This window comes from Methanomicrobium antiquum, from assembly GCF_029633915.1.
In the GTDB taxonomy this organism is placed as follows: Archaea; Halobacteriota; Methanomicrobia; order Methanomicrobiales; family Methanomicrobiaceae; genus Methanomicrobium; species Methanomicrobium antiquum.
Genome location: NZ_CP091092.1, coordinates 805,402 through 920,744, shown reverse-complemented (window position 1 = coordinate 920,744; position 115,343 = coordinate 805,402). Strand labels below are relative to the sequence as shown.

121 protein-coding genes and 4 tRNA genes (1 of these 125 running past the window's edge) are annotated in these 115,343 nt (G+C 36.7%); 58 read left to right on the top strand and 67 right to left on the bottom strand.

The genetic code is table 11. The features are described from left to right. On the top strand, positions 1-678 hold the 3' portion of the coding sequence (locus tag L1994_RS04575; RefSeq protein ID WP_278100504.1) for an ADP-ribosylglycohydrolase family protein. 180 nt of this gene lie to the left of the window's left edge; only the last 678 of its 858 coding nucleotides appear in the window; its start codon lies beyond the left edge, outside the window; the stop codon is at positions 676-678. Positions 679-773: 95 nt separating this feature from the next. On the opposite strand, the gene L1994_RS04570 is transcribed toward L1994_RS04575, so the two are convergent. Next, positions 774-1,229 (bottom strand): UPF0179 family protein, encoded by a 456-nt coding sequence (locus L1994_RS04570; RefSeq protein WP_278100503.1) that lies wholly within the window; start codon positions 1,227-1,229, stop codon positions 774-776. A gap of 6 nt (positions 1,230-1,235) precedes the next feature. Beyond that, the gene (locus L1994_RS04565; RefSeq protein WP_278100502.1) at positions 1,236-2,315 is read right to left on the bottom strand and encodes an NAD(P)-dependent glycerol-1-phosphate dehydrogenase; all 1,080 of its coding nucleotides are present in this window, start codon (positions 2,313-2,315) and stop codon (positions 1,236-1,238) included. A 14-nt stretch (positions 2,316-2,329) separates the two neighbouring features. On the opposite strand from L1994_RS04565, the gene L1994_RS04560 reads away from it, so the two are divergent. From L1994_RS04560 to L1994_RS04545, 4 genes are all read left to right on the top strand, one after another. After that, positions 2,330-3,175: a DUF63 family protein gene (locus L1994_RS04560; RefSeq protein ID WP_278100501.1), complete on the top strand. Its 846-nt coding sequence runs from the start codon at positions 2,330-2,332 to the stop codon at positions 3,173-3,175. Continuing rightward, complete coding sequence (locus tag L1994_RS04555; protein WP_278100500.1) at positions 3,168-3,743, top strand: stage II sporulation protein M; 576 nt, start codon at positions 3,168-3,170, stop codon at positions 3,741-3,743. The genes L1994_RS04560 and L1994_RS04555 overlap by 8 nt, the downstream gene beginning before the upstream one ends. 2 nt (positions 3,744-3,745) lie before the next feature. After that, complete coding sequence (gene proS / locus L1994_RS04550; RefSeq protein ID WP_278100499.1) at positions 3,746-5,179, top strand: proline--tRNA ligase; 1,434 nt, start codon at positions 3,746-3,748, stop codon at positions 5,177-5,179. Between the two features lie 186 nt (positions 5,180-5,365). Further along, on the top strand, positions 5,366-7,147 hold the full coding sequence (locus tag L1994_RS04545; protein ID WP_278100498.1) for a thiamine pyrophosphate-dependent enzyme: 1,782 nt from the start codon (positions 5,366-5,368) through the stop codon (positions 7,145-7,147). A 194-nt stretch (positions 7,148-7,341) separates the two neighbouring features. On the opposite strand, the gene L1994_RS04540 is transcribed toward L1994_RS04545, so the two are convergent. After that, a complete protein-coding gene (locus tag L1994_RS04540) occupies positions 7,342-7,848 on the bottom strand; it encodes a pyruvoyl-dependent arginine decarboxylase (RefSeq protein WP_278100497.1) in 507 nt (168 codons plus the stop codon). Between the two features lie 284 nt (positions 7,849-8,132). On the opposite strand from L1994_RS04540, the gene L1994_RS04535 reads away from it, so the two are divergent. After that, the gene (locus L1994_RS04535) at positions 8,133-9,257 is read left to right on the top strand and encodes an aminotransferase-like domain-containing protein (RefSeq protein ID WP_341275806.1); all 1,125 of its coding nucleotides are present in this window, start codon (positions 8,133-8,135) and stop codon (positions 9,255-9,257) included. A gap of 94 nt (positions 9,258-9,351) precedes the next feature. Here the strand turns inward: L1994_RS04535 and L1994_RS04530 are convergent, their stop codons facing one another. From L1994_RS04530 to L1994_RS04470, 13 genes are all read right to left on the bottom strand, one after another. Beyond that, a complete protein-coding gene (locus tag L1994_RS04530; RefSeq protein ID WP_278100495.1) occupies positions 9,352-10,833 on the bottom strand; it encodes an acetyl-CoA carboxylase biotin carboxylase subunit in 1,482 nt (493 codons plus the stop codon). Beyond that, positions 10,830-12,566 carry a pyruvate/oxaloacetate carboxyltransferase gene (locus L1994_RS04525; protein ID WP_278100494.1) on the bottom strand — a complete coding sequence of 579 codons (1,737 nt, stop codon included), beginning with the start codon at positions 12,564-12,566 and terminating at the stop codon, positions 10,830-10,832. Before L1994_RS04525 ends, L1994_RS04530 begins: the two co-directional genes overlap by 4 nt. Before the next feature lie 75 nt (positions 12,567-12,641). Further along, a complete protein-coding gene (locus tag L1994_RS04520; RefSeq protein WP_278100493.1) occupies positions 12,642-13,283 on the bottom strand; it encodes an energy-coupling factor transporter transmembrane component T family protein in 642 nt (213 codons plus the stop codon). Beyond that, the gene (locus L1994_RS04515) at positions 13,265-13,981 is read right to left on the bottom strand and encodes an ATP-binding cassette domain-containing protein (RefSeq protein ID WP_278100492.1); all 717 of its coding nucleotides are present in this window, start codon (positions 13,979-13,981) and stop codon (positions 13,265-13,267) included. The genes L1994_RS04520 and L1994_RS04515 overlap by 19 nt, the downstream gene beginning before the upstream one ends. After that, positions 13,971-14,663 (bottom strand): energy-coupling factor ABC transporter ATP-binding protein, encoded by a 693-nt coding sequence (locus L1994_RS04510; protein WP_278100491.1) that lies wholly within the window; start codon positions 14,661-14,663, stop codon positions 13,971-13,973. Before L1994_RS04510 ends, L1994_RS04515 begins: the two co-directional genes overlap by 11 nt. Further along, positions 14,644-15,165 (bottom strand): biotin transporter BioY, encoded by a 522-nt coding sequence (locus tag L1994_RS04505; RefSeq protein WP_278100490.1) that lies wholly within the window; start codon positions 15,163-15,165, stop codon positions 14,644-14,646. The genes L1994_RS04510 and L1994_RS04505 overlap by 20 nt, the downstream gene beginning before the upstream one ends. A gap of 306 nt (positions 15,166-15,471) precedes the next feature. Then, entirely contained in the window at positions 15,472-16,452 is a 981-nt protein-coding gene (locus L1994_RS04500; RefSeq protein WP_278100489.1) for a biotin--[acetyl-CoA-carboxylase] ligase, read from the bottom strand. 15 nt (positions 16,453-16,467) lie between these two features. Further along, positions 16,468-16,887 carry a DUF2111 domain-containing protein gene (locus tag L1994_RS04495; RefSeq protein ID WP_278100488.1) on the bottom strand — a complete coding sequence of 140 codons (420 nt, stop codon included), beginning with the start codon at positions 16,885-16,887 and terminating at the stop codon, positions 16,468-16,470. Positions 16,888-16,931: 44 nt separating this feature from the next. Next, entirely contained in the window at positions 16,932-17,516 is a 585-nt protein-coding gene (locus tag L1994_RS04490) for a hypothetical protein (protein WP_278100487.1), read from the bottom strand. After that, positions 17,513-18,946 (bottom strand): RtcB family protein, encoded by a 1,434-nt coding sequence (locus L1994_RS04485; RefSeq protein ID WP_278100486.1) that lies wholly within the window; start codon positions 18,944-18,946, stop codon positions 17,513-17,515. Before L1994_RS04485 ends, L1994_RS04490 begins: the two co-directional genes overlap by 4 nt. Before the next feature lie 32 nt (positions 18,947-18,978). Continuing rightward, positions 18,979-19,449 carry an archease gene (locus L1994_RS04480; RefSeq protein WP_278100485.1) on the bottom strand — a complete coding sequence of 157 codons (471 nt, stop codon included), beginning with the start codon at positions 19,447-19,449 and terminating at the stop codon, positions 18,979-18,981. A 448-nt stretch (positions 19,450-19,897) separates the two neighbouring features. Then, positions 19,898-20,167, bottom strand: a complete 270-nt coding sequence (locus tag L1994_RS04475; RefSeq protein WP_278100484.1) for a hypothetical protein — start codon at positions 20,165-20,167, stop codon at positions 19,898-19,900. Between the two features lie 53 nt (positions 20,168-20,220). Continuing rightward, positions 20,221-20,538, bottom strand: coding sequence for a DUF2551 domain-containing protein (locus L1994_RS04470; RefSeq protein WP_278100483.1), 318 nt, complete (start codon positions 20,536-20,538; stop codon positions 20,221-20,223). A gap of 213 nt (positions 20,539-20,751) precedes the next feature. Here L1994_RS04470 and L1994_RS04465 point away from each other — a divergent pair, with 213 nt between their 5' ends. The 4 genes from L1994_RS04465 to L1994_RS04450 all read left to right on the top strand — a co-directional run bounded on the left by L1994_RS04465 (position 20,752) and on the right by L1994_RS04450 (position 24,281). Further along, positions 20,752-21,618 (top strand): protein translocase subunit SecF, encoded by an 867-nt coding sequence (locus L1994_RS04465; protein ID WP_278100482.1) that lies wholly within the window; start codon positions 20,752-20,754, stop codon positions 21,616-21,618. Beyond that, positions 21,608-23,086: a preprotein translocase subunit SecD gene (locus L1994_RS04460; RefSeq protein WP_278100481.1), complete on the top strand. Its 1,479-nt coding sequence runs from the start codon at positions 21,608-21,610 to the stop codon at positions 23,084-23,086. The genes L1994_RS04465 and L1994_RS04460 overlap by 11 nt, the downstream gene beginning before the upstream one ends. A gap of 78 nt (positions 23,087-23,164) precedes the next feature. After that, positions 23,165-23,434: a thioredoxin gene (gene trxA / locus L1994_RS04455; RefSeq protein ID WP_278100480.1), complete on the top strand. Its 270-nt coding sequence runs from the start codon at positions 23,165-23,167 to the stop codon at positions 23,432-23,434. A 301-nt stretch (positions 23,435-23,735) separates the two neighbouring features. Further along, positions 23,736-24,281: an aldolase gene (locus tag L1994_RS04450; RefSeq protein ID WP_278100479.1), complete on the top strand. Its 546-nt coding sequence runs from the start codon at positions 23,736-23,738 to the stop codon at positions 24,279-24,281. Here the strand turns inward: L1994_RS04450 and aglJ are convergent. Then, on the bottom strand, positions 24,245-25,171 hold the full coding sequence (gene aglJ, locus L1994_RS04445; protein WP_278100478.1) for an S-layer glycoprotein N-glycosyltransferase AglJ: 927 nt from the start codon (positions 25,169-25,171) through the stop codon (positions 24,245-24,247). The two genes, L1994_RS04450 and aglJ, sit on opposite strands and share 37 nt — an antisense overlap. A 39-nt stretch (positions 25,172-25,210) precedes the next feature. On the opposite strand from aglJ, the gene L1994_RS04440 reads away from it, so the two are divergent. Then, entirely contained in the window at positions 25,211-25,783 is a 573-nt protein-coding gene (locus tag L1994_RS04440; protein WP_278100477.1) for an endonuclease dU, read from the top strand. Here the strand turns inward: L1994_RS04440 and L1994_RS04435 are convergent. Then, the gene (locus L1994_RS04435; protein WP_278100476.1) at positions 25,767-26,273 is read right to left on the bottom strand and encodes a hypothetical protein; all 507 of its coding nucleotides are present in this window, start codon (positions 26,271-26,273) and stop codon (positions 25,767-25,769) included. The genes L1994_RS04440 and L1994_RS04435 overlap by 17 nt on opposite strands. Positions 26,274-26,574: 301 nt before the next feature. On the opposite strand from L1994_RS04435, the gene L1994_RS04430 reads away from it, so the two are divergent. Next, a complete protein-coding gene (locus tag L1994_RS04430; RefSeq protein WP_278100475.1) occupies positions 26,575-26,856 on the top strand; it encodes a peptidylprolyl isomerase in 282 nt (93 codons plus the stop codon). Between the two features lie 286 nt (positions 26,857-27,142). Here L1994_RS04430 and L1994_RS04425 read toward each other — a convergent pair. The 4 genes from L1994_RS04425 to L1994_RS04410 all read right to left on the bottom strand — a co-directional run bounded on the left by L1994_RS04425 (position 27,143) and on the right by L1994_RS04410 (position 30,178). After that, a tRNA-Arg gene (locus L1994_RS04425) sits at positions 27,143-27,214 on the bottom strand. A gap of 247 nt (positions 27,215-27,461) precedes the next feature. Beyond that, positions 27,462-28,490, bottom strand: coding sequence for a hydrogenase formation protein HypD (gene hypD, locus L1994_RS04420; protein WP_278100474.1), 1,029 nt, complete (start codon positions 28,488-28,490; stop codon positions 27,462-27,464). 100 nt (positions 28,491-28,590) lie between these two features. Beyond that, positions 28,591-29,139 carry a hypothetical protein gene (locus tag L1994_RS04415; protein WP_278100473.1) on the bottom strand — a complete coding sequence of 183 codons (549 nt, stop codon included), beginning with the start codon at positions 29,137-29,139 and terminating at the stop codon, positions 28,591-28,593. Between the two features lie 10 nt (positions 29,140-29,149). Continuing rightward, a complete protein-coding gene (locus tag L1994_RS04410; protein WP_278100472.1) occupies positions 29,150-30,178 on the bottom strand; it encodes a PAS domain-containing protein in 1,029 nt (342 codons plus the stop codon). A gap of 196 nt (positions 30,179-30,374) precedes the next feature. Between L1994_RS04410 and L1994_RS04405 the strand changes: the two genes are divergently transcribed. From L1994_RS04405 to L1994_RS04395, 3 genes are all read left to right on the top strand, one after another. Next, positions 30,375-31,100, top strand: a complete 726-nt coding sequence (locus tag L1994_RS04405) for a sugar phosphate isomerase/epimerase family protein (RefSeq protein ID WP_278100471.1) — start codon at positions 30,375-30,377, stop codon at positions 31,098-31,100. A 107-nt stretch (positions 31,101-31,207) separates the two neighbouring features. Continuing rightward, a tRNA-Thr gene (locus L1994_RS04400) sits at positions 31,208-31,279 on the top strand. A gap of 517 nt (positions 31,280-31,796) precedes the next feature. Next, entirely contained in the window at positions 31,797-32,108 is a 312-nt protein-coding gene (locus L1994_RS04395) for a type II toxin-antitoxin system RelE family toxin (protein WP_278100470.1), read from the top strand. Here L1994_RS04395 and L1994_RS04390 read toward each other — a convergent pair. The 4 genes from L1994_RS04390 to L1994_RS04375 all read right to left on the bottom strand — a co-directional run bounded on the left by L1994_RS04390 (position 32,103) and on the right by L1994_RS04375 (position 37,183). Then, positions 32,103-32,315: a hypothetical protein gene (locus L1994_RS04390; protein WP_278100469.1), complete on the bottom strand. Its 213-nt coding sequence runs from the start codon at positions 32,313-32,315 to the stop codon at positions 32,103-32,105. The genes L1994_RS04395 and L1994_RS04390 overlap by 6 nt on opposite strands. A gap of 175 nt (positions 32,316-32,490) precedes the next feature. Beyond that, positions 32,491-32,742 carry a hypothetical protein gene (locus L1994_RS04385; RefSeq protein WP_278100468.1) on the bottom strand — a complete coding sequence of 84 codons (252 nt, stop codon included), beginning with the start codon at positions 32,740-32,742 and terminating at the stop codon, positions 32,491-32,493. Between the two features lie 805 nt (positions 32,743-33,547). After that, positions 33,548-33,994 (bottom strand): GNAT family N-acetyltransferase, encoded by a 447-nt coding sequence (locus L1994_RS04380; RefSeq protein ID WP_278100467.1) that lies wholly within the window; start codon positions 33,992-33,994, stop codon positions 33,548-33,550. A gap of 51 nt (positions 33,995-34,045) precedes the next feature. Next, complete coding sequence (locus tag L1994_RS04375; protein WP_278100466.1) at positions 34,046-37,183, bottom strand: DEAD/DEAH box helicase; 3,138 nt, start codon at positions 37,181-37,183, stop codon at positions 34,046-34,048. Positions 37,184-37,416: 233 nt separating this feature from the next. On the opposite strand from L1994_RS04375, the gene L1994_RS04370 reads away from it, so the two are divergent. After that, positions 37,417-37,944, top strand: a complete 528-nt coding sequence (locus L1994_RS04370; protein ID WP_278100465.1) for a hypothetical protein — start codon at positions 37,417-37,419, stop codon at positions 37,942-37,944. A gap of 4 nt (positions 37,945-37,948) precedes the next feature. Here L1994_RS04370 and L1994_RS04365 read toward each other — a convergent pair whose 3' ends face one another. The 4 genes from L1994_RS04365 to L1994_RS04350 all read right to left on the bottom strand — a co-directional run bounded on the left by L1994_RS04365 (position 37,949) and on the right by L1994_RS04350 (position 42,780). Then, positions 37,949-38,527: an SOS response-associated peptidase gene (locus tag L1994_RS04365; RefSeq protein ID WP_341275813.1), complete on the bottom strand. Its 579-nt coding sequence runs from the start codon at positions 38,525-38,527 to the stop codon at positions 37,949-37,951. Between the two features lie 24 nt (positions 38,528-38,551). Further along, positions 38,552-40,168 (bottom strand): IS1634 family transposase, encoded by a 1,617-nt coding sequence (locus L1994_RS04360; protein WP_278099807.1) that lies wholly within the window; start codon positions 40,166-40,168, stop codon positions 38,552-38,554. Between the two features lie 189 nt (positions 40,169-40,357). Beyond that, positions 40,358-42,355: a type B DNA-directed DNA polymerase gene (locus L1994_RS04355; protein ID WP_278100464.1), complete on the bottom strand. Its 1,998-nt coding sequence runs from the start codon at positions 42,353-42,355 to the stop codon at positions 40,358-40,360. A 2-nt stretch (positions 42,356-42,357) separates the two neighbouring features. After that, entirely contained in the window at positions 42,358-42,780 is a 423-nt protein-coding gene (locus tag L1994_RS04350; protein WP_278100463.1) for a hypothetical protein, read from the bottom strand. Between the two features lie 261 nt (positions 42,781-43,041). On the opposite strand from L1994_RS04350, the gene L1994_RS04345 reads away from it, so the two are divergent. After that, positions 43,042-43,115, top strand: a tRNA-Phe gene (locus L1994_RS04345). Positions 43,116-43,316: 201 nt separating this feature from the next. After that, entirely contained in the window at positions 43,317-44,186 is an 870-nt protein-coding gene (locus tag L1994_RS04340; RefSeq protein ID WP_278100462.1) for an SPL family radical SAM protein, read from the top strand. A gap of 77 nt (positions 44,187-44,263) precedes the next feature. Here L1994_RS04340 and L1994_RS04335 read toward each other — a convergent pair whose 3' ends face one another. The 6 genes from L1994_RS04335 to L1994_RS04310 form a co-directional block, all read right to left on the bottom strand. Beyond that, positions 44,264-44,530, bottom strand: coding sequence for a hypothetical protein (locus tag L1994_RS04335; RefSeq protein WP_278100461.1), 267 nt, complete (start codon positions 44,528-44,530; stop codon positions 44,264-44,266). Between the two features lie 193 nt (positions 44,531-44,723). Next, positions 44,724-44,963, bottom strand: coding sequence for a YgjP-like metallopeptidase domain-containing protein (locus L1994_RS04330; RefSeq protein WP_278100460.1), 240 nt, complete (start codon positions 44,961-44,963; stop codon positions 44,724-44,726). A gap of 151 nt (positions 44,964-45,114) precedes the next feature. Continuing rightward, positions 45,115-46,017 carry an ORF6N domain-containing protein gene (locus L1994_RS04325; RefSeq protein ID WP_278100459.1) on the bottom strand — a complete coding sequence of 301 codons (903 nt, stop codon included), beginning with the start codon at positions 46,015-46,017 and terminating at the stop codon, positions 45,115-45,117. A 133-nt stretch (positions 46,018-46,150) separates the two neighbouring features. Next, positions 46,151-46,456, bottom strand: a complete 306-nt coding sequence (locus L1994_RS04320; protein ID WP_278100458.1) for a hypothetical protein — start codon at positions 46,454-46,456, stop codon at positions 46,151-46,153. A gap of 354 nt (positions 46,457-46,810) precedes the next feature. Then, positions 46,811-46,882, bottom strand: a tRNA-Arg gene (locus tag L1994_RS04315). 193 nt (positions 46,883-47,075) lie between these two features. Further along, positions 47,076-47,645, bottom strand: a complete 570-nt coding sequence (locus L1994_RS04310) for a hypothetical protein (protein ID WP_278100457.1) — start codon at positions 47,643-47,645, stop codon at positions 47,076-47,078. 230 nt (positions 47,646-47,875) lie between these two features. On the opposite strand from L1994_RS04310, the gene L1994_RS04305 reads away from it, so the two are divergent. After that, positions 47,876-48,364: a MogA/MoaB family molybdenum cofactor biosynthesis protein gene (locus tag L1994_RS04305; RefSeq protein WP_278100456.1), complete on the top strand. Its 489-nt coding sequence runs from the start codon at positions 47,876-47,878 to the stop codon at positions 48,362-48,364. A gap of 95 nt (positions 48,365-48,459) precedes the next feature. Here L1994_RS04305 and L1994_RS04300 read toward each other — a convergent pair whose 3' ends face one another. Next, entirely contained in the window at positions 48,460-49,269 is an 810-nt protein-coding gene (locus tag L1994_RS04300) for a FecR family protein (RefSeq protein WP_278100455.1), read from the bottom strand. A gap of 205 nt (positions 49,270-49,474) precedes the next feature. Here L1994_RS04300 and L1994_RS04295 point away from each other — a divergent pair, with 205 nt between their 5' ends. The 4 genes from L1994_RS04295 to L1994_RS04280 all read left to right on the top strand — a co-directional run bounded on the left by L1994_RS04295 (position 49,475) and on the right by L1994_RS04280 (position 52,382). Next, positions 49,475-49,765 carry a glutaredoxin family protein gene (locus tag L1994_RS04295; RefSeq protein WP_278100454.1) on the top strand — a complete coding sequence of 97 codons (291 nt, stop codon included), beginning with the start codon at positions 49,475-49,477 and terminating at the stop codon, positions 49,763-49,765. Further along, complete coding sequence (locus L1994_RS04290) at positions 49,758-50,276, top strand: ferredoxin-thioredoxin reductase catalytic domain-containing protein (RefSeq protein WP_278100453.1); 519 nt, start codon at positions 49,758-49,760, stop codon at positions 50,274-50,276. The genes L1994_RS04295 and L1994_RS04290 overlap by 8 nt, the downstream gene beginning before the upstream one ends. Before the next feature lie 25 nt (positions 50,277-50,301). After that, positions 50,302-50,925 (top strand): hypothetical protein, encoded by a 624-nt coding sequence (locus L1994_RS04285; RefSeq protein ID WP_278100452.1) that lies wholly within the window; start codon positions 50,302-50,304, stop codon positions 50,923-50,925. Between the two features lie 149 nt (positions 50,926-51,074). Further along, a complete protein-coding gene (locus L1994_RS04280) occupies positions 51,075-52,382 on the top strand; it encodes an NCS2 family permease (protein WP_278100451.1) in 1,308 nt (435 codons plus the stop codon). 233 nt (positions 52,383-52,615) lie between these two features. Here the strand turns inward: L1994_RS04280 and L1994_RS04275 are convergent, their stop codons facing one another. The 10 genes from L1994_RS04275 to hxlB form a co-directional block, all read right to left on the bottom strand. Further along, the gene (locus L1994_RS04275) at positions 52,616-53,233 is read right to left on the bottom strand and encodes a response regulator (RefSeq protein WP_278100450.1); all 618 of its coding nucleotides are present in this window, start codon (positions 53,231-53,233) and stop codon (positions 52,616-52,618) included. Further along, positions 53,234-53,614: a roadblock/LC7 domain-containing protein gene (locus tag L1994_RS04270; RefSeq protein WP_278100449.1), complete on the bottom strand. Its 381-nt coding sequence runs from the start codon at positions 53,612-53,614 to the stop codon at positions 53,234-53,236. Positions 53,615-53,931: 317 nt separating this feature from the next. After that, on the bottom strand, positions 53,932-54,174 hold the full coding sequence (locus L1994_RS04265) for a hypothetical protein (protein ID WP_278100448.1): 243 nt from the start codon (positions 54,172-54,174) through the stop codon (positions 53,932-53,934). A gap of 21 nt (positions 54,175-54,195) precedes the next feature. Continuing rightward, on the bottom strand, positions 54,196-55,686 hold the full coding sequence (locus L1994_RS04260; RefSeq protein WP_278100447.1) for a methanogenesis marker 14 protein: 1,491 nt from the start codon (positions 55,684-55,686) through the stop codon (positions 54,196-54,198). Between the two features lie 139 nt (positions 55,687-55,825). Beyond that, positions 55,826-57,016 (bottom strand): argininosuccinate synthase, encoded by a 1,191-nt coding sequence (locus tag L1994_RS04255; RefSeq protein WP_278100446.1) that lies wholly within the window; start codon positions 57,014-57,016, stop codon positions 55,826-55,828. 125 nt (positions 57,017-57,141) lie between these two features. Continuing rightward, on the bottom strand, positions 57,142-57,636 hold the full coding sequence (locus L1994_RS04250) for a hypothetical protein (RefSeq protein ID WP_278100445.1): 495 nt from the start codon (positions 57,634-57,636) through the stop codon (positions 57,142-57,144). Between the two features lie 167 nt (positions 57,637-57,803). After that, positions 57,804-59,411 carry a Na/Pi cotransporter family protein gene (locus tag L1994_RS04245; protein WP_278100444.1) on the bottom strand — a complete coding sequence of 536 codons (1,608 nt, stop codon included), beginning with the start codon at positions 59,409-59,411 and terminating at the stop codon, positions 57,804-57,806. Between the two features lie 154 nt (positions 59,412-59,565). Further along, positions 59,566-60,606, bottom strand: coding sequence for a M42 family metallopeptidase (locus tag L1994_RS04240; RefSeq protein ID WP_278100443.1), 1,041 nt, complete (start codon positions 60,604-60,606; stop codon positions 59,566-59,568). A 9-nt stretch (positions 60,607-60,615) separates the two neighbouring features. Next, positions 60,616-61,746: a pyridoxal phosphate-dependent aminotransferase gene (locus tag L1994_RS04235; protein WP_422656653.1), complete on the bottom strand. Its 1,131-nt coding sequence runs from the start codon at positions 61,744-61,746 to the stop codon at positions 60,616-60,618. Next, entirely contained in the window at positions 61,730-62,332 is a 603-nt protein-coding gene (gene hxlB / locus L1994_RS04230; RefSeq protein ID WP_278100442.1) for a 6-phospho-3-hexuloisomerase, read from the bottom strand. The genes L1994_RS04235 and hxlB overlap by 17 nt, the downstream gene beginning before the upstream one ends. Positions 62,333-62,654: 322 nt before the next feature. Between hxlB and L1994_RS04225 the strand changes: the two genes are divergently transcribed. Beyond that, positions 62,655-63,191, top strand: a complete 537-nt coding sequence (locus L1994_RS04225) for a ferritin (RefSeq protein WP_278100441.1) — start codon at positions 62,655-62,657, stop codon at positions 63,189-63,191. Between the two features lie 394 nt (positions 63,192-63,585). Next, positions 63,586-65,202 carry a putative manganese-dependent inorganic diphosphatase gene (locus L1994_RS04220; protein WP_278100440.1) on the top strand — a complete coding sequence of 539 codons (1,617 nt, stop codon included), beginning with the start codon at positions 63,586-63,588 and terminating at the stop codon, positions 65,200-65,202. Here the strand turns inward: L1994_RS04220 and L1994_RS04215 are convergent. From L1994_RS04215 to L1994_RS04200, 4 genes are all read right to left on the bottom strand, one after another. Then, complete coding sequence (locus L1994_RS04215) at positions 65,199-66,494, bottom strand: outer membrane protein assembly factor BamB family protein (RefSeq protein ID WP_278100439.1); 1,296 nt, start codon at positions 66,492-66,494, stop codon at positions 65,199-65,201. The two genes, L1994_RS04220 and L1994_RS04215, sit on opposite strands and share 4 nt — an antisense overlap. Positions 66,495-66,792: 298 nt before the next feature. Further along, positions 66,793-69,969 carry a carbamoyl-phosphate synthase large subunit gene (gene carB / locus L1994_RS04210; protein ID WP_278100438.1) on the bottom strand — a complete coding sequence of 1,059 codons (3,177 nt, stop codon included), beginning with the start codon at positions 69,967-69,969 and terminating at the stop codon, positions 66,793-66,795. Next, complete coding sequence (gene carA, locus L1994_RS04205) at positions 69,970-71,025, bottom strand: glutamine-hydrolyzing carbamoyl-phosphate synthase small subunit (RefSeq protein ID WP_278100437.1); 1,056 nt, start codon at positions 71,023-71,025, stop codon at positions 69,970-69,972. It lies immediately after the preceding gene. 349 nt (positions 71,026-71,374) lie between these two features. Then, the gene (locus L1994_RS04200; protein ID WP_278100436.1) at positions 71,375-71,602 is read right to left on the bottom strand and encodes a hypothetical protein; all 228 of its coding nucleotides are present in this window, start codon (positions 71,600-71,602) and stop codon (positions 71,375-71,377) included. Between the two features lie 218 nt (positions 71,603-71,820). On the opposite strand from L1994_RS04200, the gene L1994_RS04195 reads away from it, so the two are divergent. Then, positions 71,821-72,591, top strand: coding sequence for a hypothetical protein (locus L1994_RS04195; protein ID WP_278100435.1), 771 nt, complete (start codon positions 71,821-71,823; stop codon positions 72,589-72,591). A gap of 129 nt (positions 72,592-72,720) precedes the next feature. Here the strand turns inward: L1994_RS04195 and L1994_RS04190 are convergent, their stop codons facing one another. Next, complete coding sequence (locus tag L1994_RS04190; protein ID WP_278100434.1) at positions 72,721-74,166, bottom strand: cobyric acid synthase; 1,446 nt, start codon at positions 74,164-74,166, stop codon at positions 72,721-72,723. Between the two features lie 368 nt (positions 74,167-74,534). Between L1994_RS04190 and yciH the strand changes: the two genes are divergently transcribed. Then, positions 74,535-74,840, top strand: a complete 306-nt coding sequence (yciH, locus tag L1994_RS04185; protein ID WP_278100433.1) for a stress response translation initiation inhibitor YciH — start codon at positions 74,535-74,537, stop codon at positions 74,838-74,840. Positions 74,841-75,169: 329 nt separating this feature from the next. Here the strand turns inward: yciH and L1994_RS04180 are convergent, their stop codons facing one another. Together L1994_RS04180 and L1994_RS04175 are read right to left on the bottom strand one after the other, a co-directional pair. Further along, a complete protein-coding gene (locus L1994_RS04180) occupies positions 75,170-76,405 on the bottom strand; it encodes a Coenzyme F420 hydrogenase/dehydrogenase, beta subunit C-terminal domain (RefSeq protein ID WP_278100432.1) in 1,236 nt (411 codons plus the stop codon). Positions 76,406-76,407: 2 nt separating this feature from the next. Next, positions 76,408-77,973 carry a molybdopterin oxidoreductase family protein gene (locus L1994_RS04175; protein WP_278100431.1) on the bottom strand — a complete coding sequence of 522 codons (1,566 nt, stop codon included), beginning with the start codon at positions 77,971-77,973 and terminating at the stop codon, positions 76,408-76,410. 123 nt (positions 77,974-78,096) lie between these two features. Here L1994_RS04175 and L1994_RS04170 point away from each other — a divergent pair, with 123 nt between their 5' ends. From L1994_RS04170 to L1994_RS04155, 4 genes are all read left to right on the top strand, one after another. Then, a complete protein-coding gene (locus L1994_RS04170; protein WP_278100430.1) occupies positions 78,097-78,579 on the top strand; it encodes a hypothetical protein in 483 nt (160 codons plus the stop codon). 66 nt (positions 78,580-78,645) lie between these two features. Next, positions 78,646-79,542 (top strand): hypothetical protein, encoded by an 897-nt coding sequence (locus tag L1994_RS04165; protein ID WP_278100429.1) that lies wholly within the window; start codon positions 78,646-78,648, stop codon positions 79,540-79,542. 132 nt (positions 79,543-79,674) lie between these two features. Beyond that, positions 79,675-80,502, top strand: coding sequence for an esterase/lipase family protein (locus tag L1994_RS04160; RefSeq protein ID WP_278100428.1), 828 nt, complete (start codon positions 79,675-79,677; stop codon positions 80,500-80,502). Positions 80,503-80,622: 120 nt separating this feature from the next. Beyond that, positions 80,623-80,958 carry a hypothetical protein gene (locus L1994_RS04155; RefSeq protein WP_278100427.1) on the top strand — a complete coding sequence of 112 codons (336 nt, stop codon included), beginning with the start codon at positions 80,623-80,625 and terminating at the stop codon, positions 80,956-80,958. A gap of 33 nt (positions 80,959-80,991) precedes the next feature. On the opposite strand, the gene L1994_RS04150 is transcribed toward L1994_RS04155, so the two are convergent. From L1994_RS04150 to L1994_RS04135, 4 genes are all read right to left on the bottom strand, one after another. Then, positions 80,992-81,681 (bottom strand): 2,5-diamino-6-(ribosylamino)-4(3H)-pyrimidinone 5'-phosphate reductase, encoded by a 690-nt coding sequence (locus tag L1994_RS04150; RefSeq protein WP_278100426.1) that lies wholly within the window; start codon positions 81,679-81,681, stop codon positions 80,992-80,994. 231 nt (positions 81,682-81,912) lie between these two features. Continuing rightward, on the bottom strand, positions 81,913-82,611 hold the full coding sequence (locus tag L1994_RS04145; RefSeq protein WP_278100425.1) for a phosphoribosylaminoimidazolesuccinocarboxamide synthase: 699 nt from the start codon (positions 82,609-82,611) through the stop codon (positions 81,913-81,915). Positions 82,612-82,941: 330 nt separating this feature from the next. Continuing rightward, the gene (locus L1994_RS04140; RefSeq protein WP_278100424.1) at positions 82,942-83,790 is read right to left on the bottom strand and encodes a hypothetical protein; all 849 of its coding nucleotides are present in this window, start codon (positions 83,788-83,790) and stop codon (positions 82,942-82,944) included. A gap of 311 nt (positions 83,791-84,101) precedes the next feature. Beyond that, the gene (locus L1994_RS04135; protein WP_278100423.1) at positions 84,102-84,278 is read right to left on the bottom strand and encodes a hypothetical protein; all 177 of its coding nucleotides are present in this window, start codon (positions 84,276-84,278) and stop codon (positions 84,102-84,104) included. 162 nt (positions 84,279-84,440) lie between these two features. Between L1994_RS04135 and L1994_RS04130 the strand changes: the two genes are divergently transcribed. Beyond that, on the top strand, positions 84,441-85,619 hold the full coding sequence (locus L1994_RS04130) for a nucleotidyltransferase family protein (RefSeq protein WP_278100422.1): 1,179 nt from the start codon (positions 84,441-84,443) through the stop codon (positions 85,617-85,619). 89 nt (positions 85,620-85,708) lie between these two features. Here L1994_RS04130 and L1994_RS04125 read toward each other — a convergent pair whose 3' ends face one another. Both L1994_RS04125 and L1994_RS04120 read right to left on the bottom strand, forming a co-directional pair. Then, a complete protein-coding gene (locus L1994_RS04125) occupies positions 85,709-86,494 on the bottom strand; it encodes a CBS domain-containing ParB/RepB/Spo0J family partition protein (protein WP_278100421.1) in 786 nt (261 codons plus the stop codon). Between the two features lie 367 nt (positions 86,495-86,861). Beyond that, positions 86,862-87,332 (bottom strand): Hsp20/alpha crystallin family protein, encoded by a 471-nt coding sequence (locus L1994_RS04120; RefSeq protein WP_278100420.1) that lies wholly within the window; start codon positions 87,330-87,332, stop codon positions 86,862-86,864. A gap of 162 nt (positions 87,333-87,494) precedes the next feature. Between L1994_RS04120 and L1994_RS04115 the strand changes: the two genes are divergently transcribed. Then, positions 87,495-88,175 (top strand): hypothetical protein, encoded by a 681-nt coding sequence (locus L1994_RS04115; RefSeq protein ID WP_278100419.1) that lies wholly within the window; start codon positions 87,495-87,497, stop codon positions 88,173-88,175. Between the two features lie 203 nt (positions 88,176-88,378). Here the strand turns inward: L1994_RS04115 and L1994_RS04110 are convergent, their stop codons facing one another. Then, entirely contained in the window at positions 88,379-88,954 is a 576-nt protein-coding gene (locus L1994_RS04110) for an HVO_0476 family zinc finger protein (RefSeq protein WP_278100418.1), read from the bottom strand. Between the two features lie 271 nt (positions 88,955-89,225). Further along, positions 89,226-90,326, bottom strand: coding sequence for a transposase (locus tag L1994_RS04105; RefSeq protein ID WP_278100417.1), 1,101 nt, complete (start codon positions 90,324-90,326; stop codon positions 89,226-89,228). Positions 90,327-90,587: 261 nt separating this feature from the next. Here L1994_RS04105 and L1994_RS04100 point away from each other — a divergent pair, with 261 nt between their 5' ends. Next, a complete protein-coding gene (locus L1994_RS04100; RefSeq protein ID WP_278100416.1) occupies positions 90,588-91,118 on the top strand; it encodes a DUF371 domain-containing protein in 531 nt (176 codons plus the stop codon). On the opposite strand, the gene xseB is transcribed toward L1994_RS04100, so the two are convergent. Continuing rightward, entirely contained in the window at positions 91,051-91,230 is a 180-nt protein-coding gene (xseB, locus tag L1994_RS04095; protein WP_278100415.1) for an exodeoxyribonuclease VII small subunit, read from the bottom strand. The genes L1994_RS04100 and xseB overlap by 68 nt on opposite strands. Next, positions 91,214-92,455 (bottom strand): exodeoxyribonuclease VII large subunit, encoded by a 1,242-nt coding sequence (gene xseA, locus L1994_RS04090; RefSeq protein ID WP_278100414.1) that lies wholly within the window; start codon positions 92,453-92,455, stop codon positions 91,214-91,216. Before xseA ends, xseB begins: the two co-directional genes overlap by 17 nt. 312 nt (positions 92,456-92,767) lie before the next feature. On the opposite strand from xseA, the gene L1994_RS04085 reads away from it, so the two are divergent. From L1994_RS04085 to rsmA, 22 genes are all read left to right on the top strand, one after another. Beyond that, positions 92,768-93,265, top strand: a complete 498-nt coding sequence (locus L1994_RS04085) for a zinc ribbon domain-containing protein (RefSeq protein WP_278100413.1) — start codon at positions 92,768-92,770, stop codon at positions 93,263-93,265. Positions 93,266-93,345: 80 nt separating this feature from the next. Continuing rightward, the gene (locus tag L1994_RS04080; RefSeq protein WP_278100412.1) at positions 93,346-94,170 is read left to right on the top strand and encodes a sugar phosphate isomerase/epimerase family protein; all 825 of its coding nucleotides are present in this window, start codon (positions 93,346-93,348) and stop codon (positions 94,168-94,170) included. A 139-nt stretch (positions 94,171-94,309) separates the two neighbouring features. Continuing rightward, a complete protein-coding gene (locus tag L1994_RS04075) occupies positions 94,310-95,572 on the top strand; it encodes a hemolysin family protein (RefSeq protein ID WP_278100411.1) in 1,263 nt (420 codons plus the stop codon). Between the two features lie 33 nt (positions 95,573-95,605). Further along, positions 95,606-96,211, top strand: coding sequence for a phosphoribosylglycinamide formyltransferase (gene purN / locus L1994_RS04070; protein ID WP_278100410.1), 606 nt, complete (start codon positions 95,606-95,608; stop codon positions 96,209-96,211). Positions 96,212-96,369: 158 nt separating this feature from the next. Beyond that, entirely contained in the window at positions 96,370-96,696 is a 327-nt protein-coding gene (locus L1994_RS04065) for a ribonuclease P protein component 4 (protein WP_278100409.1), read from the top strand. After that, complete coding sequence (locus L1994_RS04060; protein WP_278100408.1) at positions 96,686-96,925, top strand: YhbY family RNA-binding protein; 240 nt, start codon at positions 96,686-96,688, stop codon at positions 96,923-96,925. The genes L1994_RS04065 and L1994_RS04060 overlap by 11 nt, the downstream gene beginning before the upstream one ends. A gap of 261 nt (positions 96,926-97,186) precedes the next feature. Beyond that, complete coding sequence (locus L1994_RS04055) at positions 97,187-97,636, top strand: 30S ribosomal protein S19e (RefSeq protein ID WP_278100407.1); 450 nt, start codon at positions 97,187-97,189, stop codon at positions 97,634-97,636. Positions 97,637-97,653: 17 nt separating this feature from the next. Next, positions 97,654-97,992, top strand: a complete 339-nt coding sequence (locus tag L1994_RS04050; RefSeq protein ID WP_278100406.1) for a DNA-binding protein — start codon at positions 97,654-97,656, stop codon at positions 97,990-97,992. Beyond that, positions 97,992-98,600, top strand: coding sequence for a DUF7411 family protein (locus tag L1994_RS04045; protein WP_278100405.1), 609 nt, complete (start codon positions 97,992-97,994; stop codon positions 98,598-98,600). The genes L1994_RS04050 and L1994_RS04045 overlap by 1 nt, the downstream gene beginning before the upstream one ends. Then, positions 98,601-98,753: a 50S ribosomal protein L39e gene (locus L1994_RS04040; protein ID WP_278100404.1), complete on the top strand. Its 153-nt coding sequence runs from the start codon at positions 98,601-98,603 to the stop codon at positions 98,751-98,753. A 5-nt stretch (positions 98,754-98,758) separates the two neighbouring features. Then, positions 98,759-99,022 carry a 50S ribosomal protein L31e gene (locus tag L1994_RS04035; RefSeq protein ID WP_278100403.1) on the top strand — a complete coding sequence of 88 codons (264 nt, stop codon included), beginning with the start codon at positions 98,759-98,761 and terminating at the stop codon, positions 99,020-99,022. 1 nt (position 99,023) lies between these two features. Then, on the top strand, positions 99,024-99,683 hold the full coding sequence (locus L1994_RS04030) for a translation initiation factor IF-6 (RefSeq protein WP_278100402.1): 660 nt from the start codon (positions 99,024-99,026) through the stop codon (positions 99,681-99,683). A 14-nt stretch (positions 99,684-99,697) separates the two neighbouring features. After that, positions 99,698-99,889 carry a 50S ribosomal protein L18Ae gene (rpl18a, locus tag L1994_RS04025; protein WP_278100401.1) on the top strand — a complete coding sequence of 64 codons (192 nt, stop codon included), beginning with the start codon at positions 99,698-99,700 and terminating at the stop codon, positions 99,887-99,889. After that, entirely contained in the window at positions 99,879-100,313 is a 435-nt protein-coding gene (gene pfdA, locus L1994_RS04020; protein ID WP_278100400.1) for a prefoldin subunit alpha, read from the top strand. Before rpl18a ends, pfdA begins: the two co-directional genes overlap by 11 nt. Positions 100,314-100,341: 28 nt before the next feature. Next, positions 100,342-101,484 carry a signal recognition particle-docking protein FtsY gene (gene ftsY, locus L1994_RS04015; RefSeq protein ID WP_278100399.1) on the top strand — a complete coding sequence of 381 codons (1,143 nt, stop codon included), beginning with the start codon at positions 100,342-100,344 and terminating at the stop codon, positions 101,482-101,484. Further along, the gene (locus tag L1994_RS04010) at positions 101,484-102,812 is read left to right on the top strand and encodes a signal recognition particle protein Srp54 (protein WP_278100398.1); all 1,329 of its coding nucleotides are present in this window, start codon (positions 101,484-101,486) and stop codon (positions 102,810-102,812) included. The genes ftsY and L1994_RS04010 overlap by 1 nt, the downstream gene beginning before the upstream one ends. After that, positions 102,812-103,381: a tRNA (pseudouridine(54)-N(1))-methyltransferase TrmY gene (gene trmY / locus L1994_RS04005; protein WP_278100799.1), complete on the top strand. Its 570-nt coding sequence runs from the start codon at positions 102,812-102,814 to the stop codon at positions 103,379-103,381. Before L1994_RS04010 ends, trmY begins: the two co-directional genes overlap by 1 nt. Beyond that, the gene (locus tag L1994_RS04000) at positions 103,378-104,631 is read left to right on the top strand and encodes a tRNA pseudouridine(54/55) synthase Pus10 (RefSeq protein ID WP_278100397.1); all 1,254 of its coding nucleotides are present in this window, start codon (positions 103,378-103,380) and stop codon (positions 104,629-104,631) included. The genes trmY and L1994_RS04000 overlap by 4 nt, the downstream gene beginning before the upstream one ends. Before the next feature lie 2 nt (positions 104,632-104,633). Further along, positions 104,634-104,927: a 50S ribosomal protein L21e gene (locus tag L1994_RS03995; protein WP_278100396.1), complete on the top strand. Its 294-nt coding sequence runs from the start codon at positions 104,634-104,636 to the stop codon at positions 104,925-104,927. Positions 104,928-104,949: 22 nt separating this feature from the next. Next, positions 104,950-105,300 carry an RNA polymerase Rpb4 family protein gene (locus L1994_RS03990; RefSeq protein WP_278100395.1) on the top strand — a complete coding sequence of 117 codons (351 nt, stop codon included), beginning with the start codon at positions 104,950-104,952 and terminating at the stop codon, positions 105,298-105,300. Between the two features lie 24 nt (positions 105,301-105,324). Beyond that, positions 105,325-105,888: a DUF655 domain-containing protein gene (locus L1994_RS03985; protein ID WP_278100394.1), complete on the top strand. Its 564-nt coding sequence runs from the start codon at positions 105,325-105,327 to the stop codon at positions 105,886-105,888. Beyond that, positions 105,885-106,655 carry a 16S rRNA (adenine(1518)-N(6)/adenine(1519)-N(6))-dimethyltransferase RsmA gene (rsmA, locus tag L1994_RS03980; RefSeq protein ID WP_278100393.1) on the top strand — a complete coding sequence of 257 codons (771 nt, stop codon included), beginning with the start codon at positions 105,885-105,887 and terminating at the stop codon, positions 106,653-106,655. Before L1994_RS03985 ends, rsmA begins: the two co-directional genes overlap by 4 nt. Before the next feature lie 85 nt (positions 106,656-106,740). Here the strand turns inward: rsmA and L1994_RS03975 are convergent, their stop codons facing one another. Next, positions 106,741-108,570 (bottom strand): ATP-binding protein, encoded by a 1,830-nt coding sequence (locus L1994_RS03975; RefSeq protein WP_278100392.1) that lies wholly within the window; start codon positions 108,568-108,570, stop codon positions 106,741-106,743. Between the two features lie 120 nt (positions 108,571-108,690). Between L1994_RS03975 and L1994_RS03970 the strand changes: the two genes are divergently transcribed. Both L1994_RS03970 and L1994_RS03965 read left to right on the top strand, forming a co-directional pair. Further along, positions 108,691-109,257, top strand: a complete 567-nt coding sequence (locus L1994_RS03970; RefSeq protein ID WP_278100391.1) for a HemK2/MTQ2 family protein methyltransferase — start codon at positions 108,691-108,693, stop codon at positions 109,255-109,257. A 134-nt stretch (positions 109,258-109,391) separates the two neighbouring features. Further along, positions 109,392-109,955 (top strand): DUF308 domain-containing protein, encoded by a 564-nt coding sequence (locus L1994_RS03965; protein ID WP_278100390.1) that lies wholly within the window; start codon positions 109,392-109,394, stop codon positions 109,953-109,955. A 49-nt stretch (positions 109,956-110,004) separates the two neighbouring features. Here L1994_RS03965 and mutL read toward each other — a convergent pair whose 3' ends face one another. Beyond that, positions 110,005-111,864 carry a DNA mismatch repair endonuclease MutL gene (gene mutL / locus L1994_RS03960; protein ID WP_278100389.1) on the bottom strand — a complete coding sequence of 620 codons (1,860 nt, stop codon included), beginning with the start codon at positions 111,862-111,864 and terminating at the stop codon, positions 110,005-110,007. After that, complete coding sequence (mutS, locus tag L1994_RS03955) at positions 111,861-114,506, bottom strand: DNA mismatch repair protein MutS (RefSeq protein ID WP_278100388.1); 2,646 nt, start codon at positions 114,504-114,506, stop codon at positions 111,861-111,863. Before mutS ends, mutL begins: the two co-directional genes overlap by 4 nt. Positions 114,507-115,343 lie beyond the last annotated feature (837 nt).

The following is a 115,343-nucleotide window of genomic DNA, read 5'->3' as shown; positions in this document are numbered from 1 at the left end:
ATCGAAATGAAGGGTTTTTTCCCGGATGACATTGCGCTTAGGATGTGTATGGAATATCAGAAGGAACCTCGATTTTTCGGACCCACATCTAAAGAAGTATTTAGCGGTATTTTAAAAGGAATGGATTATTCTAAAATATCATATAATTTGTATAAAAAAGGAGGAGGCAAAAGCAACGGCAGTGTGATGCGTGGTCCTCCACTGGGTGTTTTTTACCCTCCGGGAGAGGTCCGCGCTTACAGCATATTATGTTCACAGATAACACACTTCCATCCGGTATCATGCGAATGTTCAGCTTTCATAAACAGCATGATAAGCAGACTTTGCAGGGGCGAAGAGAAAATTCAGGCTTTTAAAAGTACTCTTTTTGAATGTGAAGAAATTTCTGTTAAAAAAATTTTGTCTCACTATAAATCATACCCGCTTAGTCCCTCTCTCGACTCTCTACAAGCCACACATTGTGCATTATCTTTATTTTTAGAATCAGAAAATTTTGAGGATATGCTGATAAGAGCAGTAAACATGGGAGGCGATACAGATACAATAGGTGCTATCTGCGGTGCACTTGGAGGAGCATACGGAGGTATTGATGTAATTCCAAAAAGATGGATGAATAAATTAAGAGATGCCGAAAGGATTGAAAAAACAGCATATATGCTGGCTAAAAATGCTCTTTAATCAGATATAATACTCAAAAATATTACTCAGATTGATATCATACAAACATATCACTCAGATTCAAACATATTTCTCAGATATATTATCCAGATTTATTAATCGGATATATTACTCAGTTCAACTTTTTTTAGTGTTTTTCCACGAATGCATTCAGGTTTAAAATCCTCTGATATCGATGATATAAGGTACCTGTCACCCTCTATCAGTCCCTCAGCCATACAGATATCATAATATCTGCATCCGGTCTCCGTGCATGAAGGCTTGAAGATAATTTCAGAATTTAAAATTGCTTTTTTCACCTCAATCAAAGTCTCAATCGGCGATTCAATTACTTCTACTGCACACATACTGCCATAATGAATATTGCAGGAATGAACATCTTCATTTTTGATTCCTACAATCCTGTAGCGTCTTTTTGGGATTAGATTGTTGCAGACTTTAAACATCCTGCATCCTTCACAACCGGGCAGATCACCTTTATAGATATATTCAGTCCCTGTTTTTGAAATAGCGTTTCCTACAAGAGTTATACGAATCTGATCCTCTGTCATTTTTAATCACTCCATGTATAGCATCTTCACAAGTTTTTCAGCACATTTTCTCTCAAGACCCATATCCAGAATTGTAAATCTCTCTGGACGGATTTCTTTTGCCATTAAAAGGGCTTTTACAGCAGTTTCATCATCAATTCCAAGTTGCCGGGGAGTGATGGGCGCGCCAATATCCTTGAGGGATTCCCTAACCTCCCGCCAGTTGCCGCCATGCAGATACATTGTCATAATCGAACCAATGCCGCACTGTTCACCATGAAGACCTCTTTCAGGAGACAGAATATCCAGTGCATGGCTGAATTTATGTTCTCCTCCGGAAGCAGGCCTTGATGACCCGGCAATACTCATCGCAACTCCAGATGATACAAGGGCTTTTGTTACAATCCATGCACCTTCTTCAGAGCCGGGATATATCAGGTGCGCATTTTTGACAAGAATTTCTGCAGTCATCTTGGACAGGGCCGCGGCATATTCACTGATTGATTCTCCTTTCATCCGGTGTGATAATTCCCAGTCAAGAATTGCGGTGTGATTCGAGATTATATCAGCACATCCGGATGCCATCAGCCTGTGCGGTGCTTTTGCAATAATTTCTGTATCTGCAACAATTGCATGGGGAGGATGTGCATCCAAAGAGACACTGCCGCCGGCAGTTGGGACAGATGCACGTGCAGACGCTATTCCATCGTGTGACGCCGCAGTAGGGACGCTTATGAACTGGCAATCAAGATTGTATGACACAATTTTTGCCAGATCTATTGCCTTTCCGCCGCCAACTCCTAAAATGAAATCAAAACCTTCAGCAGATTTTTCAGCATTTTCTATAGTTTCCAGCGATATATTCTTCGCACAGAAAATATCAACGCTGTATTTTTCCTCCAAAAGCTCCTTTGCATGACCTCCGGCAGCTTTTAGTGTATTTTCGCCGGCGATAATAAGAGCAGATTTTCCCAGATGCAAATCTTCGCATACTTTTGGGAGCTGTTCTATCGTTCCGTGTCCAATAAGAACATCTCTGGGCATCTGAAGCCATCTGGATTTATCAAATTGGGGTTTTTTGAGTACTTTTATACCATCTGCGCTCATTATTTTATCAATAAATGATAGGGGATTTTATATACAAATATTATGTTGGTCCGATTCTTAACGGAGAGGCATATACAATTGTTGATACCTTAACCTATGCGGCGATTCTGATTGTTTCAGTATATTTTGTCTACCGCTGGCTGATTAAATCAGGAATAAGCATTGATACGGAATTTATACTGGCTCTCATCCCGTATGTTGTTTTAGGAGGCCTTTTACGGGTAGTTGAAGATACCGGAATTATCCCTCCGCCCTGGAATGTGCTTTTAATAACGCCGATAATTTACTTTGTAATTTTCTTTTATGTTATAGCGGCGCTCATATCTTCAAGGATACTTGAAAGCAGAAAGGTTATTGAAAATTTCAGTCGCGGTCTGGCCGCGGCAGGTATTTTTGCATGCGCTCTTTCACTCATACCTCTTGTCTTTGTCGGCGTTACACAGACCCAGATAAACATCTATGTAATGCTCTTTATTTTGGCAATGGCGACTGCTACATCCTGTATTGTCTGGGCTTTCATCAGGTATGTGTTAAAATGGGAATATGTATCTGATATTCTCTACAAACTGCTGATATTCGGACATCTTCTTGACGCAAGCGCTACCAGTTTCGGAATCGATCTGCACGAAATAACATATGTGGAACAGCATGTTGCAGGGTCATTTTTAATTGAAGCAACAGGAACAGCATTTTCAATGTTTTTACTAAAGCTCATTGTCATTATCCCTGGAATTTATGTCCTTGAGATGTACAGGCAGGAAGGAAGCCAGGCTTTCTGGCATCTGATCTTATTTGCAATGATAATGGTTGGAATGGCGCCTGGTATTCGTGATATGGTGAGGATGATTCTCTATGTTTGATAACAGACTCTCACTGGCTGTAGCCTTTTCATTAATAATTTTCATCCTCTTTGCAATTATCGGTGTATTTTCACTCGCCCAAAACGAAGAGATGGCAGAAACACTTATTCAGACACTGCAGAATGAAATGTTTGCCTTTGTAGCAGACGATAATCCTTTGGTTCTTGCCGGAAAGCTTTTTTTCAATAATCTTGAGGCTTCGGTTCTGCTCTTTATCGGAGGAGCGACTTTAGGACTTTTGACAATTTTTATTCTGATGACAAACGGGGTGATTATCGGGTTTGTTTTAAGTTATGCATCAGAAAAAACAGGTTACCTTCCAATTCTAGCATCAATAATTCCGCATGGAATACTGGAAATTCCCGCCTTTTTGATTGCAGCCGGACTTGGATTTTTGCTGTCTGAGTCATTGTGGACTGAATTTAAAGGACAGGGTGATGCGGCAATTGATGCAAAAACGCTTGGCAGAAAATTCATAGTGATAGTAATTCCTCTTCTGGCATTTGCCGCATTTATAGAGGCATTTATTACACCACAAATCATAGATCTAGTACTTCAGGGAGTCTGAATATGGCAGAAGAGAGCACTACACTTCCTTCAAAGGAAAATTTCAGTGAATGGTATAACGAAATGCTATGGCGTGCAGAAATTATGGATGTACGCTATCCGGTAAAAGGCCTTTATGTCTGGTATCCCCATGGATTTTCTCTCAGACGTTCTACATACAATATTCTTCGCGAGCTTTTAGACCGCGACCACGAAGAAACGCTCTTTCCACTTCTTATACCTGAAAATGAATTCATGAAAGAGGCTGAACACATAAAAGGGTTTGAAGAGGAGGTATACTGGGTAACTCACGGAGGAACAACGGAGCTTGATGTAAAACTTGCCCTAAGACCTACAAGTGAGACTGCAATATACCCCATGTATTCACTCTGGGTGCGTTCACATGCAGATCTGCCTTTAAAACTTTATCAGATTGTAAATACTTTCAGATACGAGACAAAACATACCCGCCCGCTTATCAGGCTTCGTGAGATAACATCGTTTAAAGAGGCACACACTGTCCATGCGACATGGGATGATGCCAAAAAACAGGTAGAAGACGCAATATTGCTATATAAAGAATTCTATGACAGAATCTGTGTTCCGATAATATTTTCAAAGCGTCCTGAGTGGGACAAATTCCCCGGTGCCGACTATACAATGGCGGCTGATGCTATAATGCCTGACGGAAGAACTCTTCAGGTCGGAACAGTTCACCATTTAGGCGATAATTTCTCAAAGACTTTTGACCTGAAATACGAAGATGAAAATGGTGAACAAAAACCTGCATTCCAGACATGTTATGGAATTTCTGAAAGGTGTATTGCCGCACTTATAAGCATTCACGGTGATAACAAAGGTCTTGTCCTCCCGCCGGAGGTTGCACCTGTCCAGATTGCAATAGTTCCGATTATCACAAAAAATAGTGCTGAAGAAGTACTTAAATCTGCAAAAGAACTTGAAGGAGAGTTAAAAAGCGCAGGATTCCGTGTAAAGCTGGATGCAAGAGAACTTCGCCCTGGTGCCAAATACTACCACTGGGAGATGAGGGGTGTTCCATTAAGAGTTGAAATTGGTCCAAGAGATCTTGAAAACGGCGTTATTATGACTGTTAACCGCTTTGGTGAGAAGACCCCTGTAAAAAGAGAAGATGTCCTGTCAGGAATTAACAATCAGCTTGAATTATTCAGGAATGCTTTGAAGCAAAAAGCTTCAGACACCATAAAAGGAAAAATTCATTCAGTTTCATCATTTGAAGAGGCAAAAGAAGTTGTAGAAAAAGGCGTGGCTGTTGTTCAATGGTGTGGATGTAAGGAGTGCGCAGATATAATCGAAGAAAATCTTGATGTCAGCGTTCTTGGAAATGAGATTAGATCTGAATACATCAAAGAGGAGAATGGCAACTGCATCATCTGCGGCAAGCCTTCAAAACCTGCCCTTGTAGCAAGAAGTTACTAAAATAAATTTCATGAAACAAATTTATTTCATGTATGTTACGAAGTAACTTTCACGTAAACTAAAATTCTTTTTTTAACCTTTTTTTCTGAAATTTTAGCCATTCAGTTTATTCGCTGATAATATATGCAGGAATCATTTTATCACAGGACGGTTTAAATTTCAGTTAACAGGAGTTAGTGGTTAATCATGCTAAAATGGAGATGCAGAATATGCGGCTATATCTATGATGAGAAAACAGGCGAGCCTGCAACTAATACGAAACCGGAAACACTATTCAAAGATCTTGCTGTTGAATGGAAATGTCCTGTCTGCGGTGCTGAAAAATCTGAATTTAGTGAAATTTCTTCAGCGGAAAAAATTTCAGGCGATTCAGCAACTACTGTTTCAGACGCTATTGTATCCGAGCTTTTAAAATGGGATATAAATGTCGTATTCGGACTTCCGGGTACATCATCGCTAGGAATTGTTGAGGCTATCAGAAAAAACAAAAATATCAAATATATTGTTGTAAGGCACGAGGAAAATGCTGCAATGGCCGCATCAGCATACAACAAATTCACAGGGAAAATTGCCGCCTGCCTTACAATTGCAGGACCAGGTGCGACAAATCTTGCAACCGGTCTTTATGACGCAAAAGAAGACAACTCATCTGTAATATCTATAAACGGGCAGGTCAGGGCACAGTATACAGGACCCGGAGGAATTCAGGAGATTGATCAGGACGCATTTTTCAGACCTCTTGTAGTCTATAACAACACCATTTATGATAAGCACATGGCACTTTTGCTTTTGACAAAAGCACTGAAATTTTCAATTATTCAAAAAGGTGTTTCACAGATATCTGTTCCAAACAACATACAAAAAGAGTTTATCGATATTGAAAAATGTAAAAAAGAAAACATTACCGGAAATTATGAAGTCAGTCCTGATAGTAGTGTTTTAAAATTGGCCGCTGATTTAATTGACAAAGCAAAAAATCCTGTAATAATTATCGGATGGGGATGCAGGGACTGCAGAGATGAAATTCTTAAACTAAGCAATAAAATAAAGGCTCCGATTGTCACCACATTTCGCGCAAAAGGTATAATATCAGATTACAATGAATGGAATCTTGGAATTCTTGGTTCTGTAGGCACTCCGCATGCAAGAGAATTTGTAAATAATTCAGATCTTTTGATAACCGCAGGAGTAGGTTTTTCACAGCTTACAAACGTGCCAACAGACAGGAAAATTATACAGATTGATTCAAATCCGCTTAAACTTGAAAAAAGTTCAGAGGGTATATCTCTGCTTGGAAATTGTTCACTTATAATTCCGGGGCTTTTGGAATTGGCAAATGAGAAACAAAATAATAAAATTCTGACTGAAATAAAAAATCTAAAACAGATTTGGGAAGAAATTTTGTTAAAAGAGGCAGACGAAAATAAAACCCCGATAAGGCCTCCTTTTATTATGAAAGTACTCTCTGATGTAATCCCTGAGAATTCAGCAATTGGTCTTGATGTTGGAGAAAATCAGTGGTGGTTTGGAAGAAATTTCAGGATTAAAAATCAGAAATTTGCAATGTCCGGCTATCTTGGAACAATGGGTTTTGGTTTTCCTGCCGCTCTTGCGGCTAAAATCGCCTGGCCTGAAAAGGATGTATTCTGCATAACAGGCGATGGCGGATTTTCAATGGCAATGGCGGATTTTGTAACAGCAGTTAAATACAATCTTGCAATTGTTGTTGTCGTTCTCTCTAACAGAGAGCTTGGAATGATTCAGGTCGAACAAATGATGGAAAATTACGAAAATTATGCAACAGATCTATTAAATCCGGATTTTGCTGAATATGCCAAAAACTGCGGTGGAGACGGAATAAGAGTTGAAAAACCTGATGAATTAAAGCCGGCATTAATTAAGGCTATGAAATCCAAAAAACCATTCATTGTTGATATTAACACGGATCCAAAAAGATTTGCTGAATAAGAGATTTTAAAAATTTTTTATTCATTAAAATCGTCCATGATAATTTTTTTCATGCACCGGTTTCATGTAAGTTACGAAGTAACTTTCATGTAAAACGCACATGATGAGCTTTTTTCATCACACAAAAAAGTGATGAAAATCTATCAGGGATTTTTGACTTTTATGCAAAAATCCTGATATTTTTTTATTTTAAATTATTCCATTAAAAAAACGGCCGCGGCGATTGTTGTTGTCCAGTCACCATTCTCGGGAACGACTGCTGATTCTGTTATATTCATTGTCTTTTCCGGAATTTTGTCTGAAATACTGGTATACATATTATTTGCAATCATCTCGGAATATTTGCCGGCCTGCTCTTTTGTCTCATCAAAAGTATGATATTCTGCAAAATATCCCCATTCAGTCTCCGGATTTTTTGGAATTGCCATACCAACAGAAGAAGTTATTCTACTGCCAGCCTCATTTGAAGATAATCTTGAAATTACTGTAAATACAATGCTTCCCGGAAACAATTCCTTAATTCCCTCTTGTCTTGAAATTATCCGACACCTGGGAGGAAGTATAGAACTAACTTCAACGAGGTTATAGCACTCAATAGAAGCCTTTCGGAGTGCCATTTCAAACGATGTCAGTCTGTCCTGATGAGAGCCCGAGCCTGATGTAAAAAAAACCTTCTTTGGTACAAAATTTCCTGAACCCAATATACTCACCTAAAAATTTAGTTCTTATTTAATTTCAGTCTTCTTAAAACTATATGAATTGATAAGGAAGTAAATTTAAGATTACGCATTTTTGTTACAAATATGCGCTTAAAAATAGTATTAATTAAAGTTATGCAAATTAATATTAAATTAAAATCCGGATTGCATCTCTTTTTTTCAATAATCCTTATAATTTTAAAAACAAATACTATCTTTAGATGAAATACTGCTTTTCAAAAAGAATACAAAAAACTCCCAAATCATTTATCAGGGAAATCTTAAAAGTGACACAGCAACCCGAAGTCATCTCATTTGCCGGCGGACTTCCAAACCCTTCCCTTATTGATACAGAGGGTATTTTAGAGGCCGCAGAAACCGTAATAAAAGAGGATGGAAGAAATGCTCTCCAATACTCAAATACAGAAGGGTATCTTCCGCTTCGCGAGTATATCGCAGAGCGTTACAGGAAAAGGTATGGTCTTTTGATAAGTAGTGATGAAATACTGATTACTAACGGTTCCCAGCAATGCCTTGATCTTTTAGGAAAAATTCTGATTGACAAAGATGATGCTGTTTTAATCGAACGTCCGGGCTATCTTGGAGCTATTCAGGCCTTCTCTTTATATGAACCTGAATTTTTCTCTGTTGGATTATTTGAAGACGGACCTGATACAAATGAACTTCAAAATATAGTTTCTGAAGAAAATCCAAAGATTTTTTATGGCATACCAAATTCGCAAAATCCTTCAGGAATTACATATTCCAGGGAAAAAAGAGAAGAAATTGGAGAAATTTTATCAGACACTGATACTTTATTCATTGAAGATGATGCATACGGCGAATTAAATTTCACAGACGAGATATTTGAACCTGTAAAGAAATATCTGCCGGACCTTGGTGTAATGACGGGTTCTTTTTCAAAGATTATATCTCCCGGAATGAGGCTTGGATGGATTTGCGCTCCAACAGAAATTATTGACAAAATATCTACCGCAAAACAGGCATCTGATCTTCATTCAAATTACCTCAGCCAGAGAATAATAACGCAATATCTTCAGACAAATGATATTGATATACACATCCAAAAAATCAGATCAGAATATAGTAATAGATGCAGTTTTATGACCAGACTGATGGATGAGATGTTTCCGGCTGAGATTGGACACACCAGTCCAAAAGGCGGGATGTTTATTTGGCTGACATTACCACAGAATATCTCATCACAAAAATTGTTTGAAAAGGCTATGGAGAAAAATGTGGCAATTCTTCCAGGATACCCTTTTTATGTAAACGGCGGCGGAGACAACACTGTGAGAATTAATTTCTCAAACTCTGATGAAGATGATATCAGAAAGGGCATTGAAGTACTTTCAGATATATTTGCAGACACAGATAAAATAAAAAAATAAAACAGATGAAAATATCTCTTTTTTAAAAGAACATTCAGAAAAGATTTTTTTTAATTTAAGAAAATTTAAGAAAATTATTGAATTTTCATTTTTTTTATGATTCAGGGTTTTGTGAACGAATATATACATTAACAGCGGCAGTTATTGCCGCAGACTGTTTTCCATGCCTCAGAGATGCCGCCAGAGTCTGCATCCTAGCCTCATCGTCACGAAGGAATCTTGCAAGATTCTTTTTTATGTGTTCGTCAGTTAAGAAATGCGTATGTGTATTTCCGGTTATAAAGTCCCTGTCGCACATAATAGCATGATGCATCGGAAGCGTTGTATGAACACCGATTATAACATATTCATAGATTGCACGACGCATTCTTTCAATACACTCCTGCCTGTTCATACCCCATGAACAAAGTTTGGATATCATTGAATCATACATTGGTGGAATAGAGTATCCCATATGGATTCCCGAATCAACCCTGATTCCGGGACCCCCAGGGGATCTGTATCTTACGATTTTGCCAGGGTCTGCTGTAAAGTTATTTAATGGATCTTCGGCATTTATCCTGCATTCAATCGCATGTCCACGAATTGTTATGTCATCCTGTGACAGTGAAAGATCCTCTCCTGCCGCAATCTTTAACTGCTGTCTGACAAGGTCAACTCCAGTTATCATCTCAGTTACAGTATGCTCCACCTGAAGACGTGTATTCATCTCCATAAAGTAGTAATTACCCTCGGAATAGAGGAATTCAACTGTTCCGGCATTATAATATCCAGAAACCTCAGCTACCTTAAGAGCAGAATGTGACATTTTCTCCCTTAATTCATCAGTCATTATAGGACAGGGTGCTTCTTCGACAAGCTTTTGATGTCTTCTTTGTATGGAGCATTCCCTGTCAAATAAATGGACACCGTTTCCCTGTTTGTCGCAAAGAATCTGAAATTCAATATGCCTGGGCTTTACAAGATATTTCTCAATAAAAACAGTTGGGTCGCCAAAAGCAGATTGTGCAATCCTCATTCCCTTTTCAATTGCTTCTTCTAACCCATCTTCAGATTCAACAATCTGCATTCCAATTCCGCCACCACCTGCACTGGCTTTGACGATAACAGGATAGCCAATTTTTCCAGCAATTTTTTTTGCCTCGTCAATGGACTTCACACCCTCAGGAGTATATGGCAGAACAGGCACACCTGCCTTTTCCATCATATGTTTGGAGCCGAGTTTTGAGCCCATAGCTTCAATTGACTTCCATGAAGGACCGATAAAATTTATATTTTCTTCTTCACAGAGTTTTGCAAATCCGGAATTTTCCGCAAGAAAACCATATCCCGGATGAATAGCATCTGCTCCTGCCTGACGGGCGGTTTTTATTATCTTATCCTTATTTAAATAACTCTTAGAGGGATGAGCCTCGCCAACAGGAAATGCCTCATCTGCATACTTTACATGCAGGGAATTTTTATCAGGCTCCGAATAAATTGCAACCGTCTCTATTCCAAGTTCTCTGCAGGCACGCATTATCCTTATTGCAATCTCACCGCGGTTTGCAATCAGTACTTTTTCAAAATACTTCATTCAATCACCAGCAAAACGTCACCGTTTTGCACAGTATCACCTTCATCCACAAAAATCTGTGTTACTTTTCCTTCCTTTGTGGATTTTATCGGGTTTTCCATCTTCATTGCCTCAAGGACAACAAGAGTGTCTCCGGGTTTTACCTGTGCGCCGATGTTAGTCTCAACCTTCAAAACCATTCCCTGCATATTGCTCATAATTCCGCCTTTAATGTCACGCGGAATCTTCTTTGCACCCACAGAATCTGCGGATTCAACTGCACTGCCTTCTACTGAGAGAATTCTTACCGAAAATATTTCTCCGTCAACTTCAACCTCCATACAGCTTGGAATCTCAGAAGAACGGGATGCATATTTGGCAGATAACTTTGGTATTGCCTCTGCATTTCTCTCTCCCTTCAAAAAGGAGGGTGCGATTGCAGGATATAAAATGTATGTAAGAATATCCTCATCCTTTTTGACAAGACCTTTCTCAGCGGCTTCTTTTGCCATCTTGGAATATAAAGGTTCTAAAAGATCGCCCGGTCTTCCGGAAAAAGGATTCTGGTCTCCTATTATCTTTTTGATTATCTCATCTGATATTTTTCCGGGCGGTTTTCCATAAAGACCTCTTACATAGTCTTTTACTTCCTGTGTGACGTTTGAGTATCTCTCCCCGCCCATCAGTACATTTAGAACTGCCTGTGTTCCAACAATCTGACTTGTCGGTGTAACAAGAGGCGGATAGCCCAAATCCTTCCTTACATGAGGAATTTCATTATGGACAAGATCAATTTTATCAAGGGCATTTTGCTCTTTTAGCTGTGAAACAAGGTTTGAGATCATTCCGCCTGGAAGCTGATAGATAAGTACGTCACTGTCGATTCTCTCAGAAATTGGATCAATCAGTCCTGCGTATTTTTCTCTCATCAGCATACACTGATTCTTGATATCCTTAAGCTTCATCAGATCGATACCTGTATCACGATCTGTGTCTTTCAAGCTTGCAACAACGCTTTCTGTCGGAGGTTGTGATGTTCCCATGGCAAACGGAGACATAGCCGTATCAAGTATATCAACACCTGCTTCTATCGCCGCCTGATAGCTCATAGGAGATATTCCGCTTGTTGAATGAGAATGCAGGTTTACCGGAATGTCTACTTTATCTTTTATTCCTGTGATCAACTCTTTTGCCGCTTTTGGCATAATCAGGCCGGCCATATCTTTTATGCATATTGAGTCACAGCCTTTTGAGTAAAGAGCCTCGGCAAATCCAATAAATTTTTCTGTTGAGTGGACAGGACTTGTTGTATAACTTATTGTTCCCTGAAGATGCGCACCAATGTCCTTTACAGTTTCCATTGATTTTTCCATGTTCCGAATGTCATTTAAGGCATCAAATATACGGAAGATATCAACACCGTTTCTGCCTGCGGCCTCAATGAATTTTTCAACAACATCATCAGGATAATGCTTGTAGCCTACAAGATTTTGTCCACGTAACAACATCTGTATAGGAGTGTTTTTCAAAACAGAATTTAAATCAGAGAGCCTTTGCCAGGGATCATCATTTAGATATCTTATACAGCTGTCAAAAGTTGCACCGCCCCATGCTTCAACTGAAAAAAAGCCAGCTTTATCTATCTCACGGGCAACAGGGATCATATCCTCAGTCCTTAAACGCGTTGCGATCAAGGACTGATGTGCATCCCTAAGGGTAGTATCTGTTATCTTTACAGGATTTGTCACACTCATAAATTACCTCCAAAAAGGGCGGCTTGTATCGATATTTTTAAAGTTATCAGGTCTCTAATAACTTTCTCATCCGAACTATAAATATGTCACTAAGGTGGAAAAAGAGAATAAAAAAATCGTTATTGCCAGAAAGGCAGGTATTATGTCATTTTTCGACTTCTCAAATGAAGGCTGCATACTTCCGCCAAATGTGTATCCGCGAAGTGCCAGAATTTTTCCCTGCTGTGATGCGTCCCTAAGCGACCATATGAAAATATTTCCCAAAACGGATATGTAGTCATACCATCTTATTTTTGTTTTTTTAATGCTGTATGCAATCTTTGCCCGACTGTAATCTTCTGATGTTAATTTTATTTTATTAAGCGCTATTGCTGATATCAGCCCCAGTTCAAAACCATATTTCTGGCCAAACATCCAGGTCATGAAATTTAGTAAATCCTTAGATGTAATATGACTAAATGCCCAGCAGGCAACAAGCAGAATAACAATCATTTTGCAGAAGTAAAAAAGTCCGTTAAAACCTCTAATCTCCATAAAAAAAGCAACTGCTGATGTTAAGAAAAAAAATCCCAGAAATATTCTGACTGACGGAATTGATTTTTCCCTTTCTGAAAAAAAAAGCCACCATATGAAAACAAGTCCTGCACCTGTAATACTGGTAAATGCCGAAAATGATAGCAAAAATATTGAAAATATTCTTAATCTTGCATCCTGCATATTGCCTCCAGAGTATCTTCAAACCTGATATTTTTTGGCAAAACACCTTTTTTAAGTGCTGTTTTGATATATTCAGGAGCACTTTTCCAGGAATCCAGGCACTCAGGAACATGACCTATATAATTCAGCTCTCCTGAATCGATATCCCAGATATAATCTGTTTTTGGAAAATAAGTCTGTTCATGCGTGAAAATAATAGTGATGCCTTCCTGAATCGCCAGATTATTGCAGAAACGTTCTTTCCACATTGGACTCAGAGTGCTGAACGGTTCATCAAGAATTAACAGATCTTTTCTTTTAGATAAAATACATACCAGATGAAGTCTTTTTAATTCCCCTCTTGACATTTTCATAGGGTCGGTTTTTCCATATCCACATAGTTCTGATTTATCTAATATTTCATCAGAGGACAGTCCCCAGGATTTAATTTCATCTTCGAGTGTCAGTCCGGTCAGATGGTACTCGGGAAACTGCATAGAAAGGAGCGTTTTTTCAATATTTTTGCATTCTATCAGACCGGACTCTTGTCTTAGATAGCCGGCAAGAGCCATTGAAAGAGTTGTTTTGCCACACCCTATTTTTCCGGTGATAAGATGTACGCCTTTTTCAAAGACGCCATTAGCTAAAAGAGTAAATCCGTCTCTTTTTAAAATTAAATCTTTTAAAATTATCTGAGGCTCAGATAAATTATCCGACAATTTCTTCAAGCCTCCACATAACCGGAAAAAAATTTGTGTTTTTTAAATTTTTAAAAACAGTTTCCGGATGACCGCTGAATTTTATTCTGCCTTTTTCCATATATATCAGAAAATCAGCCGTTTTGGCAATCTCCATATTTTGTGTACAGTGAATAACATAATCAGTGCCTGATTTTTTCAAAACAGACATTAATTTTCCCGCTGTGTCAAAATCAAGATGAGAATCCGGTTCATCAAGAATCAAAAGCTCAGGTGATGACACAATTGCCACTGCCAGTGAGACAAATGCTTTCTCGCCACCTGAAAGTGCAAATGTTTTTTTATCTAAAAGATGAGTGATGCCAAGCAGTTTTGAAATCGCCATTGTTTTTTCTGATGCCTCATCAGATATTACAAAGGAAAAACGAAGCGGAGAGATTATCTCATCAAAAACCAACTCAAAAATAATCTGCCTTTCAGGACATTCAGGAACATATCCTACGTTTATATCCCGGATTCGTCTTCTGTTTACATAAACACTGCCTTTTTCTGACAGATCCATTCCGGAGAGTAAATTTAAAAGCGTACTTTTTCCGCTCCCATTCTCTCCTATTATGCATGTATAACCTTTTGGTATCTGGAAATTGTCTATATCAAGTATTTTGTGTTTAATATTTTGTAAATCAATCATCAATACCTTCAACTCTTTCAGATATGAGAAAAGCAAGAATGAATTTTATTAAATCTCCAACAACGAAAGGAACAGCGCCGATTAAAAATGCCGACCATATGGAAATTCCACTTGAGACTGCTATCCATAACACTCCAAATACCAATATTGCTGCGGTTCCAAAAAAAAGTCCGGATATTCTTAGAATTCTGCTTTTTTTCTCATAAAAAATACCTACAATAAACGATGCCGCGACAAACCCTATAAGATAACCGCCGGTAGGGCCCAAAAGAATTCCCGGCCCTGATGTTAACTGGTGAAAAACAGGAAGACCAATAAGACCAATTATTAAATACAGTGATATGGCAACTACTGCATACCTTTTCATAATACATCCACAAAGAAGAACAAAAAGGGTCTGCAGAGTAAAAGGAACAGGTATCATAGGTATTGTAATATAACTTCCAATAGCAGTTAATGCAATAAAAAGCCCGGTCTGGGAAATAATCTGTGTTCTTTTTTCATCACCGTACATCTATGTCAACCTCATTTTATTTTGTGGTTGACAAGATATAGATTTCTAAAATCTGGCGGATAATGCACGTGATAAGAAGAAAAAATGCATATAAATATTTTCAGAATACCAAAATCTGATATTTAAAACCCGATAAAAAATTAATTTATTCAAAAAACGTCCATGAAATTATATTTCATGCTAACTGTTTCATGTAAGTTACGAAGTATCTTTCATGTAAAAGCCCCATGATGAGCTTTTTTCATCACACAAAAAGTGATGAAAGTTTATCAGGGATTTTGACTTTCATACCAAATTCAGATTTATTCAGATTGGGGTACAATCTCCGGAAAGGACTTTTTCAACCATACCATTGTCTTTTTTGATTATCAAAGCGCCATGGTCGTCTATATCCATTGCCTCACCCTCAATTGTCTTTCTGGGTGTTGTAATTCTTACTCTTTTTTCAAGCGTCAGTGAAAGACTCTTCCATTCCCTTACAAGAGACTCATATTCACCTTCTTCAATAAGATTTAATCTCCTTTCAAATTCAAGTAAAACATTCGCAAGGAATTTGGCACGATTTATATCTTCTCCTGTTTCGACATTAAGTGAGGTTACCGGAGTTTTCATCCCATCCTGAAGATCATCAGGGCTTATATTTGCATCAATTCCCATTCCAAGAAGGCAATAGTGAATCTGGTCTGCCTCTGCTGATAATTCCAGAAGAATACCGGATATTTTTTTATCGCCAATGTATATGTCATTTGGCCACTTTATAAGAGCACCAATATTGTACATCTGCCTTATAGCTCTTGCAACAGCAATTGATCCTGCCATTGTCACAAAAAACAGCCTTTCAATCGGAACTTTTGGCTTTAGAATTATTGTAGCCCATATTCCTCCCTTTGGTGAAAACCATGCTCTTCCAAGACGGCCAACACCTCCGGTCTGTTCTTCGGCTATAATAATTGTACCGTTTAATGAGTCAGGTTCTTCTTTTCGGCACAAATCTTTTGCAATCCATGTTGTTGAAGGAGTTGTCTGAAAATGGAAAATATCCTGACCAATAAAATTGGTTTTTAAGTATTTTTTTATCTCATATGGAAGCAAAAGATCAGATGGAGCAATCAATTCATAACCCTCTGTTTTTGATGAATTTATCTGATAACCTTTATTTTTAAGCTCATTAATCTGTTTCCATACAGCAGATCTGGTAATATCAAGATCTCTGCTTATTTCTTCACCAGACACCGGACCTTTCCTTTTTTCAAGTATAGCAAGAATTTTTTCAGCAGTTTTATTCATTATAATTACCTTCTATTACTTTTTTGAAGCTGATAATTCAGAAGGCAGAGGACACGGATCTTTACCGCATACCTGCTTTAATATTGCAGACTGGTGTTCCATTAATGTTGCAAGATCAAATACTCCTGCGAAATCAACAACTCCGATTGCCCCTGTTGCTTCTCCGTTTTGATCTCTGATAGGGGCTACAATTACAGGAACCCCTTTGTATGGGCCATCCGGAGGACTGGTCTTTAAAAGGCTGTTTAGCTTTATAACTTCTTCTAATACAGGCCCTGAATAATCATCATTTACGACATGTCCGTTTTCAATCTGCACTCCCCTACAGTTTTTGGAACGGGCAGTGACAGGAAGCCTTATTATGCGGTGTATTGCCATTGCAACCGGCAAAAAATCAGAGGCATCTGAATCTGCAGATAATTTGTGTTCACTCATTTTATTCTCCTGTAAACATTTTACGTTTCTTGTCTGTCCTATAACTAAAATAAAATTTCTACATTGCCAGAACAGAATTTCCGGATGAAAGATTTGGAAGGCAGTTCATGAACTGAGGTTACAAGGTAATATCCGTCACCGTATTTTTTTGCTATCATAACTGCTTTTTCATCTTCAGTCTTTGCAATTACATCAAAATCAACATCTTTTGTTTTGAAATAACCGTCACATTCAACATTTGATGCATCGAAATCCTCTAAAAATCCGTGGAATTCACCGGCATTATCATCACTAACAGAAGCGCTGAAATATTCATGTACATATTCACATTTAAACGGAAGCCAGTTGTATGAATCTGAATCATTTGTCATAGCACCAAATGCTATTACCCGTCCTCCCTTTTTAACAAATTTTTCAATTCTGCCGGATGATGCGCGAAGAGCCGGAAGAATCGAGGAATACATACTGTTTCCAAACCCGGTCGGGATAACAAGTGCATTAAAATTTCCTCTGTAATACGGTGCGCCAAGCATCTGTGGTGTTACAGGCTCACAGCTTGTTCCACAGCCGGCTATATATTTGTTTATAAAACCTTCAGAATCCCAGGCAATCCCTGCTTTACATTTCATCCTTTTATCACTCCCAGAGGCTCAAGCCTTGCAACTTCCAATGATAATCCTGCTCTGTGCACCACATTTACCACTTCACTGCTTGATTTGTATGCGACCGGTGCTTCTTCTGCAATTACATTGTTGCTTGTGGCTTTAACATAAATGCCTCTTTTTTCAAGATCTTCTTTTATTTTAAGACCACTTAGATCTTTTTTGGCTTTTGATCTTGAATAAATTCTTCCTGAACCATGGCAGGTGCTGCCAAATGTTTTTTCCATTGCAGTCATTGTTCCTTTGAGAAGATAAGATGAAGTCCCCATGCTCCCCGGGATTAGCACCGGCTGGCCGATATTTGCAATATCAGACGGAATATCATGACAGTTGGGACCAAACGCACGTGTGGCACCTTTTCTGTGCACACATACTGTTTTCTTAATCCCGTCAACAACATGCTCTTCATATTTTGCAACATTATGGGAAACATCATATACAAGCTTTAGCTCTTCGTATTCCACCTTGTATATTTTAGTGAAAATCTCCCTTACCATATGAGTAATTAACTGTCTGTTTGCCCATGCATAATTGGCTGATGCGGCCATTGCCTCATAATATGCCCTTCCTTCAGGACTTTTAACAGGTGCACATGCAAGTTGTCCGTCAGGTATTTTAATCTTGTATTTTTTTGTTGCGGCTTCGATACTTTTCAGATGATCGGTGCATACCTGATGCCCAAGGCCTCTTGAACCACAGTGTATCATAATACAGACATCATCTTTTGAAACTCCAAACGCAGATGCCGCCTCCTCATCCATTATCTCTTTTACAGTCTGTATTTCAAGGAAATGGTTGCCTGATCCAAGTGTTCCGCATTGCGGCATACCACGTTGCCTGGCTTTTGTGCTTATGTGTTCTGTGCCAGCCTCTTTCATGCACCCGTTACTCTCACACCGGATCAAATCCTCTTTTGTTCCATATCCTTCACCGACAACCCATCCTGCGCCACCAAGCATTATCTCATCAAGTTCGCCGGAGCTGAATTTTTTTTCAGCTTTTGTTCCAACACCAGTTGGAACAGTATGAAACAGCTCTGTTATAAGCCGCTTTATCTTACCGATTTCAGATACATCCAAAGGAGTTTTTATCAATCTTACTCCGCAGTTTATGTCAAATCCTACTCCTCCGGGAGAGATTACTCCCTCATCCATATCAAAGGCCGCAACACCTCCTATCGGAAAACCATACCCCCAGTGAATGTCAGGCATAGCAAGGGAATTTTTAATAATTCCCGGAAGTGTGGCAACGTTTGCAAGCTGATTTAAAGCTCCTTCTTCAAGCGTTTCACAAAGCTTTTCTGATAAAAAAAATCTTCCGGGAACTCGCATATCAGGAACAAATCCCTTCTTAATCTCCCATTCAACCTCATTTATCATTTCAATTCCATCAATCATTTCCAAATACTTCCCAAATAGAATAATTCAGATTAAACATCAAATATTACGTCAACCTGATAATTGCCGCTTTTATTTATAATCTTTACACCTGAACGCGATATTCCCTTTATCTCAGCTCCGCCCAGGTGAATTTTTCTGTCAAACTCTTCTCCAAAAACCTCTGCATGGAGAGAAAAGTCATTTATGAATACCCGTACATCTGAAAAAACAAGACCATTGATCTCTGATAAAAAAAGAAGCTCTGACAAAAAATCCACAAGAAGGTTTTCATATGAATCTGACGTTAAATCAAATTCATTTTTTACAGCCGCTTTTGTAATCTCATCATTTTTTTTGGAGATTATACTTTTTTCTTTTCTATTCAGAGAATTTTCTTTTGTTTTTGATTCAAACATTATTGAAAACATAGCAGACGCTGTTTCTGAGAAAAGTTCTTCCATTGTTTTTCCTCTGCACCTGAACAGAAAATCTGCAGTATGCTCCATCTCTTCAAAGGACATTTTTTAATTTGTTATGATAGTTAAAATTCGTGACATATTTATCATCATTTATGTGTGGTGAAAAACGCTCATCATGCGTTTTTTACATGAAAGTTACTTCGTAACTTACATGAAACAGTTAGCATGAAATAATAATTTCATGATCGTTTTTTTCAAATCCCTGAGTTATCTTTTTTACTCTGCTTCTTTCTCACTTTGATTATTATCTAAATTAATTAAAAATTATAAAAAATATTTACCGGTTTTTTAAGGATGCAAAGTCTCTGCACATTATATGAGCATATATGAGTTAAAAAATACATATTCTGAATAATAGTCAATACATGTCAATAAAACATCTTATCAATGACATGACAATTACATGACATTCCTTTTTTTAGTATCTGCAACTATTACACAACTTTAAAAGCAAATCAGGATTTTTTTGTATATAATTATGAGACACTAATCAGATATAATCAGAGAATCTGGGAATCATATTGATATCAATTCTGTCAATAAAGCGCGCCTGATAAATTGAGACATAAAGAATGTAATCACCCACATAAATCTCCAGATCTGAGGGTTTTGGAGGTTTTACAAGCGTTGATAAAATAACAGGCCCCCCGCAGGATGTACATACCCTGAAATTATTTTTTTTCTCAAGAATATACTGACTTACTTCTTCAGAAATAGTTATCCCGGTGGATTTGGAATTTTCAAAAATATCAATATCCATTGATAAAGTTTAAGCAGGATATATAAAAATAGATTGTGATGTATAATTAAAATTTAATTTGAAGTAGTAACAACACGCGCGACCATATCGGCATATTGATCTTTTAGTTTGTAGCAGTTTTGATCGTTATCCTTCGATTTGATAACATGTAAAATGCCAATTTTAGAAGCTATAATGCCAACCATTGAGGCAACTGACTGATAACTGACATCAAATTTTTCCTTAAGCTTTGCATGCGTCTCTGCAATAGTCATAGACCTGGTTTTAACAAAAATATTCAGCAGCGTTCGGCGGATGCCATTTTTATCCCTGGATAGATAGTTACGGAGACGCTTTTCTATCTCATTTTTTAGATCAGCCGCTGATCTCATGAGGTTTAATATATACGGGACGTTATATATACCTTTTCCCTGATAAAAGACATTTTTTAAATTCAATTCCTGCAAAAACTGAAATATACTCTTTTTTTTAATTTTTGAAAATTTCATTTTTCATCAGTCATCCGGTATTTTTTACGGCTAAAAAATTGGTATTTTAATTTTATTATCATAACAATTAATCACTCGTGATACAAATTTTATAACATGGGTAAATTTACCTATGATATAACAAGATATGAGCCACGGCAGATGGTTGCACTCCCGGCCGGACTTCTTATCATATCCATAATATTTCTGGCGTTTAACACATTCGCAACAGGGATGCCAATAACGCCTGGTATTGATTTTTCCGGAGGAGTTGCAGTCACTCTTTTTACAAGTGATTCTCAGGAACATATATATGAATATTTCAGCGAATATCCGTTAAAGAGTGTTGGGGAAAGCATTAATGACGGATTCTATATTGTCTTCGAATCTCTTGGGGATTCTGAATTCAGATCGCTGACTGAGCATATATCAGACAGATATCCGGATGCAAAAGTGGATCAAATTGGTGAAACATTTGGAAAAACTCTTCAGACACAGGCAATCTGGGCAATTCTGATTGCATTTGCCTTAATGGGAATATTTGTCTTTGCGGCTTTTAGAAATTACGTGCCCAGTATTGCCATTGTTTTGGCGGCATTTTCAGATATGGTAATAACAGCGGCTTTCATGGATGTTTTCGGAGTCACATTATCACTTGGAACAACTGCGGCATTATTAATGCTCATCGGATATTCTGTTGACAGCAATATACTGCTTACTACAAGACTTCTGAAAAGACAGGGAAAACCGGATGAAAAATTAAAAGGAGCTTTTAAGACCGGATTTATTATGACCACCACAACAATGACTGCTGTAGCTGCGATGTTTATTGTATCAGCAATAGGTCAGATAGGGATAATCCGTGATATTTCAGCTGTTTTGTTAATTGGTCTCTTTGTTGATCTTATGAATACCTGGATGCTCAATGCAGGTCTTTTAAAATGGTATTTAAAAGAGACAAAAGGAGGAAAAAATGTCAGATGAAGACAGTACACTAAAGAAGATTTTTACTGACTGGCGCATTTTAATAATGGTCGGACTCATAATATTTTCAATATTAAGCATCTACGCACTTCCGCCCGCAGTTAATAAAGGAATTGAAGGAAATCTCCAGTTAGGTCTTGATCTTCAGGGAGGAAGCTGGATTCAGCTTTCATTCCAGTCAGAAGTAGTCAGATTTTCATCAGACAAATCAGCATATGACCTTTCAGAAGAACTATCAAAAAGAATAGATGCTGAAGTTATAGTTTTGAGTGATGATCAGCTTGAAATCAGAAAATATTATCCAGAAGATGAATTAAAAGAGATTTTTGCCGAATCCGGGGCAAAGATTGTTTCCTATCAGCAGGGTGTTTCAAAGGAAACCGCAGATGACATTAAACGCATTCTTGAAGACAAGGTCAATAATCTTGGAACCCAGGATGCAAAATTAAACATTATAAGCGGTTTGAATGATATTGCGACATATATCAGAATTGAACTTGCCGGAGCAGATATCAACAGTGCCCAGGATCTTGTAAGTTCTCAGGGTAAATTTGAGATCAGAATAGTAACCTCCGGAAATGAATCAGAGCATGTGCTCTTTGGCGATTCTGTAACAAGCGTTTCAAGGCCAAGCCAGAATCCTCCGGGAAGTCAGAACTGGGGAGTTGGATTTACCCTCGATGATACAGGAGCACAAGCCTTTAGAGACGCCGCAATAAAATACGGTGCAGTTGCCGATCCACAGAATCACTACCTTGTAATGCTTCTTGACGGAGAAGAGGTCTATTCAGCACCACTTTCACCTGATCTTGCAAGACAGCTCAGCACCGGAACAGTCCGTGATTTGAGCGCATCCACCGGTTCAGGCAAAGAAGCTTTGGAAGAAGCACAGATTCTTGAAATTCACCTTCGCGCAGGTGCCCTTCCCGTAGATGTTTCAATTGCAGGATCAGGTTCTGTAACAGCCGAACTTGGGGATTATTTCAAGATTGTCTGTATAGTAGCAGCGATTCTGGCATTAGTTGCAGTTGGAATCTCTGTATATTTCCGCTACAAAGAACCCTCAATTGTCCTTCCGATGATTCTTACAAATCTTGCAGAAATTATCATCCTTTTAGGTATAGCAAGATATATCCAACAGCTTGATTTTGCAAGTATTGCAGGTATTATTGCAGTTATAGGAACAGGTATTGATCAGCTTGTAATTGTAACAGACGAGGTTTTGCATGACGGAAAAGTGCCCTCTCCAAATGTATACATGAAAAGATTCAGGCGTGCACTTGTAATTATCACTCTGGCCGCAAGTACTGCAATTATTGCAATGCTTCCTTTAGCTCTCATGGATCTCTCAACTCTGAAAGGTTTTGCAATAATTACAATCTTAGGTGTTTTGGTTGGTGTATTAATCACTCGTCCGGCATACGGTAAGATGATAATGGCAATTTTATCCAAAAAGCCATCAAAGTAATACCTTTTGTCAGAGACAAAAAAACAAAATTATATATCTTTTTCTGACCTTTTCTCTGTAAAGAGGTGTGATACAATTATGTCAAAACCAGTGTTAATGGATTTTTATGCAGAATGGTGCGGACCATGCAAAATGCAGACTCCAATTCTTGAACAGTTAAAAAAAATGATGGGTGACTCTGTTGAGATTAAAAAGATAGATGTTGACAACAATATGGAACTTGCCGCAAAATATGGTATTCAGGTTGTTCCAACAATAATCATTGAAAAAGACGGGAAAGTCGAACACAGACTTGAGGGTGTAACTCCTGCGGATACACTGCAGGGTCTGATTGTGCCATTGCTTTAAAAAAGCATTAAATAAATATAAATTTACCCTGAAAATGTCCATGAAATTCTATTTCATGCAAACGTTTTTTTTAAGAAAAGGTAAAATTATGAATTTTTTGTTGATTAATTAGACATATTTTTATTCAGGCAAATAAAAAAATTTAATTTTAACAGACTTTGATTTTAAACAGGCTGTAATCTCAGATTGTGGGTTTATTTCTGTTTGCAAAATTATATAATACATTCAACAGGACAGACTTGTTAAAGTAAAAAATATATTTTTCTTTGAGGCATTTGAAAAATTAAAAATAGGTGTATAAATGAGAATTAAAGAGTTTGAAATTATTGGAAAGAGACTTTTTAATGAAGGTCTTGTTGGGGGAAATTTTGGAAATCTAAGTCTAAAAGACAAAGACGGCTTTTTTATAACTCAAAGTGGATCTTATCTTGATGAGCCAGGTGATTTGAAATTTGTCTCAATGGACAAAACTGTAGAATCCGGTGCATCAAGTGAATGGCGTGTTCACTATGAAACATATAAACTGACTGAAAAGGAAGCAATTGTTCATGCACATCCTGCATACTCCGTTGCCGCATCATTTTTTTATTCGGAGGTTATTCCTGAAGACAGCGAAGGAAAGATGCTTTGTCCCGTAATTCCTGTTGTTGCAGGAGAGCCGGGATCAGACATTCTGGCAAAGAATATCTCTGTTGCACTAAAAGATGCACCTGTTGTAATAGCTAAAGGACATGGTACATTTGCAACAGGAAAAGACCTAAAAGAAGCATATCTATTAACATCAATTGCAGAGCATGCGTGTAAAGTAATTTATTTGATGGGAGGCTTTGGCGGCTTAAGCCCCTGAATTTCCAGCCTTAACTCTCTGTTAAATGAAACAATCATATCGGCAATAACACCAAACATAAAGATCTGAAATCCAAGAATAATTAAAAGAACAGTAAATATTGACATCTCTGTATGGGAAATTCCCTGGAACCAGTCATATACAACATAGATTCCCATTAAAACTCCGGCAAGAGATACAAAAACACCGATAACTCCAAAGTAAAAAATCGGATTGCTGACTCTGGCAAGTCTCCATACAGCAGATATTATCTTTGCACCGTCTCTTACAGGATGAAGTTTTGTAGGAGTCCCGGGTCTTGGTTTATAGCTTATTGGAACAACTGCAATTTTCTGTCTGCCCCCTACAGCCTCAACTGAAATTTCGGTTTCTATCTCAAATCCATACTCTTTAAGGTTCATTTTTTTAAGAGACTCAAGATTAAATGCCCGATATCCGGATAAAATATCATGCAGGTACTGTCCATGTGCCACCTTGAAAAGATAATTTATAACTTCATTTCCAAAATGGTTGAAACGACTAAGTGCACCTGGTTCAAATGTATCAAGACGATTTCCAATTACATGATCATATCCTTCAAAAAGAGGAATAAGCATTTTTTCTGCATCTTCAGGAAGATAAGTACCATCTCCGTCAAGCATTAAAACATAAGGGCTTTTTATGTATTCTATCGCTTCTATTATTGCCCTGCCTTTACCCTTTCCTGTCTGAATTTTTACAATTGCACCTTCGGATTCAGCAATATTTACAGTATCATCACTGCTGTTTCCATCCATTACAAAAATATTATTATAACCGGTTTTTTTAAAGGATCTGACAAGTTCTCCTATTGTTGGCGCCTCGTTTAGTGTAGGGATGAAAATACAGACGTCATCCTTTTTGATATCCATTGCTACATTATATTAAAATCTACATTCATAAGTCCTTTCATGCAGACTGCAAAATCAGGAATCCGGGTACTGGGCATAGCTGAAAGTTTTACAAGAAGCGCAAAAAAATCCTTTTTTGCCGGAGTTGTAATGAGAAAAGACAAAATTATTGATGGAGTAGCATTTTCAACCGCAACTGTTGGAGGAATGGATGCTACAGATACTGTAATTGATATTTTCACTAAACTTTCAAGAAAAGATCTGCACTGCATAATGCTCTCCGGATGCATTGTTTCGTGGTTTAACATAATTGACATTGAAGAAATTCATAAAAAAACAGGTTTTCCTGTGATCTGTGCGACATATGAGAATTCAGAAGGAATTGAAACGAAAATAAATAAATATTTTCCAGGTGATTCAGACCGACTTTTAAAATACAAAAATACAGGTATAAGAGAAAAATTTCAGCTGAAAACCGGCTTTTATATATATCTGAGATGTTCAGGCATATCCTTTAAAGATGCAGGATGGCTGTGCAATGCCTTTACTCTCCAGGGAAGAATCCCGGAACCTCTAAGAGTTGCAGGACTATTAGCGCACGCATCATCGGATTTTACTATTGTTGAAGAGTAAATGTGTCAGTAGAAATTTTCTTCATATCAGGTTTTAGAAATATGTCAACCCGAACTGTGTCTCCGGGCTTTATCAAACGATCTGTTATATCAATTGCGGTTTTTTCACCCGGATACCACTCTGCATTTCTACATCCGCTTCCACCAATTGTTTTTACATAGTAATGCCTGGTTGAGATAAATTCATAGCCGTTTAAGGTATTAATGGCACAGCCAAGAAGAACATCGTTTGAATAGATTTCAGCAGTAAGCAAAGAATTGTTGTATTTTTCAAGTCCTACATTTCTAAGAGTAATTTTGCTCTCATAATTTGGAGCACAACTTGAAACTTTGGTTATCTTAAAAATAACCGGTACTTTTTCAGGAGGTGAATATAAGGACACATTGAAATTCATTACGTATAGAAGAACAATTAATGCCATAATTAGAGTAATCATAACATTTAGGATAGTAGATATTGTAGGAGAGACTGCATCTTCACCATTCTGCATTATTAATCAGTTTTCAAAATCAAAATAAATTCTTTTTGTTTTGTCATCAATATCTGATAGAATTCGCAGGTTTTTTTGAAATTATATTTTATTTTGTAAACTTTTTTTGAAGTTTTTTTCCCTCTCAAAAAATCTGATGAATTTTTTTGCAGACTTTTTTTTCATAGATTTTGATTATTGTAGTCTATAACATCATGTTCTGCCAAAGTCAGATTAACTCTACTGTATTATGCCATTTTGAATTAATCATGGCATATACCTCATGCATAATTATTTTAGAAATGTCTGCCAATTTGTATGAATGGCAGCTAAAGTAAAAGCCTCGCATATTCTTGTGAAAACCGAAAATGAAGCAAATGAAATTCTCTCCAAAATTAAAGCAGGAGATAAATTTGAAGAAGTTGCAAAGAAATTCTCCCAATGCCCTTCAGGTAGAAACGGAGGAGATCTTGGATGGTTTGGCAAAGGAATGATGGTTAAGGAGTTTGAAGACGCAAGTTTCAAGGGAAAAGAAGGCGATGTTGTAGGTCCGGTGAAGACCCAGTTTGGTTACCATATAATAAAAATTACAGGTACTAAATAATAAAATCAGATAAAAAACATTCATGAAATTTTTCATGTGAATCACAACGTGATTTTAATGTAAACCCACATAATGAGCGTATTTCATCATACAAAAATCAAATATTAGATCTTTTTAAAATTTTCACTCCAAATTTTAACTCCCATAGAAAAATAATTGCAAAATAATTTTTACATGAAACAATGATAAGATTTTAGCTTTTCAAAAAAACGGATTTTTAACTGGTTTATCATTTAAGATTTAATTTTTCCAGATTTTTTAACTTCTATTGAAAAACAAAGAAAAACGTCCTGACCGGGAATTGAACCCGGATCGAAAGCTCCGGAGGCTTTCAGGATATCCTTTACCCTATCAGGACAAAACCGCTCTAAAAAATTTTCCGGACTTACTTTTTATTTTCACATAAAAAGCATGTTTTATTCAAACTTTAAAAATTGCATCAGACATTTACTAAATTTAACTGTTCAATGAAATTTTCACACTATAACTTTAACTCTCAAACATTAAAATCTGCTTCATGTGTTTTTCGTTTCAGATTATCTGGAAGATGTTAAACTAAAATTTTTTGCTTTTTAATCATTCAGCACATGAGTGAAAAGGTTTTTTTAGTATTTTTTCTGGTTGTACAACGCCCAAATCCTGCATGCTCCTTCATGGCTGACCATGCAGGGCCCGACCGGATTTTGCGGTGTGCAGGCTTTTCCAAAGAGTTTACAGTCTGTAGGATCTGCAATGCCTCTTAAAACCTTATCACAGATGCAGGCGGAATTTTTCTCAACATGTTTTATTGTGACGCCAAACTTATCCAAAGCATCATATTTTTTAAACTCAGGTTTAAGCCTGAGGCCTGACTTTGGAATGACTGGAAATCCTCTCCACTCAACATCGCAGGGCTCAAATACCTGATAGAGCATCTCCATCGCTTTTTTGTTTCCTTCCTTTGAAACCGCACGCGGATATGCGTTTTCAACCTCTGCCCTTCCTTCCTTAACCTGTTTGACAAGCATGTAAAGCCCAAGAAGAATATCATCAGGTTCGAATCCTGCTACAACCTGCGGTACGGCAAACTTCTCATACATCTCATAGCCTGAAACAACACACACATGTCCGGGAAGCATAAATCCGTCAAGCGAGGCTTCACCCTGTTCCAGCAGAAACTTCATCGCCGGCGGAACAAACCGGTGCGAGCAGAGGATGCTGAAATTATCAGGCGGATTTGTAAGAAGTGTTGCGGCAACGGTAGGTGCAGTTGTCTCAAAACCTACAGATATGAAAACTACCTCTTTTTCAGTCTCTTTTGCAATATCGACAGCCTTGTGGACACCCTGAACAACTCTTACGTCCCCGCCACAGGAGTCAAGAGTGCCTTTGGTTCCCGGAACTCTCATCAAATCCCCATATGTTGCAATAATACAGTCTTTTCCGGCAAGTTCAAGTGCCGCATCAATCTCACCCTGAGGAGTTATGCAAACAGGGCATCCGGGACCCATAACAATTTTCAGACCTTTTGGAAGAACGCTTCTTAATCCTGATTTTGCAATCGCGGCTTCGTGAGTACCGCAGATATGCATGAAGGTATATTCCCTGTCAACAATCTCATCAAGTGCTTTTTTGATATCTTTTCCGCCTGACATTAGTATCTGTATGAATTATAGGACTTATCAGATTTATCTGTACTTAATTAAACCACAAAGAAATCTCAGTAAAAAAACAGAATAACCGGAAAAATGGTTATCAGCTTTTTATTACCAGATCTACAAAAATATTAAATTTTAATTCAAGTTCAGGATCAATTCCCCCATGAACAGCTAAAAAATATCCTTTTACACCCGTTAAACGGAATTTATTTATGATCAGATGAATGAATCTGGATAATTTTTCAGATGATAAGTAAATAAGCATTGTATTTATTGAATTAAATACAAAAGCCTTTTTTTCATTGTTTCCATCATTCAGAATTTCAGTCAGTATTATTCCAATATCAGTCAGATTTGCCGGGTTACTTATAAAATGACATCTCCCCGGGGATACATCCTCCGGGATTTTACCTATTGCAAAACGGGTAATTAAATCTATGAACACAATTTTTGACAGATCGATATCTTCAGCATCATATATTCTTACAAGATTTGAGTATGGCTGATTTGAAGTGATGATTATTGTTTCATAATTCAGTTTTAAAAGCTGTGATATTATGTTTATGTCATCATCTTTTAGATTTTCCGCATCTGAAAAGACCATAAAAATGTCTTTTTTATCTATTGAATCACCAAGATTAATCAAAAATTTCCACCTAATGTTCAAAATATTTCACATATTCGTCAGGGATTTCTTCATAACTTCCAATAATTGCCTGGTTTAATTCTCTTAGATTATGAATAATCTGTTCCATGTTTTTCATCTGAATGGAAATATTTAAGATCAAATCTTCTTTGTTAACTGAATCCTCCTTTATAGCCTGAATTATATTTGAAAGATTCAGTAATACCAGCTCAGTCGGATTTTTAAGCCTCATTGCCGCTTCGGAGATATACCTGACCATAGTCATCATCATCTCCTTTTCACTGGAAATATCCCTTCCAATGATAGAAACGCCTGTTACTAAGTTAAATTCATTATATATTGGAGAAAAGCTCAATAAAATTGTAAATTTTTTTCCGGATTTTGTTATTCTTTCAATTTCAAATTGTTTTAGTGACTTGCCGGATTTTACTTTCTCAATCTCAAGGGATATTGTATTAAGCCAGTTTTCAGGCACTATCATTGCGAGGTTTTTTCCTATAACTTCAGATTCTTTATATCCGTATATTGCTTCAGCAGAGGGATTCCAGCTTGTTATCTTTTGGTTTAAGTCCACTCCGACAATAGCATCATTTGAAGACTGTACAATATCATACAGTTTTTGCATTTCATGAGCGTTTTTAATCTGCTCAGTAATATCCCGTGCAATAATAATTGCATACCATTCCTCGTTTATCTCACCGGATGAGAGAGAAGCGCTCAATAATATTTCAGTTCTGTCTTTTTTGTATATAGCGCCTTTTAAATGAATTCGTGGATTCTCCTCTGACAATCCGGATAATATTTCAGAAACCTTTTTGCTCAGGTTCTCTTTTGTATCAAGAGTTGTAAAGGAATCAACTATGTCTGTAATTATTTTTCCAAGCACTTCTTCAGAGTCATAACCGGTCAGGAGTTCTGCAGATTTATTCCAGAGTGTGATTCTTTTTTCCTTATCAAAAAGAATTACAGCATCTGAAACTGTATTTACCATCATTATAAATTCTCTGTTGAACTCAACCAGAGAGTATCTTTTTTTCATATCATTTCTCCCAGATTACCTAATCTGAATTTTTCAACAAAACCTTTTAAGACCTGAAAAGATTTAATACATCTGACCTTTTTAAAAATTAAAAAAGCAATATTTGATCATATGGTATTAATGCGAAATACCGGACTTGTTCATCAGATATGCATTTCAGATAGTCTTTTAAAAAGTTCTCTCTTAAATAAGAATAATGTTTGGCGTTTCAACCAATTGTCTTATCAATAAACCCCTGAATTCTGCCCTTTCAATTCTTGCCGATTTAACGTCTGTTGTCGAAGTGATGGATGACGGACCACATTTTCTTGATTCATCTGAAATTCTGAAATCTTTTTCATTCAAATATTTTCTACACGCCCCTTCACGCGGAGTGAATATTTCATCGCACCTGGAGCCAATAAGAAAAGCAAGTGTGGAAGTTATAAGGCATTGTGTTTCAATTGGATCTGAAGTTGATGCACAGGGAATTATAGTTCATCCAGGTTATTTTGGATGGGCTGATGAAAGAGACATCTGTGCTTTTCAGCTTCAGAAGTCACTTATTGAGATTATTGAATTTTCAAAAGAATATTCGACCAAAGTTTTTATTGAGAATATGCCAAAATGGGATTTTTTCTTTCTCAAGACGCCGGAAGAGCTATCTTTGATCTCAGGTTTTCCCCTTGCCTTAGATGTTGGTCATGCAAATACAAACAATTGTTTAAATGAATTTTTAAAACACGATATTTCTCATTTCCATCTCCATGATAATGAAGGTTTTTTAGATTCACATCTTGCAATCGGTGACGGCAATATTGATTTTGCGCCAGTGTTTAAAAAAATAGCAGAGTCGGGCAGATGTCCGATAATTGAGACAGACACACTTGACAGTGCAATTAGAAGCGTTAATCTCTTAAAGAAGGAAATGAAGAAGATATAAGTTTTATTTTTCTGAACGAATAAGCAACACAACTAAATTTTTCGTTGTGATTATTTAGTTAAGATTTTATATGTTTTACATCGACTTTATAATGCAATCTAAATTGTGCCTCAGTGGCTTAGTGGCATAGCGCGTCCTTGGTAAGGACGAGGTCGCGGGTTCAACTCCCGCTTGAGGCTTATTTTCGCAAATAAAAACCAATTCTCTTTTAGTTTTCGTTTGGAGTTCATTTAAGACAGTATCTACTAATCTGGAAGCGTTTAAGCCATTATTTTTTTATATATTCATAATTCTCTGGATTTATGGTCAAATGTAATCTTTTTCTAATTCGCTGTATTTTTGTTTTTTTTGCTTTTTCTCTCTTTTCCATTTCTCTTTTCTCCTGTCCGGACATGTCCGGACACATGCGCACAAAAACCCTGTTTTTGGGATGAGATAATTATTATAATAGCTCACGTGATAAAAGAATAGTTCCAAATTTAACCGCTAAAAAATGGAGATTTGACTGATGAAAATCACTGGCATATCACTTTTAGCACGTCACTATCATAAATTGATAGTTTCAGAAGATTACATTGAATTAATACGTAGTAACTCAAGGGCTTGTTATTGTGGTGGCTGATTGTATCTTTAGAAGGTTTTTGTCCAATAGAAAATTATTGTAACGCTTCTATACTATTATTTAAGAGGGTAATAATGGGAAGATATGAAATAATTTATACAGAAATGGCATTGAAAAATATGAAAGCCATAAAACGTGGTGATAAGAGTTATATTTCAAAAATGATAGACAAGATCGAATTTTGTCTTGGTGAACATCTGTTTGATTCGATCAGTCAATGCAATAAGAAGAAGCTTAAAGGTAAAGAGAATACACATAGATTGCATATTCAGCGGAAATTTACAGTACTTTATACTATTGAAGGTGAAAGGGAAAAGTGGGTTGAGATTCATAAAATTATAGGTTATGAAGCAGCACATCAAAATTATTCACAAATCGATTTATAACCCTAATTCTTTCTTGACTTGTGCAGACGTGTATTTCTTTGATTTCCTGCTTGCCCTGATTTCAGCATCCAATTTATTTATATCATTTTCAAGTTGTGATTTTTCCGGCTTAAAATTCCGCTCTATAACCTTGCTTATAGATTCCTGACCCTGTTTGTGTGCGAGGATCTCCTTATACAGTTTATCTGATATCTCAATTGTCTGCATGTACCCTTTTATCTATTGTTTATAATCAAATATTTTTTGCGGTCGATACAGATCACTTTCATACCGCACCGGAAAAATGCTATATTTAAAAAAAATACGTGTATCTGGTCAATAATGATGGGAAGTAAACAATTATTAGTTAATTTAATTAAAGCCGGATGTTTTGATGATCAAATTAAGGCTTCTTTTCCAGATTCAAATCCTGAGAAAGCAAAACTATTGCACGCTCTAAAATCGCGGCGGCAATATCAGAATCATTCTTAATAAAATCAATTAATATCTCTTTTTGGCGCGCTTTTGCTTCTTCCTCTGCAAAGAAATTAATGATTAAGTTACTTAGAAAATCTGCCTGACTGCTATAAGGACAATCTTCACGCGAGAGATAATCTCTTAATTTTTTTTCGTATTCGGCATTTAACCGAGCCAAATAAAGCCCGATATGCCCTTATTTTCTCCTCTTTTGGAAAGTTCAGATATCCTGATGAAAAGAGCCTCGAAATGGCCTTTTTGGGATTTTCAAACGATAGAGATTAAAGATATAACGGCATGTTATTGCCCCCTCTTTTCAGACGATGTTTGCATAGGGAAAGGAAGAGTTCGTCCAATACAGGGCTTCTGTATGGATTGGAAAAATGAGGTTTTTAGCCGATTTGGAGGGCCATTTAAGTTATACTTTATCTGAATATTTCTTAAATCCATGAGTTTATATTGGAGACGAAGGATGCTTGCCCATCCCGACGAGTGACTTATCAGAATTAAAGTGACCAGGGTAAGGTGACCAAAGGTCGCCCTCAGGTTTCGAAAGGGCTACAGCCCTTCGGTTAGGAAAAGAAGGAGATTTCCTCTTCCCCCAAATACTATGAAATTTCAAACCGTTCTTTATAGGTGACCCGCCAGGTATCAATACTGTTCTTTATGGAAGAACAGTCATATAAATGAAAACCCAATAAGAACCTAAGACATGGATAAAGATCAACTCTCAGATGTAATCTTACAACAAGAGAAGTAAATGGACTTCTTGACGCATTAAATGAATATAAACTAAAGAAAGGTTTCATCCTGACAATGAATACCAGTGGTCTTGAAGAAATATCAGGAAAGGAGATTGTAATAATCCCGGCATGGAAATACATGCTTTATCCTGATCTATATCAGCGAATTATCTGCCTGAACAAGGATTCTATGGTCAACGCAAACCCATGTAAGTTCCATATATGTGACATATATTTATTTTACAGATTTCTTTTCAGATAAATCATGTCCACAAGCTGTTTTCCGTTTTCATGCATCGGGTGATTGTAATTGTCTATGAAAAAGTTTTTGACAATGTGTGATTTTTCAAATCCGCATCTTTCGTAGAAGCGAAGTATAAAAGGGCAGTCACCTGTTCCAACATACAGCTCGCCGCCGGAGTTTTTGTAGTAATCAACAATAAATGACATCAGGCGCAGTCCGTAGCCTTTGCGCTGAAATTTTGGAACAGTAACGATATTTTTTATTTCATAAACACCGGGCTTCTCCTCTGTTACAACGCAGACCGCTTTTACACCATCATCTATAAGGGCGAACATATCGCCGCGACAGAGATATTTCTCTATCATATCCTCCTGCTCATCGGCGATAAGCAAAAGCTCCATGTAATTTTTTTTATCGCTGTCAGCAATTTTCACAAATTCCATTTGAGACATTTCCTTTTGTTTTTTTGGGAAATTTAATTTTTGGGTTTTTTTTTATCCGTCAATCATCTTTCTTGCAGACTTTAAAATTTTCGCAGGAATTTCCTCATCAAGACTCCATATAATGTTCATTGGACGACTTCCGGTGTGGCTTACATAACGAGCTGTTCCAAGACAAATGTAGGGCTGTGCGCGATTATTAATTGATTTTGACTCTCTTACAAAGAGAAGAATATTGCTTTTTTCACTTTCGTGATTTATGTATCTTATCCCTGTTGGAGATTTATCAGATGTTGTACTTTGAGACTGCCAGTGAAAGAGCCTTTCATTTATTGCATAATCTTCATACATCGTTGAAGGAGAATACTGCTTTTCAGTCTTATTCAATGTAATAAAAAAAACGTCTAATTTTTTATCTTTTAAATAAATCACACCTTCACGCTGACCATGAGATGGTGTTTCATTTAAGGTAAAATGACCAAGAGCAGAAAAAATCTGGTTTCTTGTATAACTGCAATGCAAAAATAATGGAGCTTTTAAATCTAAATCAAGAGGTTTGTCAATGAAATCAATTCTTTCATACTTTAATTTTAAGATTTCAATGATTTCTGATTTAATTTTTTCACTACCAAAGATCTCAGGGAAAATGTCTGAAATTTTATTGTAATTGTTTAGTGGCGAGTTATAAAATGAATAATAAAGCATTGTAAGCATATTTTTTTGATAATCTGACAATACCTTAAGTAAATATTTTTCTGTATTTTCAAAAAGCTCTAATGAAAATTTGATTAACTCAGCAGAATCAATGTCTGTTAATTTTAAGGCTGACTTTTTTAAGAATTCATTTTCCTTTTGTTCTAATCCGTCTTTTAGTCCTGCAAGAGAACATATCTCAATAAAAGTTGTCTTTGAATAAATTTCATCCAAAGCAATGTCATGATAACTTACAAAACCGGCAAGTGAAATCTTCTCACCGGTTTCAAATTCATAACTTTTTGCAAGTTCAATTAGATGATTGCGATTATTACTTTGAACTTTTATGTTTTCAAGCACTTTTTCACGTGCAACTCTCTCAAGATGAATATAACAACCCTTTGGAAGAGAAAATATATCGTCTTCAACCTGTTTTTTTATTGAAACTTTATTCTTTTTTGTAATTGCTAAAAGACGCTTTTCAAACTTGAAATGAATATTCTGGCGACCAACAAAGTCAAGAACAGTTAAGCATTCCTTCTCCTCAGAGAGTCGAAGACCTCTTCCAAATTGTTGTAAAAATACTGTTAAACTCTCAGTTGGTCGAAGGAATAAAACAGTATTTACTTCTGGAATGTCAACGCCTTCGTTGTATAAATCTACGACAAAAATAAAATTAATCTCTTTTGAAACAAGCTTTCGCTGAATTGTGTTTCTCTCATCCATAGGACTGTTTGAATGAAGTGATGCAGAAGAAATCCCGGCTTTGTTAAAAGAATCTGCCATAAAATTTGCATGTTCAATACTAACACAAAACCCAAGTCCAACAATCTCAGTTTTGTCTGTTATATATGTATCAATTGCGTGAATTATCTGTGCTACACGTTCTTTATTTCCAGTGTATAGTTTGGACAACTCATCTCTGTCATATCCGCCACGTTTCCATGAAATTGAGTCTAAATCAACACTATCAGAGATTCCAAAATAATGAAATGGAGAGAGTAATTTTCTATCAATTGCCTCAGGAAGTCTTATCTCAGCAGAAATTTTTCCATTGAAATATGATAAAATATCTAAATTATCCATTCTCTCCGGCGTTGCAGTAAGACCGAGAAGAATTTTTGGATTGTAATATGAGAGAAGTTTTTGATATGATGGTGCGGCAGCATGATGAAATTCATCAACAATAATCATATCATAATAATCAGAAGGTGTATATTCTGGCAAATTATTGCTGTTAAAACTCTGAATAGATATGAAAAGATTGTCTAATTTTTCTGGTTTGAAATTTCCTGTAAGAAGTTCGCCAAAATTTGAGTCTTTTAAGACTCCTCGAAATACAGAAACACTCTGCTTTAAAATCTCTTCACGATGTGCGACAAAAAGAAGTCTTGGAACTCTTTTAAGTTCTTTTTTGAAATTTTTATAGTCAAATGCAGAAATTACTGTTTTTCCTGTACCTGTTGCAGATACAATGAGATTTTTCCAATTATTATGGATCTTTCTTTCTGCTGAAAGTTTATCCAAAATTTCTTTTTGAAAGTCATAAGGTGTTATATCAAAAATTGCAATATCCTGATTCTCTCTAATGCCTCTCTCACTTAAGAGTGCATTTTGAAGATATTGTGCATCTTTTGAAGTGTATGTCTTAAATTCTGGATCATTCCAATATGATTCAAAAGTTGCCTCTACTTTTTGAATAATATCATAAGCATCTTTTTGAGTTACTTTAACATTCCATTCAAGACCGATTGTAATCGCTGAGTTTGAAAGATTTGATGAGCCGATATATGATGTTGAAAAACCACTGTCCCGATAAAATGTGTAGGCTTTTGCATGAAGCCTTGTTCTTTTTGTATCATAAGAAATTTTAACTTCGGTATTGTCAAGTGAAGCTAAAAATTCAACTGCTTTTAGGTCTGTTGCACCGATATATGATGTTGTTATTACTCTTAATCTGCCTTTTTTGGAAAACTCAGTCAGTTGATCTTTAATGAGTCTGATTCCACTCCATTTAACAAAAGAAACTAAAATGTCAATTCTATCAGATGACTCAATCTCAAGCTGAAGCTCATTTACCATATTTGGCTCAAGTCCTGAGCCTGTGAAAAGACTGCTTTGTGCAATTGATGTCTCTGGTCTTACTATCCGCTTTTGCCCAATTGATGGATAATTTAATTTATCAAAAATTGAGAGAAGAATTTCTCCATCTTTTTCTATTGCACACTGATTTAAAAAATCCTCATTTGTCTCTGTTTTGAGGTATTGGATTATATTGTTACAGATTTCAATCTGTTTTTCAAGGTTTGCTCCTTTTTCTTTAGCAAATCTCAAAGAATTTTTAATTATATGATATAGATATTCTGATAAAACCGTCTGGGATTCTTCTTTGTCGATGTTGTTAGTTTCAATTGATTTTGACTCAAAATCTGGTGATCGAAGTTTATTGTTGATGTAACTGTTAATAATCTGCTCATAAATCCCATCCGGAAGCGGCATATAATAAAAAATTGCCCGGCTCTAAGAAAAACCTGCCGGAAAAACAAAACAGTAAAAGTTTATTATTCTTTTTTCAGCTCATTGAGAAAATTAACTGGTAATTACCAGAAATTCTAATGCCTTCTAAAATCACCTTCTGAAAATCCGGAGGCTTTCAAAACATTATTTTTTTAATCACACTTTCACACCATGCGCAAATTGATTATATCAAAAAAAGACGCATCAGAAAAACAATGATATATGTTCCAAATTATGTATATGTCGAAGAAAAAGGTGTTTTTAACATAATATCAGCTCCTAAAAGCACAATTCTTCCGGCAATAGGCAGAGCAGTCTCCGGTGAAGATAAGCGGGCAGTTTACTTAACAGATAAAAACACTGAACTTTATCAAAATCTGAAGGTTTTCCACAACAGACTCGGTCTTTTTCAGTGTGATTATCCGGACCAGATAATTTCACGCCTAAAAAGAATCAGACCCGCGCTTGCGATAATAGAATACAACAGATATACTTTCAACGTAAATCAGGCCGTTATTGAAAATACAGGTAGTGAATTAAAAAAACTTGCAGAAAGCTCAAACGCCAGGTACCTTATGATATCACCTATAATGGATGAAAACTTAAAAATTCTTTGTGAATGGGCTGACAGGGTTTTGATTGTTGAGGACAAAAATTCAAATAAAGACGGGGATTTTATCTTCAAAGATATAACAACAGGATGTTATGTAAAACGGCAGAGAACAATTGCAGACTTCATGTAAAAATTTACCACCATTTGTTCTCATAAACAGGTTTTATAAGATAAGCTCCATCATTTTCAACACTTCCAACACTGTTTCCAACAGCATAACAGACAGTTTTTTCCGCAGGATACGGTTTTAGTAAAGAAAGATATTCGTCAAAATCCGGATTTATCCAGTTCATTGAATCATTTTTGTCAAGTATCACAGGCATTCTGTCATGAATACCGCTCAAAGCCTCATTTGCATCAGTTGTTATGATACTGCAGGAATAAGACAAATCCAAAGAAGCAGAAGAAGTTTCATAAACGCCTGCAAAAGCAAAAAGCGGGCTTTCTCTTATATGCACATAATACGGCGTTTTCCTTTTTCCTTTATTATCCCACTCATAAAAACCGTTTGCAGGAATCAGGCATCTTCCGGTCGTTTTATTTCTCAGAAAATACTCACTATCAATTAAGGTATCATCTCTTGTGTTTATCATGAAATATTCCAAAAGGTTCTTTGAACCGGATTTTTTCTCTCTCTTAATGCCCCAGTTTGCATTAACAGCATAATTTTCAGCTCCGCCACAGACAGCGCAAATCTCTTCTCCCGGCGCTATATCCGACTTTCCGCAGGTATTTCTTCAACAATAGTATTTTTCATACTCTCCCCCCAATAACCGCAATATCTTTTTCAATTCATCATTCAGATTTGTAATTCGTTTTATTCTTTTATCACCCTCAACAAATGAGAACTCCCTCACCCTCCTGAACAGGAAAAATGTCCATTTCAATGCCGGTCTTTGTGTCTGCTTTTTTGTCTGGCTGGTGACTGTTTCACCAGACTGTACCAGCATCTTTCTCAGCCGAAACTCAGTCATAGAGTAAATAAAAAGACACAATACCATGATCATAGCCAAAGCCTGAATCCGCGAATTTTTCTTTAAATAGACCTCAGCAACCCGGAACGACTTGTCTTTCAGGAACCTAAATCCTCTCTCAACTGTTCCTTGAGCTTTATAATTCCTGAGCAATTCATCGGCAGACATCTCAGTGTCATTCGTTGCCAGAACAAAACGTCCAAGATTTTGGCGTTCCTGCTCGACTACGCTGTCATTGTATTCGATATCAGCAGTAATCTTATATGAATTAACTAATGGTTCACCGGCTTTTGGTCTACCTCGTTTTTTCTCTTCTTTCCTTTGAATCATGAGAATTTCAAGCTCGCTAAACTGATACTTATGATTTTTTTCTAACCATTTCTCTGCTGCAATGCGTGCGTCAGGTTCACATGCATATTCCTGTGCACAGACTTTTCGAAGAGATGTTTTGGCTTTTTCCAGTTCTTTTACCAGATTCTTATCAAACGTTTTACTCTGTTGTTCATGCATTGGTTTTGAATGGTACATCACCCATTTCTGTCTGATTCCTGCATATTCACTGAAAGATTCACTATATGAATAGCGATTATCATCGCACGGTATGAACTGACAATCTGATTTGACCAGTTCCTTAGCCTCTTTAATGATAACCGGTACACGACTAATCCAGAAAGTGTGCTGACCTAAAGTCTGGAGATTTTTTTCGGTATAAAATGCAGCATCAGCTACATGATAGACTTTTTCGCCTGATTTGAGACTGTTCTGAAGTTTTTCAATAATGATTCGGAGTGTCTCTTTATCCGATTCATTCCCGGAAAAAGTCTGGAGAAATAATGGTACACCATGCTGATTTGATGCCATGCCAAGGACAAAACGCTTGAGATCCCATCGGCCATCCTTCGGATGACCGTAGGTAATCTGAATTCCTTCTGTGTTGAAATCGGATTCGTATTCGCCTGTCACACTAAAGTTAGTGGTATCGACGTGAATGCAATGCGAGCCATATTCTGTTGGAATAAGGCAATTTGCTACGATATCGTTGAATAACTCAGTTGGACCATATTCTGCAATAGCATCCAGTGTTCTGCCTAATACATCATCATTTATCTGTTCTCGGGAAATTCCCTCCCCAAATAGTCTTTCAACGGCAATATCATCAAAAAATTCCGGAAAAAGATAAAGACGGCGTTCGATGAATCCAAGACCATTGATCACCATAGCTTTCACGGCCTGAGAATGGGTGAGATTATGGTTTCGGGTCTTGGGTATTGCATTGTCGATTATATTCGCGATACCAAGAGAGTCGTAGGCTCCGGCTACGATGCCAAGATGGCCAACGGAAAGGATTGATTCGTCATCAAAACCGTCAATGAAGGGCATATTATAGGTTATTCCCTCAAAGTACAAGGATCTTGCGGTCGAATATTGTGAAATGTGTGGATTTTTAGTGCGGATGGTCGGCTATATTATATGAGAGATTTATCTGCGGAAGGGGATTATAAACCCCAAACATCTCAGAGAACAATTCCACATTATAAAGGGCAAATCTTCCGCACATAAATTTTCATTTTAATGCTTTAAGGGAAAATATTTTTCCTCTTTTTTTATTGACGAAAACAAAAAGAAAATTTCATCAGCCGCTTTATCAAGAAGTTTTCTGTAATAGGAAACATCAATCCCACGGATATTCCACTCAGGGTCTGTAATATGCCGGACCGCATCCCTGACAACAAAATTTGCATCCATCCCCGGAGATATCTGAGCGCCGGATTTTTTATACATCTCAATTACAGCCGCAGATATACAATTTTTTGAGTATTCACAACGCCCCATCCTTTTTCTTACTAAAAATTCAGAAACCGGTGCATCGGGCAGTGACTCATAAAAATTGTTGTAAATCCCTCTTATATCATCTTCAAACAGAAGAATCTCTTCTTTGTTTTTGGCTTTGCTAATGAGATTTATCATCTCATTCTGCATATTTCTGACATACAAAGGTATGTCCTTTCGCCTTGCACAGATTCCACGAATTTTCATCTTCCCGGAACAAAGTCTCCCATAATAGCTTGTGTATGAACCGGAACCGTCTTTTTGCGGAAGAAAACAGATCCAGTCATAACATTCTGTTTCAATGGGAATTTTGTATTTTTCAACAATTGTACATTTCAGCGGTTTTGTATCGCCGCCTTTAACCCAGACACAGTCAACAATGCCGTGTAAAACCTCAAAACCAAAGGATTCTGATATTTTGCAGACATCTGTCAAAATTTCAGTAGCTATTGTTGTAATCTTTTCATGAAGTTCTATCCGTCCGAATTTTGCGTTTTTATATCCTGTATAACCAAAGCATGTGACAAGCATCCACTTGAGCATCGCATCCATTCCGGCAAAAGAATCGTCTGTTTTCTTAGCCTCCTTGGTCTGGACTCTGAAATCGAGAAGAGGGCCTATTACAGACGGCAGGAAACCCTCTATTGAAGGATTCTGCATCGTTTCAGGAGAAAGATTGTATTTTACAATAATTGAAGGGTAAAAAGATGTAAAATCAAGCTGACTGACACATTCATATACTGCCGGCTTTGGCTGAAGAATCAAACCTCCGCGATAATCAATTCTCACTTCATCGGAGATTCGCATCATTTCTGCGTCTGATTTTCTAAAAGGTACACAGATGTTTTTCTTAAGCGCTTCAAAAACCTCATAGTTTGATACAACAGTTCCGGGAGTAAACCTGGCAGTAAGATTTGGAGAAATTCCTGTGAGGCGTGATGCAAGAAATATTCCGGACATTCCTCCCTGCCTGTACATAAAATTCCGGGCAGAATCAATAATTATTCTGCCACAAGGTATCATTGCAGACGGTTTGTACTCCATTCTGCCGTATGAAAAATATGACCTGCTCTTTAAGGGTCTGAAAATTCCTGTCCGGCTTAAACTGTTAAATATCTGATTTTCCCTTGCAACCGAGCATATTTTCTGCATCCAGCCGTCAGCGTTGTCAAACAAAATTACATCAGGATCATATTCTGATACTGCCGATATGAGAAATTTGCAAAGATCCAGGTCCTCACCGGACTCTTTTTCGATTTCACCTCTACATTCTATTGAAATTCCTTTCATCTCTTTATCAGAATATGGTTTGCCGGCAACAGCGACAGTAATCTCAGTAAGAGGACTTTTTGAATCCGCAGAAAAAGTCTCTTCATCCACATTTTTGCAAAGTGAGAGATTGTTCTCTGCAAGGTATTTTTGTTCAATGCGAACATCCAGATTATAAAATTCAGCATAATAACGGGTTTTTTTCTCCAATTCCAGTGCAAAATTTTTATCAGAGTGAATTCTCCAGCCCCGGCATTCACCATAGATTGTCCTAAAGGTCTCTTTTTTTGCAAGTTTATCTGCCTCAGCATCAGTCATCAGACCGCTGCTGTCAAAGCCTTCCGGAAGGCACATAAAAAAACTGTTTTTGTATTCCTTATGATATTGTTTTACAAAACCACCCTGCTTAACCCATAGACAAAGTCCGTCATTTTCATGAGAAATATCAAATAACCATCCCTTAGGCATTGTTACCAGTTCCTCTCAAATGTCGTCTGGCCGGAATCGAGAATATGAGATTTGAGGCACTTTTTTTTCATTCGCTCACAGATGATGAAAGTAATTCTCTCTGCCTCTCTCTCAATATGGGTTCTTATAATTCTGTCAGGATACGGCCAGAAATAGATTACTGTCGAATATTTGCTGATTTCACAGCAACGCTTTCCAATCTCTTTTGCAACATCTTCTGCATCTTCAAAGACTGAAGGGTCGTGCTCTATTATTACCATATTCTGACAGACCTCACTTAAAATTGTAAGAATCTGATAGGGATTTGCCGCACGCCTCAGATAAAAAGGATTTTCACGGCAAAGCAGAGGAAGTATTCTTGGATAAATTCCGCATATATAAAGACAGGACACTCTTTTTTCATTGTTTAGGAGCGATTCGAGCAAAGGTACCAGTATTTCCTCATTTGCATTAATAAGGTTGAACCTGTTTTTGAATATTGATATTTTCCGGATATTGTATTGCACCATGTGAACTTATGCTTGCATTGTCAGCGTGTATAATAGTGATGCGGATGCGGTGTGAAAGTGAATTTGATATGTTAATATATATTATCCCGACAGGGAACGCACAATATTAAAACAAAATCAAATCATTTATTAGTATGTATGGCCAATATTAGTTGCTCAAATGATAACGATTTGAGTGCCTCAATAGCTCAGCCTGGGAGAGCGCCAGACTGAAGATCTGGTTGTCCCCGGTTCAAATCCGGGTTGAGGCATAAAATAACTGTTTTATCATTTACCATGATAATCACTTTGTGATTTACATGAAAAATTAGTTTCATGAATATTTTTTTAAAAAGTTAGCATTTTTATTATATTTCAATTTAATCAAATTCTGCGATATTTTATTTTTTCAGGATGATATTTTTCAGGCAGAATAAAATTATGCCAGGCAATCAATATACTGATAACAGAAAATGCATTTTATAAAAGCCAAAAGCCTTTTGTCTAAAAAAAACGGAATGAACGTCTTTCGCGGATGCACACACGGGTGCATATACTGCGATTCCAGAAGCGACTGCTATAATATGGGCCACGATTTTTCTGATGTGGCAGTAAAAATAAATGCTCCGGCACTTCTTGAAAAAGAGCTGAGAAGCCGCAGGAAAAGATGCATGATTGGGACAGGCTCAATGTGCGATCCATACATTCCTGAGGAATCAGAACTTAAAATCACAAGAAGATGTCTGGAAATTATTGAAAAATTTGACTTTGGCTTAAGCATCCTTACAAAATCAGACAGAATATTAAGGGATCTGGATCTCTTAATAAAAATCAACGAAAATTCCAAATGTGTTGTGCAGGTGACTCTTACAACATCTGACAACGATTTGTGCAAAATTCTTGAGCCCGGAGTTTGTACAACACAAAAACGCTTTGAACTTTTAGATACCTTAAAAGAGAACAATATACCAACAGTTGTCTGGCTCTGCCCGATTCTTCCATACATCAATGACACTGAAGAAAATATACGCGGCCTGCTCGGCTTATGCAAAGAGGCAGAAGTTTACGGAGTGCTCTTTTTTGGCGCAGGACTTACATTAAGGCCGGGTAGCAGAGAGTATTTTTACGAAAAATTAGATGAGCACTTCCCCGGACTAAAAGAAATCTATCAGATAAATTACGGGAACAGCTATGAGATATTAAGCCCGCACAATAGCCGTCTTGCAAAAATTCTGCATGATGTATGCAAAAAAGAAAGCATTGTCTGCGACAGGGATGCGGTATTTTCTTATCTTAATACCTATGAGGATAAAAGGCAAAAAAGCCTTGTCGGATATTTCTAAAAGCGCTGCTTGTGTATATTCAGAAAACGTTTTTTCAGAAAGTACTTTTTTGAAAAGTTAATCCGGATTTAAAAAAATCATTCTTTTTTGATTAAAGTAAATTCATAGACATTCCCGTTAAGCCTTACAGTTACAACTCCGGCTTTTTCAAGATCATCAAAATATCTTTTCACAATATTTCTAGAAGGATTAAGGCCGTATTTGTTCAGCTCAATGATTGTTCCGGTAACTGTTACAGGATGTATGCTGTTTTTGAGATAACTGATGATTACATCCCGAATTTCAGGAAAAAAAGCTCTTTTATTACTTTTGTCAATTTCAGATGCCTTTTTAAACTGACTCATAATATAAGTTAACCTTCCCGTAACTATAAATTATGGGATTTTGTTTAAAACCTAAGTTTGCCACATCATACAAATATGTTCCAACTGTCAAATTCAATAACGATTATTTTGGTTTTTTATTGTAATCCTGGCATATTTGGGCCATATTACTACTTATATTAATTATAGATGAAATAGTTTTGTAGTATTTATTTCAATAATCCCAGTTTTCATGAGCTAAAGGCGACTTATTCAACTCGTCCCGATATAATTTCCATTGTGGCATGAAATGGTCCATTAATTGCCTGAAATTATCATTATGATGCCTTTCAAGAAGATGCACCATTTCATACACAATAATATATTCAAGGCAAAGGGGAGGTTTTTTTGCAAGTTCAAGGTTGACCCAGATTCTGCCTGCTCCTGTATTGCAGCTTCCCCATTTTGTCTTCATCTTTTTTACACCCCAGTCGGAGACTTCAACACCGACAAGAGACTCCCATTTTTCTATTAGTGGAAGATATCAATAATCTTTTTTACCTCCCAACCCTCCGGGATCACCCCAACCTCGGTCTTCCTGTATCCTGCCTTTACCGCTTCACTGCTCATCCCAAATCCTCCAGCCTGTCGATAATCTTTAAGCCGTCTTTATCCATCTTTGAAAAGGCAAACCATTTCTTCCCTAAGTCTTTTAGGGAGGCGCCGAGATGATAGATCTCCTCTTTGTCGAGAATCAGGAAACGGTCATGGGAGACGGTCATTCTTTTTACTTCAACAGGCGGATACTGGGAATTGTGCTTTCTAAGGTCAAGTTTGAGCTGAGGGGTGATATTATGCGTATAAACGGTGGCACTTACACCCTCTTTTCTTTTTGAAAGCATAAGAAGCACTGTGTCATCAACGAAATTATCTACTAAAAAAACGGAACTCTCTGCACTTCTTATCAGGTCTGAGACAAAAGTATAGGCGTCAAATAGCTCACCGTCAAAGAAAACTCCCTGCTTTTGGCTTTTCTCCCCGCTTTTTAGAGCACTGAAAATCTTCCCGAAATTTTCCGCAGTTTCGATCTCAAACCTCATCTGCCGTTTTTCAACAGATTCAAGACGTGAAAAGAATTCGGCATTACTCTTTATGAAATGCCGCATCTGAACGAAAGCATCTATTATCTTTATGCTCACCTCAACTGCGGTATTGCTGTGGAGAACAGCAGAAAGCATCGAAACTCCCTGTTCCGTAAAAGCATACGGGAGATAACGCCTCCCGCCATGACCGTCACTTGAGATCACAAATTGTGACCTCAAGTTTTCATACTCCTCTTCTGTAAGCCGGAACCTGAATCTCTCAGGAAATCTTTCTATATTTCTCTTTACAGCCTGATTGAAAGACCTTGTTTCAACTCCGTATATTTTGGCAAGGTCACTGTCCAGCATTACCTGGACATTTCTTATTGTGTAAATCTTATTTTGGATTGCATCCCTGCCGGTATTCACCAGACCTCTTTCACTCATTCAATCCACCATTTTATGAAATATTTCAGGCTCAATTTCCGGATTAAATTGTGCAACAGGCTGTCGCACAAATGATAATTTTATAAAATCAAATCTGAAAAGTATGCCAATTACCAGTCAAATCCCATCCTTTTTAAGTGTTCATCCACCTTTGCGCTGAGTGCTTCGACCTCTGCCTCGATCTCCGGAAGGGTGTTTCATACCGGTCAGAAAGTTCTTTTATTCTTCCCGTAAATCTCTGTGATACGCGGTCTAGTTCTGATTTGATATCCGAACAGAGCGATGCCGCCCATTTATCGTCAACAACAAGCGTCTTTACCTCGTCTTCTGAAAGCGACCTGTATTTTTCAACAACCTTTGTGTAAAGCGCCTCTTCCGCTGATTTTACAGCCGCTTTTGCATCGGATTCCTTGTTTGAAAGTGCAATCCCTTTCTTCATCGGCATCGGGATCTTTTTTGATCTGTTTCAGACGCCCTGTGACGATTTGATGATAACAATGATTTTGGATATATTCTGGATAGGTTAAGAATTTTATTAAAATAAATTTTCATATACTTTTAGAGATTTGAACAGAAGATTTCTCAAATTTTTTCCGGGCTTTGGACCCGGATTTGAAAAAAGATCATAGTGTATATCCATTAAAAATTAAATCAGATCATAGCTAAGGCCTATAATGCTGAATAAATCATTAAAAAAAGTTTGTTCGTGAAAGTCGTTAATTATCAAATTATGAAAAAAAGCCAATATTAGCAATTTGGAAAAGTTAGGGCTTTGAACCCAATAAAACAAAAACGCCCCGGCCGGGACTTGAACCCGGGTCAAAAGCTCCGCAGGCTTCTAGGATATCCACTACCCTACCGGGACCTGCAAACAAAGAAGAACCAATGCCTTCTGTGCTTAAATAAATTAGATCTAATCACATATATATCTGTTTAAATTAGATTGAGTGGACACGATGATAATTTAATTTCTCTAAATATGATGTTTATTTTTAAATTTAAGAATTTATTTGAAAATTAAAATTAAATTCAGATAAAATGATATGACAATTTAAAAATCATACTTCAAGATTTTGAGGCGGTACACTAATGACAGTCTCAATCGTTGCAAGATTTCCGGTTATTTCAATATGATAATCGCCTGATTCAAAAACTTTAAATTTTCCTTTATCTGTTTTTTTCTGAAACCGGGGGATCTCATATTTATCCACAACCTCATCTGTAATTCTGTCATAAATTACCACTTCATAAAATGCAAGCGGATTTGGGGTCTCGTAAGTAACAGAATAATCACTCTTGGTTCCAAATTCACTGGTTCCGGCTTTTTTCTCAGTCACAGTCCGGACATTTGCCAGGTAGTCAAAAACCATCGGCGGGTAAATCAGATTATAATCAAATGAAACAGTTTCATAATTAAACGCTGTTTTGTCAACATAGATGACTGAATAATTATTCTCCACATTAATGCCATCAGAAGGCGGTATACTAAATGTTGGTCTCGGTTTAGGAGTATCTGTAGGCAAAGGTGTTGAAAGAGTAACAACTGATTCAGTAGATGTCTGTTTATCAATGTCAGAGATACTGTTTCCATTTCCGGAGGATGATGTAACAGAGGAGTCCTCCGGCATTTTGGCACACCCTGAAGTAAAGATTACAAATATTAAAAACACAAGAAGCAAAAAAACACCAAATGGTTTATTCATGTCTTTGACATTAGTTAGTTACATATTTAATTATTGATACTTACTTTCTAATTCAGAATTATTCAATAAGATTACAATATAATTTCGAAAAAAAACATACTGCTTCTTTAGATAAAATGAATAATCTTTTTTTTATAAAACAACATAACCTAGTCATGGATTCAAGTCACATACAGGATATTGATATAAAAACGGGAGTCATAACAGTTTCAACCACAAGAAATGAAGCAAATGATACAAGTGGAAATGAAATAAAAAAATTATTTTCAGAGAACAAATTAAATGTTGTATACTACAAAATTGTTCCGGATTCTAAAAAAGATATTAAAGATGCCGTAAATGAAGCACTTTCATCCTCAAACTGTATCGTCATAAACGGAGGAACAGGACTTACGCACGATGACATCACAATTGAAACTGTATTGCCGATGTTTGATAAAAAAATAGATGGCTTTGGAGAGCTCTTCAGGCTTAAAAGCTATGATGATATTGGAACAGGAGCACTTCTATCAAGGGCGGCCGCAGGAATAAAAGATAAAAAAGCAATCTTCTGCATCCCAGGATCAACAGGCGCTGTAAAGCTTGCAATGAACGAGATAATACTTCCTGAAATAAGGCATATCTTAACACACGCCGGAAAATAAGCAAAAAAAACTAAGATTTCTTTTTCAAAAAGATCTGATAAAAGATTTGAGCCGCAGAACAGCAAAAAAATATTGGAAAAATTTTCTAAATTAATTTATCCTCTGACACCTGCGGTTGCTGAAGGAACTTTTACCTCAAATGACTCTCCCCGGAGAAGTTTTTTAAATGACTCCCAGGTATCATCCAGAAATGAGCCGGCCTGCTTTACAAGTGGATGGTTGATTACCGGATCCAAAAAAGACTCAGGTGACATAGGCTCTTTTTTATACAGATATAGTTTATCTCCCTCATTGACAGTTAAAACTCTTGAGTCATGAAGCTCGACTACCGCATAGCCTTCTGTTACTGTCAAAACATCACCGTCAATTAGAGGATAACTAACAGTTGCCGGATAAGACAGTTTATTTCCACCACCTCTCCAGATTTTTCCTTTTCCCTCAATAAATTTTATGCTTCCGACATCACCATATTCTGTTTCCACATAAACTGTCCTGCTCCCACTCTCTGATTCTGTCACTTCAGGAGTTGCCGCCTTTGCAGAACTGCCGCCTGCTTTTTCAATCAGAATCGCAGTTCCGCCCGTGCCTCCGCCAAGCATAGTCTTTTCACTTCTGTCGACAAGCTGTATATCGGCAAAAGAGCCTTTCTGCAGGGTAATGACATCTTTGTGCTTTAAAGTGTCTCCTACCTGTGCAGGTGAAACGCTCATCCCGCGTGTGATGGTTACAGAGTATACACCAATATCATTATTTGCGGTTATTGATGTAATGCGGCCAAGAATATCCTCATCTGTGTAAACCTGAATTGTAGTCTGCGAAACCGCCTGACCGGTAGCCAAAGGAATGCAGAGCAGGATAACTCCGAGTATAAGAATTAAACGATAAGAACCTGATAAATATATCATAATAATGATTGATAAATCTCATATAAAAAACATTCATAAGCAATTGATTATATATGATTCTCAGGAAAAATTCCTGGTTTTAACATCAGTATTAACTTCATTAACCTTTTTTATCTCCATTAATTTTTTTCTATTTGTAAAAGAAGGTAATATCAAAAAAAAATAAGGGTTCCCATTATATCTTTTTAGAGCAAAAGAGGATTATATGATTGAATGGTCACATAATGAAGGAAAATCATTGAAAGACTTAAAACTTTATGCATTAAGTACTTGTGGACACTGCAAAACAACAAGAGATTTTCTAAACAGCCTCGAAGTTGCATATGACTACATATATGTTGATCTTTTAGAAGAGGATGAGCTTGAAAAAGTTTATTCAGAGATGAAAAAATATAATCCGGCAGGCTCATTTCCAACATTGGTTATTGATGGAAAGAAAGTAATTGTAGGCTCAAGGCTTGATGAAATAAGAAAGGAGATTGGTTTAGATGGCTGACATAGTCTCTGAAAGTATGATTGAAGAAAATTTTAAAGAGATAAAAGAAGATGCCCAAAATTCAGGCTATTATCTTAACACAGATGAAAAATTTGTAAAAGAGCTTGTATCAGGCATTCTCACAAACCGTATGAGATATGGATTTGAATCATGTCCATGCAGACTTACAATCGGAAAAAAGGAGAATAACCTTGATATAATCTGTCCGTGTGATTACAGAGATGATGATATAACAGAATATGGATACTGCTATTGCGCCTTATATGTATCAGAAGATGTAATCAAAAATAACAAAACACCAAAACCCATTCCTGACAGAAGAGGAATGAAAAAAGAAAAGAGCCTGTCAGAAACTTTTGAAGACAAAAATATCAAAGGTATGAAATGTTTAGATCTCAAATATCCCATATTCAGATGCAAAGTCTGCGGATATCTTTGTGCAAGGAACACTCCGCCGGAAAAGTGTCCTATCTGCAAAGCAGATTCGGAAAGATTTGAAAAATATATCTAAATATTTTAAAAATAAAATTTTTCATGTGAATTCTGAATATAAAGCAATTGACATAGTGTTAATACCGCCACCAGATATTGCAAAAACTGCTGTTAAAATCAACAGACTGCTAAACTCCTTAACAGGTGACAACTCACTTGTTTTGGACTTAAAATCATGCCTTCCTCATGTATCACTTGCTATGGGAACGGTGAAAACAGACTCTCTGGAATCTTTATCAGATGAACTTGACTATATCTGTAAAAAATACCTCCCGCTGGAGGCAGGATACAAAGACTTTAATGTCGTAAAGACATCAGATAATTCCCTTGTTTCAGGAATTGATATTGTAAAGGATGATGTTATTTCAAATCTTTCTGAAGATATCATATCTGCTTTTCAAAAGTATAATCTAAAGCGGGTTTCAGAGAATATGGTATACCCCGACAATAATAAAATTACTAAATTCACAATAGAATATTCATCAGATTATTTTTTAAATTCAACAGGAATTAACTTTTCACCGCACATAACACTCGGAAATGGAAATATTTATGAGTTAAAACAAATTCCTCTTATCCCATCCAAATTTATTTTTGAAAATCTGGCAGTCTGTCATCTTGGAAATCACTGCACATGCAGGGAAATCTTATGGCAATATCAAATATAGATACTTAGTTAATTTAAAAAGAGGAATTAAAACCATATATTATTTTTGAGCAAATTAATTTTTTTCAATAACAAATGAATTTTAATTAAAACTATCAACACGCAAGTTTTATTTAATTAAATCATAATTTATTTTGCAGAGGATTGAATTTGCTTTTTCTTGAAAAACTATTTGGTTTAAAAAAATACAATACAACTCTAAAACTGGAAATAAACGCAGGCATAGTCACATTTATGACTATGGCATACATAATTGTTGTAAATCCGGCAATTCTTATTGCCGCAGGAATTCCATTTGGCCCTTCAATGGTTGCAACTATTGTTACAGCAATTTTTGGCACACTGATAATGGGTTTTTATGCAAACAGACCTTTTGCAATAGCTCCTTACATGGGTGAAAATGCATTTATCGCATATACAGTATGTGGAGTTTTGGGATATCCCTGGCAAACAGCGCTTGGAGCAGTTTTTATCAGTGGAATATTGTTAGTAATTCTTACTGTCATCGGCGGCAGGAGGGTGATGTGTGAAGCAATTCCTGAAAACTTAAAATATAGTTTTGCTGTTGGAATTGGCCTTTTCATGGTATTTGTAGGTCTTGTAAACTCCAAAATTGTTACAATTGGAACAGAAAGTGCTCCTGTCCATGTAGGTTCATTAAACAGCCCTGAAGTAATTCTGGCAATTCTCGGATTTATTATAATCGCCGCATTAACAATCAGAAAGATAAAAGGAGCAATTCTGATTGGAATTATTGCCACATCAGCGATTGGATTTATCTTTGGTATTGTTCCATCCCCTGAAGCAATTATTAGTATGCCGCCCGATATCAGCCCGCTGTTATTTCAGCTGGACATTATTGGTGCATTTTCGTGGGGATTTTTTGCAGTTGTTTTAACAATTTTTACAATGTCTTTTCTTGACACCATGGCAGGTCTTATTGGTGTTTCAGCCAGGGCAGGATTTTTGGATAAAGACGGAAATCTGCCTGATATTGAAAAACCTTTTTTGGCAGATGCCATCTCAAACATAATTGCGCCAATATTTGGAACAACAACAAGTGGTGCTTTTATGGAGTCTGCAACAGGTGTTATGGCAGGCGGAAGGACAGGACTTTGTGCCGTTGTTGTAGCAGTTTTATTCGCTTTGGGTCTGTTTTTTTATCCGCTTTTATCAGTTATTCCTGCAGCGGCTACCGGGTCTGCAATGATAATGGTCGGGCTTTTAATGATGCAGCCTATAAAAAATATGAATTTTACAGAATATTCTGAGATTTTTCCTGCACTTGCAGTTATTATTCTCATGAGCTTTACATACAATATCGGTGTTGGTCTTTGTAGTGGTTTTGTCCTTTATCCGATGTTTAAGATAATTTCAGGAAAAACAAAGGAGATAAATAAAGGAACCTGGTTTTTGTTTGCATTGTGCCTTTTGTTTTTTATATTTTATCCATATTAAAAAATAAGATGAAAAATTTTAGTAATTCATCTTTTCAGATTCTTTAAAAAGTTCATTTAAGCAGAATATATGGTTATTATTACTAAATAATCACATGAAATTAACATTTTATTTGAATTAAAATTTACACGGAAAGTTGTATGAAAAGTTGCAGAAATATTTGTATCATAAATATTTTTTAAAAAAAGAATTTATTCAAATTATCTTAATTATTGAGATTTTTAAAAAATTTGTTATTTAAATGACTTTTTTATCTGATCAAGCCTTTCTTCCTGGAGTCTAATACTCATCTGCATGCTTTTTATTGCCTGAGCGATGTTCTCACCAATTTTGACCTCATCATCGTTTAGATTGTATGTTGATTCAAGAATTCTGAATAATCTTTTTGAGACATCAACACTTTTACTGAGTCTTTCATATTCTTCTACAATCTGATCCTCTATCCCTGCGTTTTTGGCATCTTCAACATCTTCAGTTATATTTTCCCTGCGCTTTAAAATATATTCAATTGCATCATATAACTGACGGTGTGTTGTTGGTTTCATCACATAGTCTTCAATATATGCCCCATATTCCTGTGCTTCCTCAGGGGTTAACTGCTTTGCAGTAAGCATCATCACGGGTATATTTTTTGTGTTGGGATTTGATTTAATATTCTCAAGAGTTTCCCAGCCATCCATTGGCTCCATCATGATATCGAGGAGGATAAGATCAGGAGTCATTTCTTTTAATTTTTCAAGACATTCAGGCCCGCTATAACAGGCAGCAGGTTCATAACCGCCTCTTTCAAGCATTGCAACAAAAACGTCTACAATCATCGGGCTGTCATCAACTACCAGAATACTGTACATTTATAATTCCTCCACCAATTTATCGGAAATATCGGATATATCATCTTTAATTTTAGATATATTGTCTGTTTTATTAATAATTATGACGATTAAGTTTTTTCGGCCTGCACTTTTTACAAGTATCATGCCGTCTTTGTTTTTAGTTTCCATTATAATTGAGTCAGGAGCACTTATGTGAAACGTACTGCAGGTAGCTTCTGCAGATGCATACATAGTTGCACCGGTTATTCCAAGAAATGGAGAGGGAGAAAGATCACTGTCTGATTTGCCCAGAATTTGTCCTTCGGTAGAAACTATTGCACAAGCCATTATACCATCCATCGCCATTATTCTTGAGACAAACCCATTTATTTTATTCTTTGAAGTGTCTCTTTCACCCATCTGCAAACTTCCTCACTCTAATCAATTGCTATTCTTATGTTTCTCATTACATATAATATTATAAAACTTAATTGTTATTTCATCATGAGTTCATATGGTTATTACCTAAAAATACACTTAGGAGTTAACCAATATAGTGTTAATCCCCCCCATCAGGTCAGAACTGAAAAAAATAAATATGAAATAAAAATAAAAACACCTTTTTAAAACCTGAGTGTCAGAATAAATATCGTTTTAAAATAAAAAATAATCAAAGCAAATCGTTAAAAAAACATCACTTTAGCATGTGATTATGATATGAAAAATATTTTTTTAAATTATTCTTCTTCAACGAATTTCTTCAATTCAGAAAAAAGATATTCATGGACTTTTTGTGCAGTATCTGCATCGCATCTGAACGCAATCAGATTTCTTACATCACCATCCATGTTTGCAAATTTCATCTTTCTTGGCCTGTCGATTATTTCTACCTGGAACTTCTCAGAAACATCAATAATTATTTTTCTGGGAACACCAGGTGGTACTATAACATCATATAATTTCTCGCCACTGTTTTCCATAATTCAAATCTCCTAAACTGCTTATTTTCCAATCTTTATACGCCGTGACATAATGCACGGACCGCCCCTTACTCCCCCAATAGGCTCTTTTGGCTTTCCAAGCGAACACATACATCTTCCCATTAAAGCCGCACCTCTTGCAAGCCCGTCATCTACGAAAAGAACATGCTCATAAGGCTTATCATAAAAGCCCCTCTCCTCAATTCCTTCCATTATATAATCAGGCTTTCTTCCGGAGATTGCGGCACGTCCTGTAAATCCTATTGAAGAGTTCGGCGGAACAAGTTTTTGTTCAGCGGCAACGTCAACAAGTCTAAGGGCAATTCCTGAACATACATGGTCAATTACGTCATTTAAGACACTTACGCCATGCTCTGTATATATTTTAGAGCCAATTGCCTTTAAGTCATCCGATGCATCGAAATTCACACCGGCATCACACCCAATCATAGCGATGCCTGACTTTTTGGCAATATCAGCAAAAACAGGCACTCTTCCAAATCTGTCTCTTTCAGGAGGAACAATTCTTATATCAATTAAATCATGAATCTGATCTTCATATTCCTTTACAATTTTTGTTTTTTTCTTGGAAAGATTGCTTCTTAGACTTTTATCCCCAAAAAGATCAAGAGCTGTTCCTGTATTATCCCTGACTTTACCGGTACCTCTGACAAGTGCATCAGGTATTGCACCCGCAAGTCCGCAGAAATTTCCAATAGTCTTTGCAAAAGGCCACTCGTCATCCGGTGAAACATCACTTGTTATTCGACCATCAAGAGTTGTTCCAAAGTCAATAGAAAGACAGGGATTTCTGAAATCGACATTTGTCCATTTTGCACCCTCTTTAATACCTGCCATTGCAAGTTCGCCCTCCATTTCATTGGCAACCATCTCAACACCAGATGATCCAATCGGAGGAGACACTCCTGCAACAGTTCCACAAAAGGTGAGTTTGTCGGCAAAACTATATTCTCTAAGTTTTTTGGATAGATTATCAATGCCCATCGGGGGAGTCATCTTCTTTGGAGGAACTCCGGCTTCGAGACATCCGTTTGCAAGTGCAATTACAAAATCGCCGACCTGATCAGGAGAGTCCATTGCCGCAACAACTCCTGTACTCCTTACAACAAAATCAAGATCATCTTTAATTGACAGATCAACATCCTTGTGACATTTAATCAGAGTGTCTCTTACAAGCTCTGTTACAGACTCTCTTGTTATTGCTGTTCCAACAAGCGTCTCACCAAAGACAGACTCACCAGGTTTTGGTGGCCGGACATCCCTGCTCATCATGACAGTCTTATTGATTATATAAGTTCTGCCTGTTTCCAGATTTGTTCCGGTTAAAATACATTTAGTAGTAGTATTTCCCATTTCAACAGAAGCTACAATAAAATAAGGTTTTGATTTATATTCAGGAAACCTCATACCGGCACCCTGTCCAACCACCGGAGGCGGCGGACTCTCTACGATATTTGGCATCTTTTTCTTAAAACTAAAAAAAGCACACATACAATAGACAATACTATTTTTTTTATGATTAAACCTTTCTTTTCGAATCAGTTCATTTTAAAATACAGTGTAAAGACAAAAAAAAGCATGAAAAAATTGTAAAAAATAAATTCAGGTTTCAGTTTAAATTCAGGATGAATCACTTTTTATTTGCAATAAGCTCTTTCATTCTTGCCTGGAAACCATAATATGCTGAAAATCCGACAGCATCATTCTGATCAATTGTTTTGCTCTCAAACGATACAAGATCGTCAGAATACAAAGCATTTGGAGAAGAGCGTCCCGCAACTGTTACACATCCTTTGTACAAAACGAGATCAACTGTTCCTGTAACTCTCTCCTGTGTTTTGTTTATAAAAGCAGTAACAGCGGCAAACAAAGGCTCATCAATAAGACCCATATATCCAAGTTCAGACCATTTATCATCAACAATTGCTTTAAATCCAAGCTCCTGACGGCTTAATATAAGTCTTTCCAGATCTGCGTGAGCCTTCAAAAGAACTGTTGCAGCAGGGTGTTCATAGATTTCACGCGCCTTAAGACCCAGAATTCTGTCCTCAATCATGTCATTTCTGCCCACACCGTTTCTTCCGGCTATCTGATTTAGCAAAACGATTAAATCCAGACCTTTCATCGTTTTGCCATTTATAGAGACAGGCACACCCTTCTCAAATCCTATCTGAATCTCTTCAGGTGTATCCGGTGCTTCTTTTGCAGAAACAGTCCAGCCATAAATATCATTCGAGGGATGAACAGACGGATCTTCCAAAACTCCACCTTCAATGCTTCTGCTCCAGCAGTTCTCATCAACAGAATAGGGTTTTTCTTTGGCAACACCTACTGCGACACCATGTTTTTCGGCATAATCCATCTCCCATTCACGTGTCAGATTCATCTCACGCATAGGAGCAATTATTTCAAGACCTGCTTTTCTAAATACAAAATCAAATCTTAACTGATCATTTCCCTTGCCGGTGCATCCGTGTGCAACAGTCTTTGCTCCTTCCTTTTTAGTGATTTTAACAATTTCTTCAGCTATTAAAGGACGGGCAAGGGCTGTGCCCATAGGATAGCCTTCATATGAGCCGTTTGCCTTAATAGAAGGAAAAAGCTGCTCTTCTACAAATCTGTCTTTTATATCAATAGTATAATGTTTATCAGCAATTTTTTTGCCCTTTTCAGTTGCCTTATCAATATCTTCTTTCGGCTGGCCAACATCGACTGCAACTGTGATTACTTCATCAAATCCATAGTGCTCCTTTAAAAGCGGTACACACACTGATGTGTCAAGACCGCCGGAGAAAGCAAGAACAACTTTTCCTTTTCCCATAAATGATACTCCTTAAATTTATAGTAATTTAATTACAAAATATGCTTTTATAATTGTATCTTAAAATAATTTAACCCTGTTGCACAATAAAAAAAAGATAATTTTTATCAAACCATCATTCTGGTTTAACTAAGCTGTTGTGGTAGTTTTTCCGGAATAAGCTCATCGAAGATGACATATGTTCCAATACTTCCGGCATAAACAACAGTAACTTTTACTCTGTCCCTTTTATCCTTGTTTCCCTTAAACTCAACATTGTTTCCGATTTTGCTAAAGTCTAACTTTTTGGATTCATGCCCGCCATTGGCGTTGTAGAAATCAACAGTAATGTCTGATACAAAATTCTGTCCAAGTCCGCCTCTGAATGTTGCAGTAACATCTCCATACACAATATCCTTATCCACCTGCACATCAACCTGGTTTCTGGAAGGTGCTTGCTGTGTTGGTCCCGGAACAAGTAAGGAGGCTTCGGTTGGCTGTTCTGTAAATGCTGTAGGTGCAGGAGTTGCTGTCGCACCAGGGGTCTGTTCTACTTTTGTACTGTCTGTATCAAGACATCCTGCAGTAAACAAAAGTGCTCCGGCCAGAATAACCAGTGATACCAAAAATAATTTTCTCATGGTAATCCTTATTATTTTACTTTATATTTGATTCTTTTGAATTACATAGAAAATTTATCCAATTCCATCCTGCAATAATTGCTTAGATAAATTCAGGTGAATGAAATAAAAACAAAAGCAAAAACATCTGAAATATTATTCAGATATAAAATATCATTCAGCTTTAATTACCGCCCGCTTCTGTTTTCATCCAGAATTTTAGTAGATTTTCTAATCTCACGTATTGTTGCGGACATCCCTTCAAGCTGAAATAAAGCACGTGAAAATGCACTTCCGGCAGAACTTTTTCTTGAGATAAATCTCTTTAGATACTGCCTGTACTGTAGTGTAATTATATCACGCAAAATATTGTCTCTTTCTCTCATTGATTCATTAACAGATTCCGGAATAACCGGAAAAGACTCAACAAGCGATCTTAAATTCATTTTGCATGGAACAAGAGAGTTAATAATAGCCTCTTTTGACTTAGGTGCAAGCAAAATATTTTTCTCCTGAATCTGATGAATTATCTCAACAAGCTCCCAGGTCTGAAAAGCAAGAATCTCTCCTAATTTTGATATTCTGTCAAGTCCTGCAAGATAGGCAACTTCGTTTGGCTCAAGATTTCTGTCAGAAAGCTCCAAAGATGCATCACTTATCTCATCATCAAGATAATTTGCATATTCTTTTAACTGATTAACTATTGAAGAATATTTTTTTGGATCTTCTAATAAAGGCTCAATTTCAAAAAGCAGTTTCTCAGACTGTTCAAAAAGATGAACTGTTTCAAGTTCAAGCGCCTTAAAGGAATCCTCTGTTTTTTCCGGAAGAGGTCTCTTAAGATACCGGGTCTGAAATACAATATCATCTTCTCTTCCCGGAACAAGCCTTATAACTAATTTTTCAAAAGGCTTTATTGCAAGTAAAAAGACAACACAGCAGATTAGATTAAAAATCAGATGTGCATTTGCAACCTGCTGTCCCGGATTCCCACCAAGAGACTCGATTATTGATGTAAATGGCCCCAAAAACGGGAGAAACATCAAAACTCCAAGGAAATTAAAGAGAAAATGAGCAATAGCCGCTCTTTTGGCAGATGTATTCATTTTATAAGCAACAAAAAGAGTTGTGGAAGGTGTTCCAAGATTTGCACCCATAAGAACAGGTATAGCCATTGATGGGGTGATCAGACCATTTTGGGCCATAACAACCACAAGACCTGTTGTTACAGAACTGGACTGAAATATTATTGTTATTATCATTCCAAACAAAATCTGGATGAATATATTATCCATTGCAGTTACAAATCCTGTCAGCTGTGGATCATTCTGGTAAGGAGTCATAACTCCGGAAATAAGAGACAGACTAAAGAATACAAGTCCAAAATAAAAAACAGGTCGTCCTATTACTTTGTATTTTCCGCCGGCAATACTGATTACAAAGCCTGCAAGGATAAAAAATGGTGCAAATGAAGTAAGATTCAGGGCTATTAATTGTGAAGTAAGGGTAGTTCCAAGATTTGCACCAAATATGATGCCTAAAGATGCAACAAATGAGATAATTCCTCTGTTTACAAGCCCGACTGTAATTACAGTAGTAGCCATACTTGACTGAATTACAGAAGTTACAAGTGTTCCAACAAGTGTTCCTCTAACAGGAGTGCTTGTAAGACGCTGGATAAAACCTCTAAAGTATTCTCCTGCATAAAGCTGAACCTCTTTTGAGAACTGTTCTATACCATAAAGAAAAAGAATTATTCCCGGTATTATTGTAAAAACAAGTTCCCATGAGATCATATTCATCCACCAAAAACAATTGAAACAAGATTATTTTGAATCCGGCCGCTATTTATAATTGTCTGGATATAACTGCACTCTTAGAAAAAGAAATTTTGCTTTATCACCTGAAATTGGTTTTTTATCTGAATCGGGTTCAAAAAAGATGTGTTTATTATTTAAATTTGGGTTTTGTTTTTAATGCTTCCAAAAGAAGCTTTATTCCGTTTTCAATGTCTTTCATATCGATTACTTCAACTGGGGAATGAATATAGCGTGACGCAATTGAAAACGGAATGCTTGGAATGCCGTCTCTTACCAGATGAATGATTGTTGCATCAGTATTTCCGCCTTCTCCTACTTCAAGCTGATATGGAATTTTATTTTTATCCCCTGTTTTTCTAAGCCAGTCTGAAACTTTCCAGTCAGCCATAAGGCCTCTTCCGGAAGCGCTGACCAAAACAAGAACAGGTCCTTTTCCCATCTCAACAGAAGACTCTTTTTTAGTAATTCCCGGATGATCACCCGGAATTGTTACATCCGTTGCAATGGCACAGTCAGGATTTAAGGAAAATGCGCTGACTTTCGCTCCTTTAAGCCCCAGTTCTTCCTGAACAGTGAAAACACCATATATTGTGTGAGGGGATTTTACATTCTTTAAAACTTCAATCAGGAGTGCAACTCCGACACGGTTGTCAAGAGCTTTACCTGTGACACGGCCATTTGCAAGATCTTTTAATTCACGATCGATAGTAACCGGTGTGCCTATCTCAATTCCAAGAGCAAGAGTTTCTTCCTCACTGCAGGTGCCAACATCAATAAACAAATCCTCAATTTTAAGCTCTTTTTTTCTGTCTTCAGGTGACATTACATGAGGAGGTTTTGCACCAATGACACCTGTAACAGGTCCTTTCTTTCCGTGAAGAATTACTCTTTGTGTATATGCGGTAGGAGTAAACCAGCCGCCGATTGGGACAAATTTGATGAAGCCATTTTCATCAATGTACTGAACCATAAAGCCGATTTCGTCCATGTGGGACGCTATCATAAACTTAAAATCCCCGCCCTTTTTTTCGGCGATTAAGTTGCCCATCTTGTCTTCATAGATATTATCAACGTGGTCTTTGAGCTCACTTCTGATTATATCTCTTATATTTCCCTCATAGCTGGAAAGACCATGTGCGTCAGATAGTTTCTTTAATAATTCTTTTACCATAATTCTCACTCATATTACGCTTTTCATTCTTTTTAATGCTTCACTGATGTTTTCACGCGATGCCGCATAGCTGAATCTTGCATAATCTTTGGCATTTTCACCAAATGCATCTCCTGGTATTGCCACAACGCCTGCATCTATTATCTTTTCAAACATCTGTTTATCCATTGGAACAAACATGTAAAATGCTCCGTCAGGCTTTGGGAAATCAAAGCCAAGATCTTTTAGTCCGTTATATAAAAGTTCACGTCTTTTTGCATACTCGGCTTTCATCTCATAAACGCATTCCATACTTCCGGTATATGCCGCAAGTGCGGCATACTGGGAGACTGATGAAGCACATGTCTGGCAGTACTGGTGCACTTTTAAGCACTGTTCTATATAGCTTTCAGGACCGGCAATAAACCCAAGTCTCCATCCTGTCATTGAAAATGTTTTGCTTGCGGCATTTATGGTCATTACATTTTCAGAATAATTTGCGGCTGAATAATGCTTTTTTTCATAAATGAAGTGCTCATAAACCTCATCAGAAATTACTGTAACACCTGCGTCTTCTGCATATTCTGAAACAGCTTTAATTGTCTCTTCACTCTCAACTGCACCGGTTGGATTTCCGGGAGTGTTTAAGACAATTACTTTGGCACTGTCAAGATCTTTTTTGCATTTTTCAACATCAATGTGAAGATTTTCATCAAGCGATATTCCTTTAGGCTTTCCTCCGGAGAGAACAGCACATTCTTTGTATGACACAAAACCAGGGTCCTGATAAAGGACTACATCCCCGTTGTCAACAAGTGACTGCATTGCAATAAATAATGCTTCTCCTGCGCCTGCTGTGACAATTATCTGTTCTTCTGTGTATAAAAGACCGTTTTCACGCTTGAATTTCTCTGACAGCGCATGTCTAAGCTCTGGAACACCTGAATTGAATGTATATCCGGTAAGATTATTTTCAATTGCTTTTATCCCGGCATTTTTAATGTGTTCAGGAGTTGGAAAATCCGGCTGTCCTATACCTAAATTTATTGAATCAGGCCTTGCTTTTTGAAAAAATTTTCTGATGCCGGACATCTCAACGGTTTGCGCCCGCTTTGAAAATACATTTTTTTCCATAATACCCTCGTTATTCGATGTTTGCATGCCTCCCTTTAAGGTCACACTCATCACACTCAATTATCTCCATGAGTGCTGAGATTATAGAATCGCTAAAGACCATTGAACCTGTTTCAAATAGTGTTCCTAGCGGTGCAAATGATTTGTGCTCACCCATCATCTGACGAATTTCATACTCTGCAGATTCATCTTCGACATCATCGCGGTGACTTTCAATAACAACCACTGAATCAGCAATTTTTCCAATCCTTGATTCTTTTTTTGATGATACCAGGCATATTCTTCCGCCAATAGATTTTGCAGTCTCACAAAGCTCGGCAATTGTCTTTGTCTCACCTGAACCGGAAAATGCAACAACAATATCGCCTTCTTTCATTGCAGGAGTTATTGTTTCTCCAATGACATATGATTTAAGGCCAAGATGCATCAGCCTCATTGCAAAAGCTTTGGCTACAAGCCCTGATCTTCCCGCACCCATTACATAGATTCTTTCTGCTCCGAGAATTTCATCTATGAAACGCTGTACCTGCTCATCAGAAAGAGAATCCGCCATTTCTTCAATTTTTGAAGCCATCAGACGAACCATATCCTGGACTGTTTTACACTCAGACATAAGTGAACTTATTATTATCTTTTTGAACTATTAGACTATCCCATTTGAGATATTGATACAATTTTGAGTTATGGTTTTGAGTTCTACTTTTAAGTAATATTTATAGAGAATAGCAGTTTTTTTTAATTTATTTCATCTTTTTTTATCTTTTATTTATTTTTATTCCGATTTTGGTTGGATTTTGTCAAGAAATTATTTTGCTTTTTTTATTTCCCTTATGCAGAGGTGCAAGATAAAATATGCATATAACCGTTTTTTGTCATAAATTCTATATACCTTAAAATCCTTTAGAAATATACTACAAAAATATGAGGTGAATACATTGGCATTAAATAAAAGATTGGAAAACGCATTAAATGATCAGATACGCTGGGAATTATATTCATCATATCTGTATCTCTCAATGGCAGCATGGTATGAATCAAAAGGACTAAAGGGTTTTGCAAACTGGGAATTTATTCAGGCACAGGAAGAAAAAGATCATGCCATGAAATTTTATCAGTACATAATTTCAAGAGGCGGACGAGTAAGGCTTCAGCCCATAGATGCACCTCCATTAGAGTGGGAATCTCCCCTTGATGCCTTCATAGTATCTCTGGAACATGAGCAAAAAGTTACATCATTAATTAACGATCTTGTAAATCTTGCAATAGAAGAGAAAGATCATGCAACAAACAATATGCTTCAGTGGTTTGTCGATGAACAGATAGAAGAAGAAGGAGATGCAGGAGATATTGTTGACAAGTTAAAAATGATTGACAAAGATAAGGGAGCAGGCATTTTGTATATGCTTGATAAGGAACTTGGAACAAGAGTTTATACTCCTCTTACTGCGACAACTCCTCCGGCATCACAATAACTTAATTTTCTAAATTTTTGATTTCTTAAATTTTAATTTTCTCTTTTACAAAAAAGATTCTATTAACAGGATTTTATGCAGTTGATCCTAAAAATGCATTATTAAAAAAACATCCTGACAGAATTAAAAGTTTCCAGACAAGTATTTTCAAATTGTCCAAATACTATATTGCTTCCTAAAACAGAAATTTATTAGTACCAAAATAAAAATTAGTATCAAAATAAAACCAGGAAAAAAATTGAATTAATTCCACAGATATCTTTGATATCCAAAGATTTTTAGAACATTACCTCTTTGTTTAAAAACGTTCATGAAATTATCATTTCATGCTAACTGTTTCATGTAAGTTACAAAGTAACTATTATAGAAAACAAAGGAACTCCCGGAGTGAAAAATGAATAAAATCTATATAATAGGTCATAAGAATCCGGACACCGACTCTGTATGCAGTGCCATTGGTTATGCTCATCTTTTGAACATTAAAGAGGAGAAAAATTATATTCCTGCATATTGTGGAGAGATAAATCCTGAAACGCAGTATGCAATGGAATATTTCAATGCAAAAATGCCGGAGTATATCGAAACAGTTGAGCCAAACATTTCAGATATGCCCTTTACATACACATTCAGTGCCGAAGAAAGTGTTCCAACCATCGATATAATTTCGATGATGGATGAATATAACGTCCGTAACGTACCGGTTACTGATAAAGATGGAAAACTGACCGGCCTTATGAGTGAACACGGACTTGCACAGGCATATGTCCGCAGGCAGAAGATAGAACAGCTTTTGCTGACAACAATAAAGCTTGACACATTAACACGTATTCTTAGTGCCAAAATTTTGGTTCCATCAAAAGATCTTCTTGAAGGTAAAGTATATATAGCAATTGATGCACTTCATGTCACTCTTTCAAAATTAACACATAATGATGTTGCAATTGTCGGAGATGATGAACCTGCCCAGCTTTCTTTGATTTCAGCAGGAATTGCGGCATTAATAATCGCAGACGGCGCACCGGTTGGAGAAAGAGTGATAAAAGCCGCACAAGAGAAGAAAATTGCTCTTATCTCTACCAATCTCGATGCATTTGGTGTAGGAAAAATGATCAATCTTTCTCTTCCTGCAAGCCAGGTTATGGCAAAAGATGTTCCTACAGTCACAAAAGAAGACACTATAGAATACGCAAAACAGCTTGTTTCAAGCTCAAGATATCGTACGGCCTGTGTTGTTGACAACAATCATAAATTCCTTGGAATGATTTCGAGAAACACATTCTTAGAAAATGTCCAGAAACAGGTTATTCTTGTCGATCACAATGAATATGCACAGGCAGTTGAAGGAATTGAATCAGCTGAGATTTTGGAGATTATTGATCATCACCGCCTTGGCGCAATAACCACACTAAAACCAATAAGTTTTTTGAATGAACCTGTAGGTTCAACTTCCACAATAATCGCAGGGAAATACCTTGAAGAAAATATAACCCCTGAGCCACCAATTGCAGGTATTTTACTTGCCGGAATTTTATCAGATACTCTTGTACTTCGTCTTTCAACAACAACAGAAAAAGATAAAAGAATTGTTAAATATCTCTCAGAAATTGCCGGTGTTGATTATAATGAATTTGGAACAGAATTAATCAAAAAAGGAATGGATACAGAAGGTCAGGACTTAAAAGAGCTTTTAATGAGGGATATCAAAGAATACAATCTCTTCAACAGAAAAGTTCTCATATCCCAGATTATGATACCCACTTTTGATTTTTCATCCGAAAATAAAGAAGAGATTATAAATTCTATAAAAGAATTGAAAAAACAGAATAGAGCAGACATATTCGCGGTTCTTTTAACAAGCGTTTTTGAAAATGGAAGTGAAATATATATTAACGCTGACGGATCAATTCTTAACCAGTGCGGTGCAGAAAAACAGCCTGTAAGAATGGAAGGAATGATGTCGAGGAAGAACGATTTTCTTCCATGGTTTGGTCAGATTCTAAAAAATAATTAATTATTCTTTCTTTTCTGCACAATCAAAAATACAGAAATTATTGCACAGATAATTGTTATAAAACTTAAATATGTCTGATTTTGTGAAGTTTTGGGAGTTAATACAACAGATATTGTCTTTTCCTGTTCATCTGAGATTATTACATTGCTCATGTAATCAATATAGCCATCCAGTTTTAGCATAAGGCAGTGATTTTCCAAGGTTACGTTTTCAATTCTTTGAGGTGCATTTCCAATAAATACATTGTCCAGATATAATAAGGCGCCAGCCGGAGTTGAATTAACAGTGAGTTTTCCGATATTTTGCGGCATTACAACACATGAGGGCAGAGGTTCGGGAGTAGAGGGTATATTTACAGGAAGTGCAAGAAAATAGATATTCCCGTCATTTGAGGCAACAGACATCCGCATTCCATCATCAGACAATGATAATCCTCTTACATTCCCAAATGTTGGATATTTTAAAATTTCAGTTTTGTTATTGCCATAAAGACGTGCATAATTATCGTTTGAGCCTATACATAGATAAGCACCATAATAAGAGGATGAAACACTATTTACAGACACCATAAGATTTGTTCCCCACAGTCTTTCTCCTGAATTATTAAGAACACATACTCTTCCATCTGCACACCCTGCAATAACTGTATTTCCGTCAGGTGAAATATCAATATCAAATACCTGATCATCAGTTTTGTATGTCCAAAGTCTTTCTCCGTCAAGATTGTAGAGATAAATGGTAAAAAGCTTTTTTCCGGCGGCAATATATTTCCCGTCAGAGTTTATTGAAACACAGTAGATATCTCCTCCAAGTTTTTGCTTCCAGACAAGATCTCCCTCATTTTTGAAAAGGTAAAGATATCCGTCATTTGACCCTGCGGCAATATAAAGGCCTCCTGATGAGATTGCCGCATCATATACAACCTGACCCATAGATTTCTGCCAGATTATCTCTCCACCTGAGTCAAAAAGATACAATGTTCCTTTTTTTGTTCCCACAACTGAATATTTGCCTGAATCGGATATTGAAAGGCCGCTTACAGGTCCATCAAGGTTTTTTTCCCATAAAAGATTTCCTTTCGAATCAAGGAGATACAAGACAGCATTTGTCCCTCCTGCCAGAACATAATTCCCATCAGGAGATATTTTTGTGTCTGCAAAATTTGTCACTTTTGTGAACTTCCAGAGAAGTGTTGCGTCATCTCCGGCAAGAACTCCTGATGGAATTAAAAGAGTAAAAAAAACAAGAATTCCGATCAGTAGAATTTTTTTATTATTAGTACCTGGTATCATAGAACACTCCTTTCAGATTAGTATATACATTACCGGTTATGATAAATGAATTTGCATGATAATCATATTCTGATTTGCATAAAAATATGATTTGCATAAAAATGTTCATGAAATTATACTTCATGCAACACTTTCTTGTAAATTACGAAGTAATTTTCATAGAAATCTGAGTTTTATAACAATATGTGTTTTATAAAAAATTGCCTGAAATTTAACTTTTTCATAAATATTTTGAAAAAAGAAAAATCTTTCCTGCCGGTTGATTAAAAATTAAAAAATCATTAATTTGTTATATTTTTCATATTTTTAAAATTGACTGGTGATAATGGCTTAAAGGCTCAAGAGTAATATCCTTGTTTTTCATAGCCTCAATTGCCATTGCCGCAGCTCTTGCTGCCTGCATTGTTGTGATATAAGGAATTCCGTAATCAAGTGCGGCCCGCATTATCTGGAGATGATCCTGTCTTGAATACTTTCCGGAAGGGGTGTTTATGATAAGACTTGCTTCTCCTCTTCTCATCATATCAATAACATTTGGAGAACCTTCCTGAACTTTTCTTACAAGTTTTGCCTCAATGCCGTGTTCTTCAAGATATTCAACTGTGCCACTTGTGCCAAGGAGTGACAATCCGAGTTCACATAATTTTTTTGCTACCGGAACAATTTCAGATTTGTTTTCATCTCCGATTGAGATAAAAACAGTTCCTTCCAGTGGAAGCTGGTTATCTGCTGAAGTGCTGGCCTTAAAGTATGCTCTTCCAAAGTCATAGTCTATACCCATAACTTCACCAGTACTTTTCATCTCAGGCCCAAGGACTGTATCCACACCCGGAAGTTTGTTGAAGGGGAGCAGTACCTCTTTTACAGCAACATGCTTTAAAGGACGCTCTTTGTAGTCCATATCCTTAAGCAAATTTCCACACATTACACGTGCGGCTATCTTTGCAAGGGGAATTCCTGTTGCCTTGGATACAAAGGGAACAGTCCTGCTTGCACGCGGATTTGCTTCGATGATATACAAAATCCCGTCTTTTACTGCATACTGAATGTTAATAAGACCAATGACTCCAAGTCCAAGTGCAATCTTTTTAGTGTAATCTCTGACTGTATCAAGTATTTCATCTGAAAGGGATTGTGTTGGAATTACACAGGCAGAATCTCCGCTGTGAACACCTGCTTCTTCAATGTGCTCCATAATTCCGCCAATAAGAACATCTTCTCCATCACATACCGCATCCACATCAAGTTCGACAGCGTTTTGCAGGAATCTGTCAAGAAGAACAGGATGCTTTTTACTTACCCTGACTGCCTCTTTTATGTAATTTCTAAGTTCAATGTCGTCATGAACAAGCTCCATTGCCCTTCCGCCAAGAACATAAGACGGACGAACCAAAAGAGGGTAGCCTATTTTTTTGGCAATCCTGAATGCTTCTGCTTCAGAGTATGCCGAGCCGTTTGCAGGTGAAGGAATATTTAATTTTTCAAGAAGCTGGCTGAATTTATCTCTGTCTTCTGCTATATCCATTGAAGATGGAGTTGTTCCAAGTATTTTTGTCTGAAGTCCAAGCTCCTTTATTTTTTTCTCAATCGGAACTGCAAGATTCACAGAATTCTGGCCACCAAACTGAACCATAATTCCTTCATAATCGTCCTTTTTAAGAATATTTATTATATCCTCAAGTTTCATAGGTTCAAAAAACAACCGATCAGAAGTATCAAAATCAGTTGATACAGTCTCAGGATTGTTGTTTACTATATGAACCTCAATTCCCTGTTCACGAAGAGCCATAACAGCATGGACAGTACAGTAATCAAATTCAATGCCCTGACCAATCCTAATGGGTCCGGAACCAATTATTAAGACTTTTTTCTTCCCGTCTTTTTCTATCTCACAGTGTGAATCTGATGACGAGTAAAAATATGGAGTTTTTGCAGGAAATTCAGCCGCACAGGTGTCAACAAGCTTGTATGACGGCGGACCATTTAGTTTTTCTATTGATTTCTCATCAATACCTGACAATTCGGCAATTTCAACAGATGTTAACCCATAGTGGTGTGCAAGTCTTAAATCCTCTTCTGAAGGTTTGTTTTTCAGCTTTTTCTCCAGTTCCACAATATTTGCTATTTTTTGAATGAAAAATGAATCAATATCTGTCAGAGCTGAAACCTCTTCAACTGTAAAATCCTGCCTGAATGCATCAAAAAGGCAGTCAAATCTTTCATCAGTCGGGTTTTGAAGAATCATTGAAATTTCTTTTCTGGTTGTATGAACATTAACATCAGTATCCAAAGACCTGAGTGCCTTCATGAATGCTTCTTCCAGAGTCCTTCCAATAGCCATTACTTCCCCGGTGCTCTTCATGGCTGTCGTTAATGTTCTGTCAGCATTCTTGAATTTATCAAAAGGCCAGCGTGGAATTTTAACAACAACATAATCAATTGCAGGTTCAAATGATGCAGGAGTGCATCCGGTAACAGTATTTGTTATCTCATCAAGATTGAGTCCGATAGCAATCTTTGCCGCAACACGTGCAATCGGATAACCTGTTGCTTTTGATGCAAGAGCTGACGAGCGCGATACACGCGGATTTACTTCAATTATTCTGTAATCTCCGTCTTTGAATGCCATCTGTATGTTGCATCCGCCCTGAACTCCAAGAGCACGTATTATTTTAATAGCTGATGTCCGAAGCATCTGGAATTCGTCATCGCGAAGAGTAAGAATCGGTGCGACAACAACACTCTCTCCGGTGTGAATGCCCATTGGATCAACGTTTTCCATTCCACATATTATGATGCATGTATCAGCAGAATCACGCATCACCTCAAACTCTATCTCTTTCCAGCCGATTACACTCTCTTCAATTAAAACCTGGTGAATTCGTGAGCGTTGCAGCCCCATCTCAACAATTCTTTTAAGCTCTTCAGGATTGTGTGCAACACCGCCTCCGGCGCCTCCGAGAGTATATGCCGGACGGATGATTGCCGGAAGTCCGACTTTGTCGTAAACCTCATCAATCTGGTTCATTGACTGAAGGATCATGCTTCTTGGGACAGGTTCTCCTATTTCATTCATGAGATCCTTGAATTTTTCCCTGTCTTCACCTTTGTATATTGCATCAAGAGGAGTGCCAAGAATCTCAACATCCTCAAGAACCCCCATTTCAGCAAGTTCTGCTGTCATATTAAGACCGGTTTGCCCGCCCATGCCGCTTAATATGCCATCAGGTTTTTCTTTTTCAATGATTTGGGCAATGATTGGTGCTTTTAGAGGTTCAATGTAAATAATATCGGCAGTGTCAGGATCTGTCTGAATGGTTGCAGGATTGGAGTTTACCAATACAACCTCTATTCCTTCCTCACGAAGTGATTTGCAGGCCTGTGTCCCTGAAAAATCAAACTCAGCGGCCTGTCCTATCTGAATAGGTCCCGAACCAATAATTATTACCTTTTTTATATCCTTTCTAAGCGGCATTTAGGGAATCCTCCTGTACATTGTATCAAATATAGGTATTTCGGTGTCAAGCGGCCCTCCATGTGCTTCAGGATGGAACTGAACACACGATATATTCAAATCCTTCGATTCAAATCCTTCAAGTGAACCGTCATTTACGTTTGTAAAGGATATACTGCAGTCTTCAGGCAAAGTATTTCCATCAACAGCAAAGCCGTGATTTTGAGTTGTTATGTATATAGAGCCATCTGAATGACGGACAGGCTGGTTTGATCCTCTGTGTCCGAACTTCATTTTGTAGGTTTCTGCACCAAATGCTCTTCCGATAATCTGGTTTCCCATACAAATTCCAAAAACAGGAATTTGTCCAATGAAATGTTTTGTACACTCAATTGCATCTGTTGCCAGGGCAGGATCACCCGGACCATTTGTAATAAAAACAGCCTCCGGCTCACATGCTTCAATATCTGATGGTTTTGAATTATATGGATATACAAAGAGATCTGCACCACGTTTTCTTAGAGAAACTGCAATGTTTTTCTTGATTCCAAGATCAATGACAGCAATTCGTTTTCCTTTTCCAGGTATTCTAAAGGGCTCTTTGCATGAAACCTGACTTAAAAGATCAATTTCAGATATTGGTTTTATTGCTTTTGCACATTCAACAGCATATTCGCCGTTATCATCGCCTGTAATCAATGCGGCCCGCAGTGTTCCTGCAATTCTTGTATCAATTGTCAGTTTTCGGGTGTCAACACCTGAGATACCTGATAAATTGTTTTCTTCAAAAAAAGATTGCAAAGATTTTCCAAAAGAGGGTTTTTTACAGACTTCACGGACAACACAGCCCATGGCATTCATCTTAGGACTTTGGAAATTTTGTGTGTCAACACCGTAATTTCCGATAAGAGGATAAGTAAACATCAAAATCTGACCCGCATAACTTGGATCAGTGAGTGCTTCCATATAGCCGCCCATCTGGGTTGTAAACACAAGTTCTCCATAACAGGAGTTTTCTACACCAAATCCTTCTCCGATTACATATTCACCGTTTTCTAGACCCAGAACTGCTTTCATTAAAATAACCATTATTATTAAGAAGTAATCACTATTAATGCCTCTCTCTGTTTCCAAACATTTATTAAAAGTTTGCCGGAAGATACTATCCATTCAAAATGTAATCTAAGCAGATAATATTTCCAAACCCTGTAAAAGAGATAACAAAAAAGGGCAAAAAAGCATTTTCTTATAACTTATTTTTTATGCGAAGCGGATGGCTTCACAAGCAGAATATAAGATATTAACGAATAGCACAAGATAAAGAGTGACAAAAGAACTTATCTATTGGTTGTGTTAACTTGAGGAGGAGTTGTATTGACTTAATGCCGGTTGTATTGTCATAAAAGTTGGTTGATAATTTATTTTTTTACTCATTTTTAGTTCTTTTTGACAATCTGCTCATAAGCTCTTTTTTTTCTTTAGCCTTTTTTAACTCACTCCATATAAGATAAAAATTGATGCCTATAACCAGAAGAATAAGTGTCATTCCAATACCCAGGAGCATTCCCTGCGTTGTAAAGAATAATGCAAGAAGTAAGACAACAAAAGATATGAGATAAAAAATTACCCACGTTTGTGTTTCCTGAGGATCCATACTACAAAATATCTTAAGGCTACACCTATAAGAATTTTTTTTCCATACAAAAAAAAATAAAAAATAAAATTTCATAAAATTTGGTTTTATGAAAAAAAAGCTCTTTCAATGTTTTGAGATAACAACCTTTATCAAAAAGAAAACGTATTTCCTCTCTTTTTTATTATTAATCTGTCCTGAAGAGAATATTTTATCTTTCTTTACCACAGATAATCATTGTGGATAAACTAGACTGGATTACATTTCTTGCGGCTATAACAATAGTAGTAATTATTGCAATAGTAGTTAATATTCCAAAAATGAATCTTACCGGAGGCGGGGCAATACCTGTCGGAAGTGAAATATCTGCCGGAAGGGACAGCTGTAGTGACGGTTCATGCTGTATGCCAAAAACCCATTATTCATATAATGTAGAGCCAGTGACCGGACAAATTGAGATACATTACAATAATAATCTTGAAAAAATATATTCTGCGGGTGCCAGCGGATATCCAAGAATCAATTTCCCGGGCAGTATGAAAACTCCTACAGGAGATGTTGTTCCTGCTGACAAAAATGTTTACTATGGAGGAGTTAGCAGTATCCATTCATCCGACATTTTTTCAGATACAATATGGGAACCGGAAAAAACCACATCTTTTGCATATATGAATGGGAGCAAATCAGGCTTTTCAGAAATATTTGGAGTTACCTATCCTTTGTGGAGAATTAAATCATTAATGACTCCAAAAGGAAACCCTGCCTATTCATCATTTACCTGGATACTTGTGGACTCATCAACCGGAGATGTCATAACAGGGGGGGATTTGCTTCCGGGAAATCAGGTTACAAAAAAGATAGAAATTCCCAATAAAAAATATTATTTCTTATTAAAAGCTGAAAATGTAGAATCATTCAGTCTGGTGTTTGAGACACCGGACATAAACTATTATCAGGCACACATAAATCCAATTGTTCAAAACCTGCAAAATTTCCTAAATACCATGTAATTTTTACTAAACAACATATAATTTCAGAGAAATCTAAAAATAGATTGATCCTCTTATTAGATAAATTAAAAATTTGATTATTCCTGCATTTTAATTAAGATTCTTTTTTGACAAATCCTGTGTTTTTGATCAATTAAAGTATGATAATATCTTTTTCATATCCACATTTTTTTCAAAATGCTCACTTAGAGTATCATAAGAATATTCTGATTCATCTTTTATTATTCCTGTAAATTCACACCCTTTTTGTGAATAAAGATACTTCAAAAGCGCCTCTGAAAAATCGTGATTTTTAAAGAGGCCATGCATATATGTGCCTATTACAAGGCCGTCTTCTGATACTGCACCTTCTCCTGCAAATGCCTCTTTTGTATTATTGAGTTTTGTATAACCCATATGAATCTCATAACCTTCTGCTTCTCCTGCTGAGGACAGTATAGGACCTATTTTATTGGCAGTTCTTTTAACCTGAACAGTTGTTTTATCATAACTTTCAAAAGTTGTCGTTGTATCCAAAAGCCCAAGACCCTCAATAGTCTTTTCATTTTCTGATTCATAACCCAGGTCAATTATTGTTTTCCCAAGCATCTGGTAACCGCCACAGATACCAATGATTGGTATTTTTTTTAGGCGCACTTCTTTGATTTTTTCATCAAATCCATTATTTTTTAGTTCTATTAAATCATCAACTGTATTTTTTGTTCCTGGAATTATTATGCAGTCATAACCTAAGAGCAGGTCTTTTGAATCCAGATATTCAACTGATGCATAATTTTCAAGTATTTCAAAATCGGTAAAGTTAGAGATTCTTGGAAGCTTTATTACGGCAATTTTTACCGGAAAACCAACAGGCTTTTTATCGTTTAGCGAGAGTGAATCTTCGCTTGGAATTGATATCTTTGTATATGGTAAAACACCAACCACAGGAAGATTTGTTTTTTCTTCAATTATTTTGATACCTTCACTAAAAAGCTGTGAATCTCCTCTGAATTTATTAATGATAAATCCACAGACGTTTTTCTTAACATCATCAGGAAGAAGTTCGTAAGTTCCTATAATCTGGGCAAAAATACCTCCGCGTTCAATATCACCAACAATTATTATTGGAAGACCCAGTTTTCTTGCCAGCAGAATATTGGCAATATCGCGTTCATATAGATTCATCTCTGCGGCGCCACCCGCTCCTTCAACAACTATATTATTGTATTCTGACTGAAGTTTTTTAAAAGACTCACCGGCAACATTTAGGAGATAATCTGTCTCCTTATAATAATCTCCAATTTTTAAATCCTTGTAAGGCTTTCCAAGGAGAACCACCTGTGAGGTTTTGTCTCCTTTTGGTTTAAGCAGAACAGGATTCATCTCAGCTTTAGGTTCAACACCGGCCGCAAAAGCCTGTATTGCCTGTGCAATACCAATTTCCTTCCCGTCTTTTGTCACATATGAATTAAGACTCATATTTTGTGATTTAAATGGAGCGACACTGACATTTCGTTTTGAAAGACTTCGGCAAAGTGCGGCAACAATTGTGCTTTTTCCAACATGAGATGCTGTTCCAAGAATTATTAGTGACATATTTGTAATATAAATTTTAACTATAACTAAATAAATTGATTATTTATGATCCATTAAAATTTCAAAACAATTTTTAATAATAATTCTGAAAAATAATTCTAAATTTTGATAAATAAAAATTATGTGAAAAGAGGACTGATTTCGTTTTTTATTCATTTTTGATAATTTATTTCCGGTTAATAATCAAAAATGCGGGAATACCCGCCCTGTTATAAGATTTTATTATTAATTATTGCGCGTTGACAGGAAATAACATGAAAGATTTGTTTTTTTTCTGTTTTTTGTTATGTTATCATTACATCTGTTCAATTGATAATACCATCTTGTATGCTAACAAATATATAACCAGACTTTAAAGGTACATGGTAATGACTGGTGGTATTTGTCCAAAGTGCGGACTGCCAAAAGAATTGTGTATTTGCGAAGAAGTAGCAAAAGAACAACAACAGATTAGCGTTAAGATCAATAGAAGACGTTATGGCAAAGAAGTTACCATAATAGACGGCCTTGATCCCTATGATATAGACCTTGAAGAACTTCAGAAATTCCTGAAAGGAAAACTGGCGTGCGGAGGTACTATTAAAGGGAATTCAATAGAATTACAAGGCAATCATCGTGAGAGAGTAAAAAAACTCCTCACTGATAAGGGATATAAGCTTGACAACATAAACTAAAATCCTGATTTTGGAATATCAGAGATATTCTAAACATTTTTTTATCCAAACGAATTAATAAATTGACAGTAGCTTTAGCTTTGCATAATAACAATAATGATCTTTAATAATGATCTTTAAATTCTTTAGATTTCTTCTATTTTAGATTTCTTCTATTTTAGATTCCTTATACTAATGAAGATAAAATCTCATCATTGCTAATCGGCAATATTGCTCATGCAATCATATTGCATATGTAATAACACCTGCCAGATTTTGACGCAAAAAAATTGGTTGATTCCCTGGGTTTATTTCAGGTTTTATGTGCGTGAAATTAGACGTATAAAAAATTATTGAAATATGTTGAAAATCTGATCGTCACCGGTGTCGTGAAGGCGTTTTCTTTCTGCAGGTTCTTCAACAAGAGAAAGCAGTGGAAGATCCAGATTTACACCAGGCTCATATCCAAACATGTCCTGCATTTCCATCTGAAGAGCGTGCATATATAATGCATTTGGAATATCCATTGCACAAAGCTCCTGACATTGTCCACAGTTCACACAGGAGTCTGCAATATGTGAATAACGGATTAAGTGGAACATAAAAGGCGGATTTACAACGCCAGATTCTACCAGGTACGGCTTTTTTGTAGAGCACTCAACACAATAGCATATAGGGCAGTTTTCAATACACTGATAGCATTTTATACAGCGCGAGGTCTGTTCAATAATATAATTAAGACGCTCTTTGCCCTCACCAAGTTTATCAAACTGTTCATTCCGGCATTTATCACCGAGCTTGAACATTGCATTCTCAACTTTGCTACGGATTCCAAGAGCAGGACCTGCAGGCACTGTGGTCTCAATTGCCTTTCCTGATGCTTTTGTTACAAGATCCGCACCCTTACCGGAGCATACTTCAACGAAGGTTGCCTTTCCGGCTTTATCGCCTATAACGCCCCAGTTTCCACATGCAAGATCACACTGGCGGGGAATTTTTGTTTTACAACGCTGACAGTTTGCACGGCGGCCATAGCCTTCCTCTTCAAGTTCATCAATCTTGATGCCTTTATGTTCACCATCTTTGGTAATTACAATAAACTGACCCTTGTCAATCTCTTCTTTTACAATATCGTCTGGGTTTAATCCAAATTTCTCCTGAATCATCACCCGGGCCTGCATAGGGCTTACTGAACCACCACAGTTAAGGCCGATTGTAATAAGATTGTCAAGGTTTACCTGCTGTCTTTTTGCAAGTTCATAAAGAGCCTTTGCATCACAACCTTTCATTGTAACGGCGATTTTCATATCCTTTGCGCCGTTTAAATATTTCTTTATGATTTTAGGCATCAGAAGTGTACCGCAGTGAAGTGAACCTGCACATTCGGAAACTCCTTCGGGCTTGGTGATTAAAACAGGCTGTGCATCGTAGAGATCAACACCTTTTTTGACAGCCAGCACTGCATCAACCTCTCCACTTTCAAGAGCAAATTTCAAAAGGGCTGTAACTGCTCCGCCGCATTCTCCTCTGCTGACTGCTTCTTCATCTTTTGCCCATGCCCATAGCATATCTCCTTTATTTGCCATTTTCAGGCCTCCAATCTCTCAACCTTTGCAGGAATTGCTTTTTCACCGTCTGTTAACATGCAGATGCACTTATTGCCAACACTCATTGAAGGAACAAGAATTACACCTTTCTCCATATCTTTTGTAATTTTTACAGGCATTTCAAGTGATCCTTTATCTGTTGTAATTTTAACCAGATGTCCGGGAAGAATACCTATGTCTACTGCATCTTCATTGTTAATCTTTGCAAAGATTTCAGGAACCTCGTGAATTAAAGATTTGCAGTTTGCAGAAAGTGTTCCGGAACCGCCAAAACCATGCCAGATTGTTGATGCTGAAATAAGAGCAAACGGATAATCATCAGATACTGTTACTTTTGAGACTTCTGCACATTCTGAAACTTTAGCTTTTGATTCAGGAAGAACAAATCCGTCCTTTGAGATTATTTCATAGGACAGATCTGAATAAACTGATTTGAATACTGCTTCTGCAGAGTCAAATCCAAAATTAACCCCTAGTTTTTCTGCAACATCCGATGCAATCTGCCAGTGTGCCTTTACTCCTTCTGCAGGCTCCTGTGCTTTCCTGACCAGCTGTATGCGGCGTTCTGCATTTGTAACTGTTCCGTCAACCTCAGCATATACCGCGGATGGAAGAACCACATCTGCTGATTTTGCTGTTGATGTCAGAAAAGAATCCTGAACCACTATGAACTCTGCATCAAGAGGACCTAAATCTTCACCTGCAATATAATATGCCTTTGAGCTTTCGGACATAACTTCTCCAAAGGAAGCATCTGCGCCAAGCAAAATTGCTCCACGTCCGTTGGACTGTGCAGGAATTGCAATAAACGCTGCTTTTTTGGATTCTGAAACATCAAGTGCCGCTTTTGCAATAGCTGTTTCTGCATTTGTCACTCCGATGCCGAAGATAACCACTGCATTTTTGCCTTCAATAAGCTCTCCTGCCTTTGATATTGCTTCTGCTTCAGCACCAGGCGCTGCTTTTACAAACTCTGAAGCAATCTTTGCCATAGGGCTTGAATAATTGTCAACGACAATTATCTTTGCACCATTATCTTTAGCGTTTGCAACACGCCTTGCGACAAGAGGATGAGATTCCAAAAGATTTCCAACTACCAAAATACAGTCTGCTTTTGCAATCTCTGCGATTGTTCCTGCAGATGCATCAATGCCAATTGCGGCAGGGCTTGTAAATTTTTCAGTCTTCATTACATTTTTTGCAAGTTTTTCAAGTGCAATTATATCCTCATTTGTTGCGTTTGCTGAAACAATTACTGCAAAATCATTTTCTTTATATGAACCAAGTTTCTCTGCAATAAAACCAAGTGCTTCATCCAGAGATACCTCTACAAGTTCATCACCCTTCTTAATCATAGGTTTTGTAAGCCTTGAAGGGCTGTTTACAAGTTCATACGCATAATGGCCTTTTTGACAGGTTTTTCCATCACACACTGGTGAACGTTGAAAAGGTGCTGTGCCACTAACCATGCCGTCTTTTACAACAAGGTTAAAAGAGCAACCTGTTCCACAGAATGGACATACTGTCGGTACATATTTTAGTTCCATAACTATTCCTCTAACAAAAAAATGTTTGATACTTGAATTATTTAATAACAATGTTTGGGATTCCAAAACATGCACAATATCGGTGGAAATTGATATATATATAGAAGATATCTATAATAAATAATGAAAAGTGTTTTAATTCCTTCAATGGTCATTGACATTATAACTACAGGAGTATCAGGATTAGACGGGTATGTTTTTGAAAAAGTGGAAAACTGTCCCTTTTGTGGGGGGGCTGTAAAAGGACATGATATCAAAAAAAAGAAATTTGCAACGATTATTGAGGACAATAAAAGAAAAATTATAACAGTAAATGTAAAAAGAAGCAGATGCACCAGCTGCCAAAAGCTGGTTTACGCAGATTCACCATTTTATAAAAACATAAGAATGGGCTCACCATTAGTTGATTTCTGTCTTATAAATTTAAAAATTCACTCTGCCAATCACATCTCAAAAATTCTTAAAAAAATGAATATCCTTGTAAATCCTTCAACTATCAGGAGTCTCAAAGGCATAAATGCGGATCATATAGCGCATGTTGATTTTCAGGGTATCTTTTTCCCATTGTCGCTTCTAAACATTTCTGAAAAACTTCAGATCAGATAAATAAATTATTTATACTCTATTCACTGCATATAAATAAATTGTCAGAATATCAGGAGATATTTAATTTTGTCAAAACTTGAAGATTTTCTTGAACCATTAAATCAGGGCGTGTGGGAAGTAAGTGTCTCAAAGGATTCAGTAACTGAGCCTTTAGGAACGGATTGGAAAAAATCAGCCATTAATGTCCCGTCTCCCGGAACAGTTGCCAGTTTCAGAAAAGGACAATATCATGTCCATGAAACAAGAACAGAGTGGAAGGTTCATCTTGACAGGTATGATCCAAAAAAACATCCTGTGATGCACCTTTTGGATGATGCACCTCTTCTTCTGATGGTTGGCGACACATTTGTGACACTTATATCGGATATAAGAAGCAATAAGACAACTGATACAAAGGAAATTTTAAAACAGCAAAATAAGTCATGGCATCTTCAGGTTATCGCCGGAATATTCCTTGCACTTATAGGCTTTAACATTTCATCAGATCCAATGACGGCTTTCCTTGGAATCACCTATGTAATAATTCCGCTTTCAGTAACAGTGTTTGGACTGATTGTTACGGCAAACGGACTGTTATCTATGAAGAAGAAGAGTTTTTTAAAGGGAGATATTCCGGGAGGACTTTTAATAACAGGTTCAGGAATAATAATCTTTCATTTCCCGGCAGATTTTTGGGTAACAACATTTACAGTCATATTATCACTCTGGATGTTTTCAAGTGCAATACTTCTTTTAGGACGTGCAAGAAAGGGACGATCAGCAATTCCGGAAGGCTTTGTAAGCCGTGTATTAATTGGCATATTGTCAGTCATTCTTGTTCTTATGGCACTTTTTGCTCCGGATTCACTTGTCACAATTTTATCAATGATTCTTGGTTTTATCATAATTCTGATAGGGATTTTAATTATGGTAAATGGTCTTAGATTGCGAAATATAATGAAAATTCAGATTTCCGGGAGATAATACAATACCTTTTTTAAACACAAAAAAATCCGGATTGTAGTATCCCGAAATAATTTGACACCAGATTTATATATTTACATAATCATAATTCAAAAGACAATCATTTTGCTTTGATAATTACAATAGATAACTGTGCAGAATTCCAAATATCCTGTTCTACTTGTTCACGGCTGGAAAAGCAGTCCGAAAATATGGAATGAACTGATTTCCAAACTAGAGTCTGAAAAAATTCCATACTGGAATTTCAGCCATTTTCGAATGAAAGACTCAAAACCAGACGTAATCTCTGAACAGTTGAGGGATTTTATTAAAGAGAGGCAGATAGAGAATAATTTTTTTGGCTATTTTGACATAATATGTCATTCCCTCGGAACATGTATTGTACGGTATCTGCTTGAGGTATTGGACGGTGAATCAAAAGAGCTGAAAGTAAGACAGATAATTGCTCTTGGCCCTCCAAACAGAGGTTCTGCAATGGCTGAACTTTTCAATGATCCTTTACATGGAACAGAAATTATTAACAGATTATCAGGCCTTTTCGTTCCAAAAAATTATGATCCTGAAAAAGACAAACTTGTACAGGAAATACGTCCAGGAAGCGATACTTTAAAAGAGCTTGAACTGGCCGGAATAAGAACTGATATAAGTTACAGACTCATCCTTGCCATGAATAAAACAGACACGCCGGAATTTTTCCCCTGTTTTGAAGGAAAAACATGGGAAATAAAAGAAAATAATGAATGGACAAAGACCATAAAAGGGGATGGAATAATACCACATTCAGACTCATATCTTCCCGGTGCAGGATATGATGTATTTCCATCCGAAAACGAGACCTTATTTTTAGAAGATGCAGGCCGATACTGTCATATTTTCCTGCCGCAAAACCCTGAGATTATTAAAAGGATAATTCAGTATTTATCAGACCCTGAAACCAGACCTGCTAATTATTTTTACTAAATGATATTTTTTAATAAAAAAATAATTTTTTAAATTAAAAAATGAGATTTAACAAATATTAACGCATTTTTTTATGAACTTTTTCAAAAAATATATATTGTTTAAATACAGGAGATTTGTATGAATAATTCACTATTAAATACTTTTTACAAGAATAAATGGGTTATAGGTCCCATTGTTGCTTTTTTAGGAATAATTACAGGATTTATTTATGCCGGAAGTCCGATATTTGGCCATTTTGGTGTTGCAGGTTGTGTAATTGCTTCATTTATTATTGCATATATTGCATATTCAATGCCAAAAAAGGATATACTTTCATTATTAACACCATTATATGCAATAATTATCTTTAATCCCTGGAGCGAATTTTCTTCAGGATTAATTATGCAGGTCCTGTATGCCCTTACTTTATTAATAATAGCATTCAGGCTTGAAAAAAGATTTAATATTCAATAATTATATTTTTTTTACTTCAAATCTTTTTTGTCTTCAATGTTTTTTGTCTTTAACAACTTTCCATCTCATCAATGCACCATCATCAATTTTTTTGAGGCTTAATAGTTCCAGCTTTGGAAATTCATCCTCTTTTATAAAACCCTCTCCGTCTACGGGAGTTGGAGCATTTTCACCACCGATAATACAATTTCCAACACACGTGTATATTTCATCAACAAGTCCTGATTTGAAAAGTGACCAGATAAGTGTCCCCCCGCCTTCAACCATCAGGGTTTTGACACCGTATTCAGACAAGGCCTCCATCAGGGTTTCAAGATCGACTTTTTCTTCACCGCCGACAAAAATATCAGCATATTCATTTAAAGCCTCAATCTTCTCCTGAGGAGCCTTATCTGAAACTGCAATAATTCTTGGACCTTCACCTTTGTGCAGAATATCTGCATCAGGAGGTGTTTTCGCATTACTGTCTATTACAATCCTCAAAGGATTTTGATCAAGACCTTTATTTTTTCTTTTGGCTATATTATCAGGTGATTTAACAGTAAGTGAAGGATTATCGGCTAAAACAGTTCCAATCCCAACCATTATTGCATCAGCATCGGATTTTATCATATCAACTCTTGAAAAATCATCATTTCCTGATATTTTAATCTGTCTTCTTTCAATTGTAGAGAGTTTTCCATCAGCACTCATTGCAAGATTTACAAAAACAAAAGGACGCATATTCATCGAATAATAATTATGCCCAAACTTTATCAATCTTTCAGATTAAACTCCAAAAAAATAATTTGGTATAAAATTATGTGGTGATTTTCGTGATTACTGTTCATGAAAATTAAATACGGATTTTTATGCACCAGCCGTCAGGAAAATAGTCAGATTTAAAGTTTAAATATCTCAAAATTTTTAAAAAAGAATTTTTTTTAATTAATTCTATTTTTTGACTGATTTGTTTTATCCATTAATGACCATCTTTTCAAGTTCAAGAGGCATGATATGTTTTCCGTCTTTGAAAGCACGCATATTACCACCGGATATTTCATCTATAAGGACAATTTTGTCGCCTACTTTTCCAAATTCAAATTTGATGTCATAAAGTTCAATATTTTTCTTCTTAAGTTCATCTTTTATGACATTTGCAATTTTTTGAGTGAGAATTTTTACTTCCTCATATTCATCCGGAGTCATTACACCAAGAATTTCTAAAGCATCTTTTGTAACCGGAGGATCTTCTCTTTCATCATCTTTGAAGGTGGTTTCCACAAAAGCCGGAAGGGGAGCTGCTTCTTCAACATAATCTCCATAACGGCGAAGAAAACTTCCGACAGCCTTAAAGCGACATATAACTTCGAGACCTTTTCCAAATGTTTTTGCAGGCTTAACAGTCATTGTTACATTTTCCAGATCTGAATCTATGTAATGTGTTGGAATCCCTTTTTCATTCAGGATTTCAAAGAAATATTTTGTAAGACCTAATCCTGCAAGACCTGCACCGTCAATTTTCAGGCCGATAGTATTCATACCCGGGTCAAATACACCATCTGCACCTGTGCAGTCATCTTTGAATTTCAACAGGTAAGTTCCATCATTCAACTCATAGACATCCTTGGTTTTGCCTTTGTATACCAGTTTAAGGTTTTTTTCTGTTGCCATAATTCGCCTCATATTATGATTTATTATGATTTAACAGGACTAAATTAGTTATAATAAGAGATATTTTCTCTTATAATTTTGTTATCCTGAGTAAGACAGTTTATTTGCACAGATAAATTGTTCTTTTTTCTATAAAAAAACCTGACAGGACAGACATATATACCGGGATATAGGAAAATCAAAAATTTCTTCAAATATTCAATTTTTCAGTCTTTAATTTTTCAGTCTTTAATTTTTCAGTCTTAAGTGATGTTTTTTTAGATTTCAGAGCATAAAAGAGTATAAAAAAATAAAAATCCTGATACAGGATTTTATAGAATTTTACTCTGATTATCCTTTGCCACTCATAAAAAGACTTAATGAAAGGCCTGAAATAAGAGCAACCAGTGCATCGGTTGCAAAGTATGCTTTTGAGAACAAAACATCCGGTGATATTCCGCCCCAGAAATACCCCAGAATTAAAGAGAGAGAATATCCCAAAAAAAATGCAACAAGCAAATGTTTGATCCCCGTTTTGTAATTGTTGTATGTAAGTTTAATAAATATAAATGCGGCAAGCATGAAAATCAGGAAAAATGCAAAACCCGTATCCTCATTAACCGCGGCTATTGTGTTAGATGAGAATATACCAAATTCTGCAACGATTAAATATATAATAACCATTCCAATGGAATTGTCTTTTGCAAAGTTTGTTATTTGCTGTGGAATGTAGGGACTTTGAAAAGGAACCTGCTGTGCAGATGCAGTCACAGGTGGAATATTATTTTGTCCATAAGAAGTAGATGAAGGTTGTTGATTTAATTGGGCATCCATTTTTAACTTTCTTTTTTCAGTCGATCTCTTCTTTAGAGCTGAACCCATTTTTAGGAAGGCAACCAGTAGTGCAAACAGACCACATAAAAGTCCGGTAAATCCAAATACTACAATATCAGGAGTTAATCCATAGGTAAGTACCTTAAACACAAAATCCATTACAAAAATGTAGACAGCTAATGCGATAATTAAAAACAAAACAAGTTTCTTCAACAAATTTTTCAGCACTTTTGCAGATTTCACAAAGATGTATACCAGTGAATAGATAATTATCAAAGAGACCATTATTGCAAACATATCTCCGGATAATGCTTTTTCAGGCAGTTCCAGCAGATAGTTTAGCATCTGTCCGATTAAATCTCCCATTTCTCCTGTAATTCAAACCCCTTCCCATAGATATTATGATATTAAGATTTACAATATTAAGACATATAATAAATTAATTTATTCATATACATTTATTTTGTATAAGGTTTTGTTCTGATATAGTTAGTGTTCTTTTTGAAAAGTTTTTTAGAATCTGTTTTAGATTTTTTCTGATTTTTTTTTAAATTTTTTTAGATTTTTTTATTTTTCAGCGGCAATAATTATCAAAAAAAGTTTTAAAGACATTATCAGTCATAGTTGCATTTACAAAGTGAATATCCTCCAATATGCTAAAAAAGTTCAATAAAGAATTAATCTGTTTTCTTATCTTCGTCATCTGATTTTTCATCGCCTTTATCTATAATTTCCCACTCGCCCCTTTCTATTCTTCCTGCAATAACCAGTTTGTGTGCGAGTGTGCACCTTTTATCGTTTACTATTGTATCAAATTCAGCCTGTGTAAGCTTCATGAATCTTGGCATTACCATACTATCAAAAATCCTTTTTTAATCCTTCCTTCATTAATCCTTATATTAAAATATGCAGACACTTATCTATAGGTTTCCAAACACTGCACATTGTAAATTTTTATGCAGTTAAGATTACAATCAACTGCATTTATTAAAGAATAACATCTAAAACTGATTAGTATGAAGGTCTGTATTATGTGCGGCGGAGAAGGAACAAGACTTCGTCCGCTTACATTTGAACGTCCAAAACCCTGTATTCCAATAGTAAATATACCCTCAATACAGCATCTGGTCTCACATCTCTCAAATCTTGGATTTAATGATATAATTGTCACAATAGGATACAAAGGAGATGCTATCCAGAATGCTTTGGGAGACGGATCACTTTTTGGAGTAAATATTACATATGTCCATGAAGAAAAAAAGCTTGGAACCGCAGGGAGTGTAAAAAATGCTGAGGAATATCTTAAAGGATCACCATTTCTTGTTGTAGGCGGAGATCACGTAACTGACATAGATCTTCTTTCTTTTTACAGAGAGCACATAAAAGGCGAAAGCATCATATCAATTGGTCTGATTAGTATAGATGAGCCATGCGAATATGGTATTGCCGAAATTGATGTAAATTATCACATAAAAAGATTCAGGGAAAAACCATCTCCAGGTGAAATATTTTCAAATCTTGCAAGTACTGGAATTTATGTATGCAATCCCGAAATTTTTTCATATATACCAAAAGATCAAAAATTTGATTTTGCAAAGGATCTTTTCCCCCTTCTCATGCAAAAATGTGCAGTTATAAAAGGATGGCTTGCACGCGGAAACTGGTCTGATGTCGGAAGTCCCCAGTCTTTAAGAGAAGCAGAACACTGGAAACTTCAGGACATGAATTATACAAACATCAGAGGAAACATCACAGTTAAAGGAGCACATGTGTTAGGCCCTGTTCAGCTTGGCGATTCTATTGTTATTGGTGAAAATTCAAGAATAATCGGGCCGGTTTCAATTGGTTCAGGAACAAAAATAGGAGAAAATGTTTTAATAGGCCCTTACACAAGCATCGGTGAACACTGCAAAATCGGGCATGACTCTAAAATTTTCTCATCATCAATTTACAATCATGTCAATATTGGTGCACAAACAACTATCTCCGGAAGCATAATAGACAACGATGCAAAGACCGGAGTCTTATGTAGTATTGAAAACGATACAGTAATCGGACCAAGAAGTGAACTGAAAAACAGAACTGTTGTCCATTCTGGAACCAGAATCTGGCCAGAAGTAATCACAGAAGAAGGACAGATTGTAAAAGAGTATGTTTTAAATGATAAATTTGAGACAATGCATTCCGGATCATAAGTAAAAAAACAGATTTCTTTTTTAATTTCTGTTTTTATCTCTCTTTTTCATTTTTTTATTTCTCTTTTTATTTTAATTATCAATAATTCTCAGTTATGCCTTACAAGGCGGTGAGTTATCGCCATAAGTGGATGCCTTGCATAATCAAGAACTTTTACATCATCCAGAGTTTTGAGATTCATTTCGCGCGCTGTTTTTTCAAGACCAAGCTCAACATCCTCTGAAATATCTATTACATATGCATCAAGCTCTTTTATTCCCAGACGTTTTGCGGCAACTGCCCTGTGATGGCCATCGACAAGAATCAGTTTTCCTGGTCTTCTGACAACAATTATTGGTTCAGCAAGACCTTTTTTTATTTCATACATTCTTCCTTCCAGTTCATCCTCATATATTTTTGACTGGGTTGGAAGCAGATTATTTACAGATACTATCTCCCGGTTAAGCTTTGGATCAACATCGTGAAGCATCCTCAAAGTATCAATGAACTTAAAGACCTTTTCAGGTGAAACATGCTCTATCTGGGATCTGATGACATCTGCATTTGAAATAATACCCATTAGATCTCCTTCATCGTTAACAACCGGAAGTTTTTGAATCCCCGACCTGAATATAACACGGGCGGCATCATTTATACTCATATCAGCATCGGCTACAATAAGATGCCTTGACATTACTCTGTCAATCGGCGTCGTCGGATAAACAAAAAGAAGATCGCGTGCCGCAATATATCCTACAACCTTTCTGCCGTCAACTACAGGAAAACCATCGTGTTTAGTATGGCGAATCGCTTCAATTACATCTCTGGCATTTCCATTTACATCTATTGTTACTACATCTGAGGTCATGTAATTTTTGACCTTTTTCTTATCCATTAATCAGAAATTATTGCTGTTTAACAATATGAAAGGCTCGGTAGTGCTGTAATTTACAAATATATTTAAATCAGATTGCTATAAAAACGTCCATGAAATTATATTTCATGCTAACTGTTTCATGGATAGTGTACCAAAAGTTCTGTAAAATTGTAAAAAGCCCTTTATCCAACATGTAATTGTAAAAGGAGAACACAGGGTTATAATACCATTAGGCTTAGTACAATATTATCTTAACAACAATGATGAAGGGATAAAAATTTGCTCACATGCTACTTAATCTTGTGATTGCAAATTTCACTAATTTCTGCAATATGAAAATATGACCTAAATTATGCAATATGAGAAAATGATATAAAAAAATAAATTATTCTATTGAAATCTCACTTATTGATGAAGATTCAGATTTTTTCAGGTGAATTTCCAAAACACCGTTTTTAAAGCTTGCAGTAGAACCTGCTTCTACAACATCGGCAGGAAGCAAGACTGCTCTTTTCATGCTTCCATATGTTCTCTCACGCATGTAATAACCTGTTTCCTTGTTTTCTTCCTCGTTTTCTTTTTCCCGATCATATGATATTTCAAGTGTTCGTGGATTAATCAGCTTTACTTTAATATCTTCTTTTTCCGCGCCGGGAAGATCTGCTACAATAACTGCTTCATTTTCATGATCAAGAACATCTACGCGGCATTCACCTGTTATGGCAGGAAGCACACGCTGTGAAAATGCATTATTGTATCCACCTAATGTCTGTGCAAAACGTCCTTCCATCTCTGCCATCATATCATCTAATTCATTCCAGAGTGAACGAATTGGATATATGCCTCTTCTAATCATAAATTTTTCACCTACCTTTTTTTGTCACGCACAAATTGCAGTGCTAACTATTGGTAAACATTTATTGTATTTAAAAATTTTTGTGCTTGCATTGTCTGACTGCAGAAACCTTTGATAAAATAATGCACTTATTTATCTCTTATTAATAAGACAAATATAAGGATGAAAAAACAGGAGACAAAGAAAGATAAGGACAGGCAAAAAATGCTGTCAAAAATTTTTGTAGTGTTCATCCTGATATCCTGTGTTATCGGATTTTCACTTACAGCATCGTTCTTCAATATATTCAAAACAGCAGAACAGGGAAACTATGTCATAGTTGATTATACTTTAAATTTTGAAGAGGGTATCCCTATTATCTCATCTTCCCAGTCTGTTGTCCAGGATGCTTATCAAAACGGCTTTCCTACAGCCCTTTCAGGATCACTAGTTCTTCAGGCAGGTGTTCCCCAGAGCGAAAAAATAATTCCTGTTGAGGCTTATGTTTATCCTGACGGAATGACAGAATATGCACTTTTCGACATTGAACTTGACACAATAAGCAACAGTGTAATAGGAATGCATCAGGGAGATGTAAAAAAGATTAACTTTGATTTTGCTCAGGATTTAACTGATAATATGTCTTCGTTTGCATACAATGCAATAGGAGGAAATTTCAGCCAGGCACAAACAGGAATGCTTGTTCCTTTGGCATTTAACTATTATCCGGATGAAAATGGTGAAACATCAAATAACTCAGTAAAACTTGAAAGACCTTCAGTAATTATTGGAAAAACAGATGATGCACTTATCTTAAGATACGGATATGCAGTGGCAGACATTCAGTTAAGGGAAATTCAATAAAAACATCCATGAAATTATATTTCATGCAACAGTTTCATGTAAGTTAAGAAGTAACTTTCGTGAAAAATATATAAATGAGTATTTTTTTTTTGCATCTTTTAAATACACATTGTTTAAATTCTTTTAATTCTTTTTAGATTCTTAAGAAAAATTACCTGAAAAAATTAATTTCTAATTATATGATTTTTTAGTTATTGGTTTTTTTAGGATTTTACACCATATACACGTTTTATTTTACGTGCGTAAGCTTTCCATCCATCTTTTCTCATCATTGAACCATTCCTGAGTTTGATGTGGCTTACTTTATACCGGTACTTCCCACTCTGATAAATATCACCAATTATGATATCTTCATCACCCTCATATTCGAGATATAAAGGAATTGTTTTTCTTCCATCATGATATGAGACTTTTATGATAACCCTATCAATACTTCTTGTCCAGATTGTATCAATATCAGCAGCGTATGCGCTTCCAACCCTTTTGTCATCTATCTCTATAGAAGTTACCTCTACTCCGACTGCCTCGCCACCTGTTTCTGCAACAAGCATGTCCTCAATAGAGATCATCTCATCTTCGGCAAGCTCAATAATACCTTTTTTTGACTCTTTCTCAAAGCTGATTATTGTTTTAACCTCTATTTCACCAGGCTCTTTTAACTTTTCAACATGATGAATATTACCGCAATTTTTGCATTGAACCAGCAAATCACCTGATTCTTTCAAAATGTCATGTTCATATTCATCGTTACATAACGGACAAAAAAACTCAGCATACATTGGATATGTAATGGGTAATCTAATCAGATATTTGTTTGCCTGAAGGGAGATATTTCTCTCGAGTGTATCCAGTTATCCCCTATCCTATCTGGACAGGTTTATCTAAAACCTGGTCAAACTCTATGAAATTATCAAATATTTAGGCGAACCACTAAATGTTTAAGGGCAGATCAATCATAGATATTCAAAAAATGACACTCTTTTACTTAAAAATAGTATAATCCTACATAGCTAACGCTAGTGACATGGCATTTTTTCTGATGAAATTTACCTAATAATAACGCGAAAACCTGGATTTTTCCATGCCGGATTGTATCCTTGCAAGATCAAGTATCTGAAATGCAACGAAATTTAAAAGGACATTAAATTCCCTGTTATCCTCCTGATATCCTTTCACATCAAACTTAACCGTTTTTTTGATATGTGCATGTTTTCTTTCACAGTTGCTCCTGCTTTTTAATTTCTTATTAAATTCGGGATTATCCATATTTTTGTTTCTCAGGTATTTTCCTACGATTTTTTTATGACCATTTTCATATAGGAACCTGAGTTTGTCCTGCATCTTCGAATGGACATCTCCACCTTTCTTCCACATTTTATTGACTAATTCATCAATTTTTTTGGATGTTGCTTCTTCATGGTAAGTTGCATTCTCAGGAAGAGTGATTATTGGGTGGACACCTAAAATATACCATGCGTCTCCATGAGTGTCGAAGCTCTTATAGCCCGCATCAAGTGAAAATTTAGTTATATTAGGTTTTATTTCTTCAACAGATTTTAATAAGGAATAGCTATGCTTTTCGTCATGTTCTGTTGCATTCGAAAATTCCATGAATAAGACACTGTTTTCGTAATGGAATATGTGCGCCTTGTCCATGTAAATTTTATAATGCGGATTAAATTTTGAACATTTGCTGTATCTTGAAGCTTCCAGAGGAGTTGAATCAATGATTCCCTCACCGTTAGGAATCAGTCTCATTATCTTTTCAGCCAAAAATTTCATCAGTTTAATGACTCCATTCTTTCCAACTCGTGAACTTGCAAAATAGTGTAAGGTTGATTTTGAAGGGCGTAAATATGATTTTGTTTCAGGATCATAAGGTAATGAGAGCAATCTGCATTCTTCATCTGTTAAGGAAGTTACAACCTGCAGGTACGATTGCCTTCTGAATGATTTTACGGCGAGTAACTTTAGAAGTGCAACTACAGGAAAATGTTTTCTCCATTTATCCTGGGAATAACTGTCCCTTTCCAGATCAATTATTATCTCATTGAAGTTGAGTTCGCTAAGGAGTTTGCAGATTGACTCTGGCCTTATTATTCCATTTTCATAAAAATCAGGTTCAAATTGGGTTTCTTCACTGAATTCCATGAACCATCGCAGTTCAAATATATAAAGGCATGTATTAATTGCCCGAGTGTCATAAAAAATGGCAATAAGTTTTTAAGTAAAAAAGCTGTCTGGATGAGCTCCTCTCATTCAACAACAGGTCATATTCAATTAGAATATTAAACTGAAAAACCTGTCATAATCTGTATACACTCTGGCTGAAAGCTTTTAGAATTTTTTTAAACCATACTAAACAGTAAACTATAATCAGGTATATTATCCCAATATAAATCCGGTAAAAAGATGCATGACGATATTACAAGAGAAAAAGAAAAATTAAGTGAAATCATAAAAGCAGAAGAAATTATTGTCTGCTATGGTCACAAAAATATTCGTTCAGAACACAAATCTACATTTGAAATAACAAAAGAAGAATGTCTGACTCCGGCCGGAACATGCATAATCGGAATTAAGGCAGACAAAGGCGCAACTGATTTGAGTGATAATTTTAAAAGAATACTCTCTGACGACAGATCTGTTTTAAAAACAACACTAAAAATAAAAGATCAGTCATTTACCATAACTTCACATGGTTCCTCTGCCATGACACTTACGCACACTACTGATATGGTATGGAGAAAAAGCCGATTTGTGTGTTCAAGAACAACAGGCATTTACTCAGACACGGCCGCCGGAAACATCCCAAAAGAGATAATAAATCTTTTGCAGAAGGGTGAAAAAATGACAGTAATTATGCAGGCAATACTCAATCCGAAAGCTCACTCACCTTCATCTCCGCCTCTTCAAGAATTTTTTGGCAGTTTTGAAGAATAGTTATTCCCTTTTCATATAAAGAAAGGCTCTCGTCAAGACCTGCATCACCATTTTCAATCTTTGTTATAATCTCTTTTAACTCCTCAATTTGTTTTTCATAACTTTTTGCCATGGTAAACCTCCATAATATCGGCATCTGCATATCCGTCACTCATATGAAGTGTGACATTCTGTCCCTTTTTCAGTTCAGAAGCAGTTTTTATCAGACTATCTCCGGATTTTATCATACAAAAGCCCCTTTTAAGAGGCATTGTCGGATCTGAGAAATCAAGCTTTGAGCGAATTGCGTCAAGATTCATCTTCTCTTTTTCAAGACGCATGTATATTCCCTTTGAAAGACGAACTGACAAATTATCTAATCTTTCATACTGTGTGTTTACCAGTTTTTCAAACTTTCCCCGACTTATATGCAATCTTAAATTTTCAAGATTATGACTCTCACTATAAAGTCTGTTTTCAAGCGTCCCGGTTAGCATTTTTTTATAGACTCTTATCTCCCGATAAAGCTCATTTCTATCAGGTACAACAATTTCTGCCGCCGCAGAGGGAGTAGGCGCACGGACATCTGCAGCAAAATCACAAAGTGAATAGTCAATCTCATGCCCGACAGCACTTACAACCGGCGTTTTACATTCAGCAACAGCTGTTACAACATCAGGATGATTAAATGCAAAAAGATCTTCAAAACTACCGCCGCCTCTTCCAATTATAATAACATCAACTCTGCCATCAATCTTCTTTAGTGCCTGCGCTATCTGAAGATGTGCAGTTTCGCCCTGAACAGATGTTGGAGAAATTATTATTTCTACAGGATAACGCCTTTGAATCACATTTTCAATATCCTTTATAGCAGCACCTCCGGATGCGGTTACCACACCTATTTTTGCAGGATATTTGGGAAGAGGTTTTTTCCTTGACTCATCAAAATACCCTAAAAGAGATAATTCCTCTTTCCATCGGGCAACAAGAATATGTTTATCCCCTTCCCCGCAGGGGATAATATCTCTTACAATAAACTGGAATTTTCCATGTGGTTCATAAACCTCAACAGAGCCGTAAACTCTTACACTTGAACCATTTTTAGGGCTAAACTCAAGTTCTATTGCACAACTGCGCCACATTGCGCAGTTAATAAGATAAGTTTTTTTGTTTTTTAACTCTAAGAGCGAGAAATAAAGATGTCCGGATGTATGCCGGTGAAAATTAGTAACTTCCCCTTCTACCCATACACCTTTCAAGGAATAATCATCAAGAAGTCTGCTTATTGTTGACGATATTTCATATACTGTCAACACTGATTCCTTTTTTTCTTCACTGCCTGTTCCAAACCAGTCCATGCTGTTTTATCATAGTATCTTCTAAATGATATGAATTTTTAATGATAGAGGTATTTTCTGTCAATAAAATTTATAGAAAAATCTCTCCGGATAAACAGTAAAATCGTTTAAATTCTCAAAAACTTTAATACAGTAAATTAAAAAATAAACTAAAAAACATTATACTAAAAAATTCTACAAAAACATTATACTAAAAAACATGAAAAAAATATTTAACAAAAAAATTTATTAAACTATAACTCCGGAAGTCCTGACCTTTAAGACCTGTCAGAAAATATTGATGATAAAATTAAAAATAAAATAGGACGCAACATGAGTAAATCTGATTTTTCTAACACAGGATTTTCCAACACAGAAAATCCTGAATTTTTTGAGACATCATCTATAAACCAGTTGAAAGTGCCTTTAATTTCACTGATACTGTCCACATTTTATCCGGGAATGGGACAGATATATAATGGAGATTCTCTTAAAAAAGGCCTTTTACTCATTTTTGGATGTATGTTTGGCTCATTTTTATTTCTTATTCCCGGACTTATCATCTGGGTTTATGGAATGTATGATGCATATAATACAGCTGATAAAATGAACAAACGGGATATTGCATACAGAGAAGCTAAAACAAAAGATATCCTTTTACTAATTATAATACCACTGATAGTGATGGTTATACTGATGTTTGTTTCATTAATCTATGCCATTCATCTGCTTGGAAGCCTTGACAGTATATTCCCGGATTTAAATACACTGCTAAATCACGACATTGGTAAATTATCTGAAAATGCCAATTACAAAAAATATAACATTTAATAAAACTTCTCTTTACAAATACCAATTCAGATAAAAAAATGGGTTAAATTGATAAAAAAAGTTAAAAAAGGGTTTTAAAAATGCCTCATTATTCTGTATCAAGTATGTTTTTTCATGAATATAAAGTTGAAAAAATCTTTGACTGTGTTTCTAAAGCAGGCTGTACATCAATAGAATTCTGGCTTGAAACACCGGATTTCTGGCTGAATGGACTGCCTGAAAAAAAATTGAGAAATGTTTTAACCGGTCATAAGAATCTGATTCCATTTACAGTCCACTCACCTGTCCTGGATCTTAATCCATGTTCTGTCAACCCAGACATTGCTGAAGTCTCTATTCAGTCAGCCGAAAAAGCAATAGAGATGTCTGAAGCTATTGGCGCGCAGATTATAACAATCCATCCGGGGAGAAGAACAGCCAAAAGAAAACCTGGAGAAAGAGATTTTCAACGACTTGAAAATTATCTTAAAAGAATCAAAACAGCACAGGATAAAAAGAACATAATGGTTGCCATTGAGAACATGCAGCCAAAAATAAACTCACTTTTATCAACTCCAGAGTCACTCTCAAAACTGCTTGAGGAAAACAACTGGCTTTACTTCACGCTTGATATTGCACACGCACTTAAAGCATCCGAAAAAGACAGTTTCAGATACATCGATCTTTTATTTGACAGAATTATTAACGTTCATGTGAGTGGTGCAAATCAAAATAAAACTCATACACTACCGCATTCCGATGAAAATGTCAAAAAAATTTTAACATATCTTTCAGATTGTGGATACAACAGACATTTAACACTGGAACTTGAAGATCTTAATTTGGGGAGACGATATAACCATCTCGAAAAAACGGAGATTATTTCAAATGAAATAAATTTTATAAAAAATATGTTTGAAAAATAAAAATCTCTGGTATAATAGAAAATTATCATTAGAAAATAGATTAACGGGAGAATTTATATTATTTTACAGCAAAATAAAAAGGTGATATCGTATATATGAACAAAGGGAATAATTCAGCCGCTCAGGCGGCGTGGAAACAATGATTGAAAATAGCCTGGGATATTTTCTATTTCTTTTCTGCCTGATATTGTCCGGCTTTTTCTCAGGATCTGAGATCGCTCTTGTATCAATAAATCAGGCAAAAGTCAGGGCATTAGTAGAAGCAAATAAGAGAGGAGCAAAAGCTCTTTCAATATTAAAGCAAAATACAGATCATCTTCTAATAACAATACTTATTGGAAACAATGTCGTCAATGTTGCGGCAGCGGCGATTGCAACAGCTATAGCAATCGATCTGTTCGGAGACGTTGGAATAGGCATCGCAACAGGTGTTGTTACAATATTAATGCTTATTTTTGGAGAAATTGGTCCAAAAACGTATTCTGCAAGAAAACCTGAGGAAGTGGCACTTTTTGTATCACAGTTTATTCTCTTTTTTTCCTACATATTAACACCCATTCTCTGGATATATGACGGATTAAAGAAAATTTTTAAGATTGAAACTGATTTAACCCACCCTGTCGTTACTGAAGAAGAAATTAAACAGTGGATTGATGTTGGTGAGGAAAGCGGTACAATTGAAGAAGATGAACATGAGATGCTCTACCGCGTCTTCAGATTTACTGATACAATCGCGCGTGAGGCTATGACCCCGCGTGGCGATGTGAGAATGATAAATGACAAAAGTTCACTTGAAGATGCAATCGATATCTTCAATGACACAGGATTTACCAGAATCCCTGTCTATCACGATCAGATTGACAACATCACAGGTATCTTAAATGTCAAAGATGTCTTCTCCGCCACCTACAACAAAAAACAGGATGCATCAGTCAACAATCTCAAATACGAGCCAGTTTTTGTTCCGGAAAGCAAGAAAATTGATGAACTCCTAAATGAGCTTCAAAGAAAAAAAGTACATATCGCAATTGTTGTGGATGAATACGGAACTTATGCCGGAGTCATAACAATGGAAGATATCTTAGAAGAACTTGTCGGCGATATATTGGATGAATTTGATGTTGAAGAGCCTCAGATTCAGAGCATAGATACAGGAGTGTATCTGATTGACGGCGGAACATGGGTTACAAGAATAAATGAAGAGATTATGATTGATCTTCCACTTGATGAGTCGTATGAAACAATTGGAGGTCTTTTGATAGACAGGCTTGGTCACATTCCAAAACGCGGCGAGATTATTTACCTTGAAAACGGCATAAAAATGCAGGTTATGAAGATGAGAGGCAGAAAAATAATTGAGATCAGGCTTACAATGCCAGGCGCTGATAATGACATACAATAATTATTCATCTTTTTAAATTCAGATATTATTTACATGAAACGCATCGCAGTGCTTGCTTCAGGCAGAGGTTCTAATTTTCAGGCAATCCTTGACAGGATTAATGACGGATACATTAAAGCAGAGATAGTCTGCCTGATAACAGACAAGCCCGGTGCCTATTCTATAAAAAGAGCAGATAAAGCCGGAATAGCTGTAAGAATTCTTGATTTTGATTCATTTCAGTCAAGAGATGAATATAACGAAAATCTTCATGAAACAATGATGGAGATAAATCCGGATCTTTTTGTCCTTGCAGGATATATGCGTCTTTTGGATCCAAAAACAGCAAAAGAGTTTGCAGGAAAAATGATTAACATTCACCCTGCAATTTTGCCGGCATTTACAGGACTTCATGCACAAAAGCAGGCCATTGACTACGGTGTTAAAGTTGCAGGATGCACAGTTCATTTTGTCGATGAAGGAATGGATACAGGGCCGATTATTCTTCAGCATGTTGTTCCGGTATTTTTTGAAGACGATGAAGAATCGTTGACAAAAAGAATATTAAAAGAAGAACATATTGCACTTCCAAATGCACTCAGACTATTTTGTGAAGATAAAATAAAAATCTCAGGAAGAAAGGTAAAAATTCTTGATTAATCATATGGAGTAGCTATAATTAAAAAACAATCCGGAATATACCGCAAATTCATATTATTTTAGAGATTGATACCATTTGTATTATACCTATAAAGATCAAATATAACCGGACATCTGGAATGATTTTAATTTTTCATAAGCGGAGTTAAAAAAATATCATGGCAAAAAGGAATGACAAATCAAAACAAAAATCTTTAGCAAAAGAGAGAATTATTCGTCTTTTTGAAGTTGCCGATGATTTTTTTAAGAAATCTCCGCCACTGGCAAATAACTGCATACAGCATGCAAGAAAAATCTCAATGAAATACCGAATCAGAATTCCAAAACCATATAACAGAAAATTTTGCAGAAAGTGCTATAATCTTCTTGTACCAGGTGTTAATATGACTGCAAGAATTTATAGAGGCAAAATAATTATAACATGCAAAACCTGTGGTAATATTCGCAGGTATCCATTATCGGAGAAAAAATTAAATGAAAAATAAAGAGTCCAAAAAAGAGATGAACCAGCTAAAGGCAACTCTCTGGATCGGGAAAAAAGGATGCACTGAAAATACCATTGAAGAAATCCGCCGTCAGGTAAAAAGTAACAGAATAATAAAAATAAAATGGCTGAAAAACACGGATATCGATCCGGAAAGCATTGCAGAAAAAAGCGGAACTGATCTGATTCAGGTGCGTGGAAGGACAATGGTCCTTGAAAAAAAAAATTAAATGAAAAAATCTAAAATAAGAAAATATAGGCCCGGATTATAATATTTTAAGACAATTGCTATTTTTTTGGAATATATTTCCCAAGTAATTCTGATTTGAGCGAATAAAATTCTGAATTCTATCTCAAAAGGTATAAAAACATATCTTTACAATATATAGAGACTGCTAATTAAACGTAGGTATCATCCGTGGCATCTACCTAAAAAAACGCCGAAATCGTCAGGTTACGACGCTTAGCATAAATTAGAGAGTGGTTAGAAAATGACAACAGTATATGATATTCCACCGGATGTCTTAATCGCAAAAGTGGCTGGCGAGCTTAAACAGCTCGATTCGATAAAGGCACCGGTATGGGCAGAGTTTGCCAAAACAGGCGTTCACAAACAGATGCCGCCAAAAGAAGAAGACTGGTGGTATACAAGAGCCGCATCAGTAATGCGCCGTGTATACATTGACGGACCGGTCGGAGTTCAGAGACTCAGATCCTTTTATGGCGGAAAGAAAAACAGAGGCACAAAACCAAACCAGTTTAAGAGAGGTTCAGGTTCTGTAACACGCAAACTCCTTCAGCAGCTCGAATCTGCAGGGTATATCAAAAACACACCTGAAGGCCGTGTGATTTCTGCAGAAGGCAGAAAGTTCATGGACAGTGTTGCAAATAGTGCTAAAGCAGAAGTTGTCGAACAGATTCCCGGATTGAGCAAATACTAATATTTTGGTGATGATTAATGGGTGACGATGAACTTGCAGAAATTCGTAGAAAACGTATGGCAGAACTCCAGCGCCAACAGATGGATCAGGCTGGTATGGAAGAAGAGCTTCAAAGACAAAAACAGGCTGAAGCCCAAATACATCTTGTATTAATGCAGATTCTCGAACCGGAAGCACGTGAACGTTTAAACACCATTAAGCTGACCAAACCGGAATTTGCAAAAGCTGTTGAACAACAGCTTGTCATGCTTTCTCAAAGTGGACGGCTGAGAGGGCGAATAACTGATGACCAGTTAAAAGCACTTCTACAACAACTTGTACCGGAGAAAAAAGATTATAACATCACACGCAGGTAATGAAAGCCGGAGTACTCTTCAGCGGAGGCAAGGACAGTTCTCTTGCGGCATTTATGCTTTCAAGAGACTATGAAGTAGAACTCAACACCTTTGTCTTTGACAAAAATACACAGATTACAGGTGTTGAAAAAGCCTCGGAAGTTCTGGGTTTACCTCTGAAAAAAAGAGTCTTTGAAGAAGGACTGCTTAGTATTGTTATGGATATGATGGTTGAGAGCGGATATCCAAACGAAGCCATCAACTTTGTGCACAGATGCGCCATCAATGCTCTTTGTCAGGAGTATGATGTAATAGGGGACGGGACACGACTGAATGACCGTGTGCCCATGCTAAATTATGCTGAGGTTCAAAGCCTTGAAGGAAAGTATAATTGCGCCCTCGTGCGGCCTCTGCTCGGATTTGGAAGAAGAGAAGTCAACCGCCTTGTAGAAAAGCACTTCATCGTTTTATACGGTGAAACAGGCGAAATTACAAACGGGGACTATGAAAATGAAATCCGTGCGGCATTCAATGCCAAAGAAACAGATCCATATAAAATATTTCCAGGCCACCATGAGCAGTCTCTCGTTATCAAAAAAGCCTGCAAAAATCAAAGTGGTGATATTTAAATGAGCAAAGTAACAAAAGCAAGAAAAATTAGACTTGGCAAAGCATGCGAGCAAAACCGCCGTGTGCCAGCATGGGTTATGATTAAGACAAAGCGTAATGTTGTGACTCACCCTTGCAGACGCAACTGGAGACGCAGTAAATTAAAGGTGTGAGCAAAATGGCAGATGTATTAAAAGAACAAATTTACATTATCCCTCTTAGAGATGTAAAAAAGGCTCCACGCTGGAAGCGCAGTCCAAGAGCAATCAAAGAAATCCGTGATTTTCTTGCACAGCACATGAAAAGTGAAGACATAAAAATAGATGCAAGCATCAACGAGAAAATCTGGGAACGCGGAAGCGAAAAACCACCCAGAAAGATTCGCGTTCGTGCGATGAAATTTGAGGACGGTCAGGTTCAGGCTGAACTTGCCGAAGAGTAAAATGTTAGAAACGATCGACTTTGCCGGTGACGAAAATATAGGTGTGTACACACGTGTATTCGAGGACTTTGCGGTTGTACCGCTTAATGCTACGGAAGAATACGTGAGTGCTGTTGAGAAAAAATTTGGTATTGAGGTAATAAAAACCACAATACAGGGAAGTTCGATCATAGGCTCATTGCTTGTGGGCAACAGCAACGGACTTATTACAAGCGGTCTTGCAACACCGGAAGAATCTGCAGTCTTAAAAAATTGTTCAAATGTAATGTTTCTGAGCAGAACAATGAATGCTGCTGGAAACATTATCCTTGCAAATGATGAGATTGCACTGGTTCATCCAAATCTTCCGGACAGATATGCAGAAAAAATATCTGAATTTTTAGACGTTCCTGTAGTTATGATGACTATAGGAGGAATACCGACAGTTGGTATGGCTGCGGTTGCAACAAACACAGGTATTCTTGTAAGTCCGGGAATAACGGCTCAGGAAATAAAAGAAATTGAAGATATAACATCACTTCCGATAGGAACAGGCACTGTTAATATGGGAAGTAGTCTTGTTGGCACAGGACTTATTGCCAACAGTAAGTCATATCTTGCAGGAATCTCCACAAGCGGCTATGAACTTGGAAGAATTGAAGAAGTATTCGGATTTGAATAAGGAGTTATTATAAAATGGCAGACCAGAAATTTGAAGTGCAGGGCAACTTTAAAAGCGGCTTTGATTATCAGCCTTTCAAAAAAGAAGTATTTGCACCAAACGAAAAACAGGCTACCGAAAGAATCTATACAATTATCGGAAGCAAACACCGTTTAAAGAGAAATTATATTAAAATAGACGGTGTCAGACTTATAGATGGTGAGTAATTTGGAAAAAGTTGACCCTCGTGAAGTACAGATGCTTCAACAGTACCTAAACGAGTTTGGACAGGAGATAGAGGCATACTCAGCTCAGCTTCAGATGATTGAGCAGCGCAGACTTGAATCCCTGACTGCGGTTGACACAATTAGTACTATTAAAGAAAATCCTGAAAATACTGTTCTCCTACAACTGGGAGGCGGTGCATCTATTAAGGTAAAACCGGTTGAAAAGGATGTTATTCTCTTAAACATCGGATCAGATGTTGTAGTTGAAAAAAGCTGTGAAGATACGGCATCATACCTTGCCGACCGTGCCAAAGAGATGGAAGCACTTGAGAAAAAGATAACTGAGTCTATCTCACAAATGCAGAAACAGGCAAATGATATTGCTAAAAAGATTGAGTCTGCATACAAACAAATGCAGGAATAAAAAGGCATAAAATGAGCTCTGATCAGTTATGTTCAAGTCTCTTAAAGAAAAACTTAAAGGCGTTTCAAAAAAATTTGGATCAAGTATAGACGAATCTATTGCAAACGAATCAGCTACAGGGGATTTACAAAAGGAAATCCCGTCAGCTGTTTTGGAAGTAACAGAAACGCAACAAAAAGCTGAAACGAAAACAAATTCCTTTTCTGAAAATCAGATTTTACACGATGCAGACGAATTATCTGTATCTCCTGCAGAAGTATCTCCAACTGAACCAAAAAAGGCATCTTTTGCTAAAAAATTAAAAGTTCTTGTAACTGAAAGGGAAATTCTTCTCTCTGAAAAGGACATTCAGGAACCTCTTGACGAACTTGAGATGATTCTTCTTGAAAATGATGTTGCATTTGATGCCGTTGATACGATTATTTCTCATATGAAAAAATCCATTGTCGGCCAGAAGCGCAAATTAAGAACCTCATCTGAAGATTTTGTAAAAATTGCGTTAAAAGAGGCTTTAATGGAGGTTTTAGGAGAAGGGTTTTCATTAACTGAATATATCAATTTACACGAAAAGCCAGTAAAGATACTTTTTACAGGTGTAAATGGTGCCGGAAAAACCACAACAATTGCAAAAGTTGCACATTATCTGAAAAATAACGGATATTCTGTTGTAATTGGTTCAGGAGATACATTCCGTGCAGGTGCAAATGAACAGATGAAGACTCACGCAGAAAGAGTAGGTGTTAAGGTAATTAATCACCAGGAAGGCGCTGATCCATCTGCAGTTCTTTTTGATGCAGTAAGCTATGCCAAAGCACATAATATTGATGTGGTTTTGGCAGACACTGCAGGAAGATTTCACAATCGCGCTAACCTGATGAATCAGCTTGAAAAAATCAGACGTGTTATGAAACCTGATATTGTGGCATATGTTGATGAGGCAGTTGCAGGAAATGACGCTGTAATAAGAGCAGAAGAATTCAACAACGCAGTTGGAACTGACACTGTTGTTCTGACAAAAGCAGATATGGATACAAAAGGCGGTGCTGCAATATCAATAACGCACACGATTAAAAAGCCCATTATGTTTCTTGGAGTAGGCCAGGGATACGATGATGTAATACCTTTTGAGCCTGAAAAAATAGTTAATGAATTACTTGGAGCTGATATCTGATGCTTGACCGTCTTGGTACCGGTCTTAAGGATGCAATGAAAAAACTGGCAGGCAAAACTGTCATTGACAGAGCCGCAGTTGAAGAACTTGTAAAAGATCTTCAAAGAGTCCTGCTTCAGTCAGATGTCAATGTTAAACTCGTAATGGGTCTTTCCAAATCCATAAAAGAACGTGCTCTTGATGAAGAGCCGCCAAAAGGTATGAATGTGCGTGAGCATGTTCTTCGAATAGTCTATCAGGAGCTTGTAAAACTGATGGGCAAAGAATGCGAAGTGACACTCGGCCCGCAGACTATTCTTATGGCAGGTCTTCAGGGAAGCGGAAAGACAACTACAACAGGCAAACTTGCCCGCTTCTTCCAAAAAAAAGGTCTTCGTGTCGGTGTAATATGCGCCGATGTTTTCCGCCCCGGCGCATATGATCAGTTAAAAACACTCTGCAATAAAGTCAATGTTCCCTGCTATGGTGAGCCTGCAGAAACAGATGCAGTAAAAATTGTCAAAGCCGGAATTAAAGAGCTTAAAAACACCGAAGTTTTGCTTATTGATACTCAGGGAAGACATGCACTTGAAGACTCACTTATTGATGAAATAATTGAGCTTAACAATATTACAAAAGCAACTCATCGCTGGCTTGTTATTGATGCGGCACTGGGCCAGCAGGCACGCGAACAGGCAGCAAGATTCCATGAAGCAATCAGTATCGATGGTGTAATAATCACTAAAATGGACGGTACTGCAAAAGGAGGAGGGGCGCTCTCCGCTGTTGCTGAAACAGGTTCTGGAATTGTATTTATCGGAAGCGGAGAGACAATCGAAGATCTCGAACGCTTCGATCCTGACAGATTTATATCACGTCTTCTTGGAATGGGCGATCTCCGTGCATTAATGGAGCGTGCCGAAGAGGCAATGGGTGAGGATGATTTTGATGTTAATGCAATGATGAAGGGCAAATTCACCCTTCGTGATATGTACAAACAGCTTGAATCACTCAAAAAAATGGGGCCTTTAAAGCAGGTCATGTCCATGCTTCCTCTTGGCGGTCTGGAAATCCCTCAGGATGCATTTGATGTAACCGGGAAAAAAATGGAACGCTACAAGGTTATAATGGACTCAATGACAAATGCTGAACTTGACAATCCGTCAATGATAAGCGGTTCGCGTGTCCAGAGAATATCAACAGGCGCAGGTGCAACTCCGGAAGAAGTCAGAGAGCTTTTGAAATATTACAAAACAATGCAACGCACACTTAAAGGATTTAAAGGAATGGGCGGCGGAAAATTCAATATGCAGCGTATGATGAAGAAATTCGGCGGGATGCAGAATTGATTAAACGCTTTATTATAACCGGTCATAAAGCAACGACCTCCGGAGAATTTTCCCTTAATGATATGCCGGGAAGCGCAGGAAGAATGGATGTTTTATGCAGATCTGTAAATTCCTGCTTTTTTCTTTCACACTCTCTAAGAGAGGATGTTTGGTGCTATCTTATTCTTTTGGGAGAGCCAAACCCGCCGATAACTATACTCATTAAAGGAAATGAGGTAAAGCGCTTAAATCCTGATGAAAGAAGCACAGGAGCGCTCATTAAAAAGGCACTAACCCTTCCCTGTGGCGAAAAGTTCAGAGAATCAACACCCGGAGTGTATATACGAAAAGGTGGTCTCAAAACTCTACTTGAAGAGATAGATGTTACAATTTTAGATGAAAATGGAGAAGATATACGTGATATCCAAAATGTCCCGGATTCATATTTGTTATCTGATCATCTAAACTTTACAGATGAAGAAACTGAACTTATAATAGACCTGCCAAAAATATCTGCAGGCCCTAAGGTCATGCATGCCGACCATACAATAACTGTCATCCTAAACGAGTTTGACAGGAGAAAACTATGAGCGATATATTACAAACAGCAGAAGAAATACTCAAATACGGGCCTGTCTGCGATCACTGTCTTGGAAGAATGTTCGGTAAAAGTTCACACGGCCTTTCAAATTCTGAAAGAGGGAATGCACTTAGAATTACTCTTGCACTAGAGAAGAATCTGCCTTATACAAGAGAAGAAGAAGTCTGCTGGATTTGCGGAAACCTGTTTGATAAAACAGAATTCTGGGCTGAAAAGATAAAAAAAGCCTTAGAGCCTTACGAACACAAAACAATTCTTGTAGGATGTAAAGTACCTCCTCTTGTAACAGAAAGTGAAGAGATGGTATGGACAGATCTATCTCTTTTGCATCCGGAACCGATAAAAGCAGAATTCAACAGGGAAACAGGTAAAGCAGTAAGTGCAATTACAAAAAGTCAGGTGGATTTCAAACGTCCGGATATTGTAATTGTCTGTGATATTGCTTCAGAAGAGGTAGACGTCCAGGTAAATTCTCTCTACATTTATGGCCGCTACATGAAGTATGAAAGAGGTATCCCGCAGACACGCTGGTATTGCAGAGAATGCCACGGCAAAGGTTGTGAAAGGTGCAATTTTACAGGCAAAATGTATCAGGATTCAGTTGAAGAGCTGATTGGAAGACCTATCATGGATGCCTGCAATGCAACAGATGCGATACTTCACGGTGCAGGAAGAGAAGATATTGATGCAAGAATGCTTGGTACAGGCAGACCCTTTGTAATTGAACTTATTGAACCTAAAATCAGAAGCGTTCCGTTGAAAGATTTACAAGCGCTTGTCAACAAAAGTGCTGATAAAAGAGTTGAAATTACTCTGGATCACATTAGTGACAGGCGTGAGGTGGAAACCCTTAAATCCGGCAAAGCGCATAAAAAGTACAGCATTCTGGTAAAAGTAGACGGCGATATTTCGATAAATGACGTGCAATCCGCCCTTAATGACCTCAAAGGGATGACAATCAACCAGCGCACCCCTGACAGAGTATCACATAGAAGAGCAGATCTCATACGAAAACGCAAATGTCTTGATATTGAGTGTACTGATGTTGAAGACGGCATGTTTAGAATAACAATTCTTGGAGATGCCGGTCTTTACATCAAAGAGCTCATATCAGGTGACAACGGCAGGACTGAACCGAGTTTTTCTGAAAAGCTCGGATGCCCGGCTCACGTTGCCAGTCTTGATGTTATAATGGTTGAAGGAATAGTTCCTGAGAACCAGAATGAATTGGAGAGTTAAACATGGCACATCACAATGGTCAGAGAAAGAAAACACGCTATAAATATCAAAAAGATCTCAGAAAACGCGGTCTTGCACCCGTAACAACTGTAATTCAGCAGTTTGAGGAAGGACAAAAGGTTCACATAGTAGTGGATCCAAGTGTTCAGTCAGGCATGCCACACCGCAGATTCCATGGAAGAACAGGTACAATTCTTGGGAAGCAGGGACGCGCATGGATGCTTGAAATAAAAGACGGTAATGCAACAAAAATTGTCGTCTCAAGACCACAACATCTAAAACCACAGAAATTATAATCATTTTTCAATAGTGATTGGCATGAAAGTAAAAGGTATTATTAACGAAGAGAGGATTACACTTCCGGAATTGCGCGAGTCTTTGCTTAAAGTAGAGGCTGCACGCCTTGAATCCGGAAAAGAGATGTCATATGAACTGCGTAGAAGCATCGAGCATGCCAATCACCTCTCCAAAACAAGCGCTGAGAAATCAAGGGAACTTGTTGAGAAATTACAAACCCTTGAGAAGATGAAGCCCGATATTGCATTCAGGATTGCATCAGTTATGCCTAAATCAAGGGATGAGCTCCGTGCAATATATGCAAAAGAGCGCTTTACCCTCTCAGGCGAGGAACTCGATGAGATTCTCGACCTTGTATTGGCTCATTTCTAAATTAAAAGGGGGGTTTTTCCTTTTATGAAAAGTGACAAGAAAGAGCTTTATGCAGTAATTATTGATGTCCTTCCTATGACAGGTATAGGCGATTCACGTCGCCCTCAGTTTAAAAAGGAGCCGCTGGTTCAGGCTATGGGTATTGAACAGTTTAAACTCCTTGAACTTGTGCCTAAAGTATCTGATCTTCAGGCTATTGACAGAGTCTATATCGGAGATCAGGAAAGAGACAAAATTGAGAGAGTGAAAAGGCGCATAGGCTATACTGATCTTACCCAGACTGCAAAACTTGAGCTGCCATATGCTGTTGAAACAATTGTTAAGGAAAACGAAGGCAGGTATGTTGATTTCTTCAACAAGGCCGTGCCTATAACCTCAAAACAGCATATGCTTCATCTTCTTCCGGGAATAGGCAAGAAATTACTCTGGGAAATACTTGAAGAACGCGAAAAAAAGCCTTTTGAAAATTTTGCTGATATAAGCGAACGTATCAAGTCAATTCCACACCCGGATCAGATGATTGTAAAAAGGATACTCGAAGAAATAGAAGATCCTAATGTAAAGTATCATCTGTTTACATCAAAATGAGAGCACCACATGATCAGCATTTTCTCTCTGATGAAGATGCAGTTCAAAAAATATCAGATTTTTGTGATGTAAAAGGTGTAAAAGTCCTTGAAATCGGCCCTGGCAGAGGTGTATTAACACGTGCTCTATTAGACAGGGGAGCAGAAGTTATTGCCATCGAACTTGATGGTACATTAACTTCCTATTTAAAATCTGTTTTCCAAAAAGAGATTGAATCAGGCAGATTCACGCTGATTCACGGAGATGCAATAAAATGCGAGCTCCCCGCCTTTGAAAAGATTGTGGCAAATCTGCCATACTCCGCATCTTCAAAAATCACATTCAGATTGTTGGAACTTGGTTTTTCTGAAGCTGTTTTAATGTATCAGAAAGAGTTTGCAGAAAGAATGATTGCTCTTCCCGGAACATCAAATTGCGGAAGACTATCTATTATGGTTCAGACTTATGCAAAAGTAATGCCTCTTTTGGAGCTTTCTCCAGAATCATTCTCTCCTCCGCCGGAGGTTGATTCTATGGTTGTGAAAATCACTCCAAAAAAGGAACTTACATATCCAATCAAAGACCGCAGTTTTTATGCAAAATTAGTGCGTGAACTTTTTTCACACAGAAGAAAAACATTAAAAAAAGCACTTAAGATCTCATCTCACATTCTTGGAGAAGATAATGTGAAAGAGATAATCTATAAAAGTCCGGATGAAATATTAAAAAAACGTCCTGAAGAACTGACATTAAAGGAATTTTCAGATCTCTCAAACGCCGTTGAATAAAATAAATACAAATATTCATGAGAAATCTTCTCATTGAATCTTTCAGCACTATCAAAAATTAATTTTCTATAATATCCAATTTTAGTTATAAATCAAGATTTGCCTCTTTTCCGGTAACAGCATCGATATATACAGTTCGTTCTTCATAACCTGATGCCGCTGTGATTTTAAATACAGGATAATAAAAAGTGCTGAAATCAACAATTTCAGATGTGGCTTCAATTACTTTGAGAATTATCCTTATATCGCTCTCCTCTATAGTCCGTTTTTCAATAAATCCTCCATCAACAGGTCCCATTCTTAAATCAAATACAGCTTCCTTTGATTTTATCGATGGAAGCGAATGTGAAACCAGTGGAACGTATACAGGCTTGTCTGATTCACCAATAGTATCGGATTGTGTAATTAATTTTTTATTTTCAAGGTTAGACAACGATTTCTCAACTGTTTTTTTATCAAAACGTGTTCGAGCTTCAATGCCTGCATCGGTTTCACCTTTTATGGGCATACTGCTAAGAATAGCAACACATGCCTCATCAAGACCGACATATTCTGAAAAACATGGTCTGAATTTAATTCCTGAAGAAATATCTGCACACATACCGTTTCTGCCATCAATTAAAAAATGCGATTTGCGTGTTGTTTTTTTAAAGACTCCTCCTATGTATTTAACAGAGATATTAATAAGAGGGAGATAAATCAAATCAGCTGAGATAAGTTTTTCTTCAGCGCCAAAACCAAGTCTTTTTTTCCTTAATTTGCCCAGTGCGGCTTCAAGTGCCTCATCTCTTTGAAGAACAGGCAAAACAGTCTCTTTTTTTATTCTTTCAGCAACAAGAGTCTTTGGTTTTACTGAAGTACTCTTTTGCCCTGAAACTTTTTTCTTCGGGGTTGCAGTTTCTGTTTTTTTCCTGACTTTTTTTTCTTCAGCTATTTTTTCAGCGACTGCCACTGAATTATCTTCTATCTTTGAAATCTCAGTAGAATCTGATTTAAATTCTTCTGAATCAGCAGTATTATCATCGTCGAAAATACTTCCCGTGTCATCGTTATCTGATTCTGCAATAATTTCTTCTATTTCTTCTATTTCTTCAATTTCTTCATCAGGCAGAATATCTCTTTCTTCAAGAATAGGAGTCAGACCTCGATGTTGTGTCTCACGTCTTCCAAATCTCATCTTGGTTTTTTCATGGGTTAAATTTCCCATGACAAAAAAATCACCGGGATTTAAAGTTGTCAGCTCCTCAACCTCCTGTTTTGAGCTGAAAAAGAGACCGACAGCCTTAAGATCATTTTCTATTGAAAGCTTACCAATTATCTGGTTATTGCACTGGGACAAAACATTTTTTGTAACTATCGCCGGACGCTGGGTTGCAACCATAAGACCAAGGCCTCTCTTACGCCCTCTCCTTGATATTTCTTCGATTTTTTTTATTGAATCCTTTGACTGGGGAATGAACTTGTCAGCCTCTTCAACAATTAAAAGATATGGTTTTCTCTGATCAGTTGCTACTTCATATAAAGCGTGAACCATTTTCGTAACACGCGGTATCATATCCACTTCAGATACATCATATATCACAGATATGCTTTCTGAGACTGCTCTTTTGAGAATATGATGAATATTTATCTTTTCAATATCATAATCCATCTTTATCCCGTCACACTCAGAGTCACCTCCTTCTGCTCCTATCCACCATATATTGTCAAATTTTTCTTTAAGAGAGTAATATTCTCCTTCAGTATCGATAAGGCAAAAGCCAATTCCATTCCGGCACATTTTTTCACATAAAACCGCTATGCTCCAGCTTTTGCCTGCGCCAGACTGAGCGATAATGCAGGTCCTGCCGGTCACCAGCTCCTGTGCATTGACATGAAAATCACGCCCTCCTACTTTACCTATTTTAAGATCCATATATTTTCTTATCCCGATATTTGTATTCGAAAGCTTTTAACAATATTTGTTTAATAAATAAGAATACAATTGTTCTGACAGGAATTTTTTTCATGAACGTGGTTCAGGATGTTATAATTTATGCATGACTACAAAAAACAGGTTTACCAGCCTGAAGAAGATACATATCTGCTTTTGGAATATGCCTTAAAAGATATAATGCCCAACGATAATGTTCTTGAAGTTGGAACTGGCAGTGGTTTTATCTCCGGAAAAATCTGCAAAATATCAAAAGATACAATTGCCGTTGATATCAATCCGCATGCATGTAAAATGGCAAAAGAAGCGGGAGTTGAGGTTATAAGGTGCAGTTTAATGTCCTGCCTTAATAAAAAATTCTCTCTTATTCTTTTCAATCCGCCTTATCTTCCAACAGCACCGGAAGAAAAAATTGATGACTGGCTTGAATATGCACTTGACGGTGGAATTACAGGACGTGAGACAATAGAGCAATTCGCCGGAATGCTTGCCGGTTTTATGTCTAAAACCGGCAGATGTCTGCTGCTTATTTCATCTCTCACAGGGGTTTCAGAAACTGCACAAATTTTTCATTCAAAAGGTTTTCTCTCATACATTATTGCGGAAAAAAAATTAGATGACGAAACACTATATGTCATGAGAATTATTTTTGATATGTGCAGATTCTAGACATACTTTAAATAATAAGATATATACAGCTTTTTTTCTCATCTTTCCCGACAATGTTTCTTTGTAGATATCTGAATATTATCTCTCCACAACATATATAAGTAATAAATCAGGTAAAAATAAACGAGGATTAAATGGAAGAAGTTGTAGTTATTGAAAGTGAATTTTCACCAATAAACTGGTGGGTTTTTCTTCTACAGGGCCTGATAGCAATCATTTTCGGGGGAATTGCGCTTGTATGGGCACCACTGCTCCTGGATTTATTCGCATACTTCATCGGAGCGCTTATTATTCTCTTCAGTATTTCAACAATCATTAAAGGATTTACAAACAAGGATTCAGGGAAATCAAAAATAATGATTGTTATATTGGGGATTATTGGCCTTATTATAGGGTTACTTGCTGTATTAAACGTTGAAATATTATGGATCACAATAGCTGTATTAATTGCAATATGGGCATTTTTAAACGGTCTTGGTGACCTCTGGCTTGGCCTTACTGCAGAGGCTGAAAACAAATGGTACAGACTACTCCTTTTATTAGCAGGAATTATTGCAATTGCCCTTGGTATCTGTCTGATAATATTTCCGATGCTTGGAACAATTCTGATTGTTCAGGTGATAGGTCTGTTTATTATTGCAATCGGTATTGTCGAGATTATAACAGGGTTTATGGTTCAGGGCAGATTAAGCGCCTGAAAAAATTACTTTTTTTTGTTTTAAAAAAATTTTAGTGTTATTTCAAATTTCAGCTTCTCAAAAACATAGAATCAAGTTTTGATCTTGAAAAAACAATCATAGTCGGTCTTCCATGAGGGCAGGTATAGGGTGTTTTTGTCCTTGAAAGCTGATTTATAAGACGTTTCATCTGCTCATCAGTTAATTTAGAACCTGCCTTTATTGCCGCACGGCATGCAATTGTAGTTGTTATCTTCTCTTTTTTTGCTTCAAGTGTTTTTAAATTATCATCCATTAAATCTGTTAGTATATCATTTAGGATTTCAGTCCCGATTCTTTTTCCCAACACCAGCGGTACTGATCTTACAGCAAATGTGTTTTTCCCAAATTCCTCAATTAAAAATCCCTCATCAGCTATCATCGGGAGACTTTCACTTAAAATTTCTGATTCACGGGTCTTTAGTGTAAGTATTGCAGGAACTAAAAGTTCCTGTGCTTTTTTCCCTGAATCTCTCACCTTTAACACCTGATCATAAAGAATTCTTTCATGTGCCGCATGCTGATCAATTATGACAAGTTCTTCGCTGTTTTGATTCTTTATTTCCGCAATGATATAAGCTGAGTCAAACTGGCCCAAAACTTCCATTTCCGGAAGCTTTACCTCATGTTCATTTTCATCAAAATTTTCAGTAAGCCTTAACTGATTATCAGTTGTTGTAAAACGTAGATGATATTCTGATTTTGATTCAGTAGCAGGATTTGTTGCCAGATTATCTTTTTTGTATGAAACTGTTTCAGAGTCAGCACAAAAAAGCGGTTTTGCTGAATCATTAAAAGTGTATTGTGATGTTTTTTTGTTATCAGCAGATTTTGAATTATTTAAAGAACCGCTGTTAATTAAATTTCCGGATTCAAGTGCCTCTTTAACAGCAGATGAAATTTCTTTAAAAATCTCATTTTCCCTTGACATCCTTACTTCTCTTTTTGCAGGATGAACATTTACATCGACAATATTCTTATCTATTGTCAAATTTATAAAAGCGGCAGGGTACCTGTCTTTTGGTAGAAGAGTTCCATATCCAGACTTAACAGCCTTTAATATCATTGGTGAAGAAACAGGACGGTTGTTGATTGATATCAAAATCTGCTTTGAATTTGAATAACTTAAGCTTTGCAGAGAGCATAATCCTTCAACCTTCATAAACGAAGTTGCTGACTTTAGAGGTACAAGATTTTCTACAACTTCCCTTCCATATAAATATGCAATTGTTTCGGTTAAAGAACCTGATTTTATGGTAGAAAGTTTTTCCTTTCCATTGTGAACAAGTTGGAATGAAACATCACGGTTTGCAATTGCAGTTTGTTCAATTACATTGTAAATATGATTGAATTCAGTCTGTCTTGATTTTAAAAACTTTTTTCTTGCAGGAGTATTAAAAAATAAATTCTCTACAAGAACCGATGTTCCTTCAGGTGATCCTGCATCGCTTATATCCAGAATATTGCCGCCCTCAACAACAATTTTCGTACCGGAGATTACATCGGGCAGATGAACTTTGGTTATAAGAGTTAATTTTGAAACTCCTGCAATACTGGCAAGCGCCTCACCACGAAAACCCATAGTATGAATCTGCAAAAGATCAGATACATTGTTAATTTTACTTGTTGCATGACGCTTAAGAGATAAAATTGCAGATTCCCTGTCCATCCCTGAACCGTCATCAAAAACTCTTATACGAAATATTCCTCCTGAGTCAGAACCAATATCAACTCTGACTGAAGTAGCGCCTGAATCAAGAGAATTTTCAATTAACTCTTTTACTACGGATGCAGGACGCTCAACCACCTCTCCGGCAGCAATTTTGTTTATGGTTGCTTCGTCAAGAAGATGTATCTGGTTCTGTTTCTGCTTTACTTTTAAGTTATTCAATTATTTTCAGCTCCTGAATCCTTTTTTAATTCATACAAAAATGCAAGAGCCTCGCGTGGACTCATAGAATCAAGATCAGTCTCTTTTATTTTCTTAATAAGGATTGAATCATGTTTTGGAGATGCTTCGGGCTCAGGGTTGTCCATCAAGAGAAGCTGAGTGTATCGTGGAATCTTTTTGCCTGGTTGCAGGCTGTATTGTTTTTCCTGTTCATCCTTTAAAATCGTCTCAGATCTTGTGATTACTTTCTTTGGTATTCCTGCAAGCCGTGCCACGTGAATACCATAGCTTCTGTCAGTTGCACCAGGAATAAGCTTTCTTAGGAAAACCACATCATCTCCTGTTTCCTTTACCGCAAAGTGGTAGTTTTTTACTCTTTTAAGCTCTGTTTCTATGTCAACCATTTCATGAAAATGCGTTGCAAACAAAGTTCTCGGACCATTTGATCCTTTCCCGTGCAAAAATTCCAAAACAGATTTTGCTATGGAAAAACCATCCAGAGTGCTTGTACCTCTTCCAATTTCATCAAGTATTACAAGACTTTTGTCACTTACATTGTTTAGGATATTTGCAAGTTCGAGCATCTCAACCATAAATGTGCTCTGCCCGCTTGAAAGATCATCAAATGCTCCTACTCTTGTAAAAATTCTATCTACAATTCCTATTACTGCATTATCAGCCGGAACAAAACATCCCATCTGTGCCATTATGCATATCAGCGCCACTTCACGCATGTAAGTGGATTTTCCTGCCATATTAGCGCCGGTGATGATTAATATCTGGTTTTCTGACGAGTCAATGTCGGCATCGTTTGGTACAAAACTGCACTGAAGATTTCTTTCTACAACAGGATGACGGCCGTTGGTTATCAAGAGACGATTTGAATCCTCAATTACCGGACGAACATAATTGTTTGAATGAGAAATCCCTGCAAGAGTGCAATAAACATCAATCAGACCTATGTTTCTCGCAGTTTTCTGAATTGTATCTATGTGAACCTTAAGTTTTTCAATTAAATTCTGATAAAGCTCATATTCAAGGGCTGTTAATTTTTCTTCTGCATTTGTAATCAAAGATTCTTTTTCCTGTAATTTTGGAATTGTATATCTCTCACCATTCGCAGTTGTCTGTTTTCTTATGTATTCAGGCGGCACCTGTCTGATATTTGATTTTGTTACTTCAATAAAATAGCCAAAAACTTTATTGTAGCCGACTTTCAATGATTTTATTCCTGTCCTTTCACGTTCTGTCTGTTGAAATGAGGCAATCCAGTCTTTTCCGGATATAGAGATATTTCTTAAATTATCAAGTGATTTATCATAACCTTCTTTTATCACTCCACCGTTTCTTGCTAAAACTGGAGGCTCATCACAGATTGCACTTTCAATTAATGAACGAAGGTTTTCCATATCACTTATGTTTTCAAGTGATTTTGTAATCAGCTGAGGTTTTTTTAATTCAGATAACAAAAATGACTCTTTTACATAAGATGCTTTTTCAAGTGAATTTTTTAGTGCCAGAAGATCACGCGGTCCTGCATTTCCATATGATATTCTGCCAGCAATTCTTTCAATATCTGAAAATCTATTAAGGCCTGATCTTACAGAATCACGAAGCAGAGGGAGGTTGATAAAATATGAAACTGCATCAAGACGATTTTCTATTTCTTCTTTATCAATTAAAGGAGCAGTCAGGAATTTTCGTAATATTCTGCTCCCCATCGGTGTTTTTGTCTCATTTAGTATTCCAAATAATGATGTATCAACACCTTTTGATCTGATGTTTTCCAAAACCTCCAGGTTTCTGAGTGTTATTGCATCAAGAAACATATTTCCTGATGTTATTTTTGTGGAGAAACCCCTGATGTGGTCAAGTTCTGTCATCTGGGTTTCACAGGCATAAAGCAGACATGAACCTGCCGCACGAACTGCATTATCCATTCCGATACATCCATAACCCTCTAGGGATGAAACTTTGAACTGATTTTTAAGGTAATTTTCTGCGTTTTCAAGTTCAAATGAAGAGTCAGCACATTTTGTTACTATAATTCCATAATTTTCGAGATTGCCGGTTAAATCATCAGATGAAAAAGAAGGAACAATACACTCAGAAGGACGGTACTTTACAATTTCTGAATTTAAATCTGATAATCCAAAAGAGGAGTCACAGGATGTTATAAAAAATTCTCCTGTTGATATGTCCAGAAAAGCAATTCCATATTCTTCCCTTTTTTTGTCAGGAAATATCGACATCAGATATGACGGGCCTGAATCTCCAAGCATTCCGGAATCAATTATTGTTCCGGGAGTTATGATACGGACAACATCACGTTTTACAATTCCTTTGGCTTTTTTAGGATCCTCTATCTGGTCGCATACGGCAACTCTGTAACCTTTTCGAACAAGGCGTGCAATATAGGATTCTCCGGCATGAATGGGAACACCTGCGAGAGGCATTTTTTCACCATTCAAATCCCTTCCTCTGGATGTTAAGGTAATTTCCAGTTCTCTTGAAACTACTTCTGCATCTTCGCCAAAAGTTTCATAGAAGTCACCCATCTGAAAAAAAAGAACAGTTCCCGGATATTTCTTCTTTATTTCGTAAAACTGCCTCATTGCAGGTGTTGGTCCTTCTTTGCTCATCCTATTATTATCTTTGTTTTCTTTGCAATATACTTGTTTTGAGACTGACATTTTTTGTTGCCGTCACTTTGCCAATAAACCATATGATGCTAACTTAAATAAAAAACTGAGATTTCAATACTGACTCATACCATCGGTTTTTCAGATACTATGCCAACACTCAATATATAGCATCATACGATTTATGAGTACTTTTTTTTATCTGAGAATTTATGCGCAATACCAGGAATTTATTTTGCAATTGTGAAATTTGCATACAATACACTGTTTTTCCTTATAAAAAACCACAGTTCTTCCAACGCAGATAAAAAAACATAATAAAAAAAATCAGTCCTTCCTGATAAGGACTTTAAAGGACCATAAATAGAATAAAAGCGATAATGAAAGATTTTTTTGTGTTACGTCAGGGAAAGGTCAAAAATTAAGACCGTCTGACCAGGATATTACCAGGAACAAAAAAAAACTTCGATTTCTAAAGAGATTAAAGAAGAATAAAGCGAGAGGTAAATCCTGGAAATGTATAAGAGCTTTTTTTTATGTAGATAAACAAACCTCTCATTTTGTAGATTGTTACAATCATTATAGACAACCTGATAAAACAGGAGATGTAACTGAACTGATTTGCTCTATAAATTTGAGATATTTTTTAAATCAAAATTCAATTAAGGTTCTTAATACAGGTTATGAATATTTTTCATCATTATTCAATATATCTGATAAGTATGGGCTTTAGGTAAAGTCGGCCGCACTAACAACGAATCAGTTACTATCAATAACTAAATTTGTTAAGATGGCTGCAGTTTTTGTCTATCTGATATAATGTAATACGGGATAATT

Excerpts from the sequence above, each read along its gene's own strand:
- L1994_RS04450 (WP_278100479.1), top strand. The coding sequence starts at position 23,736 with ATGAGAATTAAAGAGTTTGAAATTATTGGAAAGAGACTTTTTAATGAA.
- L1994_RS04155 (WP_278100427.1), top strand. The coding sequence starts at position 80,623 with ATGAATAATTCACTATTAAATACTTTTTACAAGAATAAATGGGTTATA.
- L1994_RS04490 (WP_278100487.1), bottom strand. The coding sequence starts at position 17,516 with ATGAAATGTAAAGCAGGGATTGCCTGGGATTCTGAAGGTTTTATAAAC.
- L1994_RS04200 (WP_278100436.1), bottom strand. The coding sequence starts at position 71,602 with ATGGATCCTCAGGAAACACAAACGTGGGTAATTTTTTATCTCATATCT.
- L1994_RS04235 (WP_422656653.1), bottom strand. The coding sequence starts at position 61,746 with ATGCAAACATCGAATAACGAGGGTATTATGGAAAAAAATGTATTTTCA.
- L1994_RS04505 (WP_278100490.1), bottom strand. The coding sequence starts at position 15,165 with ATGTACGGTGATGAAAAAAGAACACAGATTATTTCCCAGACCGGGCTT.
- L1994_RS04075 (WP_278100411.1), top strand. The coding sequence starts at position 94,310 with ATGATTGAAAATAGCCTGGGATATTTTCTATTTCTTTTCTGCCTGATA.
- carB (WP_278100438.1), bottom strand. The coding sequence starts at position 69,969 with ATGCCGCTTAGAAAGGATATAAAAAAGGTAATAATTATTGGTTCGGGA.
- L1994_RS04030 (WP_278100402.1), top strand. The coding sequence starts at position 99,024 with ATGTTAGAAACGATCGACTTTGCCGGTGACGAAAATATAGGTGTGTAC.
- L1994_RS04140 (WP_278100424.1), bottom strand. The coding sequence starts at position 83,790 with ATGGGAGATTTAATCGGACAGATGCTAAACTATCTGCTGGAACTGCCT.
- purN (WP_278100410.1), top strand. The coding sequence starts at position 95,606 with ATGAAACGCATCGCAGTGCTTGCTTCAGGCAGAGGTTCTAATTTTCAG.
- L1994_RS04260 (WP_278100447.1), bottom strand. The coding sequence starts at position 55,686 with ATGTGTGCTTTTTTTAGTTTTAAGAAAAAGATGCCAAATATCGTAGAG.
- L1994_RS04475 (WP_278100484.1), bottom strand. The coding sequence starts at position 20,167 with ATGGATATTGATATTTTTGAAAATTCCAAATCCACCGGGATAACTATT.
- L1994_RS04530 (WP_278100495.1), bottom strand. The coding sequence starts at position 10,833 with ATGAAGTATTTTGAAAAAGTACTGATTGCAAACCGCGGTGAGATTGCA.
- L1994_RS04470 (WP_278100483.1), bottom strand. The coding sequence starts at position 20,538 with ATGAGATCAGCGGCTGATCTAAAAAATGAGATAGAAAAGCGTCTCCGT.
- L1994_RS04290 (WP_278100453.1), top strand. The coding sequence starts at position 49,758 with ATGGCTGACATAGTCTCTGAAAGTATGATTGAAGAAAATTTTAAAGAG.
- L1994_RS04265 (WP_278100448.1), bottom strand. The coding sequence starts at position 54,174 with ATGGAAAACAGTGGCGAGAAATTATATGATGTTATAGTACCACCTGGT.
- L1994_RS04135 (WP_278100423.1), bottom strand. The coding sequence starts at position 84,278 with ATGGTAATGCCAAGATTCATGAAGCTTACACAGGCTGAATTTGATACA.
- L1994_RS04245 (WP_278100444.1), bottom strand. The coding sequence starts at position 59,411 with ATGATCTCATGGGAACTTGTTTTTACAATAATACCGGGAATAATTCTT.
- L1994_RS04390 (WP_278100469.1), bottom strand. The coding sequence starts at position 32,315 with ATGCAGACAATTGAGATATCAGATAAACTGTATAAGGAGATCCTCGCA.
- L1994_RS04355 (WP_278100464.1), bottom strand. The coding sequence starts at position 42,355 with ATGCCTAAGGGATGGTTATTTGATATTTCTCATGAAAATGACGGACTT.
- L1994_RS04370 (WP_278100465.1), top strand. The coding sequence starts at position 37,417 with ATGATATATGTTCCAAATTATGTATATGTCGAAGAAAAAGGTGTTTTT.
- L1994_RS04570 (WP_278100503.1), bottom strand. The coding sequence starts at position 1,229 with ATGACAGAGGATCAGATTCGTATAACTCTTGTAGGAAACGCTATTTCA.
- L1994_RS04430 (WP_278100475.1), top strand. The coding sequence starts at position 26,575 with ATGGCAGCTAAAGTAAAAGCCTCGCATATTCTTGTGAAAACCGAAAAT.
- L1994_RS04240 (WP_278100443.1), bottom strand. The coding sequence starts at position 60,606 with ATGGTAAAAGAATTATTAAAGAAACTATCTGACGCACATGGTCTTTCC.
- L1994_RS04190 (WP_278100434.1), bottom strand. The coding sequence starts at position 74,166 with ATGTCACTAATAATTCTTGGAACAGCATCTCATGTTGGAAAAAGCACA.
- L1994_RS04065 (WP_278100409.1), top strand. The coding sequence starts at position 96,370 with ATGGCAAAAAGGAATGACAAATCAAAACAAAAATCTTTAGCAAAAGAG.
- L1994_RS04175 (WP_278100431.1), bottom strand. The coding sequence starts at position 77,973 with ATGGAACTAAAATATGTACCGACAGTATGTCCATTCTGTGGAACAGGT.
- xseA (WP_278100414.1), bottom strand. The coding sequence starts at position 92,455 with ATGGACTGGTTTGGAACAGGCAGTGAAGAAAAAAAGGAATCAGTGTTG.
- L1994_RS04495 (WP_278100488.1), bottom strand. The coding sequence starts at position 16,887 with ATGAGTGAACACAAATTATCTGCAGATTCAGATGCCTCTGATTTTTTG.
- L1994_RS03975 (WP_278100392.1), bottom strand. The coding sequence starts at position 108,570 with ATGGATCTTAAAATAGGTAAAGTAGGAGGGCGTGATTTTCATGTCAAT.
- L1994_RS04485 (WP_278100486.1), bottom strand. The coding sequence starts at position 18,946 with ATGATTGATGGAATTGAAATGATAAATGAGGTTGAATGGGAGATTAAG.
- L1994_RS04080 (WP_278100412.1), top strand. The coding sequence starts at position 93,346 with ATGCCTCATTATTCTGTATCAAGTATGTTTTTTCATGAATATAAAGTT.
- L1994_RS04035 (WP_278100403.1), top strand. The coding sequence starts at position 98,759 with ATGGCAGATGTATTAAAAGAACAAATTTACATTATCCCTCTTAGAGAT.
- L1994_RS04500 (WP_278100489.1), bottom strand. The coding sequence starts at position 16,452 with ATGAATAAAACTGCTGAAAAAATTCTTGCTATACTTGAAAAAAGGAAA.
- L1994_RS04220 (WP_278100440.1), top strand. The coding sequence starts at position 63,586 with ATGAATAAAATCTATATAATAGGTCATAAGAATCCGGACACCGACTCT.
- L1994_RS04395 (WP_278100470.1), top strand. The coding sequence starts at position 31,797 with ATGGGAAGATATGAAATAATTTATACAGAAATGGCATTGAAAAATATG.
- L1994_RS04520 (WP_278100493.1), bottom strand. The coding sequence starts at position 13,283 with ATGCAGGATGCAAGATTAAGAATATTTTCAATATTTTTGCTATCATTT.
- L1994_RS04105 (WP_278100417.1), bottom strand. The coding sequence starts at position 90,326 with ATGGAATTCAGTGAAGAAACCCAATTTGAACCTGATTTTTATGAAAAT.
- L1994_RS04110 (WP_278100418.1), bottom strand. The coding sequence starts at position 88,954 with ATGTATGCTGAGTTTTTTTGTCCGTTATGTAACGATGAATATGAACAT.
- xseB (WP_278100415.1), bottom strand. The coding sequence starts at position 91,230 with ATGGCAAAAAGTTATGAAAAACAAATTGAGGAGTTAAAAGAGATTATA.
- L1994_RS04335 (WP_278100461.1), bottom strand. The coding sequence starts at position 44,530 with ATGAGTCAGTTTAAAAAGGCATCTGAAATTGACAAAAGTAATAAAAGA.
- L1994_RS04325 (WP_278100459.1), bottom strand. The coding sequence starts at position 46,017 with ATGAGTGAAAGAGGTCTGGTGAATACCGGCAGGGATGCAATCCAAAAT.
- L1994_RS04040 (WP_278100404.1), top strand. The coding sequence starts at position 98,601 with ATGAGCAAAGTAACAAAAGCAAGAAAAATTAGACTTGGCAAAGCATGC.
- L1994_RS04215 (WP_278100439.1), bottom strand. The coding sequence starts at position 66,494 with ATGATACCAGGTACTAATAATAAAAAAATTCTACTGATCGGAATTCTT.
- L1994_RS04120 (WP_278100420.1), bottom strand. The coding sequence starts at position 87,332 with ATGATTAGAAGAGGCATATATCCAATTCGTTCACTCTGGAATGAATTA.
- L1994_RS04250 (WP_278100445.1), bottom strand. The coding sequence starts at position 57,636 with ATGAGAAAATTATTTTTGGTATCACTGGTTATTCTGGCCGGAGCACTT.
- L1994_RS04115 (WP_278100419.1), top strand. The coding sequence starts at position 87,495 with ATGAAAAAACAGGAGACAAAGAAAGATAAGGACAGGCAAAAAATGCTG.
- L1994_RS04440 (WP_278100477.1), top strand. The coding sequence starts at position 25,211 with ATGCAGACTGCAAAATCAGGAATCCGGGTACTGGGCATAGCTGAAAGT.
- L1994_RS03985 (WP_278100394.1), top strand. The coding sequence starts at position 105,325 with ATGAAAAGTGACAAGAAAGAGCTTTATGCAGTAATTATTGATGTCCTT.
- L1994_RS04330 (WP_278100460.1), bottom strand. The coding sequence starts at position 44,963 with ATGAAGACAAAATGGGGAAGCTGCAATACAGGAGCAGGCAGAATCTGG.
- L1994_RS04180 (WP_278100432.1), bottom strand. The coding sequence starts at position 76,405 with ATGGCAAATAAAGGAGATATGCTATGGGCATGGGCAAAAGATGAAGAA.
- L1994_RS04060 (WP_278100408.1), top strand. The coding sequence starts at position 96,686 with ATGAAAAATAAAGAGTCCAAAAAAGAGATGAACCAGCTAAAGGCAACT.
- ftsY (WP_278100399.1), top strand. The coding sequence starts at position 100,342 with ATGTTCAAGTCTCTTAAAGAAAAACTTAAAGGCGTTTCAAAAAAATTT.
- L1994_RS04360 (WP_278099807.1), bottom strand. The coding sequence starts at position 40,168 with ATGCCCTTCATTGACGGTTTTGATGACGAATCAATCCTTTCCGTTGGC.
- L1994_RS04170 (WP_278100430.1), top strand. The coding sequence starts at position 78,097 with ATGAAAAGTGTTTTAATTCCTTCAATGGTCATTGACATTATAACTACA.
- L1994_RS04375 (WP_278100466.1), bottom strand. The coding sequence starts at position 37,183 with ATGCCGCTTCCGGATGGGATTTATGAGCAGATTATTAACAGTTACATC.
- L1994_RS04125 (WP_278100421.1), bottom strand. The coding sequence starts at position 86,494 with ATGGATAAGAAAAAGGTCAAAAATTACATGACCTCAGATGTAGTAACA.
- L1994_RS04560 (WP_278100501.1), top strand. The coding sequence starts at position 2,330 with ATGATAGGGGATTTTATATACAAATATTATGTTGGTCCGATTCTTAAC.
- L1994_RS04255 (WP_278100446.1), bottom strand. The coding sequence starts at position 57,016 with ATGGGAAAAGGAAAAGTTGTTCTTGCTTTCTCCGGCGGTCTTGACACA.
- L1994_RS04565 (WP_278100502.1), bottom strand. The coding sequence starts at position 2,315 with ATGAGCGCAGATGGTATAAAAGTACTCAAAAAACCCCAATTTGATAAA.
- hxlB (WP_278100442.1), bottom strand. The coding sequence starts at position 62,332 with ATGTCTGAGTGTAAAACAGTCCAGGATATGGTTCGTCTGATGGCTTCA.
- L1994_RS04410 (WP_278100472.1), bottom strand. The coding sequence starts at position 30,178 with ATGAAAAAAAGATACTCTCTGGTTGAGTTCAACAGAGAATTTATAATG.
- L1994_RS04145 (WP_278100425.1), bottom strand. The coding sequence starts at position 82,611 with ATGGCAACAGAAAAAAACCTTAAACTGGTATACAAAGGCAAAACCAAG.
- trxA (WP_278100480.1), top strand. The coding sequence starts at position 23,165 with ATGTCAAAACCAGTGTTAATGGATTTTTATGCAGAATGGTGCGGACCA.
- mutS (WP_278100388.1), bottom strand. The coding sequence starts at position 114,506 with ATGAGCAAAGAAGGACCAACACCTGCAATGAGGCAGTTTTACGAAATA.
- L1994_RS04305 (WP_278100456.1), top strand. The coding sequence starts at position 47,876 with ATGGATTCAAGTCACATACAGGATATTGATATAAAAACGGGAGTCATA.
- L1994_RS04435 (WP_278100476.1), bottom strand. The coding sequence starts at position 26,273 with ATGCAGAATGGTGAAGATGCAGTCTCTCCTACAATATCTACTATCCTA.
- L1994_RS04085 (WP_278100413.1), top strand. The coding sequence starts at position 92,768 with ATGAGTAAATCTGATTTTTCTAACACAGGATTTTCCAACACAGAAAAT.
- L1994_RS04480 (WP_278100485.1), bottom strand. The coding sequence starts at position 19,449 with ATGTCCTTTGAAGAGATGGAGCATACTGCAGATTTTCTGTTCAGGTGC.
- L1994_RS04555 (WP_278100500.1), top strand. The coding sequence starts at position 3,168 with ATGTTTGATAACAGACTCTCACTGGCTGTAGCCTTTTCATTAATAATT.
- yciH (WP_278100433.1), top strand. The coding sequence starts at position 74,535 with ATGACTGGTGGTATTTGTCCAAAGTGCGGACTGCCAAAAGAATTGTGT.
- L1994_RS04460 (WP_278100481.1), top strand. The coding sequence starts at position 21,608 with ATGTCAGATGAAGACAGTACACTAAAGAAGATTTTTACTGACTGGCGC.
- L1994_RS03990 (WP_278100395.1), top strand. The coding sequence starts at position 104,950 with ATGAAAGTAAAAGGTATTATTAACGAAGAGAGGATTACACTTCCGGAA.
- L1994_RS04545 (WP_278100498.1), top strand. The coding sequence starts at position 5,366 with ATGCTAAAATGGAGATGCAGAATATGCGGCTATATCTATGATGAGAAA.
- hypD (WP_278100474.1), bottom strand. The coding sequence starts at position 28,490 with ATGTCAGGCGGAAAAGATATCAAAAAAGCACTTGATGAGATTGTTGAC.
- L1994_RS04320 (WP_278100458.1), bottom strand. The coding sequence starts at position 46,456 with ATGAAGAAAGGGATTGCACTTTCAAACAAGGAATCCGATGCAAAAGCG.
- carA (WP_278100437.1), bottom strand. The coding sequence starts at position 71,025 with ATGAAAGCAGTTCTGGGTCTAGAAAACGGTGAATATGTAATCGGAGAA.
- L1994_RS04380 (WP_278100467.1), bottom strand. The coding sequence starts at position 33,994 with ATGGAATTTGTGAAAATTGCTGACAGCGATAAAAAAAATTACATGGAG.
- L1994_RS04525 (WP_278100494.1), bottom strand. The coding sequence starts at position 12,566 with ATGAGTGTGACAAATCCTGTAAAGATAACAGATACTACCCTTAGGGAT.
- L1994_RS04405 (WP_278100471.1), top strand. The coding sequence starts at position 30,375 with ATGTTTGGCGTTTCAACCAATTGTCTTATCAATAAACCCCTGAATTCT.
- L1994_RS03970 (WP_278100391.1), top strand. The coding sequence starts at position 108,691 with ATGCATGACTACAAAAAACAGGTTTACCAGCCTGAAGAAGATACATAT.
- L1994_RS04465 (WP_278100482.1), top strand. The coding sequence starts at position 20,752 with ATGGGTAAATTTACCTATGATATAACAAGATATGAGCCACGGCAGATG.
- pfdA (WP_278100400.1), top strand. The coding sequence starts at position 99,879 with ATGGTGAGTAATTTGGAAAAAGTTGACCCTCGTGAAGTACAGATGCTT.
- L1994_RS04100 (WP_278100416.1), top strand. The coding sequence starts at position 90,588 with ATGCATGACGATATTACAAGAGAAAAAGAAAAATTAAGTGAAATCATA.
- L1994_RS04310 (WP_278100457.1), bottom strand. The coding sequence starts at position 47,645 with ATGCCGGAGGACTCCTCTGTTACATCATCCTCCGGAAATGGAAACAGT.
- aglJ (WP_278100478.1), bottom strand. The coding sequence starts at position 25,171 with ATGGATATCAAAAAGGATGACGTCTGTATTTTCATCCCTACACTAAAC.
- L1994_RS03965 (WP_278100390.1), top strand. The coding sequence starts at position 109,392 with ATGGAAGAAGTTGTAGTTATTGAAAGTGAATTTTCACCAATAAACTGG.
- L1994_RS04340 (WP_278100462.1), top strand. The coding sequence starts at position 43,317 with ATGCATTTTATAAAAGCCAAAAGCCTTTTGTCTAAAAAAAACGGAATG.
- L1994_RS04275 (WP_278100450.1), bottom strand. The coding sequence starts at position 53,233 with ATGTACAGTATTCTGGTAGTTGATGACAGCCCGATGATTGTAGACGTT.
- L1994_RS04270 (WP_278100449.1), bottom strand. The coding sequence starts at position 53,614 with ATGGGTGAAAGAGACACTTCAAAGAATAAAATAAATGGGTTTGTCTCA.
- L1994_RS04050 (WP_278100406.1), top strand. The coding sequence starts at position 97,654 with ATGGGTGACGATGAACTTGCAGAAATTCGTAGAAAACGTATGGCAGAA.
- L1994_RS03995 (WP_278100396.1), top strand. The coding sequence starts at position 104,634 with ATGGCACATCACAATGGTCAGAGAAAGAAAACACGCTATAAATATCAA.
- rsmA (WP_278100393.1), top strand. The coding sequence starts at position 105,885 with ATGAGAGCACCACATGATCAGCATTTTCTCTCTGATGAAGATGCAGTT.
- L1994_RS04000 (WP_278100397.1), top strand. The coding sequence starts at position 103,378 with ATGAGCGATATATTACAAACAGCAGAAGAAATACTCAAATACGGGCCT.
- L1994_RS04045 (WP_278100405.1), top strand. The coding sequence starts at position 97,992 with ATGAAAGCCGGAGTACTCTTCAGCGGAGGCAAGGACAGTTCTCTTGCG.
- L1994_RS04055 (WP_278100407.1), top strand. The coding sequence starts at position 97,187 with ATGACAACAGTATATGATATTCCACCGGATGTCTTAATCGCAAAAGTG.
- rpl18a (WP_278100401.1), top strand. The coding sequence starts at position 99,698 with ATGGCAGACCAGAAATTTGAAGTGCAGGGCAACTTTAAAAGCGGCTTT.
- L1994_RS04300 (WP_278100455.1), bottom strand. The coding sequence starts at position 49,269 with ATGATATATTTATCAGGTTCTTATCGTTTAATTCTTATACTCGGAGTT.
- L1994_RS04130 (WP_278100422.1), top strand. The coding sequence starts at position 84,441 with ATGAAGGTCTGTATTATGTGCGGCGGAGAAGGAACAAGACTTCGTCCG.
- L1994_RS04010 (WP_278100398.1), top strand. The coding sequence starts at position 101,484 with ATGCTTGACCGTCTTGGTACCGGTCTTAAGGATGCAATGAAAAAACTG.
- L1994_RS04295 (WP_278100454.1), top strand. The coding sequence starts at position 49,475 with ATGATTGAATGGTCACATAATGAAGGAAAATCATTGAAAGACTTAAAA.
- proS (WP_278100499.1), top strand. The coding sequence starts at position 3,746 with ATGGCAGAAGAGAGCACTACACTTCCTTCAAAGGAAAATTTCAGTGAA.
- L1994_RS04150 (WP_278100426.1), bottom strand. The coding sequence starts at position 81,681 with ATGCGTCCTTTTGTTTTTGTAAATCTTGCAATGAGTGCTGATGGAAAA.